Origin of the sequence: Serratia sp. 14-2641 (genome assembly GCF_001692375.1) — a bacterium.
Taxonomy (GTDB): domain Bacteria; phylum Pseudomonadota; class Gammaproteobacteria; order Enterobacterales; family Enterobacteriaceae; genus Chania; species Chania fonticola_C.
The window spans coordinates 287,436-402,778 of the sequence record NZ_LXKR01000055.1; the positions used below are offsets into that span (position 1 = coordinate 287,436).

The following is a 115,343-nucleotide window of genomic DNA, read 5'->3' on the forward strand; positions in this document are numbered from 1 at the left end:
CATGACTGAACCCGATCTCAATTTACTTATCGCCCTTGATGCGTTGCTTGCTGAAGTCAGCGTGGCTGGTGCTGCGCGTCGTCTTGGTTTAAGCGCTTCGGCCATGAGCCGCACGCTCACCCGGCTACGCACCGTTACCGAAGATCCCTTGCTGGTGCGTGCAGGGAGGCACATGGTGTTGACGCCTTACGCTGAAGATCTGCGGGAACGTACGCAAAATGCCTTATTTGCGGCGCGCTCGGTGCTACGCCCTTCGGCCACAGAATTGAACCTAGCCACGCTGGAACGAACCTTTATCATTCGTGCCAATGGGGGGTTTGTGGAGGCATTTGGAGCTTCACTGATTGCGGCAGCGGCGAAGGCAGCGCCTTTGGTGCGCCTGCGTTTTTCGCCCAAGCCAGAGAAAACCTCAAAGCATCTGCGTGAAGGTCTGGTTGATCTTGAGATTGGTGTTTTGGGGAGCATGGGACCAGAAATACGCCTGCAGGCGCTGTTCAGAGATCGCTTCGTTGGTGTGGTGAGAGCGGGGCATCCGTTGACGCGGGAACCAGAGGTGACGGCCAGCCAGTATGCCGCTTTGGGCCATGTTGTCGCTTCCCGACGGGAACGTACCTATGGCCCGGTAGACGAAGCATTGGCTGAACTAGGTTTGCGGCGCAACATTGCCGCGGTGGTACCGAGTTTTCCAGCTGCCTTGGCCGTAGCTCAGGAGTCTGATTTGGTGGCGTTGGTGCCTGCCTCATTCCTGATCAATCAACCGGTGACCACTATTGATGGAGGCGTAGCGACACTCTGGGCTTTTGAACTGCCGGTAACCACCAGCCCGATTACGATATCGCAGCTGTGGCACCCACGTGCCGAGGCGGATCCGGTTCATCGTTGGCTGCGGCAATTGGTACTGAATGTCTGCCGCAAGTTGGTACCAGAATAAAAACAGGTGGGATGTGGTTTCGTAGGGGATGGGCGCCGAATGCAGCGCCCGTTCAAATAATCTAGAGGGTGGCTCGAGCTTATTTATAGATGACCGCGTTGCCATGCAGCATGTTGTTACCACCGGCGGCGACAATACGGTAGCTGCTAGCGCCTTGGGCTTCGGCTTTGGCCGCCAGCTTGGTTTCCAGGCTGCTCAGCGTGGTAACACCGCTGGCAGAAACTACGCCAACTTCGGTCAGTTTCTGTGCCTGTTGCTGGCTGACCGGCTCAGCGGCAACGCTGGCAAATGATGTTAGGGCCAGAACGGTAGCTGCTGCAAAATATTTGATGCCTTTCATGAGTATCTCCAATTTAGTTTTGAGGGTGAAAGTGTTTCCGCTTTCGATGTATTGAATAATAGAGCATTTATAAACGGATGAAATCGGATAGGCTTGAGCATGTTAATCAAATTATTTGATTGACAATTTACGCTTCTTTACCGCGTTTTACTCACCCTGAGTTAAGGGCGCAGGGGGTTATTGACAGTCGATGACCAACGCTGCGTTAACATTACGTAACGGCAACGGGTTGCGTGACTGGGATTTCCGCTGTCTGGCATGTAGAATGCGGTGGTCAGTTTTGCTGGCGGCTTACTCATCATGTCCATTTCACACAAGGTAGAAGCTATGAAGTCTGAAAATAATTCAAATAACAATGACTTAAAATCATCGCCCATCATCGTGGCATTGGATTACGCTGACCGTTCCGCCGCATTGGCCTTTGCCGACCGCATCGATCCGCAAGATTGTCGGCTAAAAGTGGGTAAAGAGATGTTCACCCTGTTCGGGCCTGAGATCGTTCGCGATCTGCATCAGCGCGGATTTGAGGTTTTCCTCGATTTGAAATTCCACGATATTCCTAACACCACGGCACATGCCGTAGCCGCTGCGGCGGAGTTGGGCGTATGGATGGTGAACGTACATGCCAGCGGTGGTGCTCGCATGATGAACGCGGCCAAAGAGGCGCTGCTGCCTTATGGCGCGGATGCACCGCTATTGATTGCCGTAACCGTTCTCACCAGCATGGAGGCGGAAGATCTGCGCGCTATTGGTATCGAACTCAGCCCGGCAGAGCAGGCGGAAAGATTGGCTCGCCTGACGCGCGACTGTGGCCTGGACGGCGTGGTCTGTTCTGCACAGGAAGCTTCACGCCTGAAAGCAGCCTGTGGCAATCAGTTCCAACTGGTTACCCCTGGTATTCGCCCTGAAGGCAGTGCCGCAGGCGATCAGCGCCGCGTAATGACGCCGGTACAGGCTCTGGCCGCTGGAGTTGATTATATGGTGATTGGCCGTCCGATTACGCAATCCGCCGATCCAGCGGCAGCGCTCAGCGCTATTCGAGCCTCATTGGCGTAAGGAACCCAGCATGAATGATGATAATAGCCGCCTGGTGTACTCCACCGACAGCGGGCGTATCAAGCAGGAAGAAGCCAAGCCAGAGCGCGCCAAAGGCGATGGCATCGTGCGTATTCAACGCCAGACCAGCGGCAGAAAAGGCAAGGGGGTTTGCCTGATCACCGGTGTCGATCTGGATGATGCGGCACTGGATAAACTGGCTGCTGAACTGAAAAAGAAATGCGGCTGTGGCGGCTCGGTGAAGGATGGCGTGATCGAGATCCAGGGCGACAAACGCGACCTGCTTAAGCAACTGCTGGAAGCCAAGGGGATGAAGGTGAAACTGGCTGGTGGTTAATAATATGGATAAACGCTGCCGTAGTGAAGTTACTGCGGCAGCGCTCGTCAAAAACAACGTGTTAATAGACCTGAAAGTATTTTCGATTAGACGTCAAAGCACCAAGCTTTTGCTAGCCTATTGGCAGAGGTATCAGCAAGCCGCGGCTTATTTACTCACCTGGTGACCGATGATGCCACCAACAGCGGCACCGCCGACGGTCCCCAACGCGCTGCCGTTAGTCAGCACCGCACCGCCTACCGCACCTGCACCAGCACCAATCGCCGTGTTGCGGTCACGTTTAGACATATTCGAACAGGCACTCAGCGACAGAGCCAGGGTAATCACCACTGCGGCAGTGGCAAAACGTTGATTAATGATCATAATAAATTCTCCTTAAAATCGGCTATATGGAACGACTTAACTGGCATAGCACAGCTTTAGTATAGGCAGTAATCAGCAAACTGGCCTGAGACTGTCTTCCAGACGACCTTGAAATAAAAAATGGCATTTATTGCACAAAACAGGGCAATTAAAAAATCAGGGCGGTTTTTTCGCCTTGTTTCAGTATAAATCTCTGACGAGGGATAAATAGGGAAATAGTCTTAATTTAGCCCGGGTCGGCAGGCGATTATTCCGAATCAGCCGCCACACATCTTTGTGTATCCAGCAGAACTCTACATGGTCTTTAGCGATCTATCCCATACCGCCCAGTGGCATGCCTGCTGACAATAGTCGCAGACCAAGCCACAAGGACAAGATCATGCTCAACGAACTGAAACAACAGGTGCTGGAAGCCAACCTTCAACTTCCGCGCCATCATCTGGTGACCTTTACCTGGGGCAATGTCAGCGCCGTAGACCGCCAGCAGGGGCTGATGGTGATCAAACCTTCCGGTGTTGAGTATGATGCCATGACCCGTGAGGATATGGTGGTGGTGGAACTGGAGAGCGGCAAGGTGGTGGAGGGGAGTAAAAAGCCTTCTTCCGATACGGATACCCACCGGGTGCTGTACCTGAACTTTGCTGCAGCGGGTGGGATTGTTCACACCCACTCGCGCCACGCCACCATTTGGGCACAGGCCGGATTAGCCATCCCCGCCTGGGGAACGACACATGCAGATTACTTCTATGGTGATATTCCCTGTACTAGGCTAATGCGGGACGAAGAGATCAACGGCCGTTATGAATGGGAAACCGGGCAGGTGATCGTCGAAACCTTCAAAGAGCGCGGGTTGGATGCTGCCCAGATACCTGCGGTGCTGGTGCATTCCCACGGCCCATTTGCCTGGGGAAAAGATGCTGACAGCGCGGTGCATAACGCCGTCGTGTTGGAGGAGTTGGCCTATATGGGGATCTTTTCGCGCCAGTTAGCGCCTGGGTTGGGCAATATGCAGCAGACTCTGCTGGACAAGCACTATCTGCGCAAGCATGGTGCGCATGCCTACTACGGGCAGTAACCTCACCACGGGGCCGAAGGGCCCCGCAGTAGTTATTCGTTAACCAGATCCAACTTGATACCTTGCCGTTTGAGCAATTGCTGGTAGTCATTGGCGATGCGTGAATCGGTGATCACCCGCCCAATCTGGCTCATTGGCTCCAATGGATTAGGTTGGATCTGGCCAAATTTTGACGAGTCGGTCAGCACAATGTTCTCTACGCCTTTGGCTAATACCGCATTGACCACGTCGGCACGCATCATATCCCGGCCGGTGAAGCCAGTTTCCGCGTGATAGCCATCCACCCCGATAAACGCCTTGCTGAAGTGCACCTGCTGGATACACATGCGGGTTAACGGGCCAACCACGGTTTCACTCTTTTTCTGATACATGCCGCCGAGTACGATCACATCGCAGTCGGTCTCTTTAAGCAGATGGGCGATGTAATGGCTGACGGTGATCAGCGTGACGCGCTTGCGCTCGGCCAGATAGCGGGCCAGTAAGGCGTTGGCACTACCGCTCTCGATAAAGATGGTTTCGCCATCGTTGACCAGCGATGCAGCATATTGTGCCAGCTTCTGCTTAAGCGTGAAGTTGGACATCATGCGGGCATCAACGTCGTCGCTTTCCAGCGCAACGGCAGAACCGTGAACGCGTTTCAGATAGCTGCGTTTTTCTAACAGATTAAGATCCTGGCGGATCGTCACCTCAGAAACGCCAGAGGCGCGCGCCAGCTCGCCAACGCTGATGCGCCTGCGGTCATTCACCAACTGCAAAATGGTTTGTTGTCTTGAATTCATAGCGGCCTGATAGGCGGCCACCAAAGGGTGACCGCAACGATTCACTGGTTAAAGAGTATGTTCGGTACGCGCGATAATGTCATCCTGCGCATCTGGGGATAATGCGGTAAAGAAGGCAGAATATCCAGCTACGCGTACCACTAAATCGCGATATTGGTCAGGATGTTGCTTGGCGGCCAACAGCGTTTCCCGTGACACAATATTATACTGCACGTGCCAGCCATGGTAAGCCTCGAAGAAAGTGCGCAGCATCAGCATCAGCTTTTCGCGGTCACGCGGGTTCTCCAGCGTGGACGGGTTCAGCTTCTGGTTCAGCAACACGCCACCCAGAATCGACTCGGTGGGCAGTTTGCTCAGCGAGTTGAACACCGCCGTTGGGCCAAGATGGTCGGTGCCGGAGGCCGGGCTAGCCCCTTCCGCCAATGGCGTATGCGCTTTACGGCCGTCTGGAGTAGCCATGGTGGCAGCACCAAACGGAACGTTGGCCGAAATGGAGGAGGTGCCCGCATAGTAGGTACCACCGATCGGGCCACGGCCAAAGCGGGTGTTGTGATACTGCTTCAGTTCGTCGATATAGGTCTGATAGGCACGTACCAGCAGCTGATCGACATCATCCACATCGTTGCCGTATTTTGGTGCCGCGTTGATCAAGCGTTGGCGCAGTTGTTCGCCGTCCAGGCCAGCAAAATCGTTAGCAAGAGCCTGAGCCAGCTGTTGCTGACCAATAATCCCCTGATCGAACACCAGCTTGCGTACCGCTTCCAGGCTGTTACCCAGGTTGGCGATCCCGACCTGCAGGCCGGACACCCAGTCATATTTCGCGCCGCCTTGTTTGACACTCTTTCCGCGCTCGATGCAATCATCTACCAAGGCCGAGCACACGATGTCGTGGGCATTTTCTTCCAGTACGGTATCGACTACGCACTCAATCTCTATCGATTTGCGGGTGTAATAGCGGATCTGCGTATCCCAGGCCTCCAGCACCTGGTCAAACTGGCTAAAGTTGCCCTGAGACAGCCCCAGCTCCTGCGGTAGGAAAATCTTGCCGGAGGTGGCGTCACGCCCTTGCTCCAGTGCTGCCAACATCACGCGGGCAAAGTTGATAAAGCTCATCCCGGTACAGCGATAGCCCCACTTGCCGCCAACGGCGGTTTCGATACAACCGATAGCGGCATAATCGTAGGCATCCTGTGGTTCGACGCCCAGCTTGATAAACTCGGGGATCACGATCTCATCGTTGTTAAACGCCGGCATGCCGAAGCCGCAGCGGATCACCTGCACGCAGGCGTCGAGGAAATCATTACTGATCCCGGCGTGATAGCGCACGCTGAGGTTAGGCTGCGTTGAACGCAGACGGCCACAGGATTCCAGAATGGTGTAAGAGAGTGGGTTGACCGCGTCACAAGGCTGGCCATTGACCAACTTCTGGCCGCCGATGGTGACGTTCTGGTACAGCGGGCTACCGGCGGAAGCTTTGGAGTGCGAGCCGGAGCGGATCTTGTTCACTTCCAGCAATTTCAGCCAGCAGCTGTGCAGCATCTCGATGGCTTTTTCGCGCGGCAGGCTTTGCTCCAACTCCACGTCACGGCGATACCAAGGATACAGATATTGGTCGAGGCGGCCAAAGGATACGGAGTGACCGTTGGATTCGATCTGCAGGAACAGCTGAATGAAGTAACACAGTTGCAGCGCCTGCCAGAAGGTCTGTGGCGGTTGATGGGCGATCAGTTCGCAGTTGGCCGCCATGGTTAACAGCTCTTCACGCCGCCAGATGCGTTGCTCTTCCTGGGCCATTTCACGGGCCAACTGGGCAAAGCGCAGGATATGCTCGCTGAGGGCGTCTAGCGAGATGTCGATGGCCTTGAGGAACTGTTCCTTATGCAGGTCGTCCCAGTCCGTCAGGTGCAGGCGCTCACGGCGCTCAGATACTTTCTCACGCAGGCCATCCAGACCTTTTTCCAGCAACAGCGGGAAGTTGACCGCCAGGTGCGCATCGCCAGACGTCATGTTACCTTCGGCCTTGATGATCCCAGTAGCCAACAGGGCTTTCTGCTCATCGGTGAACATACCATAGCAGCGATCCTGCACGGTCTGACCACGCCACCATGGACACAGGGTGTGCAATATCTTTTTATCCTGTTCGCTGACGGAGAAACCAGCGCCGGGGCGATCGGCCAACTCGTCAATTTCGCTTTCGATCCAACTGACGGTGTATTCCGGGAAGATCGGCGCGGCACGAAGCTGGCTAGCCTGGTTACCGATAATCAGCTCATCATTCTTGATCCAGATGCTCCGTTTGGCCAAGTGGTTAGCCAACGCCATGGCACGCCTTACCGGCAGCGGCTTATCCTGATGCTGCTGGTATGTTTCGGTGTAGTGCTGGGCGCGTTCGGTGCAGACCGGTGGCTTGACGATATGGATCAGCGCGTTTTTATGCGCTAGCGTGCGTTCGGTCAGGGTAGTCAGATCCAGCGTTGTCATGGTGTTATCCTCGCAAAATGGCGGTCAGACCTTTGGCGCTGGCGTAATCTTCGGCATAGGCCAGCAGTTCGGGGTCGTCTAGTGGGGTACGGGAAGCGTAGTAAGGCGCGCCGAGCAGATGGTATTTATTCACCCCCAGCGTGTGGTACGGTAAAAAATGGATCTCTTTGACGCCGATTTCATCGGCGGCAAAGTCGGTAATGGCGCGGATCGAGTCGCGATCGGCGTTGAATTCTGGGATTAACGGCACCCGCACGGTGATCTGAGTGCCAGCGGCGGCCAAGCGGCGGAAGTTATCCATCACCCGTTTGGCGGAGCCTTCGGTCCATTGCTTGAAGCGAACCTGATCGACGTGCTTCAGATCTGCCAGCATCAGGTCTAGCCAGGGCAGAGATGGCTCGATATAGGACCAAGGCGTATGCAGGCAAGATTCTACAGCGGTATGGATACCGGCCTCTCGCCCGCGTTTGAGCAGTTCAGCCGCAACCTCTGGCTGCATAAACGGCTCACCGCCGGACAGCGTCAGGCCACCGCCGGTGCGCAGATAGTAAGGCTTATCGCGCATTACTTCGGCCATTACCGCATCAAGGTCGAGCGCCGTACCGCAGACGCTCAGCGCCCCGGTTGGGCAACAGCCGTTTAATGCGTCATAATCGGCGGCAGTGAGTAATGAACGTTGCAGACTCAGAGTCTTGTCGTCGACGCGGGTGATCGCGTGCGGGCAACTCTCACTGCACAGGGTACAGGCCGCCAGACACAGGCGCTCATCAAACAGCAGCTCCTGCTGGCGCGAACGGCTTTCCGGATTCTGGCACCAGCGGCAGCCAAGTGAGCAGCCCTTAAGGAATACCACGCTGCGGATGCCTGGGCCGTCATGTGTTGAGTAGCGCTGTAGATTGAAAAGCATTCGTCACCTGTGAAGTTTGAAATCTTCTTACGTAAATTAAATAGGTTTCGAATGAAAGTTGATTTGATTTTAATCAAATGATGAGGGCTTTATTCGCTTATTATGTTCAGAGTTTGAATCTGCCCACAAAAGAATCAGGAGAAGGTTATGGAACTGTATCTCGATACTGCCGACGTCAGCGCAGTGAAACGTTTGGCGCGCGTCTTGCCGCTGCACGGTGTGACCACCAACCCAAGCATTGTTGCCAAAGAAGGCAAGCCGATCTGGGAGGTTCTCCCGGCCTTGCGTGATGCGTTAGGCGGTACCGGCAAGCTGTTTGCCCAGGTGATGGCCAACGATGCGGAACGTATGGTTGCCGAAGCCGTCCTGCTGAGTCAACGCGTGCCGGGCCTGGTAGTGAAGATCCCCACCACCGCAGAGGGGCTGGCGGCAATCAAGAAGCTGAAATCCATGTCGATCCCTACCTTGGGTACCGCCGTTTACGGCGCTGGTCAGGGGCTGCTGGCGGCGTTGGCCGGGGCAGAGTATGTGGCACCTTACGTTAACCGTTTGGACGCACAGGGTGGCGACGGCGTTGAAATGGTGCACGAGTTGCAACAGCTGTTATCGCTGCATGCTCCTCATGCCAAGGTGCTGGCGGCCAGCTTCAAAACGCCACGTCAGGCGTTGGAGTGTCTGTTGGCAGGCTGTCAGTCGATCACTTTACCGGTGGATGTGGCAGAACAGTTTATTTCCACCCCGGCGGTTCAGGCGGCGGTAGAGAAGTTTGAACAGGATTGGCTGGGGGCTTTCGGCACGACGCTGATAAGCTAAAGTGCATTGAAAAGGGCGGCACTTGGCCGCCCTTGTAGATATTCGATGAGCCAGTTTCAACCGGCTCATCCTGTAGGACACCCGCTCAGTTAGATACGCCCGGTTTCCTCACGCAACACGATCGTGCTTTCACGAACCGTAGGCGTTTTGGAACTCAACGCGCGGCGCACCACGAAGAAGGCCGAAACCAGCATCGTCACCGCAACCAGCATAAAGAAGGCGCACAACGCGGCGTTAATCTGATTGGCAAACACGATGGTCTGCATATCCGCAATGGATTTGGCCGGGGCGATAACCGTGTTCGATTCAATCCCGGCAGAGAATTTCTTCGCCTGCGCCAGGAAGCCGATGCTGGGTTTCTCATGGAAAATCTTCTGCCAGCCCGCCGTCATTGAGGTGATAAACAGCCAGATGGTCGGCAAAATGGTCACCCAGGCGTAACGCTGTTTCTTCATTTTGAACAGCACCACGGTGCCCAGGATCAGCGCCATTGAAGCCAGCATCTGGTTACCAATGCCGAACAGCGGCCACAGCGTATTGATCCCACCTAACGGGTCAACGACGCCCTGATAAACGAAGAAGCCCCAACCGGCGACGGCCACGGTGGTGCCGGCCAGGTTGCCGAACCAGGAACGGTTATTCGCCAAGCGCGGAATGGCGACGCCAACCAGATCCTGCACCATAAAGCGACAGGCACGGGTGCCCGCATCCACCGCTGTGAGGATAAACAGAGCTTCAAACAGGATGGCAAAGTGATACCAGAAGGCCATCATCGCCCGGCTGTTAAACACCTCGCTGATGATATGGGCCATGCCGACGGCAAAGGTTGGTGCGCCACCCGCCCTGGACAGCACCGACTTCTCGCCCACATCATGGGCAATCTGCGTCAGCGTTTCCGGAGTGACCATAAAGCCCCAACTGTTGATCATCTGCGATGCGCTCTCCACCGAGGTGCCGATCAGCGCCGCCGGTGAGTTCATGGCAAAGTAGACGCCTGGGTCGATCACTGAAGCACAAATCAGCGCCATGATAGCCACGAAGGACTCCATCAGCATGCCGCCGTAGCCAATAAAGCGGATATGGCTCTCACGCTCAACCAGCTTCGGCGTGGTGCCACTGGAGACCAGGGCGTGGAACCCGGAAATCGCGCCACAGGCAATGGTGATAAACAGGAACGGGAACAGTGAACCGGCAAACACCGGGCCGCTGCCATCGATAAAGCGTGACACCGCCGGCATTCTCATTTCCGGCATCGCGAACACAATGCCTACCGCCAGCCCCACGATCACACCGATTTTCAGGAAGGTAGAAAGATAGTCACGCGGAGCTAGCAGCAACCACACCGGCAGCACTGAGGCGACAAAACCATAAATCACCAGCACCCAGGTCAGGGTGGTGCCGTGCAGGGTAAAGAACGGCCCCCAGTATGGGTGCATGGCGATATTGCCACCGTAGACGATCGCCATCATCATCAGCACAAAGCCGATCAACGAAACCTCTGCAATCTTGCCTGGGCGGATAAAGCGCATGTAAACGCCCATAAACAGCGCAATCGGGATGGTGGCAGCAATGGTGAACAGACCCCAAGGGCTGTCTGCCAGCGCTTTAACGACCACCAACGCCAGCGCCGAGAGGATGATGATCATCACCCCAAGTGCGCCCAGCATGGTTACCACACCGGCAAAGGCGCCTAACTCCTGCTTGGCCATTTCCCCCAGCGAGCGTCCGTCGCGGCGGGTGGAGATAAACAGGATCAGGAAGTCTTGCACCGCACCAGCCAGCATCACCCCAACCAATATCCAGATGGTGCCAGGCAGGAAGCCCATCTGCGCTGCCAGGATCGGCCCTACCAGCGGGCCAGCACCGGCAATGGCGGCAAAGTGGTGACCAAACAGCACCCATTTGTTGGTGGGTACATAGTCCAGGCCATCGTTATGGCGCTCCGCTGGCGTTAACCGACGGTCATCGAGTTCAAAGACGTTCTTGGCAATAAACCGGCTATAGAAGCGGTAGGCAATGCTGTAGCAGGCGACGGAGGCCACCACCAGCCAGACAGCGTTGACGTGCTCCCCACGGCTCAAGGCCAGCATGCCGAAAGCGAAGGCACCGACCAGCGCCACCGCGAGCCAGATTATGGCCGACTTGACGTTTTTCATGTTCCGCAACTCCTTGTTGTGCAGAGGTAGAAAGGTGATTTTTTTAGTTTGTGAGTACGTCAAAAAGTTAACGACCCATTAAACGTAGGAGGTTTAAACGCGGACGGTGGCTGGTCGGATCAGAAATGTGAACTCAGTTGGAGTTTGCTGAAAGAAGCGTGCCATACGGGGGCAGAATAGGTTATTGCAGGCATAAAAAAAGGCGATACCGAAGTATCGCCTTGATCGAACAAGGATAACGTTAGGCTACCGGTCTGGCGATTACGCTGCGGGTTTCCATACGCACTTCGGCAATGTTGACCTGCAAACTATCGCTTTGGCGATAGATGACTTCGCCCTTCACCTGCACGGTGCCGGTCTCTTGGCTACACACCATCTCGTCGCGAACCGCGTGGATGAATGGGGCAGGGATAAAGGCCATCGCGCCGTTATCCAGCAGGCGTACCCGCAGGCCACCACGGGTCACGTCGATGATCTCGGCGTTGAAGTGCTCATCGGTTCCAGCCTTATCCTTGAGGAAACGGGCATACAACCAGTCACCAACGTCTCGCTCTGCCATGCGGTTCAAACGGCGGCGCTCGGTCAGTTGCACTGTGACGTCGTCCTGCGGTTTTTCCGCCACCTGCTCGCTGATAATGGCTTTCAGCAGACGATGGTTGACCATATCGCCATACTTACGGATCGGAGAGGTCCAGGTGGCGTACGCCTCCAGCCCCAGACCGAAGTGCGGGCCAGGCGTGGTGCTGATCTCGGCAAAGGTCTGGAAGCGGCGGATGCGGCTGTCCAGGAACTGGGTTGGCTGCGAGTCGAGGTGACGGCGCAGTTCACAGAATCCTTCCAGGGTCAGCAGCTTCTCGGCATCGGCTTCAACGCCGTTGGCCTGCAATACGGCTACCGCTTGCTCAACCAGGGCCGGATCAAAGCCGTTATGCACGTTATAGATGCCAAAGCCCAGACGGTCTCGCAGCACCAGGGCGGCACAGACGTTGGCGGCGATCATGCACTCTTCAACGATACGGTTGGCGGTGCGGCGCTGTTCGGTAATGATGTCCAGCACTTCGCCTTTCTCGCCGAGGACAAAGCGGTAGTCAGGGCGATCCTTGAACACCAGCGCATGCTGATGGCGCCAGGCGCTGCGTGCATCGCAAACCTGTTTAAGCAAGGTGATCTGTTGTGCGATGCTCTCGCTCGGTGGTTGCCAGCCAGCGACGCCGTCCAACCAGTCAGAAACCTCGTCATAAACCAGTTTGGCTTTGGACTCGATTTCGGCGGCGAAGAAATGGATATCGTTGCCCAGTGCACCGTCTGCGCCGATAGTCACGCGGCAAGCCAACACCGAGCGTCGCTCATTCGGGCGCAGCGAGCACAGGTTGTCGGACAGATCGCGCGGCAACATCGGAATATTGAAGCCCGGCAGGTAGTTGGTAAACGCGCGCTTGCGGGCGATATCATCCAGTTTGCTGCCTTGCTCGACATAGGCGGTAGGATCGGCAATGGCGATGGTCAACAGCAGCGAGCCGTCACCGTTGTCTTGCACGTGCAGCGCATCGTCCATATCTTCGGTGCTGGCGCTATCGATGGTGACGAAGTCCAGCGCGGTCAGGTCCTCACGGACCAGCGGGGTCTCTTGTTCGGAGATCGCGACCATGTCTGGTGCTTCTTTTTCAAGATTATGACGAGCCAGCGTGACCCACCACGGCGCGAAGTGATCTTCACCGTCGGTGATGAACTGAGTCAGATCGGCATTGAAAGTGCGGTCGCCTTTCAGCGGATGACGGCGCATTTCTGCGACGGCCCAGTCACCGGCCTGGAAGTTATGGGTGACTTCACGCGCCGGACGGCATGGGATCGCGTCTTTCAGCAACGGATGATCGGGGATAATCGACAGGCGATCGTCTTTTTTCTGCACCCGGCCAACAAAACGCGACAGGAAAGGCTCAACCAGGTTTTCCGGTTCAGCGATTTCGCGCTCTTTTTCGGTATGCAGGGTGGCGACGATACGATCCCCATGCATGACTTTTTTCATGTACGGCGGCGGAATAAAGTAACTTTTCTGCCCGTCGACTTCTAAAAAGCCAAAACCTTTCTCAGTCCCTTTTACTACGCCTTCAACACGCGGGGTTTGAGAGTGAAGTTGCTGTTTAAGCTGCGCCAGCAGCGGGTTATCTTGAAACATATCGTCCAGTGAATGGGTTGTGAGTGGCAAGATTTGCGGCTGACAGTTTTACGCGAATCACTCCTTGCGGGCAAGCCAAACGTCACGCTTTTCCGACGATGGCTCGCGATAATTGACGCAATACTGCTCTAGGGGCGCCGCCTGCTTAGCTGCATGCCACGCCCGTTCAAACTAAACAATACGCAATGTAGGTGTCTGAGCGCAGCGGCGGATGGCGACGGGAACCGATTTGGAGGTCGGCGTGCCGGTGCCATCACCAAAACTGGCCAGCGGCACCAGCGGGTTGGTTTCAGGATAGTAGGCTGCCAGATTACCGCGTGGGATATCGTAGCTGACCAGCTTGAAGCCGCTGACCTTTCTGGTTACGCCATCGTTCCATAAGGTTTCGATTTCCACCAACTCCCCATCTTGCAGGCCAAGATCGGCCAAATCTTCGGGGTGAATAAATAACACCTCGCGCTGGCCGTAAACGCCGCGATAGCGATCGTCCAATCCATAGATGGTGGTGTTGTACTGATCGTGTGAACGCAGGGTTTGCAGCACGAACGGCGCTTTTTCCTCCCCGATTTGCGGGAACAGCGTCTCGGGTAGCGGAGCGGCACTGAACTCGGCTTTGCCGCTCTGGGTTGCAAAGCGCAATTCGGCAGCGGCGTTGCCCAGATAGAACCCTCCTGGTTGCTCACAGCGCTGGTTAAAATCGTCAAAGCCGGGAATGGTGGCCTGGATATGCTGGCGGATCAGTGAATAATCGTCGGCCAGCTCCAGCCAATCCAACTTTTGGTTGCCCAGCACCGCGTCGGCAATGCCGCAGACAATCGCGGTTTCAGAACGCTGGGTGTCTGCCAGCGGTTTGCCGATGCCCTCGGAAGCGTGCACCATGCTGAAGGAATCTTCCACCGTGATGTATTGCGGGCCGCTGGCCTGCATATCCAACTCGGTACGCCCCAGCGTCGGCAAGATCAAAGCATCTTTACCGGTGATCAGGTGGTTGCGGTTCAGCTTGGTGCTGATATGCACCGTCAAATCACAACGGCGCAGGGCTTGAGCGGTACGCTCGGTATCCGGTGCCGCTGCTGCCAGGTTGCCCCCGAGCGCAATCAGCACCTTGACCTCACCCCGCAGCATCGCTTCAATGGCTTCAACCGTATTGTGGCCCATCTCGCGGCGGGGGCTAAAGCCAAAATGCTGCTCCAAACTATCCAGCAGCGCCTTGGGCGCTTTCTCATCGATACCCATGGTGCGGTTGCCTTGCACGTTGCTGTGGCCGCGTACCGGGCACAGGCCCGCGCCTGGCTTGCCCAACTGGCCGAACAACAACTGCAGGTTGGTGATCTCGCGCACCGTTGGTACAGAGTGCTTATGCTGCGTGACGCCCATCGCCCAGGTGCAGATAACACGCTGTGCGCCTTGGTAAATCGCCGCCGCATGGCGCAGTTGGGTTTCACTCAACCCGGATTGCGTGGTGATTTGTTGCCATGAGGTGGCATCCACCTGAGCCAGATACTCTTCGATGCCCACACAATGCCGATCGATAAACGGCTGGTCGAACAGACCTGGCTCATTGGCGGCTATCCGCTGGCGGTGGGTTTCCAGTAGCGCCTTCACCATGCCGCGCACCGCCGCCATATCGCCACCCAGGTTGGGCTGGAAGTAGGCCGAACTGATGGGCGAGGACTTGGGCGTCAGCATCTGGATCGGGTTTTGCGGATCGGCAAACCTTTCCAACCCGCGTTCGCGTAGGGTATTGAAACTGACGATGCGTGCGCCGCGGCTGGCCGCGTGTTTCAGGCTATGCAGCATGCGTGGATGGTTGGTCCCGGGGTTCTGGCCAAACACAAAAATCGCGTCGGCATGCTCGAAGTCATCCATACGGATAGTGCCTTTGCCGACGCCGATGCTCTGCTTGAGGCCAACGCCACTGGCTTCGTGGCACATATTGGAACAGTCCGGGAAGTTGCTGGTGCCCAGCATCCGGCCAAACAGCTGATAAAGGTAGGAGGCTTCATTGCTGGCGCGGCCTGAGGTGTACAGCTCAATCTGGTTGGGGTTATCCATTGCCTGGATATGGCTGGCGATAAGTTTTAAGGCATCCGGCCAGGTGATGGGCTGATAGCGATCGGTCTTGGCGTCGTAGCGCATCGGGTGTGTCAACCGGCCTTGATACTCCAGAAAGTAGTCGCTTTGCTCGCGCAGGGTACTGACGCTGTGGGCCGCAAAGAAGGCCGGTTCAACCGCATTGCGAGTGGCTTCCCAACTGACGGCTTTGGCTCCGTTCTCGCAGAAGCTGAAAGTGCTGTGGTTGTCATCACCCCAGGCACAGCCGGGGCAGTCGAAACCACGCGCCTTGTTAACGCGCATCAGGTTGCGCAGATTTTTCAGCGCCTGTTTGCTGTCGAACACATAGCGGGTGGTGGCTTCTAATGAGCCCCAGCCGCCCGCCGCGCCGCGATAAGGCTTGATTGACGGTTTAAATTTCATGATTTTCTTCGCAGGTGATTAATGTAGCTAAAAGGTAAATGCTTTTTTAAGCATTTTGAGTATTTATGTGGCAAGTCTAGGGGGGGAAAGGCCTGGCGTCTAATCGAATAGAGCAATGATGGGATAGACGACACTTATCGCCGCTGCCAGCAAGGCTGTAGCAAATGATATACTTCACGCAGAAACCATTTTCCGGGCCAATACATGGATATTAAGCAACTGATCTACCTGTGTAATCTTGAACGGGAACGCCACTTTGGCCGCGCCGCAGAGGCCAGCTTTGTCAGCCAGCCGACCTTATCCATGCGGTTGAAAAACCTGGAAAAAGAACTGGGTGTCTCGCTGATCAACCGTGGCAACAATTTTGAGGGCTTCACCGCCGAAGGTGAGCGGGTCTTGGCCTGGGCACGGGAAATTGTTTCCGTTTATCAGGGGCTGAAGCTGGAAGTGGAGTCGCTGAAACACGGGTTGAACGGGACGTTGCGTATCGGCACCGTGCCGCAGTGCAGTATTTCGTTAGCGCAGATGTTGAAGGCGGTCAGCGAGCGTTACCCGCAGTTGGACTATCGCGTAGCGGTATTGAGCGCCGATCAGTTGTTGGAAGCGCTGACTGCGCACACGGTGGATATCGGCATCGGTTTCTTTGAGTTACCAACGCTCAAGGAACTGCATTTTCAGTCGCAGTCTTTGGCTGACAGCGGCATTGACTTGGTATTTCATCCGCAGCATTTCCCTGAGCTGGTGGGGGAAAGCCCACTCACGCTGGCAGCCGTGGCGGAGTTGCCATTATGCCTGGCAGAGCCGACGCGTTACTTCCGCCGTTACCTGGATCAACAGTTTCGTGAGGCGGGCTTGACGCTGCATACCCGGATGGAAACCACCTCGATCTTCCAACTGCTACAGGGGATTTTTGTCGGCTTGGGTTGCGGGTTATTCCCCGGAGGTAACTTGCAGATGGAAATGATGCCGCAGCTGCAACGGCGCAGCGTTGCCATTGCGCCGATGTCTCGTCATGCCGCCTTGGTGATCGCCGAGCCAGCAAGAGCCACGCCGCTGGCGCAGCACTTTTTTGATGCGGCTCAGGCATGGTTATTGCGCTAAATCGGCTGCCACCGTATCGCCAAGACTGTATCGCAGCCGGTTTTCCCAGGCGTACAGCGCGCTGGTTAAAATCACGTCCAATGCCTGCGACCGATCCAGCCCGCTGTTGAGCAGCGGCTGCACGCTTTGTGCCGTGAATTTCTCAGGCGTTCGCGTCAGCTCGGCCGTCACGCCTATCACGGCGGCGGTCACCGGATCGCCGGCAACCTCAAGCGCGTTATCAATCCCAGCCACTAATGCCAGTGCCAACTCCCGATCGGCAATGTTATGAGCTAACGTGGCGGCACAATAATGGCTGCCATTAATACGTGATGTCACCAGAGCAACCAAAGCCTTCAGGCGTGGGGATAGCCCGTCAGCGTGGCGGGTAATGCTGTTAAATACCGCATTGCGCTCATGCAGGGCAGGCGCGTCTTGGGCCAACAGCAGGTAATAAGACTCGCTGCGGGCGTCCGGGTGGCTTTGGTCCAGAATGTCGAGCTGCCGAGCCTGGGCCTGCTCGACAACGATCTCCGGCAGGCGAGTTTGCCATAAGCGTGTCGCACAGGAAAATCCTGCCGGACCGGCATCTTCGATTTGGGGAAAACCGGGTAACACCACGGCGGGTCTGCCTGCCAGCGCGGCAATACCGGCGACCACCCGTGCCTGATAGCTAACGAAACCGATGATTTGCGAAAAGGTCACAATATCTTGCGTGCTCAGGCCAACTTCGCCGAGCTGTTGTAAAGCCTTGCGGCAAATCAGGGTCGGTTGGCTGGCGAGTTGGCGGGCGTATTGGGTGATTTGTGCCAGGCGGACATTACTTTCCCGCGTAGCATCCGGGCTGTCCAGAGGGGCGAGGCGAGCAGCATAATGGCTACAAAGCGATTGCACGCCGGTGACCTGCGCCACCGTCAAGGCCGTCGACAGACGATCGTAAGGTGACAACGTCACTTCACGCGAAGCGCTGACCCGATCGGGGAAAAGTACCGGATAGCAGGCCGAAGACGCGGTAAAAACGTCAATACGATCGCTGAGGGCGGCATTCAATCCCTCGTCGGTAAATGAGCCCAGGCCTAACAAAAAACGCTCCCGCAAGCTTGCTGCGGCAGGCTCAAGTGGCGAACTGTCGCCTGAGCTTCGCTGGGTTTCGTGGTACCACTGGAAAGGGGTTAGGCGATGTTCCATCGGATAAAATCCTTCATCAATACAACAAGCCACCGTTACAGTTGGCAACGGCGGCAGGGTAAAAAACCGCGAAGCAGGCGTCAGTCATGGCTGCATAGACCATGACCATAAATAGCGAAGCCGGCGGCAAGGATAAGCATCAGTTGCGAGAAGCGTTGGTGGTGGGCGTTGTTCATCAGCGCGATATCCTGTTGTTTGCATGGCTCAACGTAGCGGATATCCTCACCGATTCGATTGACGAGATAAAATAATGTTAAGTGCTAATTAATAACGTAAAGGAATAAAATATATTGCGGTAGGGTAGATAAGTGCCAAGATGACATCCCCCGAGCTTCAACTGTCGATGCCCAACAACATGGCTGATAATTAAGCGTTTACTGGGATTATGTGACCTTGTCTAAATTCTGCATAATGGCACGACATAACTACGCCGTGCCATGGTGGTGATGCCGCTAGATTAGCGCCAGTTACGGGCAATTATCACGGATTCTGGCAAGCAATAGCGATACGAGTAAGATCGCTAATATTGCCGTTCTTGTCTTTACAAGTCTTTTCGCGATAACAAATTTTTGATGCATAGGCGACATCACGGGTTACGCAAATAGAATTGGCTCCACCAATAATCTTTGACGCTTTTGACGTGTTGAGTTTTTTCACAACATATCCTTGATGGCAGTTGATGATAATTAATCAAATGCTTAAAAGTAAATTATTATAATAACAGGAGGATAGTGATTACACGAGATCCATGCCCAGCGGTAATAATTATTGCAGGTTATCGCAACTGACCCGGCTATGCGCAATATCCTCGCCAAAACCGAACTTGTCTTTACAATGCTCTACGCGGAAGCAGTTCCCAGGGCCCCTTTGTTCATAGTGAGTCGTGCAAATGTATCGATGGCCACCCACAATGCTTGACGCTTCCGAGGTATTGAGCTTTTTCACAGTATATCCTTATGGTAATTAATGAGAGTAAATCCGTACTTACTGATATTTAATCAATTTATTAAGCGCTGTTATTATAATAACAGACTGGCTTTATAATCAATTGGATGATTCTCGGTATAAGTTAAGGATAGGCCGGTAATATACTTTTGGTGCGAAATGATTTTTACCTAAAATGAATTATATAATGCTTTTATTTTGACTTCATGATGAGTGATTGGTTTGGACTGCCTTAGCATCAATTATTGCTGGTTAAGCCGGTCCAGATTAACGCCAACAACCGATGCTATTGCGCAGGCAGGTAGGGGAAACGGGCGCAGTAGTGCGCCCGGAGGAAGTCGGCGAAATTAAAATCTGCCGCCGTCACGTCGCCAGGCATCGGCAGTGAGCGCTTCGCCAAAGTGGCTGGCGATCAGCCGCTTGGTGAGATCGTGCAGCGGTGCGGCCAGCACTTCGGCGGTACTGCCACGTTCCACAATTTCCCCTTCATGCATCACCATCACCTGGTCGCTGATATGCTTCATCATGCCCAGATGCTGCGTCACATAAATATAGGCAATCCCGTGTTTTTCCTGGAGCTCCAGCATCAGGTTGATGATCTGCGAACGCATCGACATATCCAGCGAAGCCAGCGCTTCATCGGCAACAATCACCTTTGGCTGCAGGATCAACGCCCGTGCCAGCGCCACGCGCTGTTTCTGCCCGGAGGCCAGCATGTGCGGATAATAATAAGCGTGGTCCGGCAGCATCCCCACCTGGCGCAGGGTCTGATTGATCCGTACCTCCCGTTCTGCGGCTTCCAACTCGGTATTCAAACGTAGCGGTGCATCAAGCAACTGACCGATGCGCTGACGTGGGTTGAGCGAGGTGCTCGGATCCTGGAAAATCATGCGGATACGCTGGCTGCGGTAGCGATAATCGCCATAGGCCAACGCATGGTCGTCGATCAGCACTTCACCCGAGGAGGGTTCCACCATGCCGGAAAGCATCTTCGCCAGAGTTGACTTACCCGAGCCGTTCTCACCGATGATCGCCAGCGTCTGGCCCTCACGCAGAGTAAAGCTGACAGACTTGACCGCCTCCACATGCTGGCGGCGGAACAGCCCGGTGCGATAGCGGTAGGTTTTGGTCAGGTTGCGCACTTCCAATAGCGTTTCCATGTTATTGCTCCTCCATGTTCAGCGGGAAGTGGCAGGCGAACAGGTGATTCTTCACCGGGCGCAGGCGCGGGGTTTCAATGCATTGCTTTTGCGCATACGGGCAGCGTGGCCCCAGGCGGCAGCCGATCGGCAGATGCTCCAATGAGGGGATCGCACCCGGCAGCGTATTCAGGCGGCTCTTATGTGGCAGTGAGCGGCCAAAGTCCGGCATGGCGCGGATCAGCGCCTGGGTATAAGGATGATGAGGGGCGGCAAGCAGATCTTCACATTGCGCGCTCTCCACCGTCTGGCCGCAGTACAGCACGTTAACCCTGTCAGCCCATTTGCTCATCATCTGCAAATCGTGGCTGATCAGTAGGATGGTCGTGTTGTTGTTTTGGTTCAGGCGCGCCAGCAGGCGGAAGATCTGCGCCTGCGTAGTGGGTTCCATGGCGTTGGTTGGCTCATCGGCAATCAGCAATCTTGGCTGATTGGCCAACGCTATGGCGATCATCACTTTCTGGCATTCCCCTTCGGTGAGCTCGTAAGGGAAGCTGCCCATGATATCGAGGTGATCCTTGATACCGACGCGGTGCAATAGCTCAATCGCCCGCCGTTTGCGCCAGTTAAAGCGCTGCCACCAACGGCCCTTGTAAGTCCAGCCGGGAATGGCCTGTGCCAACTGGCGGCCAATGCTTTCGGAAGGATCAAGACAGGATTGTGGCTCCTGGAAGATCATCGAAACGTTGTGGCCCACCAGTTTGCGCCGTTCGCGGGGGCTGAGCTGCAACAGGTCGATGTCGTCAAAGCGGAAGCGGTCGGCGGTGACGCGCCAGTTATCTTTGGTCACGCCGCATATGGCTTTGGCGATCAGGCTTTTTCCTGAGCCGGATTCGCCTACCAGGCCGCGCACTTCACCTTCGGTCAGCGTCATGCTGACGCGATCGACGGCCTTCACCGGCCCTTCGGCGGTCATAAATTCAATCGTCAAATTGCGGATATCGAGTAACGGCATTATTCCACTCCCGCATTGATCGCGCGGCGTATTCCGTCGCCCAACAGGTTAACCAGCAGCACGCTGATCAGAATAGCAGCACCGGGCAGCATCACGGTCCAAGGTGCGACATACACCAACTCCAACGAGTCGCCTAACATGGCTCCCCATTCCGGGGAGGGCAACTGCGCCCCCAGATCGAGGAAGCCCAACGCCGCGATGTCGAGAATGGCCATCGATAAAGCGCGGGTGAATTCAGTGATCAGTACGGCGGCAATGTTCGGCACCACGGCGTACCACAGGATCTGCATCGTCGAAGCGCCATCCAGACGGGCTGCGACTACGTACTCTTTTTCCAGCTCATCGTGCACTGCGCTGTAGATGGTACGCACCATCCGTGGCAACAGCGCCAGCCAAACGGCCAGCATGGCGTGTTCCAGCTTCGGCCCGAGGAATGCCACCACGATAATCGCCAGCAGCAGTGAAGGGATGGAGAGCAGGGTATCGAGAATATGGTTGAGCATCGCAGACAGCAGACCATGGGTGACCCCGGCAAACACGCCCAGGATCACGCCACAAAGGGCGGCGGCGATGGTCACAATCAGTGCCGAACCATAGGTGGCGGCGGTGCCGGTCAGCAAGCGGCTGAGGATATCGCGGCCCAGATCGTCGGTGCCCAGGAAGAACGACACGTTGCCGTAGCGTGACCAGGAGGGCGGTAGCAACTGATATCCCAAGAATTGCTGATCGAGGGCGTAAGGTGCCAGCAGGCTGCCGAACAGGGAAAGCAGCAGCAGGCCGATCACCCCATAAAAACCAATCATCGCCAAAGTGTCGCCATAGAAAATCCGCCAGGTATAGAGCAGCGGGCTAGGCATTTTCTTTTCGCGGTATACGTTATCGAAGGGCATACCATTCCTTATGTTTCAGCGGGTTGGTCGCCGCGCCCAGAATGTCGGCCAGCACGTTAATGGTGATCACCAGCGTGCCGATCACCATCACGCCTGCGGAGATGGCCGCGTAGTCCTGTTGGCGGATGGCATTGATCAGCCAGCGCCCCAGCCCTGGCCAACTGAACACCACCTCGGTGATCATGGCCAGCGTGAGCATGGTAGAAAATTGTAGACCGAGCTTCGGGATGATCGGCGGTAACGCGTTGTGCAGCACGTGACGGCGGATAATGGTAAAGCGCGACAGGCCACGGGTTGCGGCAGCCTTGATGTAGTTCTGGCTGAGAACATCGTCGGTGCTGATGCGCATCAAGCGGATCACCTCGGTGATTGGAGCCACTGCCAGAGCGGCAATCGGCAGCACCATATGGCGCAGCGCACTGGCAATCATCTCGTTGCGATAAGGCGAGTCAGACAGCCAGGCGTCAACCAGCGCCAAACCGGTGACCTGCTTGACCTGATACAGCAGATCGAAACGGCCCGACACCGGCAGCCAGCCAAGATGCAGTGAAAAATAGAGCATCAACAGCAGCGCCAGCCAGAACACCGGGATGGAAAAGCCCAGCAGGGCGAAGGTACTGATGGCGGTATCCTGCCACTTGCCGCGCATTACACCGGCAATAATGCCCAGCGGAATGCCGATAAACAGGGCCAGCGTAAAGGCTAAAATGCACAGTTCCATGGTGGCCGGGAACACTTCGCGCAGCTGTTCGCTGATCGCCTGGCCATTGATGCTGGAAACGCCAAAGTCCCAGTGCAGCAGGCTGACGAAATAGAACTGGTAGGCGTCCAGCAAGGCGGCACCGTTTAGCGGCGCGCGTGGGGTAAAGTAGCTCAGGCTGAAGCTGACCAGCGTCAGGAAGAACAGCGTGATCAGCAGCAACAGAATGCGGCGTAAGGTAAAGATAATCACTTTTTCGCGGCCTCCGCCGGTTCACGGTACACCCCGGCAAATGATGAGTTGCCGAACGGGCTCAACACCAGTCCTTTAATATCATAACGGTAGGCCTGCAAACGCAAGGAGGAGGCCAGCGGCAATACCGGCAACTGCTGTTCGAGGATCTTCTGCGCCTGCTGATAATGCTCGATACGCTGTGATAACTGCTGTGACAACAAGGCGTCCTGCAACTGTTCATCAAAAGCGGGATCGCACCAGTGAGCATAGTTGGTTTGCGAACGGATTGCCGCACAGCTGAGCAGCGGGCGGAAGAAGCTGTCCGGATCGTTACTGTCGGTTGACCAGCCGGTGAGCGTCAGATCGTGGTTCATCTCCATCAGCCGGGCTTCCTGGAAACGGCCCTCTACCGGCACGATGGTGACATTAATACCGACCTGAGCCAAATCCGCCTGTAGCAGCTCCGCCGTTTTCAACGGGCTGGGGTTATAGGATTGTGATGCGGTAGGCACCCACAGCTTCAGGTTCAGCGGCCCCACGCCAGCTTCGCGCAGCATTTCTCGCGCCTTGGCCGGATCGTATTCGGTAACGTGAGCATCATTATCATAGGCCCAGGAGGCGCGCGGTAGGATCGAAGCGGCGGTCTCTGCGGTACCGTAATAGATCGATTGCATCAGGCGCTGGTTGTTAATGGCTAACGCAATGGCCTGGCGAACCTTCAGGTTATCCAGCGGTGGCTTGCGGGTGTTGAAGGCCAGATAGGCGATATTCATCCCTGGGCGCAGCGTCAGGCGTAAACGCGGATCGTCGCGCAGGATCGAAAGCTGGCTGGCGGCGGGGTAGGCCAGCACATCGCACTCGCCGGTCAGCAATTTGGACAGGCGGCCCGTGCCCCCGGCCCCCATGTCGATCACCACCTGCGGCATGCGCGGTTTCCCTTTCCAGTAAACGTCATTGCGTGCCAGACGGATATATTGCCCGGAACGGTATTCGTTCAACAAGAAGGGGCCGGTGCCGACCGGTTCACGATCGATCATTTCCTGGGTGCCATCCAGCGTCAGGTTGTCGGCATATTCTGCTGATAGCACCGGCGCATAATGGGTCGCCAGATGCCACAGGAAGGACGCATCCGGCGCCTGCAAGCGGAACTCGACGGTGTATTGGTCCAGTTTTTTCACGCTTTGCACGGAGTCGGCAAACTGCAAACTGTCGAAGTATGGGTATTCACCGCCGTTGACATTGTGGAACGGATGCTTCTGGTCAAACACCCGCTGGAAGCTGAACACCACATCGTCGGCGTTCATTTTGCGGGTGGGTTGGAACCAGGCAGTGGTCTGGAAAGGCACGTCCCGGCGCAGGTGGAAGCGGTAGGTGGCACCGTTGTCCAGCACTTCCCAGCTTTCCGCCAGCTCTGGGATCAGGCGGTAAGTGTAGGGGTCGACATCCAGCAGCCGATCGTAAAGCTGGGCGGCCAGGGTATCGACCGTCAGACCGCTGCTGGCCATCTGCGGATTGAAGGTGTTCAGAATGCCGCTGACGCAATAGACAAAGCCGCTCTGGCGGATGTCTGCTGGCGGTGGTGCTGCGCTGGGCACAGCAGGTGTCGCGGCCAGGGCAGACGTTGCCAGGCAGCCGAGCGACATTATCCAAAGAGGTAAACCACGCATAGACGCTTCATGGGTTATTAAGCAATAACGTTAGTGTATCGCACTCTGACCAACAGCCCAATTCCTTGAGCAAAATGGCTGAAATTTCGGCGGTTTGGTTAAGCTTGCCGCTGTTTTCTGGCGAGCTGGCCTCCGCCTGAAATCACTGCTGGTGGATAATTACCCATGCTTAGTGTGGTAATGAGAAAAATTCTCAACAAAGTACTTTACAGATGATACTGAGAACCATTATCATCATTTGGCAGTTCACGGAAGGCCACGCCTTGTGGCCCTTTGTGGAAGGCACGACATTGCTCACATTGCTTCCAGTGTTTACTTAGCCAGCTCGGGTGCTGGCTTTTTTTTTGCCTCTATTTCAGGTGAACCGCAAAGCCGGAGCGGCCAGGGGCAATGTCTTCTCGCAGCGTTAACTGTGGAATAACATAATCGCCAAAATTTTGCTTACGGAATGGCAAAGGCTCGGTACTGGCCAGCGCGTCCAGCCGTTTCCCCAGCGCCGAGCATAGGTCGGGGAATTTTGCCTCGTCGAAGCGATCGGTGCGGTACGCCACAAACGGTGGTAGCACATCAAAACCGGGGTAATACAGAATGCCATGGTGAATAGGGAACAGAATATCCTCTATCGGGCCGTTGATACCGCGCGGGCTGTAATGAGACTCCCAACCGCCAGCGGTAACCAGCAACATAGCCCGTTTCCCTGCCAAAGTACCTTCGCCATAACGATCTCCCCAATGTGTATCGGAATGCTCGCCAACGCCGTAAGCAAAGCCATAGGCATACACGCGTTCTACCCACCCCTTGAGGATGGCTGGCATGGAGAACCACCACAGCGGGAACTGGAGGATCACGGTATCCGCCCAGAGTAACTTCTCCTGTTCCAATGCAATATCTGCGCTCTGCGTCCCTTGTTCAAGCGCTATTCTGGAATCCAGTACCGGGCTGAAGCGGTTAGCGCTATCCCGATCCGTACGGTCGTCGCCATCTAAAGAGGCTTTCCATTTCATGGCGTACAGATCGGAGACCTGTACCTGATGCCCGGCGTCCTGCAGATGTTTGACCGCAAAGTTTTTTAGTGAGCCATTAAGCGATTGGGCTTCTGGGTGAGCGTAGACCAGTAGAATATTCATCATTGAGTTCCATTGCTGAAAAAGAGAGCAACAGAGTAGGTTAGCGTCAGGTATAGTTAAAATTGATTTAGATGATTACAGGTATTTGTATGAGTAATTTCGGTAGGCTGGATCTCAATCTCCTGGTGACGTTGGATGTGCTACTGATGGAATTGAACGTTACACGCGCTGCGGAGCGGTTGTCGCTGTCGCAGCCTTCGGTAAGCGCTCATTTGGCCAAGCTGAGAGCGTTTTTCGACGATCCGCTGTTGTTACCGGGCCCAAGAGGAATGCGGCCAACGGCCAGGGCGGAGGCTTTACGTGAACCTTTGCGGCAGGCATTGGAAGTGCTTGAGCACACTGTTTCACCTATCAGCCCTTTTGAGGCGGCTAGCGCGAATATCACCTGGCGGGTTGCCGCATCTGATTATGGCGAGTCCACGGTACTGTTGCCTACATTGGCACGGCTTCGTCAGGCCGCCCCCAGCAGCAGGTTGGCGGTGTTGGAACTGGTACCGACCAGGATTGCCCGGCAGGCGGAGATGGGGGAGATCGATCTGGCCTTTCACACTCAGGACTGCGCTCCATCAGGGATGCGTCAACGCGTGTTATTCAAGGAGAGGTATGTATTGGTGGGCCGTATCGGTCATCCTGCGTTGACGGCTCGCCCGACGCTGGCGCAATTTAGCCAACTGGAGCACGTGGTGGTTTCGCCAAACGGCGGGGGATTTAGTGGCATCACCGATCACACGCTGGAGCAGGTTGGGCTTTCGCGGCGGGTGGTGCTTTCCGTCCCGCATTTTCTGTTTGTGAAATCGGTGATCGCCAAGACGGATCTGGTTGCTATGCTGCCCGAACGCCTGGTACGCGGCAGCCCCGAAGTACAGATTGCCGAGCCGCCAATGGAGATCCCAGGCTATGAACTGGCTATGCTGTGGGATGAGCGTTCGCATCGCGATCCCGCCCATCAATGGTTACGCGAATTGATCGCCCAGTCGGTTTAACTTCCCTCTGGTTCGCTACCTTGCAGCAGTGCATGCTTTTTCAACATGCCGCGTAGCTGATGATAAGTCAGCCCCAGCAAATCGGCAGCTTTGCGCTGATTGAAACGGCCCTGTTTCAAGGCCATCTCCAGCAGGGTTTTCTCCTGCTGATGCTGCCAGCTTTTAAAATCCAGCGGCAATGCAGGTAAATCACTGGTCGGCGCGGTTGCCTCATCATCAAGCGGCTCTGAACGCTTGGCAAAGGGGTTAATGATGATCTCATCCAACTCATCCTGGCCTGAACCATGGCGGTAAACGGAACGCTCCACCACGTTTTTCAGCTCACGTACGTTACCCGGCCAGGAGTAGCCAAGCAGCACCGCCTGCGCATGTTCACTAAAGCCGGGGAACAACGGCAGTGACAGCTCGCGGCACATCTGAATGGCGAAATGCTCGGCCAATAGCATGATGTCTTGCTGGCGTTGGCGCAGCGGTGGCAGTTGCACCACGTCGAACGCCAGGCGGTCCAGCAGATCGGCACGGAATTTACCGGCGGCGGCCAGCGCGGGCAGATCGTCATTGGTGGCGCACACCAGCCGGACATCCACCCGCAGCGGTTGGCTGCCTCCCACACGCTCCAGATGGCCGTATTCAATCACCCGCAGCAGCTTTTCTTGCACCAGCATTGGTGCGGTTGCCAATTCATCCAGAAACAGGGTGCCGCCATCGGCACGTTCAAAGCGGCCAAGGTGGCGTTTTTGTGCGCCGGTAAACGCGCCAGCTTCATGGCCAAACAGCTCCGAGTCCAGCAGGTTTTCATTCAGCGCCGCACAGTTGAGGGAGATAAACGGCCCTTGCCAACGATTGGAAAGATAGTGCAACCGGTGGGCGATCAGCTCCTTACCCGTGCCGCGCTCACCGATCACCAGCACCGGTTTGTTGAGCTTGGCCAACTGTGAAACTTGCTCCAGCACTTCCACAAAGGCGTTGGCCTCGCCCAACAGGTTCTCTAACGGTTCGCTCATGATGAAATTCGCCAATGTTTGGTGAAAACACTCACTCTACAGCAAGCGTGGCGAGTGTCAAAAATAAATAGTCTTTGTATTTCAATGAAATAAAAGTTGGCACGCTTCTTGATTAACTCTTTGGGCAAGTTGTATAACTTAACTCGGCGCTTCAGACGCCTTCAGAACCAAGAGGAAGTAAATTATGGGTATCTTTTCTCGTTTTGCCGACATCGTGAACGCCAACATCAATACTCTGCTCGATAAAGCAGAAGACCCGCAAAAGCTGGTGCGTTTGATGATCCAGGAAATGGAAGACACGCTGGTTGAAGTGCGCTCCACTTCAGCGCGTGCCCTGGCAGAGAAAAAGCAGCTGCTGCGCCGCATTGAACAGGGTGAAAACCAGATCAATGACTGGCAGGACAAAGCCGAACTGGCGCTGCGTAAAGATAAAGAAGATCTGGCCCGTGCGGCGTTGATCGAAAAACAGAAAGTGGCCGATCTGCTTGCTACGCTGAGCCAGGAAGTGGCTACCGTAGAAGAGACGCTGGCCCGCATGAAGAGTGAAATTGGCGAGCTGGAAAACAAGCTGACCGAAACCCGTGCACGCCAGCAGGCATTAACGCTGCGCCATCAGGCGGCTTCTTCTTCACGGGATGTGCGTCGCCAGCTGGACAGCGGTAAACTGGATGAGGCGATGGCGCGTTTTGAACAGTTTGAGCGCCGTATCGACCATATGGAAGCCGAAGCGGAAAGCGTCAGCATTGGCAAAAAGAAAAGCCTGCATCAGGAGTTTGCCGAACTGCAGGCAGACGATGCCATCAGTGAGCAACTGGCGGCAATGAAAGCCAAGATGAACCGCCCGGAATAATGCTTAAGCGGCCACCCAGCGTGGCCGCCACACTACGGCCAATAAGAAGGAATTGAGATGAGTGCTCTATTACTTGCCATCCCGTTGACAATCTTTGTGTTGTTTGTCGCACCGATTTGGCTTTGGTTGCATTACAGCAACCGGCAACAGAGCGGCGTTCAACTGAGTCATCAGGAGATGCAACGTCTGACGCAGCTGGGGGAGCAGGCCACACGCATGCGCGATCGTATTCAGGCGTTGGAAGACATTCTTGATGCGGAACACCCGAATTGGAGGCAGTCGTAATGCGTAGAGACCAGGACAGAGGAAAGTATGGCGATCGTCGCGATCGTTCTTACTACAACGACGACAGCGGTTCATACAAGGGCAACACCTTAGGCAGTAAAAAACTGTACCGTGTGCCTGAAGAAGGCATGCTGAAGGGCGTTTGCGCTGGTCTTGCCCACTATTTTGACGTGCCCGTGCGTTTGATCCGGGTGATTGCCGTGTTGTCGCTGTTCTTCGGGCTGTTTTTCATTACGGTGGTCGCCTATATCGCCTTGGTCTTCGTGCTTGAGGAGGCTCCAGCCAGCCGTTATCAGGATGAACATCAGGCCACACCGCGCCAGTTGCTCGATAAACTGGAATATGAATTGAGCAGTGGAGAGCAGCAGTTGCGCAAGGTCGAACGCTACGTCACGTCTGACACCTTTGGTGTGCAGAGCCGCTTTCGCCACCTGTAACCTCTCTTAACGATGCACGGGCCTGCGTACGCCGCAGGTCAGGCATTGCACCGACTTTTACCCCAACATATGCCAGAGGGCAGCGACCATGAGCAAAACCTATGCGATTAATGCCCCAAAAACCGCTTCACCAAAATGGGGAGTAGGTGCATTGTTGAAGACCTTGTCGAAAGTCATCATCATAGCGTTAATGAGTTATGGCCCGGCGGGGGCAACCGCGTGGTTGCTGAAAACCGTCAGCCGCAAACCGCTGCGTTACGTGTTGGCCCTGTTGCTGGAACCGCTGTTTCGCAAAGGGCTGAACAAGGCGTTCGGGCGCTATGCCAAGGAGAACAATGAAACGACTGCAAAATGAGTTAACTTCGCTGGTCAATCGCGGAATGGATCGCCATCTGCGTCTGGCAGTAACCGGCTTGAGCCGCAGCGGTAAGACGGCGTTTATCACCGGATTGGTCAATCAATTACTCCATGTTCACAGCGGCGCGCGTATGCCGCTGTTTTCCCCTGTGCGGGAAGAAAGGCTGTTGGGTGTGAAACGCATTCCTCAACGCGACCTCGGTATCCAACGTTTCACCTACGATGAAGGCCTGGCGCAGCTGTATGGCAATCCGCCAAGTTGGCCAACGCCAACCCGTGGCGTCAGCGAAATCCGCCTGGCGCTGCGCTACCGTTCCAATGATTCACTGCTGCGCCATTTTAAAGAAACCTCCACGCTGTATCTGGAAATCGTCGACTATCCGGGCGAATGGCTGCTGGATTTGCCGATGCTGGAACAGGACTACCTGGCCTGGTCACGTCAGATGGCTGGGTTGTTGCAGGGCGACCGCGCGCGCTGGGCTGAGCCTTGGCTGGCATTGTGCAAAGATCTCGATCCGTTGGCCCCGGCGGATGAAAACAAGCTGGCGGCGATCGCCCAGGCTTATACCGACTACCTGCTGCGCTGTAAGGCCGAAGGGCTGCACTTTATTCAGCCAGGGCGCTTTGTGCTGCCTGGCGATATGGCCGGTGCGCCTGCGTTGCAGTTCTTCCCGTGGCCAAACGTCGATGCGGCAGGGGAATCGCGCCTGGCACAGGCGGACAAACATACCAATGCGGGCATGTTGCGCGCCCGTTTTAACTATTACTGCCAGTCGATCGTCAAGGCGTTTTATAAAGAGCACTTTGTGCGTTTCGATCGCCAAATTGTGTTGGTGGATTGCCTGCAACCGCTCAACAGCGGGCCGCAGGCGTTTAATGATATGCGTTTGGCGCTGACCCAGTTGATGCAAAGCTTCCACTACGGCAAGCGCACGCTGTTCCGCCGCCTGTTTTCGCCGACCATCGACAAACTGATGTTCGCGGCAACCAAGGCGGACCATATCACCGCCGACCAGCACGCCAATCTGGTTTCACTGTTACAGCAACTGGTGCAGGAGGCCTGGCAGAACGCCGCGTTTGAAGGCATCAGTATGGACTGTGTCGGCCTGGCTTCGGTACAGGCGACCGAAAGCGGCATTGTCGATCATCATGGGCAGTCTATTCCGGCATTGAAAGGCCACCGCCTGGACGATGGCGCACCACTGACGGTCTTCCCTGGCGAAGTACCTGCGCGCCTGCCTGGCCCGGCTTTCTGGCAGCAACAAGGTTTCCATTTTGACCAGTTCCGTCCACGCATGATGAGCGTTGACAGTCCGTTACCGCATATCCGTCTGGACGCGGTGATGGAGTTTTTATTGGGAGATAAATTGCGATGAGCGAGCCGTTAAAACCGCGTATCGATTTTGCCGAGCCGTTGCAGCCACCACAGGAACCGGTGTTGCGCGCAGGCTTGGAGTTTGACGAACAGCAGGCCGAGAAATTCTATCCGGCAGCGCCAGAGATGGAGCAGGAAGAAGAGGAAGGGCGCGCTGAAGGCATTGTTAACGCCGCGTTGAAACCCAAGCGCAGCCTGTGGCGCAAAATGGTTAACGCCGGGTTGATGCTGTTTGGCGTCAGCGTGGTGGCTCAAGGTGTCCAGTGGGTGCATACCTCCTGGGTGCAGCAGGATTGGATCGCGCTGGGTGGTGGGATCGCTGGTGGGCTGATCGTCTTCGCCGGTATCGGTTCGGTGGTGGGGGAATGGCGCAGGCTATACCGCCTACGCCAACGTGCTGAAGAGCGTGACGAAGCTCGGGAACTGCTGCACAGCCACGGCCTGGGGAGAGGGCGCGAGTTTTGTGAAAAGCTGGCGCGTCAGGCCGGGTTGGATCAAGGGCACCCTGCATTGCAACGCTGGCAAGCTTCATTACATGAAACCCAGAACGACCGCGAAGTGGTTGCGCTGTATGCCAAGCTGGTGCAGCCGGTGCTGGATAATCAGGCGCGGCGCGAAATCAGCCGCTCGGCGGCAGAGTCGACGCTGATGATTGCCGTCAGCCCGCTGGCCTTGGTGGACATGGCCTTTATCGCCTGGCGCAATATCCGCCTGATTAACCGCATTGCGGCCTTGTATGGCATCGAACTGGGCTATTTCAGCCGCATCCGTCTGTTCCGCCTGGTGTTGCTGAATATCGCCTTTGCTGGCGCATCTGAACTGGTGCGGGAAGTGGGCATGGACTGGATGTCGCAGGATATTGCGGCGCGGTTGTCTGCGCGCGCCGCGCAGGGGATAGGGGCCGGTTTGTTGACGGCACGGTTGGGCATCAAGGCCATGGAACTTTGCCGCCCGTTACCCTGGCTAGAAGGCGATAAGCCAAAACTGGGTGATTTCCGTGGTCAATTGATAAACCAGTTGAAAGACGCCATGAAAAAAGGTCAAAGCAAAGTCTGACTCCGCCAGGCTGCGTCTATCAGACGCAGCCTTATGGCCGCCCCGCCAAAAGCGCCCTCCTTTCGTACGTCTCTGCAATACCCATTAATTGTTAATGATAAGTTAATCAAGTGTTTGTTTTGCGGTCTTGGTCACGAAAAATCCCACGGACAGCGGCAAAGAAGACGGTATATTTGACCAACAATTAATCTGAATATCTGACTGCGCCAGCGGGGGATCCCGCAGTATTCACTCGCTGCTTCAGCACCAAGACATCAATCCCAAGGACAGGAGGTAATGAACATGCTGCACCGTGAGCCGAACTTAGAGACCTTCCAACCCTATGCCGATGAAAGCCAAACCCTCCGTCGACATATCCATCAGTACCCTGAACTGGGATTCGAGGAACGACAAACCGCCGATCTGGTAGCGAGAAAGCTTGAGGAGTGGGGGTATCAGGTGACACGTGGGCTCGGTATCACCGGCCTGGTTGGGACGTTGAAAAGAGGCAACAGCCCCCGCACGTTAGGTATTCGGGCAGATATGGATGCCTTGCCGATCCTGGAAAATACGCAACTCCCTTACAGCAGCCAGCACGAAGGCATCATGCATGCCTGTGGGCATGACGGCCACACCGCGATGCTGCTTGGTGCGGCACATTATCTGGCCGATCACGCCTGTTTCGATGGCACCTTGCACCTCATTTTTCAACCCGCAGAAGAGGGGTTGGCCGGTGCCCAGAAGATGATCGACGACGGCCTGTTTAAACGCTTCCCCTGTGACGCCGTTTTTGCCATGCACAACATGCCAGGCTTCCCGCAGGGGCAGTTTGTCTTTGGTGAGGGGGCGTTTATGGCTTCCAGTGATACGGTCACCATCACCATCCACGGCAAAGGGGGACATGGCGCGATGCCGAAGGGCACCGTTGATGCCGTGGTCGTCGGGGCCAGTATTGTGATGACATTGCAGACGATCGTCGCGCGTAATCTGGGGGCGCAAGAACCGGGCGTGATCACCGTAGGTTCATTCCAGTCAGGCATGGCCAGTAATGTCATCGCGGACTCAGCGGTATTAAAGTTAAGCGTGCGTGCGTTGGATCCGCAGGTCAGGGAATGGTTGGAAGAGCGAATCAAGACGTTAGTGGCGGCTCAGGCGGCGTCATATGGTGCCAGGATCGATATTGACTATGATCACACCTATCCCGTGTTGGTCAACCAACCGGAGATGACCCGCTTTGCCAAACAGGTGGCGAAAAATTTAATGGGTGAGAGTCATCCGCAGCAGGTGATTGATATTCCGGAACCGCTGATGGGCAGCGAAGATTTTGCCTTTATGCTGAACCAGTGCCCGGGCAGTTATTTATTATTAGGTAACGGCCAGGGTGAAAATAGCTGCATGGTACACAACCCCGGCTATGATTTTAATGATGCAATTATACTCAGAGGGATCGCATATTGGTCTGCATTGACGCAGGAATTCCTGAAGGAATAAACCTCGGTCTTTAATAAGTTGGTGATGCTCCTGAATTTGTTGGGGTCGAAAATGTTCGATCCCTGCATGACATCGATTATCTGGACGGGTGCAGCATGCGGCGCCCCGACAAATTAAATTAAGGACCGGCCATGGATAGCGTCAAGGAAAGAAAATCCCCGGCAAGGGCCATTGTGGCTACCACGTTAGGCAATGGCTTAGAGTTTTTTGATCTGGTGCTTTACGCATTTTTTGCGACCTATATAGCAAAAGCTTATTTCCCCGCGACAGACCCTTTGGTGAGCATGACGATGACCTTCCTGATCTTTGGGATGGGTTATCTTGCCAGGCCGCTGGGGGCGCTGGTCATCGGCCATTATGCCGATAAAAAAGGGCGCAAGCCTGCCATGACGTTGACGTTCCTGCTGATGGGGCTCAGTACCCTGACGATTGGTATCACCCCGTCATATGAAAGCATCGGGACTGCGGCCCCGATCATTATTACCCTGGCCAGGCTGATGCAAGGCTTCTCCGCAGGCGGTGAGTTAGGCGCATCCACTACACTGCTGGTGGAGTATGCCAAACCCCATAATCGCGGGTTTTACGGGGGATGGCAGGTAGCGAGCCAAGGTGCGGGTAACGTATTTGCCGCCATGACGTTGGTGATCCTGGTAAATTGCATGCCAGAGGCGAGTGTGGAAGCCTGGGGTTGGCGCATCCCGTTCCTGTTTGGCATCGTGATTGTTCCGGTGGGGCTGTATATTCGCTTTAAGCTGGAAGAAACCGCCACTCACACCTTACCAACGGCTACCGAAAGCGTCAGCAAAATACCCCTGCTGGAAGTGATAACTACCTACTATAAAGAAACCTTGGCGGGAATTTTGCTGACGATGGGGGGAACCATCCCACATATGATCATCATGTTTTATATTCCCAACTATGCCATCAGCATATTAAAACTGGATACCAGCTATAGCATGTTAATCGGTGCCATCGCCGGTTTGATTACGTTGATTGGTGGGCCGCTGGCGGGGATGTGGTCAGATAACGTTGGCAGGGTCCGGTTGATTGCCTGGGCGAGAATAGCGATTGTTGTGCTGATTTATCCGGCGTTTTATTTACTCAGCACCTACCCCAGTGTTGAAATGCTGTTTGCGGTGATGATTGTACTGAGCATTATCAATATTATCGGTGCTTCGCCTTCCATCACCATTTTGCCAGAAATATTCCCAAGGCGGGTAAGAACCACCGGGTTGTCGCTGGTTTATAGCGTTGCCGTGGGGATCTTTGGCGGCTTCTCATTATCGGTGGCTTCCTATCTGATCAAGTTAACCGGTAACACCACGGCTCCGGCGTTTTACGTGATTGCCGGCTGTGTTTTATCGCTGTTCGCCTTCCTGTATATCAAGGAAACCAGCCAGGCTCCGCTCAATTAATTACATTCCGGTGCAACCCTCTCATTTAGTGAGAGGGGCTGCTCTTTTTGGTAATCCAGGTCACTTCGTCGCCCACGATCTTGCGGCTGAACACGTCTTCTATCAGAGACGGTTAAAGCGCCATTACCACTTATAGCCCATGTTCACGCTGTAGTCAGGATCCTGATTGGTGGAGTAAGGATCGGACTGGCGAAGGCGATCGGTTTTTTTCACTGGGCGATTAAGCGTTGAATACGATTTGTCGCGCGGGCGGCTGCAGCTGGGATGATCGCATTCTAGATTGGCACTGAAACCGGTTTTATCTTCTGATTCTGACCAGACCACTGGTGCCTTGGCGGTTTTTTCCGCGGGCCCAGGCGCGGCTTTGGGGGCGGGGGCGGCTTTGATGCTGGGTTCCGGCGCCTTGTAGGATAGGTCCAGCGCCAGGGTTGGGGCGCTCAACAACAGCGTGGCGCAGCAGAATGCCGCCAGTGTATGCTTTCTAGGCATGGTCAATCTCTCTTTAATAGTTACGCCACGCAACTATAAAATAGTCAGACGAGAATTACTATCATTTGTAACCGGTGAGGGCCATTTTCTCAGTTTGTAACCGCAGATTGACGAAAGAACATCCCCCTGTGACCACATGATAATCCGCTGCCAAAATAATGCTGAATGTGATAACTCTCTAGAAATAAGCTAAAATTACGCCGATGGTGTTATTGGGTGGCGTTTAAAACCGCTAATAGCAGTGATAAACTGGAGCTCTGTCAACTTTTGCTGACAGATCGCTTCTACCTTCCGGGGGGAGAGGTTATCATCATCACCAGACATCCCCGCACCTGCAGAGATAAGGCCAATACTGATGCGTTTGGAAGTATTTTGCGAAGACCGTCTCGGTCTCACTCGAGAATTACTCGATCTTTTGGTATCGCGCGGTATCGACCTGCGCGGCATCGAAATTGATCCTATCGGCCGTATTTACCTCAATTTTTCCCAGCTGGATTTTGATACCTTCCGCGCGCTGATGGCGGAGATCCGGCGCATCAGCGGTGTGACCGATGTGCGCACCGTTAACTTTATGCCTTCCGAACGTGAACACCGTGCGTTACGCGCGTTGCTGGAGTCGATGCCGGAACCGGTGTTTTCCATCGATATGAAAGGCAAGGTGGAACTGACAAACCCGGCGGCTCAGACGCTATTCAACTTCAGCGAAGACAAGATCCGCAATCAAACGGCGAGCCAACTGATTGGTGGCTATAACTTTGGCCGCTGGCTGGAGAGTGATGACACTAAGCCGCATTCCGAACGGGTGGTGATCCGCAGCCAGGATTTCCTGATGGATATCACACCGATCTATCTGGAATATGAGCAACAGCAGAATGCTCCTGTGGGCGCCGTGGTCATGCTCAAATCCACCGCCCGCATGGGCCGCCAGCTGCAGAACCTGTCGGTGAATGATGATACCGAGTTTGACCATATTGTCGCCGTCAGCCCGAAAATGCGCCACGTGCTGGAGCAGGCGCGCAAGTTGGCCATGCTGGATGCCCCATTGCTGATTGTGGGCGATACCGGCACGGGGAAAGATATTTTAGCGCGGGCCTGCCATCTGCGCAGTCCACGTGGCAAACAGCCGTTCCTGGCGCTGAACTGTGCCGCCTTGCCGGACGATGTGGTGGAGAGCGAACTGTTTGGCCATGCGCCGGGCGCTTATCCGAATGCGTTGGAAGGTAAGAAGGGCTTCTTTGAGCAGGCCAACGGTGGCTCGGTGTTGCTGGATGAGATTGGCGAGATGTCGCCGCGCATGCAAACCAAACTGCTGCGTTTCCTTAACGACGGTACGTTCCGCCGGGTAGGGGAAGAACATGAGGTGCATGTGGACGTCCGGGTGATCTGCGCCACGCAGAAAAACCTGACCGAACTGGTGCAGCGCGGTGAATTCCGTGAAGATCTCTATTACCGTTTGAACGTGCTGACCATCACCATCCCGCCGCTGCGCGAACGCCCGCAGGATATCATGCCGCTCACCGAGCTTTTTGTGGCGCGCTTTGCCGATGAACAAGGGGTCGCCAGGCCGAAACTGGCCAACGATCTCAGTAGCTTCCTCTGCAAATACGGCTGGCCGGGCAACGTGCGCCAACTGAAGAACGCCATCTATCGTGCCCTGACCCAAACGGACGGCTACGAGCTGCGCCCGCAAGATATCATTCTGCCGGATTTTGAGGTGGAGATAGCGCTAGGGGATGAAGTGATGGAAGGCTCGCTGGATGATATCAGCAAGCGTTTTGAACGTTCGGTGCTGACTCGTCTGTATCGCACTTATCCCAGCACCCGCAAACTGGCCAAGCGCTTGGGCGTCTCGCATACGGCAATTGCCAATAAGCTACGGGAATACGGGCTGAGCAATCGCAAGCTTACCGACGACAGCGAAGAATAGCGTTACTTTATTTCAGGCATAAAAAAGCCCGGCTTAAAAAACCGGGCTTTTTGGTATCTACAGGCTTATTTCAGCGCGGCAAGCGCGGCATCATAATCTGGCTCGGTGGTAATTTCGTTTACCAGCTCGCTATACAGCACGTTGTCTTGGCCATCCAGCACCACCACGGCGCGCGCGGTCAGACCGGCCAATGGGCCTTCGGCAATCTCTACACCATACGCCTGCTTGAAATCACCGCCGCGCAGGGTAGACAGGGTAACCACGTTGTTCAGGCCTTCTGCACCGCAGAAGCGTGACTGGGCGAACGGCAGGTCGGAAGAGATACACAGGACCATGGTGTTATCCAGGCCACTCGCCAACTGGTTGAATTTACGCACCGATGCGGCACAGACGCCGGTATCAATGCTTGGGAAGATGTTCAGGACTTTGCGTTTACCCACGAAGCTGCTCAGGGCAACGTCTGACAGGTCTTTGGCAACCAGGGTAAAGCTTTTTGCCTGCTCGCCCTGCTGTGGCAGTTTGCCTGCTACAGTGACAGGGTTGCCTTGAAAATGTACGGTCTGAGTCATTGCTCGGTTCCTTTCAACGATGTTTATACAAAGATGTGAAGCCGATTAACACCGGGTTCACAATCTCGAAGCAGTTTAAGGCAACAATCGCACCTTGGATAGATAAAGTTTATAAACTGCAGGTATAGTGGACTGACTTTATGCGCTTTTTTCGCTCGGGAGCCGTTATGAGAAGCATGCGTTTTTACTCTGAAGCCTGGCCATTGCATACCGCCTTTGTGATCGCACGCGGTAGCCGGACCGAAGCCAAAGTGGTGGTGGTAGAGATTGAACAGCAGGGTATGCGCGGTGTCGGTGAGTGCACCCCTTATCCGCGCTATGGCGAGAGCGAAACCTCAGTGATGGAGCAGTTGGCCGACGTGTCTGCGGCCATCGCACAAGGGGTGACCCGGCAGGAGTTGCAACGCTTGATGCCCGCAGGGGCGGCTCGTAACGCGGTCGACTCGGCATTGTGGGATTTGGAATGCCGCCTTGCTGGCAAAAATCTGTGGCAATTGAGCGGCGTTACCGCACCGGAACGGGTAGTGATGGCGCAAACGCTCAGCATCGGCTCGCCGGAAGCAATGGCGTTTGCCGCTAAAGAGCTGGAACAACAGGGCGCGACGCTGCTGAAAATCAAGCTCGACGATCACCTGATCAGCGAAAGGCTGGTGGCGATCCGCACGGCGGTGCCGCAGATGACGTTGATCGTTGATGCTAATGAATCCTGGCAAGCAGAAGGCTTGGCATCGCGTTGCCAACTGCTGGCGGATTTAGGCGTGGCGATGCTGGAGCAACCCTTACCGGCCAGCGACGACAGCGCCCTGGAAAACTTCATCCATCCATTACTGATTTGCGCCGACGAGAGTTGTCACACCAGCGGCGATCTGTCTCGGTTGGCGGGGCGCTATCAGATGGTCAATATCAAGCTGGATAAAGCCGGTGGGCTGACCGAAGGGTTACAGCTTGCCGCACAGGCGCGGGCGCAGGGCTTCGAGATCATGCTCGGCTGTATGCTTTGTACCTCAAGAGCCATTACTGCAGCGCTGCCGTTGGTACCCGGCGCCCGTTTTGTGGATCTCGATGGCCCAACCTGGCTGGCAAAAGACGTCGTGCCAGGTTTGGCCTTTGAGTGCGGTGCTATTGAGCTTTCACGCTAGTCAGCGTAGGTCAGCAACTCGACCATGGCGGCCAGGTAGTTTTCACTGGCGGCGTCGGCTGAGATCGGCGGGAACTCGGCGGTGATGCAGGGTAAGGACAAGTCTGCACACCAACTGCCGAAGGATCCTGGAGTTTCATAGCCGACGCTGGTCACCAGCGGCAGGGCAAACTTATGTGCCAGCCAAACGCCCAAAGCGGAGCTTTCCGGATCTTCTATACAGGCCAATGGCTCATGGAAGGACACCACCCAGTGTGGCTTCAGGCGATGGATCAAATGGCACAATCCCTGAGTTTCTGGTTCGGAGCCGGGCCTGCCACCGGTGGAGAGCCGCACATCACGAGCTTCTGCCGCACTGTTCCAACGGTAGACCGTATCGCCAGAGCGCCAGTTGGCCGCCGGGAAATTGCGGTTCAGATCGACACCGTTGGCATTGGAGCGCAACCCAAGCTGGCAACCATCCGGATTGACCGCCAGGATCACATGATGGCGCAGTTGGGCGGGGGCGATACTGCGTAATGCGCAGGATAACGTCACCACCGCGGCAGTTTCATCCCCATGGGTACCGGCAATCACCAGGCCGGTATCCGGGCCGCTTTTGGCCGCCGGGAAATACAGCAGCGGTGCGCCTAACATCGATTTACCGTAAGTTTCACCTGCAACTGCCAGCTGGCCACGTTCACTGCGCGGTCTGTGTTGGGTCATGGGGTTTCCCTTTAAGCCAAAGTCAGAAATAATTGCGATGTTATTGAGTGTATTACGCTTTCGCTCATCTTTCCCAGTCTGTTAAGCGAATAAAGTGATGTCTATTGTTATACTATCGGCAGAGTGCTAACGACAAAGAGGATTTATCATGCCAGTTGCCAGAATAGTCGCGCGTTATAGCGAAAACGAAAAAGACACCATCACCCTACTGTGCGGCGTGGATGCAGAAAACCAGATCCGTCAGGGTGAGTGGTTTGGCGTAGTGAAAAATGACGATGGGCGTGGGGACGAGTCCAACTATCCGTTTACCTTGCATGTGGATCATCAGAAAGGGGAGTTTTTCCTCGACTATGGTTTTGACGACGCCGAATCACGTCAGTTGCAAAAGACCGATATCCAGCTCAACCCGCTGGTAGAGAAAGGCTATTTCACCATCTTCGATGAAGAAGAAGGGGAAGAGTTCAGCTATAAGATCGCCAGTATTCATCTTTACGACTGATCCTGCCTAAGCAAACAGCCCGCAGTGCCGATAATGGCTGCGGGCTTTTTTTTGGATCAAACATCCACTTTTTACATTCTTGTTACGCCAGGCTATAGGTGGCGGGCATCTTTGTGCTATATGATAAAAAATTCATGGGGTTAACTGGGGCATATCTAACATGACGAGAAGAAAAATTCTGGCGAGTTTTCGTTTAACGCTTTGCGCGGTCACCATCAGCGCGGGTATTAGTGGTGCTATGGCAGCTCAGGTTCCCCCAGGTACCGCTCTGGCGGAGAAACAGGAGATCGTGCGGCATATCAAGGATGAGCCGGCGTCGCTAGATCCAATTAAGGCCGTGGGCCTGCCAGAAGCGCAGGTGGCACGCGATCTGTTTGAAGGGCTGGTGAATCAGGACGCGCATGGCAAAGTGATCCCCGGTGTTGCCACGCGCTGGCAGACCTCGGATAACCAGACCTATATCTTCACGCTGCGCAAAGATGCCCACTGGTCTAACGGTGACCCTGTCACGGCGAAAGACTTCGTTTATAGCTGGCAACGGCTGGTCGATCCGAAAAGCCTGTCGCCGTTTGCCTGGTTTGCTCAGCTAGCCGGGATCCAGAATGCCGAAGAGATTATCGCCGGTAAGCTGCCCATCGATAAGCTTGGCGTGGTGGCGGTGGATGACCACACGTTAAAAGTGCAACTGAACAAACCGGTGCCCTATTTTGTCAGCCTGACGGCAAACTTCAGCCTGTTCCCGGTACCTAAAGCCGTGGTTGAGCAATACGGTAACGATTGGACCAAAGTGGGCAATCTGGTAGGCAACGGCGCATTCAAACTGCAAGAGCGAGTGGTTAACGAGAAACTGGTACTGGTGCCGAACAACCATTATTGGGATCATAAGCACACGGTGTTGACCAAGGTGACTTTCGTGCCGATCAACCAGGAATCTAACGCCACCAAGCGTTATCAGGCTGGTGATATCGATATTACCGAGTCCTTCCCGAAAAACATGTACCAAAAGCTGTTGAAGGATATCCCGGACCAGGTTTACACACCGGACCAACTCGGCACTTATTACTACGCGTTCAATACCCAGCGTGCGCCAACCAATGATGTTCGGGTGCGTAAAGCCTTGTCTTACGCTATCGATCGCAAGATCATTGCCGAAAAAGTGCTGGGCACCGGCGAGAAACCGGCCTACCATTTCACGCCAGATGTCACTGCGGGCTTTAAGCCGGAAACCAGCCTGCTGCAGCAACAGTCCCAGGAAGAGTTGAACGAGCAAGCCAAGGCGCTGATGCAGGCGGCGGGTTATGGTCCGAACCATCCCCTGAAATTGACCCTGCTGTATAACACCTCAGAGAGTCACCAAAAGATTGCCATTGCGGTGGCGTCAATGTGGAAGCAAACCTTGGGCGTTGACGTTAAACTGCAAAATCAGGAGTGGAAAACCTATATCGACAGCCGTAACACCGGCAACTTCGACGTGGTTCGCGCCTCCTGGGTGGGGGATTACAACGAGGCTTCGACCTTCCTGTCACTGCTGACCTCTTCACACAGCGGGAATATCGCCAAATTTAACAGCCCGCAATACGACCGTCTGTTGGCCGACGCCAGTCGCGAGACAAATCCAACGGCGTTAACCGCCGATTATAACAAGGCCGAGCAGATGATTGCGGCCGAGGCCCCAATAGCCCCGATCTATCAATATACCAACGGGCGTCTGATCAAGCCTTGGGTGAAGGGTTACCCAATCACTAACCCTGAAGATGTCGCCTACAGCCAGGAAATGTACATTCTGAAACATTAATGTTCAGTGTTCTGTTGCCTGCCAAGCCCTCGCCAACACGGGGGCTTTTTACTTTCAGATCCCGTTACGGCGTTGCCACTTTGATCCCTAAGGCATTAACGCTAGACTCTGTATCAACGGCATAATAATGAGGGTTTTGAATGGATGTCATTGAGGGGCGCGAACTGCAGGTGCCCGACGCGGTCTATGCCTATCAACTCGACGGCAAGGGTGGCACCACGCCAATTGAGGATGACGATAAGATCACCAGCGAGGAGCCATGCTGGCTGCATCTGGACTATGCCCATCCGGCTAGTGCCGAGTGGCTTGCCAACACGCCGCTGCTGCCAGATCTGGTAAGACAAGCGCTGGCGGGGGAAAGCACCCGGCCACGCGTCACCCGATTGGGCGACGGGACGCTGATCACGCTGCGCGGCATCAATTTCAACACGGACTCACGGCCCGACCAACTGGTGACGTTCCGCGTGTATATCACCGATAAGATGATTATTTCCACCCGCCATCGCAAGGTCTACTCGATCGATGAAGTGGTTAATGAATTGCGCAATGGCCAGGGGCCGATTAATAGCGGTAACTGGCTGGTAGAAATCACTGATGCGCTCACCGACCACACCAGTGAATTCATCGAAGATCTGCACGACAAGATCATCGATCTGGAAGATGCGCTGTTGGAGCAGCAAACCCCGGAACGTGGGCAGTTGGCACTGATCCGTAAACAGTTGATTGTATTGCGCCGCTACATGGCTCCTCAGCGCGATGTGTTTTCGCGTTTGGCCAGCGAACGACTGCCGTGGATGAATGACGATGAACGCCGCCGCATGCAGGACATTGCCGATCGCCTGGGGCGCGGATTAGATGATCTGGATGGCAGCATTGCCCGCACGGCGATCCTGTCCGATGAGATCACTACTGTAATGGCCGATGCCATGAACCGCCGTACTTACACCATGTCGCTGATGGCGATGGTATTCCTGCCAACCACTTTCCTGACCGGACTGTTCGGGGTCAACCTTGGGGGGATCCCAGGCAGCGGTAGCCCATTGGCGTTTGCCTCTTTCTGCTTCATGTTAGTGGCATTGGTCGGGGGCGTTGCCTGGTGGCTGAGACGTAGCCGCTGGCTATAACGACAAATAGTGGCGAAAACGCGAGTAAAGTTGAGCAGTATCAACATTTGCTCACGTGAACTACGGCATTCTTGCTCTTGCAGGTGAATGCAACGTCAAGCGATGGGCGTTGCGCTCCATAATTGTTTTACTTTCTTATTTTTAGAATTATTGCATAGCACATTTAATTCAATACGATGCCGGTTTAATCACCGGCATTTTTTTATGCTTTTTTCCCTTCGGCGAATCCCAAACAACCGGCTCACTTCGTAGGGGCGCTGCATGCTGCGCCCAGTTAGCGACATGCCGTCCAAGATCGCCCAATTAACAACACGCCGCCTCGATTAGGCTAAGCCGCGCTTTCGTCCCAGAAGCTGGCCTCTATCTTGTGGCCATCCAGATCGCGGACGAAACAGCCGTAATAGGCGGCACCGTAATGTGGCCGTGAGCCCGGAGCACCGTCTTCTTGTGCCCCAGCGGCTACCGCCTGCTGATAAAACGCATCAACCTGCTGCTTGCTGGTAGCGAAGAAGCCGATATGCACGCCGTTCGCGGTGCCTGCGGGTTTGCCGTCTATCGGCAGTTGCAACCAAAATTCAGGATAGTCTCGGCCATAGCCGATAGCGCCAGGGTGTTCCAGCACGCGTCGGCAGCCTAGCGCACCGAGAACCCGGTCATAAAACTGTGCGGCGGCATCGAAATTGTTGGTTCCCAGCGAGACGTGGGAAAGGCAGGGGGTGATATTCATCGTTGGTCTCCTTTGACTGTATAAATAAACAGTATAAGGTAAAAGCCGCACTGTCAGGCACTTTATGCGTGAATTGTGAACAGGATCTAACATTAAGCGGGGAAAAACCTCCACCTGCGGGCACAGGCGGAGAGAAGGACTATTTGATTTCCAGCACGTTCAGGCGTTCAAACGCGGGCGAGCCGTTGTCATCCGAGTCTTCCGGCTGCCAACCCACTGGTTGCAGTGGAATATCTTCACGGTCAAACGCCAAATCGCCACCATCGACCACTTCGCTGCCGTGGTGAATACCTTTGAAGTCAAACAGTTCGGTATCGCACAGATGCGAGGGCACCACGTTCTGCATGGCGCTGAACATGGTTTCGATGCGGCCTGGGTAGCGTTTGTCCCAGTCGCGCAGCATATCGCCAATCACCTGGCGTTGCAGGTTTGGCTGTGAGCCACACAGATTGCACGGGATTATCGGGAATTCTTTCGCTACCGAGAAACGCTCGATGTCTTTCTCGCGGCAATAGGCCAGCGGGCGGATCACCACGTGTTTACCATCGTCGCTCATCAACTTGGGTGGCATACCTTTCAGCTTGCCGCCGTAGAACATGTTGAGGAACAGGGTTTGCAGGATATCGTCACGGTGGTGGCCAAGGGCAATCTTGGTAGCACCCAGCTCGGTGGCGGTACGGTAAAGGATACCGCGGCGCAGGCGTGAACACAGGGAGCAGGTGGTTTTTCCTTCCGGGATCTTATCCTTCACGATGCTGTAGGTGTTCTCTTCAACGATTTTATATTCCACCCCCAGGCTTTCCAGATAGGCTGGCAGGATGTGCTCGGGGAAGCCGGGCTGTTTCTGATCGAGATTCACCGCGACCAGTGAGAAGCTCACCGGAGCGCTTTTTTGCAGATTGCGCAGGATCTCCAGCATGGTATAGCTGTCTTTCCCGCCGGACAGGCAAACCATGATGCGATCGCCTTCCTCAATCATGTTGTAGGCGGCGATAGCTTCACCCACGTTGCGGCGCAGGCGTTTTTGCAATTTGTTGAGGTTGTACTGCTCTTTTTGTGTAACCAATTGATTATCTTGCATTTAAATCGTGCTCATTCTCGTTTGGGGGCACTATGGGGGCATGGCGACTTTAGATGGCAAGTTTAGCATTCAACATGCTGATTTGATCATTATTCATTTCGTTCATCCACGCGCCATAGACTTCAAAGACCATTTGCGCATTATCATGGCCCATTTGGCTGGCGATAAACGCGGGATTGGCCCCGGCAGATAGTAGCCAACATGCATAGGTATGGCGCGTATGGTACGGATTGCGGCGACGAATACCAGCGCGTTTTACAAGCGCGTTCCAGGCATGCCCAAAAGAGGAAAGAAAAAAGTGTGGTTTCTGCTCACCTTTGGCCATTCGAGGTATGAAAACGAACCGCAATTTTTGCGTCTCAGTCTTGCCATATTCCTGGTGGTAGAACGTGATTTCCCTACGTCGTTGCAGTTCTGTCAACTTTCGCTGAGCTTTTAACGCTTCGAGTTCAGGAGCGAGAAGGGTGACAGTACGAATGCCAGCTTGCGTCTTGGGCGGCCCAAATGTACCAATGACAGTAAGGTTACGCCGTATTTTTATGGTCCCTGCGACTAAATCAATATCCTCCCAGGCCAGCGCCGCGAGTTCTCCATGACGCATGCCGGTATAAATAGCTAACTGCCATAGGTTTCGTGCCTGTCCTTTAAGGTGGCTCATTAGCTGAGCATGTTCCTCTTTGGTAATAGGATCTGGTTTTGGGCGGCTTTTTTGCAACTTTCTCACCCCTTCAAAGGGTTGATGGGTTATATGGTTAGAGCGATATGCATAGCGCAGCATGCTACAGAGTAGCGAAATATAATTGTCAACCGTTCTAACAGTTCGGCCAGTTTTATTCGCGCGTTTATTTTCTCCATAAAAAGTCTTCCCATGAAGTAGTTCATCACGATAAGTCATTAAATCACTATATTGTATGGATGCTATCGGTGTCATTTTTCCGATAATACGCACGAGTGTTTTTAGTTGCGAATTTGTTTTCCTTAAAGTGTTTGCAGTAAGTTCTGCGCTTTTGCTTTTCACCCACTCGTTTACCAATTCATCGAAAGTTATAATGGATTTCGTTGTTGTGAATTTATTGGCACATTTAGATTCGGGAAACCTTTCCCGATAGTTAAACTCACCTAATAGAATGTCGCTCAGAACTGAAGCTCTGAAATAGCCAGCCTTTTTGATGTTGGCTGGCGTGATGGACCAGCATTTCAGCACTTCTCTGCACCGTTTCTCACGATAGGTGAACCAGATGCAGAGCTTTTCATTTCTGATTTCCACCCCAGTGGGGAACTTACTCATATCAAGCCTCTCGGATGAATCTGTTTATTTCTGGATGGTTGTACCAAATAATTCCGCGCTGGGTTTTTTCGCCACTAGCAGAAACACGTTTGAAGTGAACGCCTTCAATCCAGCAACCCTGTCGATACTTTTCTATTTGCCTTGCATCAAGGCCTGTCTTTACTTTTAATCCATCCTCTACGACCCATTCATGACCGAAAACCAACTCTTCTTTTAACATTGTAACCACCTTGTGGTAAGTCCCTCAGGTATTGCTGAGAAATGAATAGGCGAAAAAAAACCGCCGATTGGCGGTTGGTTGATGATACTCGTTTTTTATTTCTTGCTTAATTCCTCAGATGCTTCGATTAGAGCTATTTTCAAGTCTTCATTCCAAGAATTTAATATGTTTTCAAAAACCATATTATTCATGCCATCAATTTGTGTTATAAGAGTAACAGTCACATCAATTAGGGACATTGCGGTGCATTGCATGGGATCAACTAACCCTTCGTTGGATGGCCCTGCCATTAGAATCTCATCTTTTCCATGTTTTTCAGATAGAGACAGGCTTAACTTATAATCTAATGATTTAGAGCCTAGATGTACTCTGACACTCGAAAACTTATAAAATGGCCGTAAGAAACTTAAATTAGCAAAACACTCTAAGTCATAGAAGGTTACTCTTTCTTTGCCAATAACATCAACAGCCCAGCCATTATCACCAGCGTAAGATTTCCCATATTCTTTAACTAACTCATCGTATCTTTTTCGAATCGCATTAAGGTGTTTTTTCTGTATTCTTTCAAATCCCAACTCATCACTATATTTGGAATATATCTGAGAGGATTTAAAATCATCTATAGATTTATGTAAGTAGTATTTTTTTGCGACCTCATCTGATGATGAATCGATAACTCGAGAAATAACCGCGGACTCATGCATTGAACGCCAACGTGCCATCGCACCATCAGCATATCCACCTTTCAGTAATTGCATGATTTCGCATGCAATATTAACTGTGTGAGCATGCAGTCTCGTTAAAACCTCGAGTTTATAACTCTTTTCGGTAAACTCTTTTTTTCTAAACTTGCTATTTATTTCGCCACCCATCTCTCTGCACATGACAATTAATAGTTCGAATATGTCCAATGGGGCTTTCCACGTTTCGTACAACCTACCCTCAAAGCCTTTAATTAAATCATTGTTATAAGTAATGTATTCTTCTTTGTTTTTTTCTAGACTGGATTTGTATATTTCTGAAATTTTTAAAATCAAGTTTGGAATTCTCTCTGAAACGAGCTGTATTGCCGTCTCAATTGAGATGCCGTGTTCATTCGCGACTTGACCTATGTTATCCAATAACATTTTCTCGAGGTCAAGACCTATATTACCATCAACTATCATAGTGCCCATTTAATCCCCTCCTTTTTATCTTCAAGATTGTACCAGCATTACAATAAAAGAACCGCAATCTATCTTTGTGATGCTCAGTAGTTTTTCAAGTTTTTTGCTGCTCTGCAGGCCAGTTCAGTCCGATATTCTAGAGCGCGTCATTCATCAAAGCCTGCCAAGTCTGTTACTTACCATGCATCACGATCGGTGGCGGGAATACCCGCATCGCATCGCATCGCATGGTCTGCATCGGCTGTGATTTCAGCCTGCCGAAAACCAGCGCCAAGGCGATGGCACTGGAAAGCCGGGCCTCAATTCGACGCTATCTGGAAGAAGTACCGTTGACGCCAGATGAACAGGCCATTGCGACGGGGGACATCGAAAAACTGGACGTTTTCATCTGCAAAATTCCCGATAAACCGACAACCGACTGAGTGTTATGGTTAAAAATAAATCACTGGACTTTTACTGACAAATACTTACACTTCGCAATCAATACATGAAAATGATAGTGAGTCTCATTTGCATATAGACAAGGAGTGTTGGCTATTGGTTACCTGGCTTGGGCTGTCTGGCCTGGCCCAGGCGGCATCGACCCTTAACCCTGCCGACCAGGATATTATCGAGCGCCGACAGAAGGATTTGTTGGATCAGGCACAGCAGCAGCGTGACGACCTGCAAAATACCGCCGACCTGCCGACTCTCCCTCTGCCCGCGCCGGACACGGAAAATAAAACCTGCCATCACGTCAACCGCATCGTCTTTCAGGGCGCCGAACATCTGTCCTGGTCGGTGAAAGATAAACTGGTGTCTTCCTATCAAGGCCGCTGCCTGACGCTATCCCGCATCAATAATCTGGTGCGGGAGACCACCAACGCCTATATCACGCGAGGCTATGTTACGTCGCAGTCCTGGCTGCCGGGACAGGATATCGCCAGCGGTGAACTGACCGTCGCCGTCAGTGAGGGGCGCGTTGAAGGTATCAGTCTGGATGGACAGGAAACGCTGGCGCTGAAAATGGCGTTCCCCGGTATGGCCGGTCACGTGCTTAACCTGCGTGATATCGAGCAGGGCATGGAGCAGCTCAACAGGCAGCCCTCGCAGCAGGTCGCCATCGACATTCAGCCAGGCAAACGGCCGGGCTATTCCTCGGTGGTGCTGCGCCGGACGTCGACACGTTTACCCGTCTCGGTGTCTTTCGGCACCGACAACGGCGGGCAGAAAAGTACCGGAACTGGGCAAATAAACGCAGGCGTGGTGCTGGATAACCCGCTGCGGCTGGCCGACCAGTGGTCGCTGTCGGCATCGAGGGACAGCGGGTTTCGTCATGACCGGTGCAGCCGCAGTCTCAATGGCGGCGTCACCCTCCCTTACGGCTACTGGTTGTTCAGCTACCAGGCGGCCTGGAATGACTTTTATCAGCACATTCCGCTACAGGATGCACGCTATCGCTATCAGGGCAACGCGGTGATCCAGCGCCTGGGCGTCAACCGCACCCTGTTGCGTGACGGCCGGCAGAAGTTGGCGCTGGACATGGGGTTGTCGCACCGGCGTACGGAGAACCGGCTGGCTGGACAGCGCCTCACCAACAGCAGTGTGACGATGGCGAGCCTGTCCGCCGGCCTCAACTACAGCCGCACGTTGGGCGGCGGTTACTTGACGCTGAACCCGACGGTGTCGCACGGGTTGCGAGGCCTGGGTACCACCCGGGACGACCCCGCTGCTCCCTACGCTGCCCACGGTGAATTTCGCAAGTTCAACCTGAGCGCCAGTTACTTTTACCCCCTTACGCCTTCCCTCTATTACCTGACCTCCGCCTACGGCCAGACCAGCGCCGACAACCTGTATGCCAGCGAACGGCTCCCTGTGGGGGGGCAATATTCGGTGCGTGGTTTTAAAGAGCAGTACCTCACCGGCAACCGCGGCGCGTACTGGCGTAATGAACTCAACTGGCAGGTGGGAACCGTACCGGTGGCCGGCGAGGTGTCGCTGACCGGCGCGCTGGATGGCGGCTGGTTGCGCGAGGAAGCGCACCAGGTAGAAGGCGGCAGCGTGGCCGGTGCCGCTCTGGGGCTGACGATGAACAGCACGTGGTTCAACCAGTCGTTTACCGTTGGCAAGCCGTTGCTTCACCCCGCCAGCCTGCGGCCGGACCGCTGGGTGGCTTACTGGCAAGCTACCGTCACTCTGTAAGAAGAATGACATCGCTAACACATGGCACGGGCCGTGCGGCCCAGAATCAATAATGCGACCTTTCAAAGGACAGATATGGACAAAATTAACCCCCGGCTTGCGCGCGGCGCCAGCTACCTGCTGATTTACACCACGGCGCTGACGCCGCTCCATCCGGTTTTCGCTGCCGGTATCAACGCCGCCAACGGCAACACTCAGGTGGTCATCAAACCCGGCAACGTGCCGGTGGTGAATATCGCCACGCCGAACGGCGCCGGGATCTCACACAACACCTACAAGGATTTCAACGTCGGCACGCCGGGTGCAGTGTTGAACAATGCCGTGCAGGGCGGCAAGACGCAGTTGGGTGTCGATATCGTTAATGGCAACCCCAATCTGAAGAGCAAGTCAGCGGAACTCATCATCAACGAGGTCATCGGCGGCAGCCGCTCCGAGCTGCAGGGCAAACTTGAAGTATTCGGCAACAAAGCCAACGTGATGATTGCCAACCCCAATGGCATCACCTGCGACGGTTGCGGCTTTATCAACGCGCCGGGCGTCACATTGACCACCGGTAAACCACAGTTCGACAAGCAGGGCGCGCTGGAAGCGCTGGAGGTGAAAAAAGGCGGCGTCACCATCGGCGGTAAAGGATTGGACGGCATGGGGGGCGATTATGTCGACATCATCAGCCGTGCTGCCGAACTGAATGGCAAAATCAACGCCAAAAACCTGTCGCTGACTCAGGGGACCAACCGCATCAGTTTTAGAGACGGCACGGTAAAACCGATTGCCGGTGAGGGGGCCAAACCGCAACTGGCGGTCGATACCAAGGCGCTGGGCGGCATGTACGCCAACAAAATTCGCCTGGTGGCCACCGAGGACGGGGTGGGGGTCAACCTGAATAATATCAATAGCGCGCAGCAGGATATCACCTTGACCGCCAATGGGCGTATTGAGCTGGGGCAAGCGCATGCACAGACGGATTTGAACGTCAGCGCCAGAGAGGTTCATATTACCTCCGGCGTTAAGGTGCGTGGCGAACGTAACGTGATGCTGGCTGCCGATACACTCAACAACAACGGTAATGTGACTGCGCACCGCGATATGCGAGTGTTTGCAGACACGGTGCGCAACGTTGAATTACGTGATGGAGACAATACGGCGTTACACAGCAACAATAATCTGTGGATCCAGAAGGATGCGCAGGGAAATAAGTCCAAACAGATAGAAAACCGCTCCGCGCGCATTCAAACCAACAGCGGCGATTTGGTGATACGCGCAGAGCTGGTGAATAATGTTAGAAACGTTGGAATTGTTAACAAAACCAAGCTGACGCCGACATCTACGGATAAAAACATGCAGGTGGCTAACGTCATGGCGGAAAACGGTGGCTATCCCGTGATCATCACCGCAGAATTGACATCGCCCTTACCGGAGAGATGGTTTGGAAAAGCGGATTTCAGCAATATTGAGCAGGGGGTTTTGGTAAACGACCAACAGACCTTGTTCGATACAGGTAAATGGTCGGTGCCCGCGGAAATCACGTCCGGCCGGCATCTCTATATTTATGGTGATGACGTTTATAACCACAGCAGCCTACTAAGTGCCAAATCAGACCTGATCCTGACGGGGCAGAATTTCACCAATGAACAGGTGTCCACAGGAACACTGTTGAATTACATTCGTTATGTCCCTGATGAAAAAGCCAATAAGGAACATGGGAAAACCACCTTCAATCCGTTAACTGCAAAAGAGCTGCGGATCACGAATTACTTCACTCGAGGTGATAACGTTCAAGTCTGGCAGTCCACTCTGTCCCCCTTACCCCGTGCCAGTTTGAGTGCCGGAAACAATCTGGTCGCAGATTTCAAAAACAAGATAGAAATCAAAACCCCAACGCCGTCCGAAAGCCAGTTCACGGAGGTGAAAACGACCGGACGCCCGGAGTCCATTAAGGCGCAAAACGTGGTGTTGCATGCGGCCAATATCATCAATATCGACGCCATTAACGCCAGCGGTAATCTCACCGCCATTGCCGAAGATCGCATCGTAATGGGGCAGGGCATTCTGTCCGCAGGTAAAGCGCTAGATTTGAGTGCCGGCAATGCCATCGATGCCTGGCAAAGCGAATTGAAAGGGCAGGACGTCACGCTGACCGCCCGAACCGGCGAAATCAAGATCCACACCAGTGAAAAGCCCAACTACTACCACCCAGACGGCGTTCGCTGGTTGGGCAGCCTGCAGGCCTCACGGGACCTGACGTTGACGGCGGGCAGTACCATTACCCTGCTCAATACGTTACTGGCGTCGCAAAGCCGCAACGTCAGCATGACAGCTCCCGGCAGCATCTCCATCATCAAGAATGACGCCATTCTGACGCGCAATCGCCCCAGCGAAAACCTGTCGGCAGACAAGCGTTTGCAATACTTCAACAACCTGCTTCAAGTTGGTGCGATGAAGGTCTCCGGCTCGGTTTCACTCAACAGCGGCGGTTATCTGGCGCTGCGCGGGGCCAACATCAACGCCGGCAAGGATGTGACGCTGTTGGCCGGACACAATGCTGACCTCAACTACCGGGCGCTGGACGGTAATTACGGCCTTCCGTTTGTAGCCTCGCGCACCCCAGAACTCGGCAGCAAGATACATGCCGGTGGCAACCTGCTGATTAACTCCGCCCGCGATATCGGGACTCAGGGCGGTGCGCTTTCCGCCAACGGCAACATCACGCTGCTGGCCGGGCAGAACCTGTGGCTGTCTAACGTGGCCTATTCCGCCATCGATGCCGCCAATGATAACAACAAGGATGACCGCCATGTGGTGACGACCATTAATGCCGGAAAAAACCTGACGGCTGCAGCCAACAACCAGTTGCTGACCTATGGCGCCAAACTCACCTCCGGCGGCAATATGACCCTGACCTCCGGTGGCGACATGCGCTTTAAGGCGGTACAAAACCACAGTTATCGTGAAGGCGGCAAAGAATTTACCGAAACACGCACTCAGCAGGGGACAGAACTGAGTGCCGGCGGTCTGCTGACGGCCATTGCCAACGGCAGCATCCTGTTCCAGGCGACTAAACTGCAGTCGAAAGGGCAATCCGGGCAGGTGAATACACCCGCAGACCTTTCTGGGGTTGATGCTGTATTTTCAACGGCTGAACGCCTGGCGCAGGTGGCCAGACAACGATTTGACCAGGCGATGAATAACCGGAATCAGGCCGAAGGTCAGCTGAATGACCGTCGACGCGAGTTGAACAGCGCACGTCAGCATCCTGATACCTTATCGTTGTTCAATGTTGGCGCATACCCCATTACCTCGTCATCGTCCCGATTTGTTTCAGTGCCGGGCTACAGCGGAGGGGGCGCCCATTATGACGCTTCGGCGCTGATCGATAACCAGGCACACCTCGATCGGTTATTGCAAGAAGGGGGCCGGGCGTTTGTCAATAATGTTCTTCAATGGGGAGATGTTTCGGCACCGAATCAAGACGGTCTCAAAGTCGGGAACGCGATAAAAGAATCGACCATCGAGGAATATGACAAAATTCGTCAGCGCCTGATAGACAGGCAGAGCGCGGTCAATAACGCTCAAAACGCGCTCACTACGGCTCAACACTCATTCGACCAGGCCCAGCAGCAGATCGCGCAGCCGACGAAAGAAAAAAATGCTGCTGAAAATCAACTGAATGTGGCGCGGACGGAAAGACAGCGCCAGTATGATGCGGAAAGGCAACGTAAGGATCAGGAAAACGCTCGAAACAGGGAGCTGGCGGTCCGTACCGGCTCCATGGATATCGCCGCCAACGGCGGTTATCTCTATGCCCAGGCGATGGAAGAATCCAGCCACTACGAGAAAACGGAAACCAAGCGCAAATGGTGGGGTAAAAAAACTGAGGTCAAGCAAACCCGCCATGACGTGACCAACAAGGTGACCGAGTTTACCTCCCCCGGCAATATCACCCTGATGAGCCGTGACGACAGTACCTATGAGGCGAGCAAGATTGAGGCCGGTAAGAATGCCCGACTGACCAGTATCCACGGACAGGTCAACTTCCGTGCGGTGAAGAACACCAACTTCGAACAGACCGTCACTAATTCGAAAGGGTTCTTCATCAAGCAGGCCAACAAGGGCTACGAAGACAACAAATGGGTGCTGCCGAGCATTCATACCGGCGGTGCGTTGACGGTCGATGCCGCCAAAGGCATCAGCGCCGACGTGAAGGTGAAAAACGGGCAGGCACTGCAAAGTGCTATTGATGCTTTGGGCAACACGGCGGGCACCACCTGGGTCAAAGATCTGAACAAGCGCAATGACGTGCAGTGGAACAAAGTCAAGGACGCCTACGACAGCTGGGACTACAAGAGCCAGCACCTGAACCCGGCTGTGGCGGCAGTGATTGCCATTGCTGCGGCAACAGTGACCGCGGGGAGTTCCTTGGTAGCAACTGCTGCCAGCAGCACGGCTACGGCGGTAGGCGGCGGAGCCGTGACCAGCGGCGTGGTGACGGCCGGGATGTCTTCGCTGGCGTCTCAGGCTGCCGTTGCGTTAGTTGAGAATCAGGGCAACCTGTCAAAAACCCTGAAGGCGTTGGGCAACAGCGACACGGTGAAGGCAACGGCAACCGCCATGGCGATGGGGGGGGCGCTGAACGGTTTTGACAGCGTAACGGGATGGAACAAGGATGCGACGGGTAAGGCACTGAATCCCAAAGACGTGAAGTTGCCTCAACTCAGCAATGGTGACTGGAGCAAGGTGGCGCAGCGCGTCGCCGGTCAGTCGGTTATCAGTTCGAGCCTGAATACCACCATCAATGGCGGCAGTTTTAAAGACAATCTGACCAATGCGCTACTGGCCAATATCGGCGGCCAGGTGCAGGCCGAGGGCGCCAATCTCATAGGGAATAACGGCGACATCTTGAACGTGCCTGGCCGCGCAGTAAGCCATGCGGTACTGGCCGGGGTCGCCGCGGAAATCGGTAAGGGCAATGCCAAAGGAGCAGCCGCCGGCGCGCTAGCGGCGGAGCTGGCCGGAGTTATCATCAACGATAACTTGGTAAAAACCGAAGGATGGCAGGAACGTCAGGCACAAATCAGCCGTGTCGCAGGCGCCTTTGCGGGGGCTATCGCTACCGGCAAAGCCTCGGGTACCAATAGCGGTGCAAACGCAGGTGAATTTGTTGAGCGCTTCAATCGTCAGTTGCATCAGGAAGAACTCAACGCTATTAAAGAGCTGGCGAAGGGCGACAAGGAAAAAGAAGCACGCTTGATGGCGGCATCCTGCCGAAAAGTGGCCTGTAGCACACAGGAAGCGCTAAACTCAGATGAGCGTAAGCAGTTTGAAGCCCTGATGAAGAAATACCCGTCAACGCGTGACGAAGATGGACTCATTGCCAACTACTGGGTGCAAAAAGAACGTCAGCGCTTTGGTAATTATCCTGCGTTCGTCGGCTATGACAGTGAAAAGTTATTCATGTATGATTTGGGTGACCAGATAACCGATGGTCAGCTGTTTGCGCGTAACCAGCAGATAGAACAAATCAGCAAGATGACCGGGTGGTCGCCGAACTGGGTGAACGCCTCGGTGATGGCAGTTTCTATCGCCAGCACGTTTGCTGGTATGGGAAAAGCGAACGTCGGCAACCAGTACCTGTCATCCAAACTGGTAGGGCCAACCAACGCCTGGAAAGGGTATCTGGTCAATGAAAAGACCATTCAGCAGGCGGCTACGTTTAAGAACAGGGTCACAGAATTGAGGGCTGGTTTGCCATCAGCGCCAAAGCGCAGTGGTAATGTTGCTGTGGCTAATATTGATATATCTGGAATGCCAAAGACACTTGCAAGTCACAATCTCATAGCGATTGAAGGTAAAGGCTTTGTTGGGATGGGAAAAGAAAATTTCAAATATGAGACTATACTCACTGATGATGGTAGACATGTGGCAAGAAATATAGACTCCGAATATAAAATATTGGATAATTTAGCTGATAGATTAGGTAAAAACTATTCCGCAAAAGGCTCTGTTACCATTTTCACCGAAAAAGCTGCCTGCGACAGTTGCTTGGACGTTGTTAAACAATTCGAGAGTAGGTACCCAGGGGTGAAAGTTGACGTTTTAGATAATAACGGTGTGCGTTTGATTCCGGGAAGAGGTAAATAACAATGAATGTGATGAGTTATGATGAAATAAGGAGCAGCTTTGCCTATTCAAGCTACGCTTATTGCAGGAATTTGCTTAACCTACAGAAATATGGTGGTAATCATTCGGTTTGTGATACATCTGATCAGGCATTTGCGTATGAATCATTAGAGGGATCGTTTGTTGAACCAATAGAATGCCTCATGCTCGAGCTAGTCACTCTTATCTTTATGGCTGGTAGATGTAGTGATATAACAGAAAAATTCCACAAGGATATAATTTTAAAAATTTTATCCACAAATGATTTATCCGAAATGCTTAAGAATGTAACTGAAGACGACAAAAACGAAATTGTAAACGATCTTCGATTGCTTGGGTTGATCGACAAACCTGAGTGACGGGATTTCCTCGTGGATTTATGTGTTTTGCGCATGCAGGTGCTAACTAAGGTAACAAAGTAACACTGCAGGCTAGGATTGTCATAAATCCAACGCCCTTACGAACGGCTCTTTGGAGCCGTTTTTCTTGTGTACAGAAAACCTCCAGCTAGGCTGGAGGTTCCGTAAAGCTTTCAGCTTTGAGCCAGTTATAAAAACCCCTTTTGATTTGTTAAAACAGTTTGCGGTCTGGCAACTGCAAAGGTTCAACAAGAAATCAAAAGGGGGTCCCTATGAGGGATGAAAAGAGCTTAGCTCACACGCGATGGAACTGTAAATATCACATAGTTTTTGCGCCGAAGTACCAAAGACAGGTGTTCTACGGGGAAAAGCGTAAAGCGATAGGCAACATCTTAAGAAAGCTGTGCGAATGGAAAAGTGTGAATATTCTAGAAAGTGTTCAGGTGGCCACGATCATTTGGATGGGCGCAGCACATACAGCGCCTCTACATAGTGAACCAGAGCAAAAAAGGGCGAGTTCCCGCGCCCTCAACATACCTACTCTGAACCTGCCTTCTCAGACTTTCCTGCCAGCAGGCTAAGGAAATCGTATTTCTCCTTCAGTTCTTTTTCTGCTGCTTCATACAACGCGGCGGCAATTTCAGGCTGCTGCGTGTTGAGGCGGCGGAAACGCTGTTCCTTGTTCAAGGTCGCCGTCAGCTCACTGTTCGGTGGCCGGGAGTCCAGCGCCAACGCAGCTTTGCCTTCCGCAGTACGACGTGGATCGAAACGATACAGCGGCCAGAAGCCGGTCGCGGTTAGCTGCCGCATCTGGTCGTGGCTCAGTGCCAGATCGTAACCGTGTTCCTCGCAAGGGCTGTAGGCGATGATCAGGGAAGGGCCAGGGTAGGCTTCTGCCTCCTGAATCGCTTTCACCGTCTGGTTAAGCTGCGCACCCAACGAGATCTGCGCAACATACACATGGCCGTACATCATCATGCTGACGCCAAGATCCTTTCGGGCCTTGCGCTTGCCGTGCTCACCAAACTTGGTCACGGCCCCCAGCGGAGTGGCCTTGGATTGCTGCCCGCCGGTATTGGAGTAGCACTGCGTATCCAGCACCAGCACGTTGACGTTTTCCGTCAGGCTCAGCACATGATCCAGACCGCCGAAGCCGATATCGTAAGCCCAGCCGTCACCGCCAATCAGCCAGATAGACTTATCCACCAGATAATCGGCATCGGTGGCTAGTTGACGAGCGTCGTTGCCTGTCACGTTAGCCAACAGGCTACGTAATTCGGCGATCTGCTGGCGGCGCGGGCCGGTGGCGATCTCGTCTGCTTGCAGTGAGGCCACCAACTGAGCGGGTAATTGCGGTGCTAACGTGTCGAGCAGGCGCAATACGCGGCGGCGGTGCTGATCCACCGTCAGGCGGAAGCCCAGACCAAATTCGGCATTATCCTCAAACAGCGAGTTTGCCCAGGCTGGGCCACGGCCGTCGGCGTTGGTGGTGTAAGGCGTGGTGGGCAGGTTACCGCCGTAGATAGAAGAACAACCGGTGGCGTTGGCAATCAGTAACCGGTCGCCATACAGCTGGGTCAGCAGCTTGATATATGGCGTTTCGCCACAGCCGGAACAGGCACCCGAATATTCAAACAGCGGAGAAATCAGCTGAGAGGTGCGGATATCGATACGTTCCAACTGCGATGCGTCGATCTCTGGCAGTTGCAGGAAGAAGTCATAATGAGCCTTTTCCTCTGCCAGGTGATCGAGGCGAGATGCCATATTGATCGCCTTGATTTCTGGATTCTGGCGATCTTTCGCCGGGCAAACCTCTACGCACAGGTTACAGCCGGTGCAATCTTCAGGGGCGACCTGCAATACATATTTCTGACCGCGCATATCACGGGATTTTACATCCAGCGATTGCAGCGTGGCAGGGGCGTACTCCATGGCTTCTGGCGGAACCACCTTGGCACGAATGGCTGAATGCGGACAGGCCGCGACGCAGTGGTTGCACTGGGTACACAGGTCCGGCTGCCAGATCGGCACTTCTTCGGCGATATTGCGTTTTTCCCACTGCGTGGTGCCCACAGGCCAGGTACCGTCTGGGGGGAAAGCCGAAACCGGCAGGGTATCGCCCAGCCCGGCCAGCATCACGGCGGTAACGGTTTTGACAAAATACGGTGCGGCGTCGGAAACCACCGGTGGACGTATCGGACTGTTGCTGTCGAGTGGGCGCAGCGGGATTTCCGTCAGCTCACTCAGCGTGGCACCCAAGGCTTGCCAGTTACGTTCGACCACCTCTTGGCCCTTGTTGCTGTAGCTGCGGGCAATCGCTCCCTGTAGCTCCTGCAACGCCACTTCACCCGGCAGGATCTTTGTCAGATGGAAGAAGGCCATCTGCATCACGGTATTGATGCGGGCACCCAAATGACATTCGCGCGCCAGCTTGGCCGCGTTGATGATATACAGTTTTGCCTGGCGCTGATGCAGGATCGCCTGGACCTCCTGCGGCAGGCGCGACCAGACTTCATCCGCGCTATAAGGGGTATTAAGCAGGAAAATGCCGCCAGGTTTTAGCCGCTCCACCATTTGATACTTGTCGATAAACTGCCACTGGTGGCAACCGACAAAGTCGGCGCGGTCGATAAGGTACGCCGAATTGATCGGCTTATCGCTAACCCGCAGGTGTGAGACGGTCAGGCCGCCGGCCTTTTTCGAGTCGTAGACAAAGTAGCCTTGGGCAAACATCGGCGTGCTGTTGCCGATGATTTTGATGTTGTTCTTGGTGGCAGAGACCGAACCATCGCTACCCAAACCGTAGAACAGGGCTTCCAGCGAGGCCCGCTGAGGGAGCGTTTCTTCGTGGAGCGGTAGTGAAAGACCGGTAATATCGTCGAAAATGCCCACGGTAAAGCGTGGGCGAGGCTTATCCAGCATCAGCTCACGGAAAATGGCCAACGCACAGTCTGGGCCAAACTCCTTGGAAGACAACCCATAGCGCCCGCCAATCACCCTCGGCATGCTGGCGCGTTCGCCACGGCTAAAGGCTTCTGCCAGCGCAGTCATCACATCCAGGTATAAAGGCTCGGCTAGAGCACCCGGCTCTTTGGTACGGTCAAGCACCGCAATTTTTTGTGCGCTTTCCGGCAGAACTGCGAGCAGATGTTTGGCGGAGAAAGGACGATAAAGCCGGACTTTAAGAACGCCCACTTTTTCACCGCGCGTCAGCAGGTGGTCGATAGCTTCTTCACAGGTGCCGATGGCGGACCCCATCAGGATCACCACGCGTTCGGCCTGCGGGTGGCCGTAATACTCAAACGGCTGATAGCTGCGGCCGGTGATGGCAGCAAACTTGTCCATCGCCTGCTGCACATGTTGGTAGGTATTGTCGTACCACGGATTGGTCGCTTCCCGCGATTGGAAATAGGTATCCGGGTTGGCTGACGTACCGCGTATGACGGGATGATCCGGTGAGAGAGCCCGGCTACGGTGGGCGTCGATGGCGTCCTGCGGCATCATCTGCTGTAGTGTTTCGTCGCTCAACGGGGCGATCTTGTTGATTTCATGCGAGGTGCGGAAACCATCGAAGAAATGGATGAACGGCAAGCGGCTGTTAAGCGTGGCCGTCTGGGCGATCAGCGCAAAATCCTGCGCTTCCTGCACGTTGCTGGCGCACAGCATGGCGCAACCGGTCTGGCGTACGGCCATCACGTCGGAGTGATCGCCAAAGATGGATAATGCATGAGTTGCGACGGTGCGAGCGGCAACGTGGAGGACGAATGGCGTTAGCTCCCCGGCCAGCTTATACAGCGAAGGGATCATCAACAGCAATCCCTGGGACGAGGTGAAGGAGGTGGAAAGCGCGCCGGTTTGCAACGCGCCGTGCACGGTAGCAATGGCTCCGCCTTCGGACTGCATCTCCACCACGTGGGGCACGTCGCCCCAAATGTTCTTCCTGCCGTCACTGGACCAGGCAGCGGTTTGTTCCGCCATGGTCGAACTTGGGGTGATTGGGTAAATGGCAATCACTTCACTGGTGCGATAAGCCACGGAAGCGACAGCGTTATTACCATCTGTAGTTATCATCTGCAGTACCTTTCTGTGCTCACAAAGCTGCAAAAGTCAGCTTCTTATAATCATCAGCAAAGTCTAACAGAGGAGGTTATTTGTGCTTTATCGCATTTGTGTGGCGCACAAAATCTGGATGTAAGGTGATATTTCGTTAAAAAATAATTACTATTTGCAGCGTAATGGTAAAGCGTTGCCGCGATGTAACGCTAATTTAATCTCCGCGTATCATATTGATGTAACGCGAAACAGAAAGAAGAAGTTGAAAATGACCGCATTTATCTATTTAGCCATGGCGATTATCGCCGAAGTGATCGCCACCACCTTGTTGAAAGCCTCTGAAGGGTTTACCCGCTTGTGGCCATCGGTGTTTGTAGTGTTGGGTTACGCGGTAGCATTTTGGGGGCTTTCGATGGTGGTAAAAACCATGCCGCTGGGGATTGTCTATGCCATCTGGTCCGGGTTGGGGATCGTGCTGGTGTCTATTGCCGCGGTGTTTATTTACCAGCAGAAGCTGGATTTGCCTGCGGTGGTTGGCATGGGGCTGATTATTGCCGGGGTGCTGGTGATCAATCTGCTCTCCAAGTCGGCAGGGCACTGATCGGGAGCTAAAATGCTTTCAGGTCAAAAAAAAGCCAAATTAATGGCTAATCATATTTCTATTATTAAGCTAACAAGCTAGATTACTAAAGTTGTCTTTCCGGTTGCCGCTTGTTGATGAGATGAATAGGCGGCAACTTGAAGCTCAACGGGTGGACATCAAAGATAACCAAACGGGCCCATCGTTCCAGTGGCTCGGGTTATCAGCAATGGCAAAATTACACAGCATCGTTTCGGTTCAGGGGTACGAATAATGATCTCAGCAAAATGGCTGCTTGCCGGCGCCATACTCTCTTTGGCTGCCTGCAGCAGCAATAACAACCAAGAACCACAGCAGATCGCCACCAGTGCCAATATTGGTACGATACCTACCAGCGAAAGCTGTGCCAGCGTGGGCGGAGTAACCACCATTGCCCATTCGCTCAACGGCGATACGCTCAGAATGTGTCAGATGCCGAACGGCAAACAGTGCGAAGAGTCAGCGCTGGGCCGTGGAGCCTGTGCCCGCTGAGTTGGTACCGGGCTAATGGCTAGCCCGGTAATGCCACTTAATTGACCCAGTCTTTCAGGGTATACACCAGTTGGTGATCGCTGCCGCTCAGGGTCAGCTGTTGGTCATTGAGCGAGACTTTTGCACCGTTAGCCAGCAGCGTGCCGATGGTTTTATCCCATTGGTTACGTTGTGGATCTGCGCACATCATGCGGGTCGTGGCGAGGTTTTTCACCGTCAGCACGCCGTTCTCTAACTGGCCCTGGCCGAAGAAACGGTTGCACATCGATCCGGAAATATTCATTTTCTCGCCGAACTCGATGCTCGGGCCGCTGCCTTGTTTTGCTTCAACCGCCACACCATCCACGCTTTGCAGCACAAAGTTATGATGCAGCAGATCGCTTTCTACTACGGTGTGTTGTTTGGTTTGAGCGGAACCACAGCCAGCCAATAGCGCACAAGCCATTGCTAAAGGGATCAGTTTTTTCATTATTACGAACCTGTTTAGGTTTTGTCGGAAGAGTTAGGGGCGCTAAGCGCGCCCCAAAGTATCAGGCATTAAGCTGATTAGGGCAGGCTTCACCCCGCGCAAGCTGTTCAATATTTTTCAACGTGGTTTGCGAAATACTGGTCAATGCCTCTTCCGTCAGGAACGCCTGATGGCCGGTAAACAGCACGTTATGGCAGGCGGACAGGCGGCGGAAAACGTCGTCCTGGATCACGTCGTTGGATTTGTCTTCAAAGAACAGGTCGCGTTCGTTCTCGTATACGTCCATCCCCAGCGCACCAATCTTTTGCTGTTTGAGGGCATCGATAGCGGCGGAGGAGTCGATTAAGGCACCACGGCTGGTGTTAATCACCATCACGCCGTCCTTCATCATGGAGAACGCGTCCGCATTCAGCAGGTGATGGTTTTCCGGCGTTAACGGGCAGTGCAGGGTGATCACGTCCGCCTGGGCATACAGCGTTTTAAGATCGACATATTCGGCACCCAGCTCTAACGCCTGCGCGCTTGGGTAGGGGTCGTAGGCCAAGAGCTTCATGCCAAAGCCTTTCAGAATACGCATGGTGGCTACGCCGATCTTACCGGTACCAATCACCCCGGCGGTGCGGTTATGCATATTGAAGCCGATCAGCCCTTCCAGCGAGAAGTTGGCATCACGGGTGCGTTGATAGGCTCGATGAATGCGGCGGTTCAGGCACATCATCATGCCCACGGCGTGTTCGGCTACGGCTTCAGGTGAATAAGCCGGAACGCGCACCACCTTGATACCCAACTCTTTCGCCGCATCCAGATCGACGTTATTGAACCCGGCACAACGCAGGGCGAGGATCTCGACACCAATCGCGGCCAGCTCTTCCAGCACTTCCCGGCTACCGTCGTCATTAACGAAGATGCATACGGCCTTACAGCCGATAGCCGTTTTGGCGGTTTTCTTGCTTAGCAGAAAGTCGAAAAACTCCAGCTCATAACCAAACTGCTGATTTACCAATTCAAGATACTTACGGTCATACTGTTTGGTGCTGTAAATCGCCATTTTCATCGTGGTTTCTCCCGCGTGATTATGTGATCAAATTAACATATTTTGCCAAATACGACAATGGTTTAGCACCCTGTGGAGGCGCAGGTCTTTTATGGTTTTATGCTGATAATCAGTGTATTAGCCATTTTCTATATTCACCGGATAAATATCAAAATTGTGAAACCTGCTCTATAAATGATGAGATGGGTTCACCTTCACCTGCCAGGGGATCCGTGTCATCATTGCGCCTGGCTAATCGATGTTTATCAGGAACTAAACCTGCGCTTAATGACAAAGAGATTAAAAGTATTCGTTGCGATCGTGGTGGGTATCGCCCTGTTGCTCTTAACGCTATGGCAAACCCTGCCGCGTTGGTTGCCGCGAGCGATCGCTCCTTGGTTGCCGCAGGGTAGCCAACTGGTTTTACAAGGGGCGTTGCGCTGGCATCAGGGATCTTTGTATCTTGATGGGCTGAAGTTCAGCGCCCAAGGTTGTGCCATAGCCAATGTCAGTGAACTGCAACTCTCTTACCAGATGGGCAGTTGGCATTTAAAGAGCGAACGTGCGGACGTAGATACCGCCTGCCTGTCAAAATTGCCCGCCGCCGAGGGTGACAGCGTGCCGTTAACGCTAGACCAACTGCAAGCGATGCTGCCGCCGTTTGACCTGAACATCAATCTTCTGACGCTCACCCCATGGCAAGCCTACGCCGGTAAATTGCAGCTGTCGTCTGCGGCCACTGGCCAACGGTTGCATTATCAAGGGAAGAACGTCACCGCCGAGGCGCAGTTGGATGAACATCAGCAACTGACGTTAAGCAAGCTCAGCATTACGCCACCCAACAGCACGGTTCCTGTACAACTGACGGGTAAAGTCACCGTACCGTTGGATATGGACAGTTTGCCAACCCAAGGGGCGTTGCAAGGTGAGATACAAACCGCCTATCTGGAAAAGCCCTTGCTGCTGGATTTGCACTGGCAACAGCAGCAGGGCGTATTGACCCTGACGGAAAAGGGCAGCGACCAACCGTTGGCTACGCTTCCCTGGGCACTAACGCCAAAACAGATCAGCATCGAAAAAGGGGAATGGCGCTGGCCTTACCTGGAGCAACCGCTCAGCGGTGGTTTGAATGTGGCGTTGCATGACTGGAGCCAGGGGTTTGACGAAACCCAAATTACCGCACGTTTGAACGTGATCACCGCCGGGCACAACGGAAAGGGCAACGCGGTGCTGACGTTGGGACCAGGTAGCCTGAGCCTGACCAACAGCGATCTGGGATTTCAGCTTACCGGGCAGGCAAACCTGGCCAATCTCTCGCTTACGGCGTCAATCCCCGGCATTATCAGCGGCTCGATCCTTAACCCAACGCTGGTGCTACAGCCGGGATCTTTACTGCGCGCCTGGGGCAGCCCGGCACCGGACATGAAGCTGGAAGAGGCTCGGCTGCCGCTGGCTGGGGTAAAAGTCACCGCGCTTGGGATCACAGGCCGTTTGCAGGCGATTATCAGCGCCAGCGAAAGTTACTGGGGGCGCTTCAAGCTGCATCTGGACGGCCAGGCACAAGATTTCTGGCCCGACCATGGTCAGTGGCAATGGCGCTCTTGGGGTAACGGCAAGTTACCGCCGTTACAGGCCGCCTGGGATGTTGCAGGCAGTGGGCGTTGGCAGGACACCAGCATCACCCTGGATAGTCTTTCTACCGGTTTTGATCGGTTGAAATACGGCATGGTCACGGTCGCGACGCCGCGCATGACGCTCAGCCAGCCGATCCGGTGGCAGCGGGATATCAAAGCACCGAGCCTTACCGGCGGCGTGCAACTGGTGGCTGACAAAACCAGTTTTGGTGCAGGCAGTTATTTGCCGCCTTCGGTGCTGGATTTACAGTTGCAAGGTACGGGGCCAGACAGCTTTCAATGGCAAGGCGCGTTGCAGGCCGAGCAGATTGGGCCAATCAAGTTACGTGGCCGCTGGGATGGTGAGCGTCTGCGTGGTGAAGGCTGGTGGCCAAAACAGTCATTAACGGTATTCCAACCGCTGATTTCACCCGATCTGAACATCAAACTGCGCGCAGGTGAGTTCTATGCACAGTCGGCATTCTCGGCGGCGCGAGTGCAGGGATTTGAAGCTGGTGGGCACTGGGTGGTACGCAATGGCGGCATGTGGTTGCAAGAGGGTGAATTGAGCGGGCTGGACTTTGTCTTGCCCTATCGGTTTAAGAACCACCTGTGGCAGCTTGGGGCCAAAAGGCCGATCATGCTGCGCATCAAATCCATCAAGACGCTGTTTGAGATGCAGAATATTACCGCCGATCTGCAAGGTACCTATCCCTACAGCGAGGCGTATCCGTTGACGTTGAGCAACATCGGTGTAGATATGCTGAACGGTCATATCAGCCTTTCGGCATTGCGGATGCCACAGCATGATGCGGCGGTGCTCAAACTGGAACAAATCGACCTTAGCGCACTGTTTACCGCGCTCAAACCGAAGCAGTTCGCCATGTCTGGCCGCATCAACGGCGAGTTGCCGCTCTTCCTGAACCACCCCAAATGGCTGGTGCAAAACGGCTGGATCGCCAATTCGGGGGTCATGACGCTGAGGCTGGATAAAGATATGGCCGATGCCATTGGCAGCAATAACCTGGCCACCGGTGCCGCCATCGACTGGCTACGCTACATGGAAATCAATCGCTCAAAGGCGCGGGTCGATCTCGATAACCTGGGGGAGCTGACGCTAAAGGCGCATATCGATGGCGTAAATCCGCAGAAAAATGCCAAGCGTGAGGTTATCCTTAACTATAGCCATCAGGAAAACGTGTTTCAGCTGTGGCGCAGCCTGCGCTTTGGCGACAATTTACAAGAGTGGCTGGAGCAGGCGCTCTCTAAACCCGAGGAACAACAATGAAGAACGCGACAGGGCCATTGCTGGTAGCCGTGTTGGGCGCATCCTTGCTGAGCGGTTGCGTACCGCGCATTGAGGTGGCGACGCCTAAAGATCCCATTACCATCAATATGAACGTCAAAATTGAGCATGAGATCCATATCAAAGTAGATAAGGACGTTGAGAACCTGCTGAAAGACCAGAGCGGTCTGTTCTAGGAGCCAGCATGAAAAAGCATTATCTGTGGTTGATTGCCGCCGGTTGGTTATTCAGCGGGATGGCTCAGGCGTTGACGCTGGATGAAGCCAAGCAGCAGGGACGGGTGGGCGAAACGCTCAGTGGTTATATCGCTCCGGTGAAACAGGACGCAGAGACTCAGGCGTTGGTGAAAAAAATCAATGCCGGGCGTGCCGAGAAATACCAACAGGTGGCCGCCAGCAATCATATCGCTATTGATGAAGTCGCGCGGATGGCCGGGCAGAAGCTGGTGACACGAGCGCCTGCAGGGGAATATGTCCGTGGCATTAACGGCCAGTGGTTGCAGAAATAAAAAAGCACGCCCTAGGGCGTGCAACGGAATTTAAACGGCTTATTGTCATGAGGGTAAAACGGATTTTGCAGGTGTGCGACTTACCAGAGCGCAATCTCTGCGCCCTGGCATCGCTATTTAAGCGGCGATCACTTCGGCCAATAGCGCTTTGGCATCAGCTTGAGCTTTGGTCGCAACGTCTGGGCCGTAGGCAATCCCTTCGGCAAAGACGAACTCAACCTCGGTAATACCGATAAAGCCCAGGAACAGACGCAGGTAAGGTTCTACCAGGTCGGTTGGGGTGCCTTTATGGATGCCGCCACGGCTGGTCAGAATGATGGCGCGTTTGTTTTTTACCAAGCCTTCCGGGCCGTTCTCGGTGTAACGGAAGGTGACGCCAGCACGGGCAATCAGGTCAAAATAATTCTTCAACTGAGTTGGGATGTTGAAGTTGTACATCGGAGCGGCGATAACGATAGTATCGTTGGCTTGCAGCTCGGCAATCAGTTCGTCTGACAGGGCCAGTGCTTCTTTCTGGCGTGGAGTCAGTGGGGCATCTGAAGGACGCATTGCGCCAACCAGTTCGCCATCCAGCACCGGGATCGGCTGTGCAGCCAGGTCACGCACGGTGATGGTATCGTTGCTGTGAGCATTGGCCCACTGCTCAACGAAGAAATCAGCCAATTGGTTAGACTGAGAATAAGTTGCCAGGATGCTGGATTTTAGAACCAATACTTTGCTCATCGATAATTCCTTTCGTGTTGACTGTGACATCAGGGCTGGTTGCCCGTTGCATGAGGTACACTCTATTCACATTGTTCCAACAGGGATAGCGGAATATTTCGAGATCTACGTTCGATTTTATTGAACAAGAAAATCCAGGCTAAGCGGATGGATTATGGGGAGAAATACCATTGTGTTATCCTGTGCCACTAAGTCAAAAATCGATAAACCTAATTTAAAAAACGCAGTTATTGGCACCAACACGTCAGCTATAACATCAAACCCTAGTCCCTGACGTTAACTAGTAGCCGCGAAGAAACAAGGAACACCGAACGTGAAATCTACGCTCGCGGCATTGTCATCCCAACTGGGTGATTTGATGCTCCGTGATCAGCAGCGCCTGCAACGCCGGTTGCAAGGTGCGCGCAAAGTCAAAAGCCCCGAAGCTCAACAGGCGGTTGCCGCAGAAATAGCGGGTGATATTGAGCAAGCCTTGCAGAAGGTGCGCTCGCGCGCGGCCTCGTGCCCGAAAATCACTTACCCGGAAAGCCTGCCCGTCAGCCAGAAAAAGCAGGACATTTTGGCCGCCATCCGCGATCATCAAGTGGTGATCGTGGCGGGTGAAACCGGCTCAGGCAAGACCACTCAACTACCGAAAATCTGCCTGGAGTTAGGGCGCGGCGTCAAAGGCCTGATTGGCCACACGCAACCGCGCCGCCTGGCTGCACGCACCGTTGCCAACCGCATTGCCGATGAGCTGGAAACCCCGCTGGGTGGCAGCGTAGGCTATAAGGTGCGCTTCAACGATCAGGTGGGTGAAAATACCCTGGTCAAACTTATGACCGACGGGATCTTGCTGGCCGAAATCCAGCAGGATCGCCTGCTGATGCAGTACGACACCTTGATCATCGATGAGGCGCACGAGCGCAGCCTGAACATCGATTTCATCCTGGGTTACCTGCGCGAACTGTTGCCAAAACGCCCGGACCTGAAGGTGATCATCACCTCGGCCACCATTGATCCGCAGCGCTTTTCTCGCCACTTCAACAATGCGCCGATCATTGAGGTTTCTGGCCGGACTTATCCAGTGGAGGTGCGTTATCGGCCGGTGGTAGACGATGCCGACGATACCGAACGCGATCAGCTTCAGGCCATCTTCGATGCGGTGGATGAACTTGGGCGTGAAGGGCCAGGCGATATTCTGATCTTTATGAGCGGTGAACGTGAAATCCGTGACACCGCTGATGCGCTGACCAAGCTCAATCTGCCTCACACCGAGGTGCTGCCGCTGTATGCCCGCCTGTCCAACAGTGAACAGAATCGGGTGTTCCAGTCGCACCACGGCCGCCGCATCGTACTGGCGACCAACGTCGCGGAAACCTCGCTGACCGTGCCGGGCATTAAATACGTTATCGACCCAGGTACGGCGCGCATCAGCCGCTACAGCTTCCGTACCAAAGTGCAGCGTTTGCCGATAGAGCCGGTTTCGCAGGCTTCGGCTAACCAGCGTAAGGGCCGCTGTGGGCGTGTTTCAGACGGTATCTGTATCCGCCTGTTCTCGGAGCAGGATTTCCTGTCGCGCCCGGCGTTTACCGATCCGGAAATTCTGCGAACCAACCTGGCCTCGGTCATTTTGCAGATGACCTCACTGGGATTGGGCGATATTGCTGCCTTCCCGTTTGTCGAAGCGCCGGATAATCGCAATATTCAGGACGGCGTGCGCCTGTTGGAAGAGTTGGGGGCGATCAAAACCGCGGAAAACGGCCACTATCAGCTGACACCGCAGGGCCGTCAGTTGGCGCAGTTACCGATCGACCCACGTTTGGCGCGGATGGTGTTGGAAGCCCAGAAGAGTGGCAGCGTGCGCGAGATGATGATCATCACCTCGGCGTTGTCGATCCAGGATCCGCGTGAGCGGCCGATGGATAAGCAACAGGCCTCCGATGAAAAACACCGCCGCTTCGCCGACAAAGACTCCGATTTTATGGCGTTCGTTAACCTGTGGGATTACCTGAAAGAGCAACAGAAGGAAAACTCTTCCAGCCAGTTCCGCCGCCTGTGCCGCAACGATTTCCTCAACTATCTACGGGTGCGTGAATGGCAGGATATCTACACTCAACTGCGCCAGGTAGTGAAAGAGTTGGGCCTGCCGGTCAACAGCGTGCCTTCGGACTACCGCAGCGTGCATACCGCCCTATTGAGTGGCCTGCTTTCGCACATTGGCCAGAAGGATGCGGATAAGCAAGAGTTTACCGGTGCGCGTAACGCCCGTTTCTCCATCTTCCCGGGTTCTGGGCTGTTCAAGAAGCCGCCGAAATGGACGATGGTGGCAGAACTGGTGGAAACCAGCCGCCTGTGGGGCCGTATAGCCGCACGTATCGAACCAGAATGGATCGAGCCGATGGCTCAGCACCTGGTCAAACATCATTATAGCGAACCGCACTGGTCCAAATCCCAGGGCGCGGTGATGGCCAGCGAAAAGGTCACGCTGTTTGGGTTGCCGATCGTCGCAGCTCGCCCGGTGAATTACAGCACTATCGATCCGCTGCTGTGCCGCGAACTGTTTATCCGCCATGCGCTGGTAGAAGGTGACTGGCAAACGCGGCACCCGTTCTTCGCCGCCAACCTGAAGCTGCGTGCCGAAGTGGAAGAGCTGGAACACAAATCGCGCCGCCGCGACATTCTGGTGGATGACGAGACCCTGTTCAGTTTCTACGATCAGCGTATTCCGAGCGACGTGGTGTCCGGGCGTCATTTTGACCAATGGTGGAAAACCGCCGGTAAGCAGAACCCAGAGTTGCTCAACTTCGAAAAAGAGATGTTGATCAAGGATGGGGCCAACAAGGTCAGTGCGCTGGATTATCCTAACTACTGGTATCAGGGCAACCTCAAGCTGCGCCTTACCTACCAGTTTGAGCCGGGTACCGACGCCGATGGCGTGACTGTGCACATCCCATTGCCGATCCTCAACCAGGTGGAAGATGCCGGTTTTGAGTGGCAGATCCCCGGTATCCGCCGTGAGCTGGTGATCGCGCTGATCAAATCGTTGCCTAAGCCGATGCGTCGCAATTTTGTGCCAGCACCGAACTACGCTGAAGCTTTCCTTGCCCGGGCTACGCCGTTGGAAATGCCACTGCTGGATTCGCTGGAGCGTGAGCTACGCCGCATGACGGGTGTGACGGTGTCACGTGAAGATTGGCAGTGGGATCAGGTGCCCGATCATCTGAAAATGACCTTCCGCGTGGTGGGCGAGAAACACAAAACCCTGCGTGAAGGTAAAGATCTGGCCGCGCTGAGGGTTCAGCTCAAAGACAAGGTGCAAGAGACGCTGTCGGCCGTGGCTGATGATGGCCTGGAACAGAGCAATCTGCATATCTGGAGCTTTGGCAAACTGCCCGAATTTTATGAGCAGAAGCGTGGCGGTTACTCGGTCAAGGCTTACCCGGCATTGGTGGACGAAAAAGATAGCGTAGCCATCCGCCTGTTTGACAGCGAGCAGGAGCAGCAACAGGCCATGTGGCAAGGTACGCGCCGTTTGTTGCTGTTAAACATTCCGTCGCCGATCAAATATCTGCATGAGAAGTTGCCGAACAAGGCCAAGCTTGGGCTGTATTTCAACCCGTATGGCAAGGTACTGGATCTGATCGACGACTGTATCTCCTGCGGCATCGACAAGCTGATTGCTGAACACGGCGGGCCGGTGTGGGCGGAAGAGAACTTTGCCCGGCTGCAAGAGTTGGTACGGGCCGAGCTGAACGAAACCGTGGTGGGCGTGGCCAAGCAGGTGGAACAGATCCTGACGACGGTCTTCAACATCAACAAACGCCTGAAAGGGCGCGTTGATATCTCGTTGGCGCTGGCGCTGTCCGATATCAAGGCCCAGCTTAACGGCCTGGTTTACCGTGGCTTTGTCACCAATAACGGTTGGAGCCGCCTGCCGGACACCTTGCGTTATCTGCAAGCGATTGAGCGCCGTCTGGAGAAGCTGGCGATCGATCCGCACCGCGATCGCGCTCAGATGATCCGGGTGGAGCAGGTTCAACAAGCGTGGCAGCAGTGGCTGAACAAGCTGCCGCCAAAACGCCAGCAGGATGAAGAGGTGAAGGCAGTACGCTGGATGATCGAGGAGCTGCGCGTCAGCCTGTTCGCACAGCAGTTGGGTACGCCTTACCCGATTTCTGAGAAGCGTATCTTGCAGACCATCGATCAGCTTTCTGCGTAACCTTTAAGCCTTGCAGAACAGGCGAGGCTTAACAAGCTACATCCCAGCAGCGTTAACGGCAGGTGCTGGCCCATGGCGGCCAGTGCCAGGCCGCCAGCGATCAGCAGATAATAGAGTAACCCCAATACCGCTCCGGCAGCACCCAGTCGGTTGCGGTAATGCTTCAGCGCCTGGCTGAGAATATTGGGAATGGCCAAGCCAAAGGCCACGGTCACCGCCATACAGGGCAGCAAGATCATTAGACTTGCCTGCCAACACCATGCAGCAACAGCGGCCAACAGGGCTAACAGACTGGCCATTTGGATCTGCCGGTAAGCGCATAATCCTTTTTGCAGAAGGTAGCGGTTTGCCGCTGCGCCGCACAGGCTGCCAAAGGCCAAAACAATCCCCGAATAACCAAACTGCTCGCTGGTCAGCCCCAAGGTCTCAAAAATAAACGGGGCCAGACTGAAGTAGCTGAACGCCATGATGTTAAAACTGGCAACCAGCAGCGCCGAGCACCAGATTTGTTTATCGCGCAGCATCTCCTGCAAACAGGGGAGTAAAGCGATACCGGTGGTGTGCTGGCGGGTTTCTGGCAGCGCTCGCCAGCACCAGATCAGCAGCAACAGCGCCAATCCTGCTTGTGCGGAGAAAATGGCCATGCGACCGCCCCAAAACACCAGCATTCCGCCGCTAAACATTCCCAACACCGGGCTTATCGACAATGCCATGCCAATTATCGCAAACATCTTTCCTAACGCTTGCCCCTGATAGACATCGCGCAGCATGGTCTGCGTCACCACAGAACCAACGGCGGCACCAAAGGCGATAACGGCGCGCGAGACGATGAGCAACGTGAAAGAACCGCTCAGCAAAGCCAGCAAGGCTCCAGCCATATACAGCAGCAAACCGGCGAGCATGGCGGCTCTGCGGCCATATTTGTCGCTGATCGTTCCCCAAAACGCCACGCCAAAAGCGAAGGCGAAAAAATAGACCGATAGCGTGTGGCTGGCCTGCGTGGCATCGATCTGGTAATCAAAGCGGATAGCGGTTAACGCCGGGCTATAGAGCGTTTCCAGGATTTGTGGTGCCATGATCATCACGACGATCAGTGGCAGAGGCAGATTTTTGACGGACATAGCATTCTCCCAAATAAGTGTCGCCAGTATAGGGAGATGGCGATTGTTCGATTACAATCATCAGGACAAAAAACAATGAAAATGGGACGGCAGCATGGCGCTGATTCTGCAACATCAGCTTTTTGATCCGGATAGTTTCGCCGCTCCGGTGGTGGGGATTAGTGCCGAGCTGGCGGATCATGATTCTGGCGAACATCAGCATCAACGGGCCCAGATCCTCTATGCTCCACGTGGTTGTATGACGGTGACGTTAGCCGAACGCTGGCTGATCCTGCCGCCTACGCGCATTATCTGGATACCGAGCGGCGTGAGGCATCGCGTGCAACTGCGCGGGCAGGTGGCTTACCGCTCGCTCTATTTTGCGGATATAACGATGTTGGCAATGCCGCACAGTGCGGTGTTGGCCGCCAACCCGTTACTGGCAGCGGTGATAGAACGCATCGCACATTGGCCGTTTGACTACGCGCAGCGGCACCCCCAGGCGGAAGATCTGTTGCGAGTCTTGCGCAACGAATTGAGCGTGGCGGAGCAGGAAAATACCAGCTTGATGCTGCCGAGCGATCCTCGTATAGCGGCTTGGATTGACGGCTTAAACGGCGTTGACCAGCTACCCGGGCTGGTGGTATTGGCCAAGGCGATCAATCTCCATCCTAAAACGTTAACGCGAATTTTCCTGCGGGAAACCGGGTTGAGCTATCAGCAGTGGTGCCAGCAATGGCGTTTGATGCACGCCATTGAGTTACTGGCGCAATTGCCTTCCGTAAGCGCGGTTGCGCAGCGGCTTGCCTTCTCTAGCGACAGCGCGTTTATCGCCTTTTTCCGCCAGTATACCGGCACCACGCCAAAGCGGTTTATGGCGGGTGGGGAACGAGGTATTGAGTAATGATTGTAATTTTTATTGGTTGGCAATACCGGTAAGGTGATTTAAATCACAATATCGTGATTATTATAAAATTAATTAAATGCAACATTAATCACATTTTTGATGTTGACAAATTTATAATTGTAAAATAATCATCATTTTTTTGTGAACCAGATCTTCAATTGCAATGTATTTCATATTAAAAGTGATTTCAATCACGAAATGATATCGGATTGCGTTTCCCATTATTACTCCATAAGCTGCAAAGCAATTCCCAATCCTCTTGGAATAACGATAGGAAAAAAACATGAATGGATTGATAGATTACTTCCCGGAAAATGCATTTACCGTTCACCAGCAAGACTGCGACTGGCAGCAGGCTATTGATTTATCGATGCGCTGTCTGCTGGAAAATAATATCGTTGAGCCGCGTTATGTTGCGGCAATAAAACACAGTACGCAAAATAATGGCGCATATTATATTCTTACGCCGGAAGTGGCCATGCCCCATGCACGTCCGGAAGAAGGGGCTTTGGGCACGGCATTAACCCTAACGGTATTGCCGCTGGGGGTATATTTCAATGATGACAATCCGCAGGTAAAAGTGTTAATCGGCCTGGCGGCGAAAGATGCCGACAGCCATATCAATGCTATCCAGCTATTGAGTGAAATGTTCTGTGATGACCAGGCAATTAAACAGCTTACTCAGGCAGTTAAGATATCAGAAATAAAAGAAATCATTCAGCGCTTCTGATTTTACACACTCAAGGATCAATATAATGGCCAATAAAACAATGCGAGCCAGAGTGCAAGCTTTTGGCGGGTTCCTGACGGCTATGGTAATCCCTAATATCGGCGCATTTATTGCGTGGGGATTTATTACGGCACTGTTTATTCCCACCGGCTGGATGCCTAACGCCCACTTTGGGCAACTGGTCGGGCCGATGATCACCTATTTGCTACCGCTGATGATCGGTTCCACCGGTGGCTACCTGATCGCGGAAAAACGTGGCGCGGTGATGGGGGGGATTGGCACCATCGGCGTGATTGTGGGGGCCGATATTCCCATGTTCATCGGCGCGATGGTGATGGGGCCGCTGGGCGGGGTGATCATCAAATATATCGACACCAAGCTGGATAAGCGTATCCCCGCTGGCTTTGAGATGGTGGTTAATAACTTCTCACTGGGGATTGTCGGCATGTTCTTGTGCCTGTTTGCCTACGAGGTGATTGGCCCAGCGGTACAGCAGGCTAACCATTTGGTCCGTGCTGGCATTGAATCTCTGGTAGCCACTGGATACCTGCCGCTGCTGTCGATTATCAACGAACCGGCGAAGGTGCTATTCCTGAATAACGCCATCGATCAGGGGGTGTATTACCCGCTGGGCATGCAGGATACGGCGGTGAACGGCCGCTCGGTGTTTTTTATGGTGGCCTCTAACCCTGGCCCAGGGCTTGGTATCCTGCTGGCGTTTTCGCTGTTTGGCCAGGGTATGAGCAAAAAGTCGGCCCCAGGCGCGATGATTATCCATTTCCTCGGGGGGATTCACGAACTCTACTTCCCGTATGTGCTGATGAAGCCGCTGATGATCATTGCCATGATTGCCGGCGGGATGGCGGGGATCTACGTGTTTGATCTGATGGGTGCCGGTTTGGTTGCCGGGCCAAGCCCGGGTTCAATCTTTGCCTATCTGGCTCTGACGCCGCGGGGTGGCTTTGCTGGCACTTTGGCGGGCGTCGCCGCCGGGACACTGGTTTCGTTCCTGATTGCCGCACTGATCCTGAAAACCGAGAAAAAGCAGGCGACCGAAGACAGTTTTGATGACTCACAGCGGCAGGTGAAAGCCTTGAAAGCTGCGGGCAAGGGGCAGCCACAGCCGATCCGCCACATCGCGTTTGTTTGTGATGCAGGTATGGGTTCTAGCGCGATGGGGGCAACCACCTTCCGTAAACGTTTGGAGAAAGCCGGGGTGCCGATCAGTGTGAAGCACTACGCCATTGAAAATATTCCGCCGGAAGCCGACCTGATCGTGACGCACTCTAGCCTGGAAGGGAGAGCCGACCGGGTGAGCGATAAGCCCAAAGTATTGATCAGCAATTATCTCGGTGACAGCAATCTCGATCGTTTGTTGGAACAACTGGTTGCCACACACTCAGAAAAGGAAGCCGTATGAAAACCCAAGCCGCCGCTATTTATGGCCAAAACGACGTTCGCCTGCGTGAGTTTGAATTACCGCCGCTAGGTGATGATGAACTGTTGGTTAAGGTCATTTCCGACAGTGTGTGCCTGTCTACCTGGAAGGCTGCCAAATTGGGGGCTAATCACAAGCGGGTGCCTGATAATGTTGCCGAACACCCGGCGATCACCGGCCATGAATGTGCCGGGATCATTGAGCAGGTGGGCAAAAATCTGCAGCAACGCTACCGGGCTGGGCAACGTTTTGTGCTGCAACCGGCGATGGGATTGCCGAGTGGTTATTCGGCGGGTTACAGCTACGAGTTTTTCGGCGGCAATGCCACCTATATGATTATTCCACAGCAGGCTGTGGAGCTAGGCTGTGTATTACCGTATGAAGGCAGCTATTTTGCAGCGGCCTCTTTGGCAGAGCCGATGTGCTGCATCATAGGTGCCTATCATGCCAATTACCATACGACGCAATATGTCTATGAGCACCGCATGGGGATCAAACCCGGCGGCAACGTGGCGTTATTGGCCAGTGCTGGGCCGATGGGCATTGGTGCGATCGATTATGCCATCAACGGCAACATCCGCCCTGCGCGGGTAGTGGTCGTGGATATCGACGAGGCACGTTTGGCGCGGGCCAGATTGCTATTGCCGGAAAGCGTAGCGCGTGAAAAAGGCGTTGAACTGGTGTATTTCAACAGCAGCAAGGCTGCCGACCCGGTAGCTGCCTTACGGGATCTGACACAGGGCCACGGCTTTGACGATGTCTTCGTTTATGCTGCGGTGGCCGATGTGCTGGTGCTGGGGGATGACCTGCTGGCTGAAGACGGTTGCCTGAATTTCTTTGCGGGCCCAACCGACAGTGAATTCAAAGTGCCGTTTAACTTTTACAACGTACATTACGCATCCACACATGTTGTGGGCACTTCGGGTGGATCGACGGGGGATATGTTGGAGGCGCTGCAACTGACCGCTGAAGGCCGCATTAATCCTTCGGTGATGATCACCCATATTGGTGGGCTGGATGCCGTGCCGGAAACCATCATCAATCTGCCTTCGATCCCCGGCGGGAAAAAGCTGATCTATAACTTTGCCACCATGCCGTTAACCGCAATTACCGACTTCCCAGAGCTCGGGAAAACAGACCCATTCTATGCCCGCCTGGCGGAACTGGTGGCTGAAAGCCACGGCGTGTGGAACGAACAGGCCGAGCGTTTCCTGCTGCAACATTTTGGTGTGGAAACAGGGGTATAACTGCCGATGAAATCGCTGGCTTATGACATTGTACGCACCACTCAACAGGCTGCATTGGCTGCCTGGCCGCTACTGGGCTGTGGTGATAAAAATCAAATTGATGGGGTGGCCGTCGCGGCCATGCGTCAGCAACTGAGCGGCATGGCCATGCAGGGGCAGATTGTGATCGGTGAAGGTGAAATCGATCAGGCCCCCATGCTGTATATCGGTGAACGGCTGGGGAGCGGGCATGGTCCGGCGGTGGACATTGCTGTTGATCCTATCGAAGGTACGCGGATGGTGGCCATGGGCCAATATAATGCGCTGGCCGTGATCGCCTTTGCCCCACACAATGCCTTGTTGCATGCCCCAGACATGTATATGCGCAAGATGGTGGTGGGACCAGGAGCTAAAGGGGCTATCGATTTACGGTTGCCTCTGGAGCAAAATCTGCGGCAAGTAGCGCAGGCATTGGGTAAGCCATTGCATCAACTGCGCATGATCACGCTGGATAAACCGCGCCATGAACTGATTCGCCAACAGGCGCAGGCGCTGGGGGTGAAGATTTTCGCCATTCCTGACGGTGACGTTGCCGCCAGCCTGATGACTTGTTTACCAGGTGGTGAAGCCGACATCATGTATACCTTGGGTGGCGCGCCGGAAGGGGTCATATCGGCCTGTGCGGTGCGTCTGCTGGGGGGAGATATGCAAGCCGAGCTGATCGATTTCTGCCAGGCGAAAGGCGATACGCCAGAACATAGAATACTGGCGCAGGAAGAACGGCGGCGTTGCAGCAACATGGGGATTGAGATTAACACCATTTTGCCGCTCAATGTCCTGATCGCCAGCGATGAGGTGATTTTTTCGGCAACCGGGATAACCAAAGGTGACATTATCGGCGGAATAAAACAAAAAGAGGGGTACTTGAGCACAGAAACCCTTATGATTAATGGTACCGACGGATCGTGTAATAAAATTCATACATTACACTTGCATTGATGGTATCGCAGGACGAATGAAAACGCTGACAGAAGATGAAATAATTGAACAACTGGACGAGCAGGAACAGTTGCTCAATTGGTTACAGAAGGCAAATGAGATTTTATTTTCTGCTGTCAAAACCTATTTGCCACAGGTGTTTGTCAATAACGATCCCGATATACTCGAATATGCAGTAAAGCCATTGCTGGCAAAATCTGGCCCTTTGGACAATATGGATGTCTCCCTGCGCTTATTGTACGCGCTGGGGAAAATCAAAAAAACCGTTTATGCCGATATCATCTGTCTTTCACAATTTAGCCAGCATGTGCAGGCAGAAAATAGCTCGCTGAGCTTTCATGATGAAATGACCTTTGATTTTATTGCCAACCTTAATGCCATTACGGAAAACGAACAGCTTTTCAGTGCGATAAGAAAGATGAAGTTTTCCAGCTTTGAGGTTTTTAATACCGAGCGCTACGGCAACATGATTAAAACCGGATTAACGCTGGCGGTGACTTCGCTGTTAAAGGAACTGACCAATGAAAATAGCGCTAACTGTTAATGGGCTGACGATCGATGCCTTTTTTGCCGATGAGGAGGTCGAGCAGGTACATTTACCTTTACTGCGCCTGTTGGCCCAAAAGCAGCAGCAAAAGGGGGCGCGCCTGGTGGTATTTCTGGCGGCACCTCCCGGCAGTGGTAAATCGACGCTGACGGCCTTCTGGCAGCATTTATCGGCACAGTGTGATGAATTACCGGCATTGCAAACTCTGCCGATGGACGGCTTTCACCGTCCTAACTCCTGGCTTGATGCGCAAGGGTTGCGCAGCAAGAAGGGAATGCCAGAAACCTTTGATCGTCAGCAGCTTGAGTTGGCGTTGGCTTCACTCGATCAACCACGTCCATTCTGGCCTAACTACGATCGCGTGTTGCACGATCCGGTGCCCAACGCTATTGAGGTGACTGCGTCGGTAACGATCGTAGAAGGTAACTGGTTATTGCTTGATGAACCAGGTTGGCGCGATCTGGCACGCCACAGCGACTTAACGTTATTTATTCAGGCACCAGCACAGCAACTACGGGCACGGCTGATCGAGCGTAAAATGCGTGGTGGTTCAACACTGGAGCAGGCCAGCACCTTTTATCAGCAAACCGATGGGCCAAACGTTGATAGGGTATTGCAGCACAGTTTGCCTGCCACTATTACCCTCCTGTGGGATAACGGTGGCCTGCGCTGTTCGGAAGAGTTACTTACCGGCGGCTAACAGATCCAATGCATCGCGAATGCCGGTAACTGACAGCGCGCGGTTATCGGCACGGTAGCGGTCTTGTGCGGCGGGTGCAGAACTCTGGATAGCGATAAGTCGCCAGCCTTCTGCGGTCTTCAATATCAATGGGGAACCGCTGTCACCGGGTAAGGTATCACACTGGTGTGATAGCACGCCCTGTTGCGCCCAACCGGTGACTTTACAATTTTGATGGCTGTACAGATCGTCCAGATGATCTTCTGGATAACCGGCCTGGGTGACCAGGCGCTTTGCCAGCTTTAAGGTTTGCGTTAACGCTTTTCCGTCACCTTGCCATAATGGCAACGGTTTAATCGCCAGCGGCTTGTTATCTTTTAACCTGATCAACGCAAAATCATACGCTGCCGCCGCCGGTGGCACGATCCAGCCGTCGCCATCCGCCTTCAGCTTTTTACCTAATGACTTATCGACCAGCGTTTCGATATTTTCTGTCTGGTATTGCCAGCCTTTGCTGCCGGAAATAAAGCGCAGCGCCACGGCCTTATCAAGATTGCCGGGAGGGGCCAATACGCAGTGGCCTGCGGTGAGCGCCAGATGAGGGGAGATCAGCGTAGCGGTACACAGGTTGCCACTGGCGGTTTCTACCTGACCAATGGCCTGCCACGGCCAACCGCTGGTTTCGGTGACTTTAATTCGGTCATCTTTGCCAAAAAACAGACGGGTTTGATCGGCCGCAGACGCCTCGGAAGGGCTATCAGCATGCGCAGAATGGGATAAAGCCAAAGGAAATGAGCACAACAACAGTAAAACAGAGATGCGCATAGGTTTCTTGCCTGACAAATTCGGATCATCCATAGACACACTGAATGCTAACTATAGACTGATTTAGCCGCGGTGTAGATGGTCGGTGATTGATTTTCCGATAATTTCCTGAGAAAAATCGGAGCTTACAGATAAAAAAAGCTGGCGATGAGCCCGCAAACGATCAGGGTGCCAAGGATGATTTCGAACCGATAGCGACGCAGCATAGACAACCCCCGATGAAAAAACACCCGGCGAACCGGGTGTTGAACAACTCTGACCAGAACAGGTGAGGGGTGCCTCACGCCGGTTGACTATCAGGCAGCCGGAGTTGCTGCTTTCTTGCTGGAATTTTTGTGATGCTTTTTAGCTGCTTGAGCTTTCTGGGCCGGGGCTTTTTTGCCGCTGGCTTTATGGTGCTTTTTGGCCGCCTGAGCTTTTTGCTCGGTGGTTTTCTTCGCGTGATGTTTTTTCACGTGAGTAGTTTTAGCCGGTGCTGTCTGAGTAGTGGCGGCTGGTGCAGCAGCAGGAGCGGCAGCTTCAGCGGCGAACGCGATAGATGACAAGCCCATTGCAGCGGCAACAACCAGAGCTAATACTTTTTTCATCGGTAGATCCTCAAATGTCTGTTGGTTTGTAACCCCACTGCGGGGCCGTTGAAACAATCTTATGCAAACCGAGGATTACTTTCCGTGAGTGATTGGTTTCGGCGTGTAACCTAATGTACGAGTACCTGGGGGAGGGAGCGTTGCAGCTTTGCAGGCCGTGATAGCTAGCATATTTGTGCTGCTGTCACGGATGATGCTGAACACCGCCACGCAGTGCGTGTATCAAAATAAACTAAATTAGTTACAACATACATTGATGGTTGTGCAAACTTCTCTCCTGTGGCACCAGTGCTGTAGGAGAGAACGTACACTATGGAACATCCGCAGGCTTAGTAGGTAGAAATAGGGCAGGATACTATTACGGCAGGCATGCCGGTGCGCAATGCCCCGGAAGATTCACGCTAACGTAATCCTATCCCCCGTCGCCGGGCTAATCGTTTTAGGCAACCACAATTGCCCCCAAGGACCGGTGCAATGGCAGCCCATTACTTTCTCGGGTTTGATTTGTTTGAGAAAACGCTGTACCTGCAATAAGCGTAGCGGAGAGGCATATCTCAGGTGAAAGCCGCCAATCAGCGCGTGGATCTTATCGATACCGGTGATCTTCTGGCAGTGCCGCACAATATTGATTATTCCCCGGTGGCCGCAGCCAGTGATGATAATCAGACCTCGATCGGATTTATAAATCAGCACTCCTTCATCGGCGACGTAATCAGGGGATTGTTGGGCATTTTCAATAATGCCGTAGGCTTTGGGGGCAGGCACCTCGATTTCACCGGACCAGAGGAACCGCTCACTGATTTGCACCGGGGTTCGTGTCAACTCCATGGCGTGGCGCGAGTAATCCACTTCCGGCGATAAACGTTTGATTTTTTTAACGCGGCCCAGAAGATTAACGGCGGCATAGCGCACGTCTTGCACGCCGGGGTGGCAAACTATTCTGCTGTTATCGGGCAACCAGGGGACGCCACCGCTGTGATCGTAATGGCCATGCGAGAGCACGGTAGCGGTCAGGTTGTCGAGGTTAATCCCCATTTGGGCAGCATTCTGTAAAAAACTGCCGTCCGGCCCGGTATCAAAAAGCACGCTGTCTGATTCATCCTGAACTAGCAGGCTCAACCCGGCTTTGGCGATTAACGCTTTATCCGCCCCGGCAGCCCGACGGTTTTCAAGTAACACATTGATGGTTAGGGTCATGTGGACTCTGTTTGGCAAATCCGTACGTTAAGCTATACCAGTAACACCTTAACGTACGGAGGGGGCGGAGATTACAGGTAACGGCTTTCCAGATGCCGGCGGAAATAGCTTGGGTCTAACGTCTTACCCGTGGCGTTGGTGATCAACGTATCGGTAGGGTAACGGCTGGCGTGACGCCAGATGTTTTGCTGTAACCAATGGAATAGCGCGGTTAAATTACCGGCAGCAATATCTTCGCTCAGCTTGGGCATTGCGCTGCGAGCACTGTCGAACAGTTGGGCCGCATACATGGCACCCAAGGTGTAAGTTGGGAAGTAACCAAAGGCACCGTCCGTCCAGTGGATGTCTTGCATACAGCCGTTGCGATAATCGCCCACGGTATCCAGGCCAAGGTAGCTGTGCATCTTCTCATTCCACAGCGCTGGAATATCTTCTACCTCGATCTCGCCCTCAATCAACGCACGCTCGATTTCATAGCGTAATATCACATGGGCAGGGTAGCTGACCTCGTCGGCATCTACGCGGATCAGGCCAGGCTTTACCCGTTGATTAAGGCGAATAAAGTTGCTTTCTTCCAGGGCCGGTTGTTCACCAAACTGATTGACGATCAGCGGCCGCAGGACTTTCAGGAAGTCACTCCCGCGAGCCAGCTGCATTTCAAAGAACAGGCTTTGTGATTCGTGGATCGCCGTCGACCGAGCTTGCGCCACGGGCTGACCCAGCCACTCACGCGGCAGGTTTTGTTCGTAACGGGCGTGGCCGGTTTCATGCACGATGCCAAGCAGCGCGGTAAGGAACTCTTTCTCGTTGTAGCGTGTAGTGATACGCACATCTTCCGGCACGCCGCCGCAGAACGGATGAGCACTAACGTCAACCCGGCCACCATCAAAGTCAAAGCCGAGCAGCTTCATCACGCTCAGGCTCAGCTTACGCTGGGTGTCGACATCGAACGGACCTTGCGGGATCAGGCAAGGCTCTTGCTGCTGTTTGGCGACCACCTTTTGCAATAGGTCGGGCAACCAGGTTTTCAGATCGCCAAAAATACGGTCCAGATCGCTGCTGCGCATGCCAGGTTCATACAGATTGAGCAACGCATCATAACGGCTGACACCCGCCGCCTGTGCGCGGATCTGCGCTTCTTCACGGCTCAGTTTGACCACCTGGCGTAGGTTATCACTAAAGCCTTCCCAGTCGTTGGCCGGGCGTTGTGCTCGCCAGGCATGTTCGCAGCGCGCACCTGCAAGGGATTTGGCTTCGACCAGCGCTTCTGGCACCAGCACGGCATTATCATACTGTCGGCGCATTTCGAGCAGGTTGGCACGGTCAAACTCATCCAGCGCTTCTTGTTGCGCACGGTCGAGCAGTTCACCCGTTTTCTGTGCCGTCAAGATTTGATGCTTCAACACGCTCAATTCCGCCAGGGCTTCGGAACGCGCCTTATTGCCACCCGGCGGCATCATGGTTTGCATGTCCCAGCCACTGATGGCTGAAAGGTGGTCAAAACGCGAAAGGCGGGTGAATAGGGCGCGAAGTTGGCCGTAGGCCGTAGAGGATGATGCAGATGTCATTTATTCAACTCCATAGTGGGTCCGTTGAGCCAACGGGGCCGGATCGTTATGCCGGTTCTGTTTTGGTATCTAAAGGGGGTTTAATCGGCCAGCAGAAGCGGAAACTGGCGCCGCCCAAAGAGCTTGCCTCCACAAAGACCTGGCCCTGATAGGCCACGGCGATGGAATGCACGATCGCCAACCCAAGCCCGCAGCCACCGGTAGCGCGATCGCGGCTGGGATCGAGGCGGACGAAGGGTTCGAATACCCGTTCGCGCTCTTCTGGCGGAATACCTGGGCCATCGTCTTCCACCTGCAGGCACGCGGCGTCACCGTCAAACCACAGGCCAACGCGTAAACGCCGTTCGCTATAGCGCAGGCCATTGTTGACCAGGTTGTCTAACACGCGCTCCATCAGCCGCAGATCGACGCCGCCAAAGTCACCGACATGCGGGATGTTCAGCTCAATGTCGCGCTCTGGATGGATCAACTGGATATCGGCCACCTTATCCTGTAGCCAGCCGGGCAAATCGATAGGCTCAATATTCAAGGCTACCTGAGGCCGATCCAGACGCGCATAGGTCAATAGCTCGTCGATCAGGGATTCTAGCTGGCCGATATCCCGATTCAGCGCCTGCTGCTCGCCGTCGGTCAGGTTATCGCTCATAGCCAACCGGTAGCGCAGGCGTACCAGCGGAGTCCGTAGCTCATGGGCAATACCGTCAATCAGCTGCTTTTTACTGACGATCAGCGTGTTGACGTTATCGGCCATCTGATTAAAAGCAACGCCAAGCCGGTAAAGACTCGAGGTGGGCACAAAGTGTGTACGTTCATCGAGATGCCCGGCCCCCAGACGTTGGGCGGCATTTTCCAGTTTCAGCAAGTCTTGCCAATGCGGGCGCATCCACAGGAATACCGGCAGGGCCAGCGATAAGCCGATAAAAATCAGCAGCACCAAATCCAGGATACGCATCTGGTGCAGATAAAACAGATAAGGGATAGGGCCAACGACCAGCACGTAGTGGCTACGGGGAATGCGCTGCATAAAGGTGTAGCGATCGTCCAGCGCGATAATCTCCCCCAGGTGCAGCCGCTTGGTGAGGTCTTCATTCAGGTTCTGCTTACCGAGAGGCTCGATATGCAGTTTGAACGACAGGTTTAAATCCAGGGTGGCGATGGTTTTGTTCCAGTCCTTTAGCGGGATCTCCCGCAGCTCGCTGCGCATCAGATACAGCGAACTCTTCATCAGGTCGTCCATCGATTGGCGCCCGGCACGTTCGGCGGTGACCTTGTAAACCAGACCAACCAGCATCGCCATCACCAGAAAGCAGACGAACAGCAGTAAAAAGAACTGCACGAACAGTTTTCTCATTGTTGCACCGATGCCCAGGCGTTGGGGGCAAACAGATAGCCTTTGTTACGCACGGTCTTGATGCGAAACGGCTCCAGGGCATTGTCATACAGCTTGCGGCGCAGGCGTGAGATGGCCACATCAATGCTGCGATCCATACCGTCGTAGCTGACGCCGCGCAGGTTTTGCAGCAACGCTTCACGGGCCATGATTTGCCCGGCATGGGTCGCCAGCTCCCACAGCAGATCGAAATCTGAGGTGGAAAGGGTGACGATCTCTTCCCCCAGCGTCACTTGGCGGTTGACCGGATCGATGCACAGCAAACCAAAATGCACGGCATTATGCTGGGTGATGTTCTGTGTTTGCTCTTCTTTTGGCTGGTTGCCACCGTGTTGGCGCAGGTGTAAACGCAGGCGAGCCAGCAGCACCGCAGGCGGTGTGGTTTTCAGGATGTAGTCATGCGCACCCATTTCCAATGACAGGATGTGATTCATATCGCTGTCCAGGGAGGTGAGCAACACGATCGGGCCGGGATAAACCGGGCGCAGATCGCGGCATAGTGTCATCCCATCCTTGCCGGGTAGCATGATATCCAACAGCACCAAGTCTGGCTGTTCCCGCTCAATACAGGCCTGTGCCGTATCGCCACGGGGTTCGATGATGACGTCAATGTCATGTTTGCCCAGATAGGCGGCAATCAGCTTGCCAACTTCAGGATCGTCTTCTACAAAAACAATTTTAGTCATAATAGGGTGGTTTTATAGGAAAAACGGCATCCAGCATAGCGCGCTGATCGGTGTTGCGCCATGCCCATTATTCAGCGCAGCGGTCGCCCGCCATCCACGCCGTGAGTGCGCCCGGTGACGTAGCGGCTGCCCATCAGATAATCCACCAGATTGACCACTTCACTTTCCCCTGGGGCGATCTGCATCAGGGATTTGGTCAGCGCCTGCTGGCGATAGGCTTCATCGTCACCGGTGTTGAACATAATTAGTGCCGGGGCAATGGCATTGACTTTGACGTCTGGGGCCAGTTTACGGGCAAAGGAACGGGTCATATTATCCAGCGCGGCCTTGCTGGCTGCATAGGCAATGTGCTTGTCGCTGCCTTTCTCCACCACATAATCTGTCAGGTGGATGATATCGGCACCCGCTTGCCCTTGGCCAAGCAGGCAGGGCTCCAGCAGTTGGTTTAACAGGTAGGGAGTGTAAACGTGGATCTGGAGCATTGAAGCCATCACCTGTTCCGGCGGAGTCTCGGCGGATTCTGCCAACCAGGCACTAGCGTTATGGATCACGGCGCGCAGCTTTGGAGCAACCTGTTTTACCTGATCGGCAAAACGATAGATCCCTTCGTGTGCAGAGAAGTCGCCCTGCAGGCAGATCGCGCCAAGGTCTTGGAGTTCGGCTAATGCCGGGTATTCACTGCGATAGGCGATAATGACCGGAACGCCCCGCTGTAAGAACGACTTGGCCAGAGCCAGCCCAATTCTGCGGGCACCGCCGGTGATCAGCACAGGGGCCGAGTTGTGAGAGACCATCGAGTAAAGCTCCTGAGCAAACTGGCAAACATTAAGGTAATTATGCCATTATACGTCAGAAAGCGGATAACGCTTGCCATCGATGACATTTCAGCACTGGCCACCAGAAGGGTAACGAAGATGAACAACGATCATCTTGCATTCGTCGCGCGCAGTGAGAGAGTCTGTTTTGACTACACCCATTTTTTATCTGCCTCCTGTAAGAAGCAGTGGCGTTTTATCGATGCAATCTATGGTGTGATGCCCATCTTTGGCATGGTAGTGAAATCGCGCGTGGCAGACTCACGCTCACGTCAGGAACAATTGAAAGAGTTGGCGTTACAGGTGGTTTCGACGCAGGTCAGCGATGAGGTCAACATTGTTCGCCTGATCGATCTGGCCCGGCAGCAGCAGTTGGTGGTGTTTGATATTCAACTGCCGTATCCGCTGGCGGCGGAGCAGTTGGTCGCCATTGAGAAAGAGTGCGGCGAATCGGTGGTAGTGACGCAGGTGGGCGAGCGGATCACCATTAACGCCCAACCGGTGGGTGGCAATTAACCGGGTGAATCACCCGGTTAATTGGGTCGATCAATGTAACATAAACCATCCGGCCGGGAGGGTTGCGGCCAACAGCAGCATAACGGTGCTTTTCTCTAGCCGGTTGAGCAATTTAACATCCTGATGTCCACTGCGGGCATACATAAACACCAGCAAGCCAGGTGCATACAGCAGTACCGACATCAACAGGTGCATCAGACCTGAAGCATAGAGTAGCCACAGCCCATACAGGCAGGCACCGCTGGCGGCGAAAATCAGACGCTTGTCCTGCCGCTGACGCGCCACCTTGAACAGGAAGGCTCCTACCAGGAAATACGGCACCAGGATCATCTCGGAAGCGATGGTCAGCAGCGAGTTGTAGTTGCTACCGGTCAGCCAGATAATCACCAGCGCAATTTGCACCGCACCATTGGTCAACCACAAAGAGGCGGACGGGGCGTGGTTGCGGTTTTGCTTGCGGAAAATCTTGGGGAAAGCACCGTGTTGAGCGGCCAGCAGAGGCACTTCGGCCGCCATGATGGTCCAACTGAGGTAAGCCCCGCAAACCGAAACGATCAGGCCAGTGGCGATGATCACATCACCCCAGGGGCCGATCAGATCAACCATCAGCACCGCCATTGACGGGTTACGCATTTCCGCCAGCTCACTGCGTGGCACCACGCCGAGCGACAGCAGGGTGATCACCAGATACACCGCCAAAGCGGAAATCACGGCCAGCATGGTGGCGCGGCCAACGTCCTTTTTCTGCCGGGCACGGGCGGAAACCACCACAGCACCTTCAACACCGATAAACACCCACAGGGTGATCAGCATGGTGTCTTTAACCTGTTGCCAAACTGGTGTACCAAGGGCAACGCCGTGGAAATCCAGGGTAAAGGTCTCCATGCGGAACGCGATAGCGGCCAGCACGGCAAAGAGGCCGAGGGGCAGCAACTTGGCTAGGGTGGCCACCAGATTGATGCTGGCCGCCGTTTGCACGCCACGCAATACCAAGGCATGGACGATCCACAGCAACAAGGATTCGGCGATCAGCGCCTGCCAGGTATTGCCATCACCCAGGATCACCGTGCCGCTTCGGTCAGTAAACAGGCTCAGTGCGGCAAACACGATCACCAGATAAGAGACGTTGGCGATCACTGCACACAGCCAGTAACCCCACGCAGAGCAGAAGCCTACCAGTTCGCCAAAGCCTTCTTTGGCGTAGGTGAAGATGCCACCGTCCAGATCGGGGCGCAGGCGTGTCAGCAGCAACATGGCAAAGGCCAGGAACAGAATACCGACGCCGGTGATGGCCCAACCAATCAGCAAGGCCGCCGGGCTGGCAACTTCGGCCATATTCTGTGGCAGGCTAAAGACGCCTGCACCCAGCATTGAGCTGAGCACCAAGGCGGTTAACGCGGTAAGACCAAGTTTTCTTTCCAATGATGGATCCCGAGACAGAATAAACAACTATGCGTTCCGTGCAGGCCAGCCATAACGTCATGGCAATTACCGCAAGGGCAGGCAATGGAGCTAAAAATTGGCGCAAATTCTAAGGGGAGATGCTTGCGGATGCAATGATTGGTTATGCGCGATGGATAAAAACTTATTCAGCAGCGGCATAAAAAAAGGCTGCACGGTGGCAGCCCTTCGAGCAAGGAGACAACAGTGATTATTTGAACAGATCGGCGCTGACGGTCAGGTTGCCGCCGCTCTTGTTCTGCCACTGGCGCGTCACATGGTAGTACTTGGCGCCTTTCTCAGCGGCACGCTTGGCCACTTCGGTAGAGACGTCTGTCATGCTGTTGAAGTGGCCGGTAAAGGTCACGGAATCAAACGGCACCATCTGCGCTGCAGTGACGTTATTCACTTCCTGGATCTTGGTCCCGTTCGGCAGAGTTACAGTGTAACGCTGGCCGGTAGACGTCTGAGTCTCGAAGAAGCGGCCAACGTCGCGGGCTGGTGAGCCGGAAGAGGCAACGCCTGGGATCTCGACCTTGGCGGCTTCTGCACCACCGGCAGCCAGCATGGCTTTACCGGCTTCAGAATCGGCAGGTACGGCATCCGGGCTCTGCACCATACGTTTCGGCGCATCGGCTTTATAGATATAAGCGGTAATGAACTGGTTGCCGCCCTGGTTGGCATCCACCTGACGCACGATAAAGAACGAGGCAGCGCCTTTCTTCTGTGCGGCTTTGGAGATGGCATCGTTGATGTCTGGCTGGCTGCGGTAGAAGCCGCTGACGGTCACGGTATCGTAAGGTTCAAGCAGGAAGGCTTCGTCCTTCGGCAGCTCTTTCACACCGTTAATCACGCGGTACTTGGTCTCTTTGCTGACTTCTGGGGCATCTTTATGATAGACGTCTGCGGTGACGCGCCAGTTGCCGCCATTGTTACTGTTGTTGATGTCCTGGATATAGAAGGCATCGGCCCCCATTTTATCTGCACGGCGGGATACGGCATCGGCAGCTTCGTTGATGGCAATAAAACGGCCGGTAATGGTGATGCGATCAAACGGCTTGATGGCCGCTGCTTTCTCAGGAGTTAACTCTTGCGCGGCATGCACAGACAGCGCAGTAAGTGATAACAAGGCTGATGCGATGATCGTGGTCTTCAGCTTCATAAAAAATCCTTTCGCCAAGCGCAGTAACGTTTATAACGTGCTGAACAGTTTAGGTGTAATTCAGCCGCAGATTATGCCATGTAACCTTGGCAGGTGTCTCAGCATTTTATGTGATGCGATGCGACAAAGCTGAGCCGCACTAGGTGAACCACGTTGGGCCAACAGGTTATAAGTTTCAATAATAAAGCGTTTAATCTCATTAATGTTAATTATTCACAATTTTATAACTTTTATGCTCGCTGTCCCCGGCTGACAGGAAATGGCCTAGGCCAGGTTCTGCACAATAGTGCGTTGAAAAGGGCCTTCCAGACAGTTTTTGCATCCAGATTTGAGATTTGTCATAGCCTTAGCTGCATTTTTATGTAAAAACTGACGGGTAAACGTAAGCAATTATGGATCATCGATCACATTTTCAGTAGGTTATAGGTGGCACCTTAATTTGCAGACAGGCAAGGCTGATAAAAAACTTGCCAGCCGGTGCTATCGCTATGGGTAAGACGATAATAAACATCATCAGAACAGGTGAGAAGGGAACATTATGCGTATTGGTGTACCAAGAGAACGGTTGGCCAATGAAGCCCGAGTTGCAGCAACGCCGAAAACGGTAGAACAGCTGCTGAAACTGGGCTTTACCGTCGCGATCGAAAGCGCGGCGGGAAAACTGGCAAGCTTTGAAGATGCAGCTTATCAAGCCGCAGGGGCGACAATTACCGATACAGCCGATGTGTGGCAATCGGATCTGATCCTGAAGGTTAACGCACCTCTTGAGGAAGAAATTGCGTTAATGCGTGAAGGCAGTACGTTAGTCAGCTTTATCTGGCCTGCACAAAATCCAGAATTGATGGCGAAGCTGGCGGCCCGCAACGTGACCGCTATGGCCATGGATTCCGTGCCACGTATTTCACGTGCGCAGTCCCTGGATGCGCTGAGCTCAATGGCCAATATCGCCGGTTATCGCGCTATCGTTGAGGCGGCGCACGAGTTCGGGCGTTTCTTCACCGGCCAGATCACCGCCGCTGGTAAAGTTCCCCCGGCCAAAGTGATGATCATTGGGGCTGGGGTTGCTGGCTTGGCCGCTATCGGTGCGGCTGGTAGCCTGGGGGCGATCGTTCGCGCCTTCGACACGCGCCCGGAAGTGAAAGAGCAAGTGCAGAGTATGGGCGCAGAATTCCTCGAGCTGGACTTTGAGGAAGAAGCAGGCAGCGGCGATGGCTATGCCAAAGTAATGTCTGAAGCCTTTATCAAAGCGGAAATGGCGCTGTTTGCCGCCCAGGCAGAGGAAGTGGACATTATCGTGACCACGGCGCTGATCCCTGGCCGCCCGGCACCAAAGCTTATTACCAAAGAGATGGTGGCTTCCATGAAGCCGGGCAGCGTGATTGTCGATCTGGCTGCGCAAACCGGTGGCAACTGTGAGCTGACCGTGGCCGACCAGGTGACCATCACCGAAAACGGCGTGAAGATTATCGGCTATACCGATCTGCCAAGCCGTTTGCCGACGCAGTCCTCACAGCTTTACGGCACCAACCTGGTGAACCTGCTGAAGCTGTTGTCGAAAGAGAAAAACGGCGAAATCGATATCGATTTCGAAGACACCGTGATCCGTGGTGTCACCGTGGTTCGCGATGGCGAAGTTACCTGGCCAGCACCGCCGATCCAGGTATCCGCCCAGCCGAAGCAGGCTGCCGCTGCACCAATCGAGAAAGTTGAAAAGAAACCAACCTCACCGATGGTGAAATACGGACTGATCGCGCTGGCGATCATCCTGTTCGGCTGGTTTGCCAATTCGGCACCTAAAGAGTTCCTGTCTCACTTTACCGTGTTTGCGCTGGCCTGCGTGGTGGGTTACTACGTGGTCTGGAACGTCAGCCATGCATTGCATACCCCGTTGATGTCGGTCACTAACGCGATCTCAGGGATTATCGTGGTCGGTGCGTTGTTGCAGATTGGTCATGGCGGCTGGGTGAGTTTCCTCTCCTTTGTCGCGGTACTGATCGCCAGCATCAACATTTTTGGTGGATTCACCGTCACTCAGCGCATGCTGAAGATGTTCCGCAAAAACTAAGGGGTAGCAAAAATGTCTGGTGGATTAGTTACAGCTGCATACATTGTTGCCGCTATTCTGTTTATTTTCAGCCTGGCCGGTCTTTCGCGCCATGAAACGTCCAAGCAGGGCAACCTGTTCGGCGTGGCTGGGATGGCGATCGCGCTGATCGCCACCATCCTCGGGCCGGATTCCGGTAACGTGGGCTGGATCATTATCGCGATGATCATCGGTGGTTCCATCGGCGTGTATCTGGCCAAGAAGGTCGAAATGACCGAAATGCCGGAACTGGTGGCGGTGCTGCACAGCTTCGTGGGTCTGGCTGCGGTGCTGGTCGGCTTCAACAGCTACCTGGATCACGGTACGGTCGCCATGGAGCCGGTGATGGAAAATATCCATCTTACCGAAGTGTTCCTCGGCATCTTTATCGGTGCGGTGACCTTTACCGGCTCTATCGTGGCCTTTGGCAAACTGCGCGGCATCATCTCTTCCAAGCCGCTGATGTTGCCTAACCGTCACAAGCTGAACCTGGCTGCTCTGGTGGTTTCCTTCCTGCTGATGGTGCTGTTCGTACGTACCAACAGTGTTGGTTGGGAAGTGTTCGCACTGTTGATCATGACCGTGATTGCTCTTGGCTTCGGCTGGCATCTGGTTGCGTCAATCGGTGGGGCAGACATGCCGGTGGTGGTTTCGATGCTGAACTCCTACTCCGGTTGGGCAGCGGCGGCGGCAGGCTTTATGCTGAGCAACGACCTGCTGATCGTGACCGGTGCGCTGGTCGGTTCTTCCGGTGCGATCCTGTCGTACATCATGTGTAAGGCGATGAACCGTTCGTTTATCAGCGTGATTGCCGGTGGTTTTGGTACCGATGGTTCCTCAACCGGTGACGCAGAAGAAATGGGCGAATACCGCGAAACCACGGCGGAAGAAGTAGCTGAACAGCTGCGTAACTCCACCTCGGTGATCATCACCCCAGGCTACGGCATGGCGGTGGCGCAGGCGCAGTATCCGGTAGCGGAAATCACCGAGAAGCTGCGTGCGCGTGGCATCAAGGTGCGCTTTGGTATTCACCCGGTGGCGGGCCGTTTACCGGGTCACATGAACGTGCTGCTGGCGGAAGCCCGTGTGCCGTACGATGTGGTGCTGGAAATGGACGAGATCAACGATGACTTCCCGGACACTGATACCGTCCTGGTCATTGGCGCCAACGACACGGTGAACCCGGCGGCGTTGGAAGATCCACGCAGCCCTATCGCCGGCATGCCGGTGCTGGAAGTGTGGAAAGCGCAAAACGTTATCGCGTTCAAACGCTCGATGAATACCGGCTATGCCGGTGTGCAGAACCCGCTGTTCTTTAAAGAGAACACCCAGATGCTGTTTGGCGATGCCAAGGCCAGCGTGGAAGCGATCCTGCGCGCGCTGTAATATCACTGTAGGAAAAACACAATGCCAGCCACTTCTCAGTGGCTGGCATTTTTTGTATTGAACCCTTTCTCAGAGCGAGGACCGATCGAGTTTGCTGAGATGACCTCTTTACTTCCAAAAGCGCAGAGGCTAACAGCTCCCTCTCCCTGTGGGAGAAGTACTATTGCCCGTAATAGGCGTTTTTGCCGTGCTTACGAAGGTAATGCTTATCCAACAGCACCTGCTGCATGTTGCCAATTCCCGGCGTCAACTGCCGTGAAAAAATCCCCATATAAGCAATTTCTTCCAGTACGACCGCATTATGAACCGCGTCATGCGCATCCTTGCCCCAGGCAAACGGTCCGTGGGCGTTGACCAGCACCGCCGGGATGGCGCTTGGGCTGATGCCGCGCTCGCGGAAGGTTTCAATAATCACCTTGCCGGTATCCAGTTCATAGTCGCGCTCTATTTCATCTGCGGTCATCAAACGCGTGCAAGGGATCGCGCCGTAGAAATAGTCGGCATGCGTGGTGCCCCAGGCAGGGATATCCAGCCCGGCCTGTGCCCAGATGGTGGCATGGCGTGAATGGGTATGCACAATGCCGCCGATGTCGGCAAACTCGCGGTACAGCGCCAGATGGGTAGCAGTATCCGAAGAGGGTTTCTTACTCCCCTCGATCCGTTGGCCATCGCTCAGATTGACTACCACCATATCCTCCACCTGCATATGCGCATATTCCACGCCCGAAGGTTTGATTACCACCAACCCGCGTTCGCGGTCAACGGCGCTGACGTTACCCCAGGTAAAGGTCACCAACTTGTGGCGTGGGAGGTCGAGGTTGGCCTCCAATACCTGCTGTTTTAGCTGTGGCAGAGTTAGCATGTCATTCCTCCTTGCTGCATTTGCTGTTCAATCCAACGGCGGGCTTGCACGATCTCGGCAACCGGTTCGTCGGCCTTTTCGGTCCACATCTCAATCAGGAATGCGCCACGATAGTTGAGCTGCTTCAACGTGCGGAACAGGGCGACAAAATCCACACAGCCTTCACCGAATGGCACATCGCGGAACTGGCCGGGTGACGTCTCAGTGACCGGGAAGGTGTCTTTGAGGTGAATGGCCGCGATGCGGTCAATACCGAGCTGCAATTCTTGCGCTACGTCGTTACCCCAGGCGCTGAGGTTGCCAACGTCCGGATATACCGTGAACCATGGGGAAGCCAGCAGGGAGTCCCAAGTTTTCCACTTGCTGATGGAACTCATGAATTCGGTATCCATAATTTCGACCGCCAGCATCACCTGCGCGGCAGCGGCACGTTCCACCGCCCATTGCATCCCCTCGGTAAAGCGGGTGAGAGTTCCTTCATCCTGCTGCTCGTAATACACGTCATAACCCGCCAACTGAATGGTGCGGATGCCAACGTCTTTGGCCAACTGGATCGCCTGTTCCATGATCAGATAAGCCTGTTGCCTCGTGGCCTCGTCATGGCTGCCGAACGGGAAGCGGCGGTGGCCGGAAAGGCACATCGAGGAGATGCTGATGCCGGTTTCCAACATGGCGCTGACCAGCGAAAGACGCTGCTCTTTGCTCCAGCTCAGACGTGATAAACGCTCATCACTTTCATCGACCGACATCTCGACAAAATCAAAGCCGCAGGCTTTGGCCAATGCCAGCCGCTCCGGCCAACTCAGGTGTTTCGGCAGCGCTTTTTCGTAAATTCCCAACGGATGCTGGCGCATATCAAGATCTCCAAATGTCATCAATGGCGGTACGGAACTGACGTGCGGCCACCACCGGATCGGCAGCCTCGGCCAGCGCACGCCCGGCGATAAACGCCGTCACGGCAATGTTTTTAAACAGCGGCAAATCGGCCGGGACGATCCCGCCGGTCACCGAAAGCTCAATCCCCAGATCGGACAGCGCCTTCATGGTATCCAGATCCTGTTGGCCCCAGGTTTGTCCGCTGGCCTGAGCATCGCGGCCCCGGTGGTAAATCGCCTGTTTTATGCCCAGATCGCGCCAGGCTTTGGCATCTTCCAGCGTCCAGCGGCCAAACAGCTCAATCTGGATTTCACCCCGGTAGCGCCCGGCGACTTCCAGCGCACTAGCCATGGTGGCCAGGGGGGCTGCGCATATCACGGTCATCCAGTTGGCTCCCTGCGAAAAAGCCTGTTCGGCCAGGGTAGCTCCGGCATCGGCCACCTTCAGATCGGCAACCAGCGTATGTTGTGGGCAACGTTCACGCAGGGCGCTCACTGCCTGGATCCCGGCGCTGATGCATAAAATAGTGCCCGCCTCGATGATGTCGACGTACGGATGCAGACGGTCAACCGTTTGCAGAGCGGCATCCAGCCGGGTGTGATCGAGCGCCAACTGCAGGCGCGGGTTGATGGTCATAAAGCCTCCTGAAAGTCGCCGTGTTGCAGCGTTTGTAGCGTGGTAACCAGCGCCTGATAACGTTGGTATTTACGGTGATAAGCATCCTGAGCAGCGGGATCGGGCAGAACGGTTTCGATGCGTGGAGCCAATGCCCACTGCGCGGCGGCAAAGTCGCTGAAAGCGCCTGTGCCCACCATGGCAGCCATTGCTGCACCTAAACAGCCGGTTTCCTCCACCTGCGGGAGTTCGACCGGTAAGCCGCTGACGTCGGCAAACATTTGCATCCAGGGTGCCGATTTAGCCGGCCCGCCGGTGACGCGAAGTGCCTTGGTCTGGGGGAAACGTTGCCGCATACGGTTCAGGTGTGTCATATGGCAGAACACCACGCCCTCGAAAATCGCCTGTACCAGATGTTCGCGCTGATGGAAGGCCTGCATACCGTAGAAGCTGGCGCTTAATCCCAGCCCGGCGTTGGAACCATAAAGGAAGGGGGCAAACAGCAACTGGCTGCCAGCCTTGGGTAGGTCAGCCACCCAGCGGTTGAGCTGCGCGTAATCGTGCAGGCCCCATTGCTGGCAAAACCACTCCAGATTGGCTGCGGAGGTGGGGCTGGCTTCGTGGACGATGTATTTGCCTTGCTCGGCATGGCGGCCATAAACGAATGGATAGCCGGAGTCGGAAGCGATCGTTGCGGTGATCCCGCTGGTGACAGACCAGGTGCCCATTACCGCGTTGAGTCGGGTTTCATCCTGCAATCCGGCACAGAGTGCGGTGGATACCACGTCAAACAAACCGCCCACCACCGGGGTGCCGACTTGCAAGCCAGTCAGCGCCGCTGCTTCAGCACTAACGCGCCCGGCGATCTCGGCAGAACCGACAATCGACGGTAGGGCCGGCACGATCTCGCCGATGCCAAGCAGCTCTGCCAACGCCGGCTCATAACGGCCGCGCTCCATCTGATACAGGTTGGATTCGGAGATATTGGTTTCTTCACAGGCCAGTTCGCCCGTCAGGCAGTAGCGCAGGTAGTCATGCGCCATCAGCACGCTGCCGATCTGGGCATAGCGATCGGGTTGATGCTGCTTGATCCAGCGCAGCAGTGAAACCGGATGGCCGGTCCATAACGTCTGGCGAGTTTGCTCATACAGGGCTTGCGGTATGCCCGCTTGTTGCCAGGCCATCACCTGGGCCAGTGCCCGCTGATCGGAAGACAGAATGGCGTTACCCAGTGGTTTCCCCTGTATATCCAACAGGAACACGCCTTTGCCCTGGGCCGAAATCCCCAGCCCCTGAACGGCAGACGCAGCGATACCGTTGTGTTCCAACACCTCACGGATCACGCTGGCGGCAGTTTGCCATAGTGTGGGCATATCCCGCTCCGCCCAGCCAGGTTGCGGGGCAACGATTGCCAGATTACGGCGGGCAATGGCCAGTTCTTTACCCTCGGCGTTATACAAACCGGCCTTGATAAAGGTGCCGCCGCAATCGAGCCCTAGCCAGTATTTCATTGCTCGCTCCCGGCGACCTGGTCGCATTTATTTGGCAACATCAGCGCCAGCAGTGCGGCGATCGCCAGTGAGGCAGCCAGGCTGTAGACGCCAACGTCCTTGTTGAACACAGTGATCAGCACGCCGACCATATAGGGGCCGCAGAAACCACCGAGGTTGCCCAAGGCATTGATCACACCACGTGCGCCACCGGCCACTTCGGCGTTGAATAATTTGGGGGGAATAGTCCAGAACACGCCTGCGGCCGCCTGAATAAACACGCCGCAGCCGACTAACGCGGCATAAGACCACCAGATGTGATCTTTCAGCAGCACGGAAAGCGCCATGCAAATAGCAAAGCAGGCCAGCGGCAGAGCAACGAACACTTTGCGTTTACCGGTGCGGTCGGACAGCGTGGAAACGATCAGCATGCCGAAAATGGCACCAATGTAGGGCAGTACGGCAAGCCAGCCCACCTGTTCCATATTGCCGTTGGTCAGGCCTTTCAGAATGGTGGGCAGCCACAGCGTGTAGCCGTAGATCCCGGTTTGGTAGAAGAAGTTAACCAGGATCAGTTGCCACATGATCCGGTCGCCCAGCACGCGCCGCAGCGAAGCATTGCGTACCGTTTTGCCTTTGATCAGCAGTTGTTCGTCATGCAGTGTTTTAATCAGGTAGTCTTTTTCGGCCTGCGAAATCCATTTGGCTTCCTGCGGGCGGTTGCTAATGGTGAAGCACCACAACGCCATCACCACCAGTGATAGGCCACCTTCCACCAGGAACAGCATGCGCCAGTCCCAGGCGGTGATGATCCAGCCGGATAGCGGGGCGGTGAGGATACCGGCGATCGGCACGAACATGATCACGATGGCGTTGGCACGGCCCCGCTCCTTGTCCGGGAACCAGTTGCTGATCATGGTCAGCACCACCGGCAGCATACCGCCTTCGGAAACGCCCAGGGCAAAGCGCAGGAACAGCAGTTGGTATTGATTGGTCACCAAACCGGTCAGCACCGAGATCACCGCCCAGGCCAGCAGCGACCAGCCAATAAACTTCTTGCCGTTACCGTTAACCGCCAGCTTACCGCCGGGCACTTGCAGGAACAGATAACCGATAAAGAAGATGCCGCCCGCCAAACCAGCCATTGAGGCGGTGATCCCCAATTCGGCGTCCATGCCGCCAGGCATGGCGAAGGCGATATTAACGCGGTCCATATAAGAAATAATGCAGGTAATCAGAATTGGCGGCACAATTCTCAGCCAGCGTAATTTGGGTATGGCCTGACTTTGGCTAACAGCAACAGAAGCAGTATTCATGTTATTGATACCTTCGCATAGATAGGGGGCTCGGAATAAATCCGTATTATTGTTTACCGTTTTATAGGTATTATTTGATGTTCTATCTTTTGGACGTCATGATATTAGGCCGCTGCTTAATGCCAGGGCGTTGATACCATCCTTGATAATAGTGATCCGTTGCTCGACGCTCTCTTGTGCCGAGGTGGACAGTAATTTGATACCGGCATAGTTTAATTCTGCCAGCGGAGCCTGATTAAATAATTGCCGCGCACTGTCCAGCGTCATTAATGATTCATGACAAACATAATGACTGCCATCGAATGGGGCGAAGGGCGCATGTGTATCCTCCCATTCGCCATAAGCACCGTGGCTGGCGGTGCCGGAGAACATCAGGGCGCTTAATAACCCTGCCTGTTGACACTGCTTCACCTGCTGCAAAGGCAGATGATCATTATGCCCCTCAATAGCAGATCGGCCCCAGTTGATGGCCAGGGTCAGCGTATCGTCAAAGTGGCGGTTAATCGCCTGTGCCGCGATGATCTCATCTTCCAGCGTCAGGAAACCCTTGCGTGGTATGGGCCCGGTCAGCGCATCGCAGTGCTCAATCACCAAATCGCATTCCCAGTGCCAACCGGCAATGTCTTCCAACGAGGCAATGAAGGCCTGTCGCGCCGCCGCACTGTCTTTTTCCTGCCGGTTGGGAGCGGATTGCAGCTCCAGGGCTACCACCTGTTGGCGACCGGCGCGATCGTTGGTGCGCTTAACTTTGTCATGTATTAAGCGGATATAATCCACCGCAGCCTGGCGCTCCTCTTCATTACGGGCGGCGAGGCCAAAATCCCGCCCGCTACTGCGTCGTTGCATAGTCCCCATCACCGCGGTAAGCACCAGTTGCCAGTGGTTGGGGATCTGCTTAAGCAAGAAATCGTCACCATAAGGATGCAGGTCATCCAGACAAGGTTGCTCCAGCCCACGGATCAGCGGCAGTTCAGCCAGCCGATCCCAGAATTGAACTTCCTTCTCACGTTCGAGTTGATGAAATGAAGGGGCACAAGGATAAGCACCAATAATAAAGCCCGGCGTTGTGTTTTCCATATTTTTCACCTGATATTATTGCAATCAATGAAACGGCTAAATTCACGTTATGAGACAGTGTTTATTTCATCGTGCTGGAAAGTAATATTATCGGTATTTTCACCACCACCTTTCTGATATCGCAGGGCGATTGATTAATACAGGCAGGGCGATGGACATCCTGCGGGTAAAATACCGCAAAATTACCGGGCTGCATGGTTAACCAGGATTCGTCTTCCACATCCTGATAGAAAATAATGTCGCGCTGTGCTAATAACTCCTGATGAATAACGTTATTTCCTCTGTCCGCTGCAACGCCTATTAATTCAGTGCCGCTTACCAGGAACTGCACGTCGATATTTTTACGGTGCACTTCAGGGCGCAACTCATCTTTATGTTGTGTGTGTAGATCCAGTACCTGCACCACATAACCGGTTGCCGGATCCTCATAACGCCCGGCAGACAGGCTGGTAAAATCGGTGTTCTGCAAATAGGCCACGGCTTTGGCAATCGCCGGGGGATAGTGTTCTGCTGCCGTATGGGCAATATGGCCGAAGATCATAAACTGCTCCTTAAAGTGCCTGAATGCGGGCCCAGACGCGATCGTCTACCGGGATGCCATCGCGTTGATTTTCGGCGCGGACGCGCGGGAAGCGGTGGCCCGGCAAGCGAATGGCGACCTCTGGGTTATCACGCTCGGCGCTGGTCACGTAATCCATAATGCGCTGCAGCTTTTCATCACGGGTTTTGCCGTCGATCAGGCGGTCGATCTCAATGGCGATAAACACCTGCGAAATGCCGTATTCATCGCGGTTATCTTCGGTAACTTCAGCGACCGATGAACCGCCAGAGAGCAGGGTAGCGATCATATCCAGCACTATCGACAGCGCAGACCCCTTCCAATAGCCCATCGGCAAGATACGCCGATTTTCTTCGATGATAGCCGGATCGCGCGTCAGGTTACCGTCGTTATCGAAACCGCCGTCTACCGCCAGTTTTTTGCCCGCCAGGCGATTCATTTCCAGCGCACCGTAGGAGAACATCGACATCGACATGTCTACCATGGTGATCGGGTTACTCGGCACGGCGACGATCAGCGGGTTAGTGCCGATACGGCACTCTTTAGCTCCCCAAGGTGGCATGACGGCGATCGAGTTGGTCCAGCAAATGCCGATATAGCCTTGCTCTGCCGCTTGCCAGCCGTAACCTCCGCCCCGCATCCAGTGGTTGGCATTACGCAATGCTACCAGGCCAATCCCGTGTTGATCCGCTAACTGCATGGCGCGATCCATCATCTTGCGGGCGGTCAGGTTGCCAATGCCCTGATGAGCATCCCACTGTTCGATTGCGCCTAACGAAAGCAGCTTGCTCGGTTCGGCGTCAGGCACGATATCACCTGCGTCCAACTGCTGAATAAAGCGTGGGAAGCGGTTGACCCCGTGGGAATAGACGCCGCTTTCGGTGGTATCGGCAAACAGAGTGGCACACTCATTCGCCGTCGGTTCCGCCACTCCCCGTGCCAGCAACACGCGTTTGAATTGCTGTTTTAACTCGGTATAGCTCACTCTCATACTGCTGTTCCCCTATGGCGAATCGAATGTTTTGTGTTCTTTTAATTTCAATATGCGAAATTGCATTTCAAATAAATGCTATACCCCTGTCGGGACGAAGTCAAAGCCGGAGTGTAGGAAATTATCTCGTAAAAACAGATGGTTAAATTAACCTGGCGATTATGTGATCGGCAACACAGTTTGAGGGAGTTGGCGTGCTACAGACGTGACGAAGCAGGGAGAGGCAAACTCCCCCTGCGTGATGATCAGCCCATGATTACCCGTGGGTATTCAGGACAATGCGGTACAACGATGTGGTGGCGGTAATGTAGAGCTCATTGCCTTCTGGCCCGCCGAAGGTGCAGTTGGAAACGCACTCCGGCACCGGAATTTTGCCAATTTGCTCCCCACGCGGATTAAAGATAATCACGCCGTCGGCACAGCTGCAAAACAGATTACCGGCGCTATCCAGGCAGAAGCCATCTGGGATCCCCGGCGCGACCTGAGCAAAATGCCTGCCAGCCTTCAACTCCCGCCCTTCAACCTGATACACCCGCAGCTCTCGACGCCCAAGGGTAGGGAAGTCAATAATCGACATATCCGCCACATACAGCAGGCTTTCATCCGGTGAGAAAGCCAGGCCGTTGGGCCGTTGCAGATCGCTGGCGGCAATGTTCAGCGAGCCATCCCGGGGATCGTAGCAATACAGATAACAGCCGATCACCTGGCTTTCAGACTTGTAGCCCTCTTCATCGCCGATGATGCCGTACGGCGGATCGGTAAACCATAATGTACCGTCGGAACGCACCACGATGTCATTCGGTGAGTTGAAACGCTTGCCGTCCACCCGGTCGACCAGCAGTTGGACACTGCCGTCGTGTTCGGTGCGGCTGATACCCCGCCGCCCATGTTCACAGCTGATCACACGCCCCTCGGCATCGCGGGCATTACCGTTGGCATAGTTGGATGCAGCACGCCATACGCTGAGCTCGCCATTGCGTCCCCAACGGAACATGCGGTTGCCTTTTACATCGCTGAATACCACTGCATCCTGTTGCGGCAGCCATACCGGGCCTTCAGCCCAGACGGCGGGGGAACACAAACGTTCCAGTTGTTGTTCGATCATCCCAACCTCCCGATCACTTCACGCCCCAAATTGTTTTGTAATGTCCCTGATAGTCATTTTGTGGGTCATACATATTATTCGGGCCACCGTCATTGGCGATGTTCTCGCGGGTGACCAGATGGGCCGGAGTCACGTAACCGGAAGGCGCCTGCTTGGCGAAGGCACGGTTAAACTCATCCAGCAGTTGCCAGCCGTGCAGCTTCAGCGGCTCGGGCACGGTGGCAGACTGGCTGTCACCGGAACGAATACGTTGATAGGCAGAAATGGAGCCGTCACCGGCCGAGATATTGAACGGCGCATTGCTGCCGCCTTTACCGGCTGTTTTCAGCGCTGGGGCCATAAAATCGAAATACAGATCGTTGATCGCCAGCGCGTACTGGAACTTGTCACCGTATTTCTGCAACAGGCTGAAGGTCATGGCTGGCATGCGGCTGGCGGTGTCTGCCAGCGGGGTATCGATAAACTCGACCAGCTTACAACCGCTGCATTTAGCTACTTCCTCTTTCATCACGTTGGCTTTGTCCAGAGCGATTTGGTACAGCGAATCGGTAAAGATCAGCACGTTGGCCTGCCCGTCGGACTTCACTACCGCATATTGTGCGGCGATGCGCGCTACCTCGTTGGAATCGGAAGTGACGTTATAGAACACATCGTATTTGGCGATGGGGCCAGGCTCTGGCACAGCATGCCAGGCTGTCAGAACGATCCCCTGAGCCACCGCCTTTTTCAGCGGGATTTTAGCCACGTTAGGGTTCCAGCCGCCGATCACGATCCCGTCTGGCTTTTGGGCAATGGCCTGATTCAGCGACGACAGTTGGTCTTTAACCGAGCCGCCACCGTCCAGCGTTTCCAACTGCCAGCCTGCCACCTTGGCCGCTTCGCTCAGCCCTTGCTGCACTCCCTGCACGCCGCCGTTCTTCATGTCGGAGGCAATAAAGATGATTTTCTTGTTCGCCTGCAGCTGCGGCCCGCTGGTAGGGCCATCCCATTGGGTACTGCTGGCCGTGGCTTTGGCTACCGCCGCCGTAGCCTGATCGAGATAGGCATCTGCCCAGGCCGATGAGGTGGCCAACAGCAGAGTGGTGATCCCGGGCAAAATCCAACAATGTTTCATGGCTGTGCTCCTGATTAAGGATTGATCGCTTTTTGGTTGTTGTTGTCGGCAGATGCCGCCTGACTGCGTTGTACTGCTTTCTGATTGAGTAACCGACGGCGTTGGGCATAGCCCGCCAGCGCGATACACAGCAGCAGCAGGCCGTAGCGGGTGATGATTTGCATCAGCCATGGGCCAAGGCCGTCCTGCCCCAGGCTGACACGCTGTTCCAGCGCCGTTGATTTGACGGACGTTTTATTCGACATGGTATTCCTCCACAACGGCTTCCCCGGCGCTGGCAGAGGCCAGCTCCAATAAATTGGCGAACGAGACCTGCTGGTTCTTCAACTCGCCCACCACTTTCCCTCGGTTAAACACCAGGGCGCGGTTACAGATATGCGCGATCTCTTCAAAATCGTTGGAGATCACCAATACCGCTACTCCGGCTGCCAGGGATTTATTTAACAGATGATAGATTTCGGCGCGGGCGCCCACGTCAACCCCGGCTGTGGGGTCTTCTAGGATCAGCAGCGGTGCCGCAAGATGCATCCAGCGGGCCATCACCACTTTTTGTTGATTGCCACCCGACAGGGCGCTGATATCGATATTGACGTCCTTGGGCCGCACGTCGAACAGTTGCACCTTCCACCAACTGGCCCCGATTTCGGCGCGGCGGCTATAGCGTGAGAACAGCTTATGGCCGCTGGCACAGGGGTTGATAAACAGGTTTTCCCGTACGCTCATCGACATCACCAGGCTTTCGCCGGTGCGATCGCCTGCGACCAGAGACACGCCACAAGCCATCGCCTGCTGTGGGGTGCAGGCCGCGTAAGGTTTATCGCGGAACTGGATTTCGCCGCTGTCTCGCTGGCGCAGGCCAAACAGCAGGCGGCCAATCTCTTCCTGGCCAGCGCCGCGCAGCCCGGCAAGAGCGAGCATTTCACCCGGCTGCAATTCGAAGCTGACCGGGCCGATATCCCCGACGCTGACGTTATGCAGTTGTAACACTGGTGGCTGGTGCTGCGGCAGCGGTTCACGCTGATCTTCCGCCATCGCTTCACCCACGATCATCTGCACCAGATCGCGCAGGGAATAATCGGCGGTGTTGCCCCCGGCAACGTAGCGGCCATCACGCATGACGCAAACCCGATCGGCAATTTCAATCACTTCATCCAGGCGATGGGTGACGTAAATCATGCCGACCTTTTTGGCGCGTAGACGGTTGATCACCGCAAACAGATGACGCACGTCGTTGGCGGGTAGGGAAGCGGTGGGCTCATCCAACACCAGCAGTTCGGCATTCACCGCCACCGCTCTGGCAATGGCCAGCAACGATTTCTCCGTGCGGGAAAGTTCAAATACGCGCGCGTCTGGGTCCAGGGCAATCCCAACGTCCTGCAAGGCTTCCAGCGCACGGCGGCGATGGCACGCCAGTCGATCAGCCCGAAACGGCGGGGAAACCCCATCACCAGCGCCATGTTCTCCGCTACCGTCATCCATTCAATCAGGCCCAGATCCTGATGGATAAAGGCAATCGGCTGGCGGCTATCACTTTTGATCGCCGCGGCCGAGGCAATGCTGTTACCTTGAAAGTGGATGTCGCCGCCATCGCGCGGATACACTCCGGCCAGGACTTTGATCAACGTGGATTTACCCGCGCCGTTTTCTCCTAGCAGCGCCAGCACTTCGCCGGGCATCACCTGCAGGCTGACGTCGTTAACCGCGATGTTGCCGCCAAAACGCTTGACGATATGGCTGAGCGTAAGAATGGGTTGATCCGCATTGCCTTGAGTCATTTGATGCGCCCCTGTGTCGGTTCGCGCCATCAGCGCGATGCCAATAAGTGAACTACTGCTGTTTAAATCAACCTTAAATTTCAACATGCGAAATCTGATTTCAAAAATGATATGCCTAACGTCGAGCTAAAGCAAAGCCGGGACGGTTTTAATTCTCTTTAATAAACAATGGATTATTTTTAATTTTGTCAATTTGTGACGCACAACTCACTTATAAGGTTACCGGAATGTTGCGGGTTTTAACCTCGTTACTGAAAATGATACGGCGTTCCAACTTCACCTGATGCGGCCCATGGAGTAACATTCTCTTCCAGTAGGTCCGCTTCTTACGCCGTGGCAACGGCTGGCGGCTCAACAATGGAGAGACTTCGCTATGAGCCTGAAAGCTGTTGACGAAAAAGATGACAAAAAAGACAAACCCCTGGGCAGCCAAAGCCTGTTTCGTGGTTTGCAGCTAATTGAAATACTAAGCAATTTCCCTAATGGCTGCCCGCTGGCGCACCTGTCCGAGCTGGCAGAGATGAACAAAAGCACCGTGCACCGCCTGTTACAAGGGCTGCATACCAGTGGCTATGTTACGCAGGCGCCTTCCCCAGGCAGTTACCGCCTGACCACCAAATTCATTTCTATTGGTCAAAAGGCACTTTCTTCACTGAACATCATCCACGTGGCTGCGCCGCATTTGGAGCAGTTGAACCTGGAAGTGGGTGAAACGGTCAACTTCTCCAGCCGGGAAGACGATCACGTGATCCTGATCTACAAGCTGGAGCCGACCACCGGCATGATGCGTACCCGCGCCTATATCGGCCAGCATATGCCGCTGTATTGTTCGGCGATGGGTAAAATTTTCATGGCCTATGGCAAGAGCGACTATCCAGATCACTATTGGCAAACCCACCAGCAGGAGATCCAGGTGCTGACGCGTAATACCATTACCGAATTGCCGAAGATGTATGAGGAGTTGGCGGATATCCGCAAGCAGGGCGTGGCGATGGATCGCGAAGAAAACGAGCTGGGCGTGTCCTGTATTGCTGCACCGGTGTTCGATATTCAGCAACGGGTGCCTTATTCCGTTTCGGTTTCGCTGCCTACCGCCAAGCTGCAACAGGTTGGTGTGCAGTCGTTGATGAAACCGTTGCTGGAGACCACGCGGCGCATCTCTCAGGAATTGGGGTTTGTGACGCAGGGGTGATTTTGCTCAACAAGGCAGATCCCTGACGGAATTTGTGCTTAATTTAACAAGATTTGCGCAACATTTGTGCAATCCAACACATCAGATCACAAAAAAGGGACACAATGAGTTATCTTATGTCCCGATTTCATCCCTTTAACGGATCCTAGACCCATATGATTATCAAACCTAAGGTTCGCGGCTTTATCTGCACCACCACTCATCCGGTCGGTTGTGAAGCCAATGTTCGTCGTCAGATTGCCTACACCAAGGCGCAGGGCAAGATTGCCAATGGCCCTAAACGTGTGCTGGTGATCGGTGCATCTACCGGTTATGGTCTGGCTTCCCGTATTGCCACCGCCTTTGGCAGCGACGCCGCCACCATCGGCGTATTCTTCGAGAAAGCGGGCAGCGAAAGCAAAACCGCCACCGCTGGCTGGTACAACTCGGCCGCTTTTGACAAAGCCGCTAAAGAAGCTGGCCTGTACGCGAAAAGCGTCAATGGTGATGCTTTCTCCAACGAATGCCGCGCCAAGGTAATTGAGCTGATCAAAGCCGACCTGGGCCAGATCGATTTGGTAGTTTACTCGCTGGCTTCGCCGGTGCGTAAAATGCCAGATACTGGCGAAGTAGTGCGTTCCGCGCTGAAGCCAATCGGTGAGGTTTACACCACCACCGCTATCGACACCAACAAAGACCAAATCATCACCGCCACTGTTGAACCGGCGAGTGAAGAAGAAATCCAGAACACCATCACCGTGATGGGCGGCCAGGATTGGGAACTGTGGATGTCGGCGCTGGAAGAAGCAGGCGTGCTGGCCGAAGGTGCCAAGTCTGTTGCCTACTCTTATATCGGTACCGACCTGACCTGGCCAATCTACTGGCACGGTACTTTGGGCCGCGCCAAAGAAGATTTGGATCGCGCAGCAACCGCTATCCGTGGCGACCTGGCTGCCAAGGGCGGCACTGCACATGTTGCCGTGCTGAAATCCGTGGTCACCCAGGCTTCATCTGCGATCCCAGTGATGCCGCTGTACATCTCCATGGCCTTCAAGATCATGAAAGAGAAGGGCATTCACGAAGGCTGTATGGAACAGGTTTCCCGTTTGATGCACACCCGTCTGTACGGCGAAGAGATGCCGCTGGACGATCATGCCCGTATTCGTATGGATGACTGGGAACTGCGTGATGATGTGCAGCAGGCCTGCCGCGATCTGTGGCCGTCAATCACTTCGGAAAACCTGAGCGAACTGACCGACTACACCGGCTACAAGCAGGAGTTCCTGCGCCTGTTCGGTTTTGGTCTGGAAGAAGTGGACTATGACGCGGACGTTAATCCAGACGTGCGTTTCGATGTGGTAGAGCTTTAATTTGTACCCTTAGAATGTAAAACAGGGCCCGATTGGGCCCTGTTTGTTTTTAAAACGTACCGAAATCAATCCTCATCGTCGTGCTCGTCGTCTTCATCCATTACGATCGGGCAGTCGAAGTCATCCGGCTTGAGCACCAGCAGGTCACATTTCAGATGGTCGATCACCTGTTCCGCAGTATTGCCGATAAATGCAGCAGAAATACCGGTGCGGCCCAAACTACCTAACACCACCACGCCCGCTTGCAAATGCTCGGCCAAATCCGGGATCACTTCCTCCGGCAGGCCTTTCTCCACGTGGGTGAATTCTTCGTTGATGTGGAATTTCTGCCTTAACGCCTTCATGGCGATCAGATGCTGCCCGCGGATCGCATCGTTATAGATGCTGGGGTCAAAATCGGGCAGTTCGATGGCGATATTGATGGGGGTAACCGGGTAGGCACCCACCAGGTGCACTTCGGTTTGATCGACGTTTTGCGCCAGTTCGAGCGTTTCTTTCACCAGCCGGATATTGAGTGGGTCGTGATAAGGCTCTTCGCTGGATAGATTAACCGCCACCAGCGCTTTTCCCCCTTCAGGCCAGGGTTGGTCTTTCACCATCCACACCGGGCAAGGGCATTTGCGCAGCAGATGCCAGTCTGTCGGGGTGAAGATCACCGATTCCAGCCTGTCGTGCTGATGGGCCATCTTCAACAATAAATCGTGCTTGCCGCTCAGCACTTCCTGAATGATCGCCTCATAGGGGCGATTGTGCCACACCACTTTGATTTCAATGGGGACACCGTCTTCAAGATAGAAGCGGCATTGCTCTTTAATCCACGCCGCCCGTTGGCTGATCACCCCTTGCCGCATTGCCGTTCTTTCGTCAGGGGAAAGCAGGGTGGTCATTTCGTAAGAGAAATCATAGATAGGAAGGAAGGCCTTAATCCGCCCACCGTTCCGCTTGATCAGGTAAACTGCCCGGCGCAGTGCCGGTTGATCGTCCTGATTGGGGTCAATAGCCACCAGTAGATTCTGATACTTCGCCATAGGGCCTCCTTACAGCTGTAGATCAACAGTCTGTTTACATACAGAGTAACCCAACATTGAAAAACAGAACAGCGGCAGAGGGGGGCTAGGCCAACAATTTCAGCGAATTATTGGCCCAGTAGGGGTCAGGCACTTACGGAGACGTTGATGCGTGCGGCACCCGCCAGTTGTGACAGGGCGTCTGCGTTTTCGATGGTGATGTATTTGCCTTTCACGCTGAGGATTTCGCTTTTCTGGAAACGCCCCAACAGGCGGCTGATGGTTTCCACCGTCAGGCCCAGATAGTTGCCGATATCGCCACGGGTCATGGTCAAACGGAACTCACGCGGTGAGAAGCCACGTTCGGCAAAGCGGTGCGACAGGTTATACACGAAAGCGGCCAGGCGCTCTTCAGCGTTCTTCTTCGACAGCAGCAGGATCATATCCTGGTCGCCTTTGATCTCACCGCTCATCAAACGCATGATTTGCTGGCGCAGATTAGGCATTTTGCCCGAGAGATCGTCCAGCGTTTCAAACGGGATTTCACAGACCATAGAGGTTTCCAGTGCCTGAGCGAAGCTTGGGTGCTTCAGGCCACCGATGGCGTCAAAGCCCACCAGATCGCCCGCCAGGTGGAAGCCGGTAATTTGTTCGTCACCCTGTTCGGTGATGGTGTAGCTTTTGATGGTCCCGGAGCGGATGGCGTACAGTGATTTCAGTTCGTCACCGGCTTTAAACAGCGTTTGGCCTTTCTGGATCGGCTTTTTTCTCTCGATGATGTTGTCGAGTTGGTCCAGCTCATGCGTATTCAGCGTAAAAGGAATACACAATTGGCTGATGCTGCAGTCTTGGCAATGGATCGCACAACCACCAGACTGGATACGACGAATCACGCGTTTTTCCGGGATCATAGATTAAGCTCACGCAATAATTGATATGAGTCAATTTTAACATCTTTTGCGGCAGGTGATAAGTACAGCAAGAACAACAATGGCGACATTTTGTGTCTTTTTTAAACAGGCCTCTTGCTCATCATTCCGTAGCATACTGATGTTTAGTGATTTATTGACTTCGGAAAAGCCTGGTTGATATTGACTAAAACCATATGAAAAACGAATAAATCTCGCATTATCATCGGCTTTCTGCGATTAGTCTTATCGATTGTGGGGGCATTAATGGGCGGATAGCTTTCATCCGTGATGGTAACGTAGGTTAACGAGTAAATATTTCTACACAAAGCTGTGCGGTGAATGATCCCGCCAGTTGTGACGGAACTGTGCAGGAGCGAACGGGCGCAGCATGCTGCGCCCAGCTTTAAAATCAGGCGCTATTTTTAGCTAAAGCATCATTAGCCGGGGCATAGCGCGGGACGTTGTTATGTCCTGGCTGGTCGACTTTGACGATCAGCGTCAACACCGCCGCCACCAGATACAAACCGGTATACACCCACACTACGCCTTCGATATCAAAGAAGGGCAGCACTATAGAGGCGATGGCTGGGGCCGCGAAGTTGCTCAGGCCAGCGGAAAGATTATAGATCGAGATGGCTGCGCCTTTGTGGTTGGGTTCCAGCACCGGGAATACTGCGGTCATGGGGACGAAGGCCGCAACGGTGATCCCAAGCATCACTGCTGGCACCAGCGCGATCCAGAAGTTATGGCCAAAATGCACCGGCAGATAGTAAAACGCCAGGCTGGAGATGGCGCAACCAATGCAGCCAAACCAGCGCACCTGGCGCAGCCAACCGATTTTCTCCCCCAGAATGCCCCACATAATGTTGGTGAAGATGGTGACAAAGAAGAACACCGCCCAAATTTGTAGCCATTCAGACATGCTAAAGCCCAGCCGGCCTACATACAGCATCGGCATAATCACCGCAAAGCCAAACAGCGACAGCGTGTTAATGATACGGATCAGGCAGGAGAGGAAAATATTGCGGTTCGTGAACAGGATCGTTACCGCGCGGGAAAGCTCTTTGAGTTTCTCCTGCGGTGACAGATCGGCCTTGGGGCTGGCCTCACCCACGTTGCGCAGCAGGAACATCGCCATCAAGCCACCGGCCGCCACCCAGACAATCGCAAACCACAGTGTGCCGGTTTCGCCCATCAACGGAATGGTAAAGCTGGGCAGATAGCTGCCGACACAGCCGATGCCGATCGAATACATCGCCCAAAACCAGCCCATCGCGGAAGAGAGCTGCTGTTTAGGGACGTTCTGCACCACCAACATCACAAACGAATAGATAAACAGCGGATAGGCCAGGCCACGAATGCCGTAAAACAGCAACATCAGCGGGTAGTTACGCATCCCCAGGCCAAACAGCATAAACAGCACGTGCATCACCAGCCACAGGATAAAGCCGATGCGCATTGCCTTTTGTGGTGTGATGATTTCGGCCACCACGCCGGAGCTCCAGGCCGCCAGCGCCGCTGCCAGGCCATACACGGTAAACACCAGCGCCGACTGTGCCGGAGTGAACCCCATATCGGTGATGTGTTTAGACAGAAAAGCCATCTCAAAGCCGTCGCCGCTCATGAAAATGGCGATGGCGATGTAGCCCCAGAACAGGTTCATTGGCAGGCCGAACCAGTGTTTATGTGTTTGTGGCATAACAAACTCCAGGATAGGTGTAAGGGTACAGTCTTATTATTTTTTACCGCGCCAGGATCATGCCCGGCGCAGGGCCAATTGTTGTTGATAGAGCTGACGGTAGGTGGCCAGACGTTCCGCGAGTAAAGGTTGGCGTTCGCCGTCCGGCAGGAAGCGCCGATCGATGGCGGGTTTGTGGCAAACCTGATCCACCGTTCCACCCGCTGCCAACCATCCCAACCGCGCCGCGCCCAAAGCGCCACCGGCTTCGCCGCCAAGATGGGTGACCACCGGCAAATCGAGTACGTCGGCCATCAGTTGTGCCCAATGTTCGCTACGAGCGCCGCCGCCAATCAGTGAGCATTGCTCCAGTCGGGTTCCCGCTTGCGAAAGCACCTCAAGGCCGTCCGCCATGCCGAATGCCACGCCTTCCAGTACCGCATAGCCCATTGATGCACGCTGATGGCTGTGGGTCAGGCCGTGGAACGCACCGGTCGCCAGCGGATCGTTGTGCGGCGTCCGTTCACCGGACAGGTAGGGCAGAAAGACCGGTGCCAGGCGCTGTTCCGCCAGGTTCATCTGGGCGATTTCGGCCAACAGCGTGGGTTCATTACTACCCACCAGTTGGCAGAACCAGCGCAGGGCACTGGCGGCGGTAAGCATCACGCTCATCTGATGCCAACGCTCAGGCAGGGCATGGCAAAACGCATGGACGGCGGATTGTGGATTGGGGCGGAAGCGATCGTTAACGGCAAACAGTACGCCGGACGTCCCCAACGAGATAAAGGCGTCACCTGGGTTAACCGCGCCAATGCCCACCGCGCTGGCTGCGTTATCTCCACCGCCACCGGCGATGATAATATTGTCAGCAAGGCCCCAGGAGCGTGCAATATCACCTTTCAACTGGCCGGAGACTTCGCTGCCTTCTACCAGACGAGGCATCTGATCGCGGTTGAGGCCACAGGCGGCAAGCAAGGAATCTGACCAGTCCCGCTTGCCGACGTCGAGCCACAGCGTACCCGCCGCGTCCGACATATCCGAAACCTTGTCGCCACTCATCATCCAGCGCAGGAAGTCCTTGGGCAGCAGCACGGTGGCGATTTGCGCGAAGATATCTGGTTCATGCTTGGCAACCCATAACAGCTTGGGTGCGGTGAAACCCGGCATCGCCAGGTTACCGGCAACGTCATGCAACTCTGGTGCGTTCTGCGTCAACTGTTTGCATTGTTCGGCGCTGCGAGTGTCATTCCATAAAATCGCCGGGCGCAAAACCTGATTATCACGGTTGAGCAGAACCGCACCGTGCATCTGGCCGGAAAGCCCAAGCGAGCGGATCTGCGGCCATTGTTGTGGAATTTTGGCGCGTAAACGGCTCACCACTGCCTGCGTTGCTCGCCACCAATCGGCCGGATCCTGCTCTGCCCAGTGAGGATGCGGGCGTTGTACTTCCAGCGGTTCACCGGCGCTGGCGATCAGAGTGCCGTGGTCATCAATCACCACGGCTTTGATTTCTGAGGTGCCTAAATCGAGTCCTAGATACATGGTTCGCTCCCTTTATTGCGCCAGCCAGTGGTTAACCCGAACGATGGATTGGCGCAGCAGTTGGCTAAAGGCATTGCTGTGAGCCAAGGTGCTGAACAATTTCTCATCTGAGGCAAATACCGCCACCGGATCGGCCGCTTCGAACATCTGGTGGACTGCGGCGGCGTCCAGAATGCCGTCCTGATATTCATAAGGCAGTTGGCCTTGGTGCCAGCGCTGCATAAAGACAAAGAACAGAGCAGGCAGCATGGCCGTGGCTTTCGGCTCCTGACCGCGCTGATAACACTCTTGCAGCGTTGGGGTAATGAAACCGGGGATTTTGGAAAAACCGTCGGCGGCGACGCGCTGGTTGGTATCGCGAATATAGGGGTTGCTAAAGCGTTCCAGAACCACGTCACGGTAGGCGGCCAAGTCGAGCGGGCTAGGCGTCAGGGAAGGGATCACGTCCTGGGTCACATAGTCATAAGCCAACTGGTGGATGCCCGGGGTGCCGGTGCTTTCATGAATAAAGCTTTGGCCAATCAGCGTACCGGCCCAGGCAATGCAGCTATGGCTGGCGTTGAGGATGCGGATCTTGGCTTCTTCATAGGGCAGCACTGATTCAACCATTTCGACGCCGACGTTTTCCAACGCTGGCCGCCCATTGATGAAATCATCTTCGATCACCCATTGGATAAAGGCTTCCCCCATTACTGGCGCACGGTCCTGGAAGCCGGTGGCTTCGGCAACGCGCTCGGCAACTTCCGGCGCTGGCCGTGGCGTGATGCGGTCAACCATGGTGTTGGGGCAGCGGGTGTGGCTATCGATCCAGGCGATCAGCTCTGGCTCTTTACGCAGCTGTAGGAACTGCATCAGGCCGTGACGGAAGCGTTCACCGTTATGGCGCAGGTTATCGCAGTTCAATAACGTGACAGGGTCACCATTGAGCTGCTTTCTACGTGCCAGCAACTGTGCCATGGTGCCGTAAATGGTGCGGCAGGCGCCCAGCAGATCGGCCTGAATATCAGCGTTAGCGCGATCCAGGTTGAACTGGTTATCCAGATAATAGCCACCTTCGGTGACGGTGAAGGAAATGACGCGGGTTTCTGGTTTGGCCCCCTGTTCGGTCAACGCGGCCAGTTCGTTATCCCAGGGAATGACCTTACTGATGGAGGTAATGGTTTCATACTGGCGTACGCCCTGTGGAGTGACGGTCTCCAGCACGTATTGGCCTTGTTGCTCAGCCAGCGTATCCAGTAACGGTGTTGCGTCATCGCGAATGTTGGCAAGCGCAATTGACCAGCGGCTATCGCCCGCTGCAATCAGCCGGTGTAGATACCACGCCTGATGAGCTCGATGGAAAGATCCGGCGCCGATATGCAGCCAAATGGCCTGAGAAGAGTTCACTGGTTTGCTCATAAGGTTCTCCACTAAAGGTTATTTTAGGGCATCCGCCCTTTTGTTGGGCATTTGCTCCATTAATGACGATAGAGTAAATAAACTTTTGCCCTTTAAATGGGCTTTAGCTCACAAATGTGCAAATCGACCTCTGCGGGCAGCAGGAATGCCAGTAAAATGAGGTCATCAGGGGTAGCGGGTGAAACAACATGGTCAAACACGATAAGAAGCTGGATCAGGCGGCACGGGCCGCCTGGATGTATTACGTGGCCGGACAGACTCAGAATGAAATTGCCGAAGCGTTAGGCGTATCGCGCCAGGTTGCACAGCGGCTGGTCGCATTGGCGATCGACAGCGGACTGATCAGCGTCAACATTTCCCACCCGGTAGGGCGCTGCATGGAATTATCGGCCCGTCTTAGCGCACGCTATGGCTTAACGCTGTGCCAGGTGGTGCCTAGCCAGGGAATGGAGAGTGCCGGGATAAACCGCGCGGTGGCGGTGGCCGGGGCTGAAGTGATGGCGCAGTTTTTGCGCAGTGAACAGCCATTGAACATTGGGGTTGGTTCAGGCCGTAGCCTGAAGGCGGCGATTGATGAGCTGCCAGAATTGGAGCGGCCACAGCATAGTTGCGTCTCACTGATTGGGGCGATCGCGGCTGATGGCTCCTGTACCCGTTATGACGTACCGCTATGGATGGCGGAGAAAACCCAGGGCCGCTATTTTATCCTGCCCGCACCGCTGTTTGCCGATAGCGAACAGGATCGCGCCCTGTGGTGTAACCACCGCATTTACCGCACGGTGAACGATAAGGCCAGCCAGGCCGATGTGACCTTTATCGGTATTGGCACCATCGAATATCACTGCCCGCTGCACAAGGATGGGTTTATCACCGCAGAAGATGTCGATCGCCTGTGCGAATCTAACGCGGTGGCAGAAATGCTCGGCCATTTTATCGATCCGCAGGGCCAGCGGGTGGCCAGTGAACTCGATCGGCGGCTGACCAGCGTCAATCTGCGCCAGCGGCCGGAAAAGCCGGTGATTGCACTGGCCGGAGGGGCGGAAAAACATCAGGCCATTCGTGCCGCCTTGCTGGGCCGCTGGATCAACGGCCTGGTGACGGATGAGGAGAGCGCGTTGGCGCTGCTGGCCGATTAAATCAGATCCTGGGGCAGGAAACCTTCATGTTTCAGCAGCCATTGCTTGCGCTGCACCCCTCCGGCGTAACCGGTCAGCGCTCCCTGTGAACCGATCACTCGGTGGCAGGGCACCACGATACTGATTGGGTTAGTGCCGTTTGCCATGCCAACTGCGCGTGATGCGGTTGGCCTGCCAATGCGTTTGGCCAATTCACCGTAGGTGATGATCTCCCCACAGGGAATTTGCCGCAGTTGCTGCCAAACCGTGCGCTGGAACTCGGTGCCCGCAGTCATCACTGGCACAGTGTCGATGGCTGCCAACTCGCCAGCAAAATAACGCTGCATCACTTCCGTCAGGCCGCCCGGGTTGGCTCGCTCCTGTATCACGAAGGGGGTGGCTCGATAGTGGCTGTTGAGCAGCTTCATCAGGCGAGCCTCGTGATCGGTCCAGTCCAGCGCGCGCATCCGTCCTTGCTCATCTCCGATCAACACCAGTTCACCGACCGGCGTCGGCATACGATCAATAAAAAAGGTCAGC

The 115,343-nt window shown here is 54.6% G+C and carries 99 protein-coding genes and 3 pseudogenes (1 of these 102 only partly in view); 45 read left to right on the forward strand and 57 right to left on the reverse strand.

The features are described 5' to 3' along the window. Nucleotide 1 precedes the first annotated feature (1 nt). The gene (locus tag A6U95_RS20010; protein WP_065685715.1) at nucleotides 2-931 is read left to right on the forward strand and encodes a LysR family transcriptional regulator; all 930 of its coding nucleotides are present in this window, start codon (nucleotides 2-4) and stop codon (nucleotides 929-931) included. Nucleotides 932-1,010: 79 nt separating this feature from the next. Here the strand turns inward: A6U95_RS20010 and A6U95_RS20015 are convergent, their stop codons facing one another. After that, on the reverse strand, nucleotides 1,011-1,271 hold the full coding sequence (locus tag A6U95_RS20015; protein ID WP_065685716.1) for a YdgH/BhsA/McbA-like domain containing protein: 261 nt from the start codon (nucleotides 1,269-1,271) through the stop codon (nucleotides 1,011-1,013). 327 nt (nucleotides 1,272-1,598) lie between these two features. Between A6U95_RS20015 and pyrF the strand changes: the two genes are divergently transcribed. Together pyrF and yciH are read left to right on the forward strand one after the other, a co-directional pair. Further along, nucleotides 1,599-2,327 (forward strand): orotidine-5'-phosphate decarboxylase, encoded by a 729-nt coding sequence (gene pyrF, locus A6U95_RS20020; RefSeq protein WP_024487003.1) that lies wholly within the window; start codon nucleotides 1,599-1,601, stop codon nucleotides 2,325-2,327. 10 nt (nucleotides 2,328-2,337) lie between these two features. Further along, entirely contained in the window at nucleotides 2,338-2,664 is a 327-nt protein-coding gene (gene yciH, locus A6U95_RS20025; RefSeq protein ID WP_024529279.1) for a stress response translation initiation inhibitor YciH, read from the forward strand. A 147-nt stretch (nucleotides 2,665-2,811) separates the two neighbouring features. Here yciH and osmB read toward each other — a convergent pair whose 3' ends face one another. Further along, entirely contained in the window at nucleotides 2,812-3,030 is a 219-nt protein-coding gene (osmB, locus tag A6U95_RS20030; RefSeq protein WP_024529280.1) for an osmotically-inducible lipoprotein OsmB, read from the reverse strand. Between the two features lie 376 nt (nucleotides 3,031-3,406). Between osmB and araD (A6U95_RS20035) the strand changes: the two genes are divergently transcribed. Further along, nucleotides 3,407-4,102: an L-ribulose-5-phosphate 4-epimerase gene (gene araD, locus A6U95_RS20035; RefSeq protein WP_046808285.1), complete on the forward strand. Its 696-nt coding sequence runs from the start codon at nucleotides 3,407-3,409 to the stop codon at nucleotides 4,100-4,102. A 32-nt stretch (nucleotides 4,103-4,134) separates the two neighbouring features. On the opposite strand, the gene A6U95_RS20040 is transcribed toward araD (A6U95_RS20035), so the two are convergent. Genes A6U95_RS20040 through A6U95_RS20050 form a run of 3 tightly spaced genes read right to left on the reverse strand, consistent with a single transcriptional unit; the run spans nucleotide 4,135 to nucleotide 8,269 of the window. Beyond that, the gene (locus tag A6U95_RS20040; RefSeq protein ID WP_024486514.1) at nucleotides 4,135-4,881 is read right to left on the reverse strand and encodes a DNA-binding transcriptional regulator YciT; all 747 of its coding nucleotides are present in this window, start codon (nucleotides 4,879-4,881) and stop codon (nucleotides 4,135-4,137) included. 48 nt (nucleotides 4,882-4,929) lie between these two features. After that, the gene (locus A6U95_RS20045) at nucleotides 4,930-7,362 is read right to left on the reverse strand and encodes a formate C-acetyltransferase/glycerol dehydratase family glycyl radical enzyme (protein WP_065685717.1); all 2,433 of its coding nucleotides are present in this window, start codon (nucleotides 7,360-7,362) and stop codon (nucleotides 4,930-4,932) included. 4 nt (nucleotides 7,363-7,366) lie between these two features. Beyond that, nucleotides 7,367-8,269 carry a glycyl-radical enzyme activating protein gene (locus A6U95_RS20050; protein ID WP_065685718.1) on the reverse strand — a complete coding sequence of 301 codons (903 nt, stop codon included), beginning with the start codon at nucleotides 8,267-8,269 and terminating at the stop codon, nucleotides 7,367-7,369. Nucleotides 8,270-8,416: 147 nt separating this feature from the next. Here A6U95_RS20050 and fsa point away from each other — a divergent pair, with 147 nt between their 5' ends. Further along, on the forward strand, nucleotides 8,417-9,082 hold the full coding sequence (gene fsa, locus A6U95_RS20055; protein ID WP_024529285.1) for a fructose-6-phosphate aldolase: 666 nt from the start codon (nucleotides 8,417-8,419) through the stop codon (nucleotides 9,080-9,082). Between the two features lie 89 nt (nucleotides 9,083-9,171). Here fsa and A6U95_RS20060 read toward each other — a convergent pair whose 3' ends face one another. The 3 genes from A6U95_RS20060 to A6U95_RS20070 form a co-directional block, all read right to left on the reverse strand. Further along, a complete protein-coding gene (locus tag A6U95_RS20060) occupies nucleotides 9,172-11,238 on the reverse strand; it encodes a carbon starvation CstA family protein (RefSeq protein ID WP_065685719.1) in 2,067 nt (688 codons plus the stop codon). Between the two features lie 241 nt (nucleotides 11,239-11,479). After that, the gene (locus A6U95_RS20065; protein ID WP_065685850.1) at nucleotides 11,480-13,414 is read right to left on the reverse strand and encodes an exoribonuclease II; all 1,935 of its coding nucleotides are present in this window, start codon (nucleotides 13,412-13,414) and stop codon (nucleotides 11,480-11,482) included. A 171-nt stretch (nucleotides 13,415-13,585) separates the two neighbouring features. After that, nucleotides 13,586-15,892, reverse strand: a complete 2,307-nt coding sequence (locus tag A6U95_RS20070; protein WP_065685720.1) for an FdhF/YdeP family oxidoreductase — start codon at nucleotides 15,890-15,892, stop codon at nucleotides 13,586-13,588. Between the two features lie 204 nt (nucleotides 15,893-16,096). Between A6U95_RS20070 and A6U95_RS20075 the strand changes: the two genes are divergently transcribed. Beyond that, nucleotides 16,097-16,993 (forward strand): LysR family transcriptional regulator, encoded by an 897-nt coding sequence (locus A6U95_RS20075; RefSeq protein ID WP_065685721.1) that lies wholly within the window; start codon nucleotides 16,097-16,099, stop codon nucleotides 16,991-16,993. Here the strand turns inward: A6U95_RS20075 and A6U95_RS20080 are convergent. Beyond that, nucleotides 16,982-18,160, reverse strand: a complete 1,179-nt coding sequence (locus A6U95_RS20080) for a peroxidase-related enzyme (protein WP_065685722.1) — start codon at nucleotides 18,158-18,160, stop codon at nucleotides 16,982-16,984. The genes A6U95_RS20075 and A6U95_RS20080 overlap by 12 nt on opposite strands. A 101-nt stretch (nucleotides 18,161-18,261) precedes the next feature. Between A6U95_RS20080 and A6U95_RS31110 the strand changes: the two genes are divergently transcribed. Next, complete coding sequence (locus A6U95_RS31110; RefSeq protein WP_158006226.1) at nucleotides 18,262-18,411, forward strand: hypothetical protein; 150 nt, start codon at nucleotides 18,262-18,264, stop codon at nucleotides 18,409-18,411. Nucleotides 18,412-18,640: 229 nt separating this feature from the next. Here A6U95_RS31110 and A6U95_RS31115 read toward each other — a convergent pair whose 3' ends face one another. From A6U95_RS31115 to A6U95_RS20110, 7 genes are all read right to left on the reverse strand, one after another. After that, on the reverse strand, nucleotides 18,641-18,817 hold the full coding sequence (locus A6U95_RS31115; RefSeq protein ID WP_158006227.1) for a hypothetical protein: 177 nt from the start codon (nucleotides 18,815-18,817) through the stop codon (nucleotides 18,641-18,643). A 635-nt stretch (nucleotides 18,818-19,452) separates the two neighbouring features. Further along, nucleotides 19,453-20,265, reverse strand: a complete 813-nt coding sequence (gene sapF / locus A6U95_RS20085) for a putrescine export ABC transporter ATP-binding protein SapF (RefSeq protein WP_024529292.1) — start codon at nucleotides 20,263-20,265, stop codon at nucleotides 19,453-19,455. Nucleotide 20,266: 1 nt separating this feature from the next. Beyond that, nucleotides 20,267-21,259 carry a putrescine export ABC transporter ATP-binding protein SapD gene (gene sapD, locus A6U95_RS20090; protein ID WP_021806551.1) on the reverse strand — a complete coding sequence of 331 codons (993 nt, stop codon included), beginning with the start codon at nucleotides 21,257-21,259 and terminating at the stop codon, nucleotides 20,267-20,269. Next, nucleotides 21,259-22,149 carry a putrescine export ABC transporter permease SapC gene (sapC, locus tag A6U95_RS20095; protein WP_024486758.1) on the reverse strand — a complete coding sequence of 297 codons (891 nt, stop codon included), beginning with the start codon at nucleotides 22,147-22,149 and terminating at the stop codon, nucleotides 21,259-21,261. The genes sapD and sapC overlap by 1 nt, the downstream gene beginning before the upstream one ends. Next, nucleotides 22,136-23,101: a putrescine export ABC transporter permease SapB gene (sapB, locus tag A6U95_RS20100; protein ID WP_021806550.1), complete on the reverse strand. Its 966-nt coding sequence runs from the start codon at nucleotides 23,099-23,101 to the stop codon at nucleotides 22,136-22,138. Before sapB ends, sapC begins: the two co-directional genes overlap by 14 nt. Continuing rightward, complete coding sequence (gene sapA / locus A6U95_RS20105; protein ID WP_065685723.1) at nucleotides 23,098-24,750, reverse strand: ABC transporter substrate-binding protein SapA; 1,653 nt, start codon at nucleotides 24,748-24,750, stop codon at nucleotides 23,098-23,100. Before sapA ends, sapB begins: the two co-directional genes overlap by 4 nt. 350 nt (nucleotides 24,751-25,100) lie before the next feature. Further along, a complete protein-coding gene (locus A6U95_RS20110; protein WP_065685724.1) occupies nucleotides 25,101-25,877 on the reverse strand; it encodes an NAD(P)H-dependent oxidoreductase in 777 nt (258 codons plus the stop codon). A gap of 89 nt (nucleotides 25,878-25,966) precedes the next feature. On the opposite strand from A6U95_RS20110, the gene A6U95_RS20115 reads away from it, so the two are divergent. Further along, complete coding sequence (locus A6U95_RS20115) at nucleotides 25,967-26,860, forward strand: LysR family transcriptional regulator (protein WP_065685725.1); 894 nt, start codon at nucleotides 25,967-25,969, stop codon at nucleotides 26,858-26,860. Here A6U95_RS20115 and pspF read toward each other — a convergent pair. After that, nucleotides 26,857-27,864 (reverse strand): phage shock protein operon transcriptional activator, encoded by a 1,008-nt coding sequence (pspF, locus tag A6U95_RS20120; RefSeq protein WP_065685726.1) that lies wholly within the window; start codon nucleotides 27,862-27,864, stop codon nucleotides 26,857-26,859. The two genes, A6U95_RS20115 and pspF, sit on opposite strands and share 4 nt — an antisense overlap. Before the next feature lie 184 nt (nucleotides 27,865-28,048). Between pspF and pspA the strand changes: the two genes are divergently transcribed. From pspA to A6U95_RS20160, 8 genes are all read left to right on the forward strand, one after another. After that, a complete protein-coding gene (gene pspA / locus A6U95_RS20125; RefSeq protein WP_021182065.1) occupies nucleotides 28,049-28,714 on the forward strand; it encodes a phage shock protein PspA in 666 nt (221 codons plus the stop codon). 57 nt (nucleotides 28,715-28,771) lie between these two features. Continuing rightward, on the forward strand, nucleotides 28,772-28,999 hold the full coding sequence (pspB, locus tag A6U95_RS20130; protein ID WP_065685727.1) for an envelope stress response membrane protein PspB: 228 nt from the start codon (nucleotides 28,772-28,774) through the stop codon (nucleotides 28,997-28,999). Continuing rightward, nucleotides 28,999-29,436: an envelope stress response membrane protein PspC gene (gene pspC, locus A6U95_RS20135; protein WP_074423379.1), complete on the forward strand. Its 438-nt coding sequence runs from the start codon at nucleotides 28,999-29,001 to the stop codon at nucleotides 29,434-29,436. Before pspB ends, pspC begins: the two co-directional genes overlap by 1 nt. Before the next feature lie 88 nt (nucleotides 29,437-29,524). After that, complete coding sequence (gene pspD / locus A6U95_RS20140; RefSeq protein WP_024487070.1) at nucleotides 29,525-29,791, forward strand: phage shock protein PspD; 267 nt, start codon at nucleotides 29,525-29,527, stop codon at nucleotides 29,789-29,791. Continuing rightward, on the forward strand, nucleotides 29,772-31,169 hold the full coding sequence (locus tag A6U95_RS20145; RefSeq protein ID WP_065685728.1) for a YcjX family protein: 1,398 nt from the start codon (nucleotides 29,772-29,774) through the stop codon (nucleotides 31,167-31,169). The genes pspD and A6U95_RS20145 overlap by 20 nt, the downstream gene beginning before the upstream one ends. Further along, on the forward strand, nucleotides 31,166-32,224 hold the full coding sequence (locus A6U95_RS20150) for a YcjF family protein (RefSeq protein WP_065685729.1): 1,059 nt from the start codon (nucleotides 31,166-31,168) through the stop codon (nucleotides 32,222-32,224). Before A6U95_RS20145 ends, A6U95_RS20150 begins: the two co-directional genes overlap by 4 nt. A 282-nt stretch (nucleotides 32,225-32,506) precedes the next feature. Continuing rightward, on the forward strand, nucleotides 32,507-33,694 hold the full coding sequence (locus tag A6U95_RS20155; protein ID WP_065685730.1) for a M20 aminoacylase family protein: 1,188 nt from the start codon (nucleotides 32,507-32,509) through the stop codon (nucleotides 33,692-33,694). Nucleotides 33,695-33,825: 131 nt separating this feature from the next. Beyond that, the gene (locus tag A6U95_RS20160; protein WP_065685731.1) at nucleotides 33,826-35,109 is read left to right on the forward strand and encodes an MFS transporter; all 1,284 of its coding nucleotides are present in this window, start codon (nucleotides 33,826-33,828) and stop codon (nucleotides 35,107-35,109) included. A gap of 123 nt (nucleotides 35,110-35,232) precedes the next feature. Here A6U95_RS20160 and A6U95_RS20165 read toward each other — a convergent pair whose 3' ends face one another. Then, entirely contained in the window at nucleotides 35,233-35,598 is a 366-nt protein-coding gene (locus tag A6U95_RS20165; RefSeq protein WP_065685732.1) for a hypothetical protein, read from the reverse strand. A 355-nt stretch (nucleotides 35,599-35,953) separates the two neighbouring features. Here A6U95_RS20165 and tyrR point away from each other — a divergent pair, with 355 nt between their 5' ends. Continuing rightward, nucleotides 35,954-37,525, forward strand: coding sequence for a transcriptional regulator TyrR (tyrR, locus tag A6U95_RS20170; RefSeq protein WP_065685733.1), 1,572 nt, complete (start codon nucleotides 35,954-35,956; stop codon nucleotides 37,523-37,525). Nucleotides 37,526-37,590: 65 nt separating this feature from the next. Here the strand turns inward: tyrR and tpx are convergent, their stop codons facing one another. After that, nucleotides 37,591-38,094 (reverse strand): thiol peroxidase, encoded by a 504-nt coding sequence (gene tpx / locus A6U95_RS20175; RefSeq protein WP_021806539.1) that lies wholly within the window; start codon nucleotides 38,092-38,094, stop codon nucleotides 37,591-37,593. A 167-nt stretch (nucleotides 38,095-38,261) separates the two neighbouring features. Here tpx and ycjG point away from each other — a divergent pair, with 167 nt between their 5' ends. Further along, the gene (gene ycjG / locus A6U95_RS20180) at nucleotides 38,262-39,233 is read left to right on the forward strand and encodes an L-Ala-D/L-Glu epimerase (RefSeq protein ID WP_065685734.1); all 972 of its coding nucleotides are present in this window, start codon (nucleotides 38,262-38,264) and stop codon (nucleotides 39,231-39,233) included. Here ycjG and mpaA read toward each other — a convergent pair. Beyond that, nucleotides 39,230-39,937, reverse strand: a complete 708-nt coding sequence (mpaA, locus tag A6U95_RS20185) for a murein tripeptide amidase MpaA (protein ID WP_065685735.1) — start codon at nucleotides 39,935-39,937, stop codon at nucleotides 39,230-39,232. The two genes, ycjG and mpaA, sit on opposite strands and share 4 nt — an antisense overlap. Before the next feature lie 148 nt (nucleotides 39,938-40,085). On the opposite strand from mpaA, the gene A6U95_RS20190 reads away from it, so the two are divergent. From A6U95_RS20190 to zntB, 3 genes are all read left to right on the forward strand, one after another. Continuing rightward, entirely contained in the window at nucleotides 40,086-40,436 is a 351-nt protein-coding gene (locus A6U95_RS20190; RefSeq protein ID WP_024486022.1) for a hypothetical protein, read from the forward strand. 160 nt (nucleotides 40,437-40,596) lie between these two features. Next, entirely contained in the window at nucleotides 40,597-42,231 is a 1,635-nt protein-coding gene (locus tag A6U95_RS20195) for a peptide ABC transporter substrate-binding protein (RefSeq protein ID WP_065685736.1), read from the forward strand. A gap of 140 nt (nucleotides 42,232-42,371) precedes the next feature. After that, nucleotides 42,372-43,355 (forward strand): zinc transporter ZntB, encoded by a 984-nt coding sequence (gene zntB, locus A6U95_RS20200; protein ID WP_065685737.1) that lies wholly within the window; start codon nucleotides 42,372-42,374, stop codon nucleotides 43,353-43,355. A 328-nt stretch (nucleotides 43,356-43,683) separates the two neighbouring features. Here zntB and A6U95_RS20205 read toward each other — a convergent pair whose 3' ends face one another. From A6U95_RS20205 to A6U95_RS20225, 5 genes are all read right to left on the reverse strand, one after another. Next, the gene (locus tag A6U95_RS20205) at nucleotides 43,684-44,082 is read right to left on the reverse strand and encodes a VOC family protein (protein WP_024531194.1); all 399 of its coding nucleotides are present in this window, start codon (nucleotides 44,080-44,082) and stop codon (nucleotides 43,684-43,686) included. Between the two features lie 139 nt (nucleotides 44,083-44,221). Continuing rightward, entirely contained in the window at nucleotides 44,222-45,163 is a 942-nt protein-coding gene (gene ttcA, locus A6U95_RS20210) for a tRNA 2-thiocytidine(32) synthetase TtcA (protein ID WP_065685738.1), read from the reverse strand. Between the two features lie 49 nt (nucleotides 45,164-45,212). Beyond that, nucleotides 45,213-46,451, reverse strand: coding sequence for a site-specific integrase (locus A6U95_RS20215; RefSeq protein ID WP_065685739.1), 1,239 nt, complete (start codon nucleotides 46,449-46,451; stop codon nucleotides 45,213-45,215). 1 nt (nucleotide 46,452) lies between these two features. Next, nucleotides 46,453-46,671 carry an excisionase family protein gene (gene xisR / locus A6U95_RS20220; RefSeq protein WP_065685740.1) on the reverse strand — a complete coding sequence of 73 codons (219 nt, stop codon included), beginning with the start codon at nucleotides 46,669-46,671 and terminating at the stop codon, nucleotides 46,453-46,455. A gap of 95 nt (nucleotides 46,672-46,766) precedes the next feature. Next, entirely contained in the window at nucleotides 46,767-47,846 is a 1,080-nt protein-coding gene (locus tag A6U95_RS20225; RefSeq protein WP_065685741.1) for a DUF5677 domain-containing protein, read from the reverse strand. Nucleotides 47,847-48,064: 218 nt separating this feature from the next. Between A6U95_RS20225 and A6U95_RS20230 the strand changes: the two genes are divergently transcribed. From A6U95_RS20230 to A6U95_RS30010, 5 genes and pseudogenes are all read left to right on the forward strand, one after another. Then, complete coding sequence (locus tag A6U95_RS20230) at nucleotides 48,065-48,259, forward strand: hypothetical protein (protein WP_065685742.1); 195 nt, start codon at nucleotides 48,065-48,067, stop codon at nucleotides 48,257-48,259. A 115-nt stretch (nucleotides 48,260-48,374) separates the two neighbouring features. Next, nucleotides 48,375-50,018 carry a ShlB/FhaC/HecB family hemolysin secretion/activation protein gene (locus A6U95_RS20235; RefSeq protein ID WP_065685743.1) on the forward strand — a complete coding sequence of 548 codons (1,644 nt, stop codon included), beginning with the start codon at nucleotides 48,375-48,377 and terminating at the stop codon, nucleotides 50,016-50,018. 75 nt (nucleotides 50,019-50,093) lie between these two features. Continuing rightward, on the forward strand, nucleotides 50,094-56,156 hold the full coding sequence (locus A6U95_RS20240; protein ID WP_065685744.1) for a DUF637 domain-containing protein: 6,063 nt from the start codon (nucleotides 50,094-50,096) through the stop codon (nucleotides 56,154-56,156). Between the two features lie 11 nt (nucleotides 56,157-56,167). Next, complete coding sequence (imm2, locus tag A6U95_RS20245) at nucleotides 56,168-56,533, forward strand: Imm2 family immunity protein (RefSeq protein ID WP_158006229.1); 366 nt, start codon at nucleotides 56,168-56,170, stop codon at nucleotides 56,531-56,533. Between the two features lie 272 nt (nucleotides 56,534-56,805). Further along, nucleotides 56,806-56,970 (forward strand): annotated as a pseudogene (locus tag A6U95_RS30010) (transposase); the annotation flags it as partial. A gap of 100 nt (nucleotides 56,971-57,070) precedes the next feature. Here A6U95_RS30010 and nifJ read toward each other — a convergent pair. Continuing rightward, nucleotides 57,071-60,604 carry a pyruvate:ferredoxin (flavodoxin) oxidoreductase gene (gene nifJ, locus A6U95_RS20255; RefSeq protein ID WP_065685747.1) on the reverse strand — a complete coding sequence of 1,178 codons (3,534 nt, stop codon included), beginning with the start codon at nucleotides 60,602-60,604 and terminating at the stop codon, nucleotides 57,071-57,073. Nucleotides 60,605-60,854: 250 nt separating this feature from the next. On the opposite strand from nifJ, the gene A6U95_RS20260 reads away from it, so the two are divergent. After that, a complete protein-coding gene (locus tag A6U95_RS20260) occupies nucleotides 60,855-61,187 on the forward strand; it encodes an SMR family transporter (protein WP_021806525.1) in 333 nt (110 codons plus the stop codon). Nucleotides 61,188-61,439: 252 nt separating this feature from the next. Continuing rightward, entirely contained in the window at nucleotides 61,440-61,697 is a 258-nt protein-coding gene (locus A6U95_RS20265; RefSeq protein WP_065685748.1) for a DUF333 domain-containing protein, read from the forward strand. A 37-nt stretch (nucleotides 61,698-61,734) separates the two neighbouring features. On the opposite strand, the gene hslJ is transcribed toward A6U95_RS20265, so the two are convergent. After that, on the reverse strand, nucleotides 61,735-62,166 hold the full coding sequence (gene hslJ, locus A6U95_RS20270; protein ID WP_065685749.1) for a heat shock protein HslJ: 432 nt from the start codon (nucleotides 62,164-62,166) through the stop codon (nucleotides 61,735-61,737). A 61-nt stretch (nucleotides 62,167-62,227) separates the two neighbouring features. Then, nucleotides 62,228-63,220, reverse strand: coding sequence for a 2-hydroxyacid dehydrogenase (locus A6U95_RS20275; protein WP_065685750.1), 993 nt, complete (start codon nucleotides 63,218-63,220; stop codon nucleotides 62,228-62,230). 267 nt (nucleotides 63,221-63,487) lie between these two features. On the opposite strand from A6U95_RS20275, the gene A6U95_RS20280 reads away from it, so the two are divergent. From A6U95_RS20280 to A6U95_RS20290, 3 genes are read left to right on the forward strand one after another with little or no spacing between them, the layout of a single operon-like run. After that, a complete protein-coding gene (locus A6U95_RS20280; protein ID WP_065685751.1) occupies nucleotides 63,488-66,100 on the forward strand; it encodes a YdbH family protein in 2,613 nt (870 codons plus the stop codon). Next, nucleotides 66,097-66,294 (forward strand): YnbE family lipoprotein, encoded by a 198-nt coding sequence (locus tag A6U95_RS20285; protein WP_065685752.1) that lies wholly within the window; start codon nucleotides 66,097-66,099, stop codon nucleotides 66,292-66,294. The genes A6U95_RS20280 and A6U95_RS20285 overlap by 4 nt, the downstream gene beginning before the upstream one ends. 8 nt (nucleotides 66,295-66,302) lie before the next feature. Continuing rightward, nucleotides 66,303-66,626, forward strand: a complete 324-nt coding sequence (locus A6U95_RS20290; RefSeq protein ID WP_024486547.1) for a YdbL family protein — start codon at nucleotides 66,303-66,305, stop codon at nucleotides 66,624-66,626. 117 nt (nucleotides 66,627-66,743) lie between these two features. Here A6U95_RS20290 and azoR read toward each other — a convergent pair whose 3' ends face one another. After that, complete coding sequence (gene azoR, locus A6U95_RS20295) at nucleotides 66,744-67,349, reverse strand: FMN-dependent NADH-azoreductase (protein WP_021177851.1); 606 nt, start codon at nucleotides 67,347-67,349, stop codon at nucleotides 66,744-66,746. A gap of 313 nt (nucleotides 67,350-67,662) precedes the next feature. On the opposite strand from azoR, the gene hrpA reads away from it, so the two are divergent. Continuing rightward, complete coding sequence (gene hrpA, locus A6U95_RS20300; protein ID WP_074423380.1) at nucleotides 67,663-71,550, forward strand: ATP-dependent RNA helicase HrpA; 3,888 nt, start codon at nucleotides 67,663-67,665, stop codon at nucleotides 71,548-71,550. Here the strand turns inward: hrpA and A6U95_RS20305 are convergent. Then, nucleotides 71,535-72,671, reverse strand: a complete 1,137-nt coding sequence (locus A6U95_RS20305) for an MFS transporter (protein ID WP_065685753.1) — start codon at nucleotides 72,669-72,671, stop codon at nucleotides 71,535-71,537. The two genes, hrpA and A6U95_RS20305, sit on opposite strands and share 16 nt — an antisense overlap. Before the next feature lie 94 nt (nucleotides 72,672-72,765). Here A6U95_RS20305 and A6U95_RS20310 point away from each other — a divergent pair, with 94 nt between their 5' ends. The 7 genes from A6U95_RS20310 to A6U95_RS20340 all read left to right on the forward strand — a co-directional run bounded on the left by A6U95_RS20310 (nucleotide 72,766) and on the right by A6U95_RS20340 (nucleotide 79,197). Beyond that, nucleotides 72,766-73,554 (forward strand): helix-turn-helix transcriptional regulator, encoded by a 789-nt coding sequence (locus A6U95_RS20310; protein ID WP_065685754.1) that lies wholly within the window; start codon nucleotides 72,766-72,768, stop codon nucleotides 73,552-73,554. 286 nt (nucleotides 73,555-73,840) lie between these two features. Next, complete coding sequence (locus A6U95_RS20315) at nucleotides 73,841-74,287, forward strand: PTS sugar transporter subunit IIA (protein ID WP_065685755.1); 447 nt, start codon at nucleotides 73,841-73,843, stop codon at nucleotides 74,285-74,287. A 25-nt stretch (nucleotides 74,288-74,312) separates the two neighbouring features. Then, nucleotides 74,313-75,707 (forward strand): PTS mannitol transporter subunit IICB, encoded by a 1,395-nt coding sequence (locus A6U95_RS20320; protein WP_065685756.1) that lies wholly within the window; start codon nucleotides 74,313-74,315, stop codon nucleotides 75,705-75,707. Further along, nucleotides 75,704-76,972 (forward strand): zinc-binding dehydrogenase, encoded by a 1,269-nt coding sequence (locus tag A6U95_RS20325; RefSeq protein ID WP_065685757.1) that lies wholly within the window; start codon nucleotides 75,704-75,706, stop codon nucleotides 76,970-76,972. Before A6U95_RS20320 ends, A6U95_RS20325 begins: the two co-directional genes overlap by 4 nt. Before the next feature lie 6 nt (nucleotides 76,973-76,978). Beyond that, nucleotides 76,979-77,950 carry a class II fructose-bisphosphatase gene (glpX, locus tag A6U95_RS20330; RefSeq protein WP_065685758.1) on the forward strand — a complete coding sequence of 324 codons (972 nt, stop codon included), beginning with the start codon at nucleotides 76,979-76,981 and terminating at the stop codon, nucleotides 77,948-77,950. Nucleotides 77,951-77,966: 16 nt separating this feature from the next. Further along, the gene (locus A6U95_RS20335) at nucleotides 77,967-78,494 is read left to right on the forward strand and encodes an MltR family transcriptional regulator (RefSeq protein ID WP_024530167.1); all 528 of its coding nucleotides are present in this window, start codon (nucleotides 77,967-77,969) and stop codon (nucleotides 78,492-78,494) included. Next, nucleotides 78,472-79,197 carry a nucleoside/nucleotide kinase family protein gene (locus A6U95_RS20340; protein WP_065685759.1) on the forward strand — a complete coding sequence of 242 codons (726 nt, stop codon included), beginning with the start codon at nucleotides 78,472-78,474 and terminating at the stop codon, nucleotides 79,195-79,197. Before A6U95_RS20335 ends, A6U95_RS20340 begins: the two co-directional genes overlap by 23 nt. On the opposite strand, the gene A6U95_RS20345 is transcribed toward A6U95_RS20340, so the two are convergent. From A6U95_RS20345 to folM, 7 genes are all read right to left on the reverse strand, one after another. Then, nucleotides 79,180-80,001, reverse strand: coding sequence for a serine protease (locus A6U95_RS20345; protein ID WP_065685760.1), 822 nt, complete (start codon nucleotides 79,999-80,001; stop codon nucleotides 79,180-79,182). The genes A6U95_RS20340 and A6U95_RS20345 overlap by 18 nt on opposite strands. A gap of 296 nt (nucleotides 80,002-80,297) precedes the next feature. Continuing rightward, nucleotides 80,298-80,588, reverse strand: a complete 291-nt coding sequence (gene asr / locus A6U95_RS20350) for an acid resistance repetitive basic protein Asr (protein WP_065685761.1) — start codon at nucleotides 80,586-80,588, stop codon at nucleotides 80,298-80,300. A 396-nt stretch (nucleotides 80,589-80,984) separates the two neighbouring features. Beyond that, complete coding sequence (locus tag A6U95_RS20355; RefSeq protein WP_065685762.1) at nucleotides 80,985-81,785, reverse strand: MBL fold metallo-hydrolase; 801 nt, start codon at nucleotides 81,783-81,785, stop codon at nucleotides 80,985-80,987. 71 nt (nucleotides 81,786-81,856) lie between these two features. Beyond that, complete coding sequence (locus A6U95_RS20360) at nucleotides 81,857-83,353, reverse strand: carboxypeptidase M32 (RefSeq protein ID WP_065685763.1); 1,497 nt, start codon at nucleotides 83,351-83,353, stop codon at nucleotides 81,857-81,859. A 46-nt stretch (nucleotides 83,354-83,399) separates the two neighbouring features. Then, nucleotides 83,400-84,704 carry a two-component system sensor histidine kinase RstB gene (gene rstB / locus A6U95_RS20365; protein ID WP_065685764.1) on the reverse strand — a complete coding sequence of 435 codons (1,305 nt, stop codon included), beginning with the start codon at nucleotides 84,702-84,704 and terminating at the stop codon, nucleotides 83,400-83,402. After that, entirely contained in the window at nucleotides 84,701-85,429 is a 729-nt protein-coding gene (gene rstA, locus A6U95_RS20370) for a two-component system response regulator RstA (protein ID WP_021806502.1), read from the reverse strand. Before rstA ends, rstB begins: the two co-directional genes overlap by 4 nt. A 71-nt stretch (nucleotides 85,430-85,500) precedes the next feature. Further along, nucleotides 85,501-86,223 (reverse strand): dihydromonapterin reductase, encoded by a 723-nt coding sequence (folM, locus tag A6U95_RS20375; RefSeq protein ID WP_024486780.1) that lies wholly within the window; start codon nucleotides 86,221-86,223, stop codon nucleotides 85,501-85,503. Between the two features lie 120 nt (nucleotides 86,224-86,343). Here folM and A6U95_RS20380 point away from each other — a divergent pair, with 120 nt between their 5' ends. Continuing rightward, the gene (locus tag A6U95_RS20380; RefSeq protein ID WP_065685765.1) at nucleotides 86,344-86,760 is read left to right on the forward strand and encodes a hypothetical protein; all 417 of its coding nucleotides are present in this window, start codon (nucleotides 86,344-86,346) and stop codon (nucleotides 86,758-86,760) included. A 30-nt stretch (nucleotides 86,761-86,790) separates the two neighbouring features. On the opposite strand, the gene A6U95_RS20385 is transcribed toward A6U95_RS20380, so the two are convergent. Both A6U95_RS20385 and ydgH read right to left on the reverse strand, forming a co-directional pair. Further along, nucleotides 86,791-88,182: an amino acid permease gene (locus A6U95_RS20385; protein WP_065685766.1), complete on the reverse strand. Its 1,392-nt coding sequence runs from the start codon at nucleotides 88,180-88,182 to the stop codon at nucleotides 86,791-86,793. A 229-nt stretch (nucleotides 88,183-88,411) separates the two neighbouring features. Then, nucleotides 88,412-89,362, reverse strand: a complete 951-nt coding sequence (ydgH, locus tag A6U95_RS20390; RefSeq protein WP_024486777.1) for a DUF1471 family protein YdgH — start codon at nucleotides 89,360-89,362, stop codon at nucleotides 88,412-88,414. Nucleotides 89,363-89,900: 538 nt separating this feature from the next. Here ydgH and pntA point away from each other — a divergent pair. Both pntA and pntB read left to right on the forward strand, forming a co-directional pair. After that, nucleotides 89,901-91,427: a Re/Si-specific NAD(P)(+) transhydrogenase subunit alpha gene (pntA, locus tag A6U95_RS20395; protein ID WP_024486776.1), complete on the forward strand. Its 1,527-nt coding sequence runs from the start codon at nucleotides 89,901-89,903 to the stop codon at nucleotides 91,425-91,427. Nucleotides 91,428-91,439: 12 nt separating this feature from the next. After that, nucleotides 91,440-92,831 carry a Re/Si-specific NAD(P)(+) transhydrogenase subunit beta gene (pntB, locus tag A6U95_RS20400; RefSeq protein ID WP_021177867.1) on the forward strand — a complete coding sequence of 464 codons (1,392 nt, stop codon included), beginning with the start codon at nucleotides 91,440-91,442 and terminating at the stop codon, nucleotides 92,829-92,831. A 160-nt stretch (nucleotides 92,832-92,991) separates the two neighbouring features. Here pntB and araD (A6U95_RS20405) read toward each other — a convergent pair whose 3' ends face one another. From araD (A6U95_RS20405) to A6U95_RS20460, 12 genes and pseudogenes are all read right to left on the reverse strand, one after another. Next, nucleotides 92,992-93,693: an L-ribulose-5-phosphate 4-epimerase gene (gene araD / locus A6U95_RS20405; protein WP_065685767.1), complete on the reverse strand. Its 702-nt coding sequence runs from the start codon at nucleotides 93,691-93,693 to the stop codon at nucleotides 92,992-92,994. Further along, a complete protein-coding gene (locus tag A6U95_RS20410; protein WP_065685768.1) occupies nucleotides 93,687-94,547 on the reverse strand; it encodes an L-ribulose-5-phosphate 3-epimerase in 861 nt (286 codons plus the stop codon). Before A6U95_RS20410 ends, araD (A6U95_RS20405) begins: the two co-directional genes overlap by 7 nt. 1 nt (nucleotide 94,548) lies before the next feature. After that, nucleotides 94,549-95,205: a 3-keto-L-gulonate-6-phosphate decarboxylase UlaD gene (ulaD, locus tag A6U95_RS20415; RefSeq protein ID WP_065685769.1), complete on the reverse strand. Its 657-nt coding sequence runs from the start codon at nucleotides 95,203-95,205 to the stop codon at nucleotides 94,549-94,551. Further along, complete coding sequence (locus A6U95_RS20420; protein WP_065685770.1) at nucleotides 95,202-96,695, reverse strand: FGGY-family carbohydrate kinase; 1,494 nt, start codon at nucleotides 96,693-96,695, stop codon at nucleotides 95,202-95,204. Before A6U95_RS20420 ends, ulaD begins: the two co-directional genes overlap by 4 nt. Further along, entirely contained in the window at nucleotides 96,692-97,990 is a 1,299-nt protein-coding gene (locus tag A6U95_RS20425) for an MFS transporter (protein ID WP_024530152.1), read from the reverse strand. Before A6U95_RS20425 ends, A6U95_RS20420 begins: the two co-directional genes overlap by 4 nt. Nucleotides 97,991-98,086: 96 nt before the next feature. Beyond that, nucleotides 98,087-99,067 (reverse strand): DUF4862 family protein, encoded by a 981-nt coding sequence (locus A6U95_RS20430; RefSeq protein WP_065685771.1) that lies wholly within the window; start codon nucleotides 99,065-99,067, stop codon nucleotides 98,087-98,089. Nucleotides 99,068-99,128: 61 nt separating this feature from the next. Next, on the reverse strand, nucleotides 99,129-99,608 hold the full coding sequence (locus A6U95_RS20435; protein ID WP_065685772.1) for a YhcH/YjgK/YiaL family protein: 480 nt from the start codon (nucleotides 99,606-99,608) through the stop codon (nucleotides 99,129-99,131). 10 nt (nucleotides 99,609-99,618) lie between these two features. After that, complete coding sequence (gene yiaK, locus A6U95_RS20440) at nucleotides 99,619-100,617, reverse strand: 3-dehydro-L-gulonate 2-dehydrogenase (protein ID WP_065685773.1); 999 nt, start codon at nucleotides 100,615-100,617, stop codon at nucleotides 99,619-99,621. Between the two features lie 256 nt (nucleotides 100,618-100,873). Beyond that, a complete protein-coding gene (locus A6U95_RS20445) occupies nucleotides 100,874-101,722 on the reverse strand; it encodes an SMP-30/gluconolactonase/LRE family protein (protein ID WP_065685774.1) in 849 nt (282 codons plus the stop codon). A 13-nt stretch (nucleotides 101,723-101,735) separates the two neighbouring features. Next, the gene (locus tag A6U95_RS20450) at nucleotides 101,736-102,836 is read right to left on the reverse strand and encodes a substrate-binding domain-containing protein (RefSeq protein ID WP_065685775.1); all 1,101 of its coding nucleotides are present in this window, start codon (nucleotides 102,834-102,836) and stop codon (nucleotides 101,736-101,738) included. Nucleotides 102,837-102,952: 116 nt separating this feature from the next. Next, nucleotides 102,953-103,081, reverse strand: a pseudogene (locus A6U95_RS31265) (ABC transporter permease); the annotation flags it as partial. Continuing rightward, nucleotides 103,071-104,611: pseudogene (locus A6U95_RS20460) on the reverse strand (sugar ABC transporter ATP-binding protein). The pseudogenes A6U95_RS20460 and A6U95_RS31265, both read right to left, overlap by 11 nt. 373 nt (nucleotides 104,612-104,984) lie before the next feature. Here A6U95_RS20460 and A6U95_RS20465 point away from each other — a divergent pair. Both A6U95_RS20465 and fabV read left to right on the forward strand, forming a co-directional pair. After that, nucleotides 104,985-105,803, forward strand: coding sequence for an IclR family transcriptional regulator (locus tag A6U95_RS20465; RefSeq protein ID WP_024530145.1), 819 nt, complete (start codon nucleotides 104,985-104,987; stop codon nucleotides 105,801-105,803). A gap of 155 nt (nucleotides 105,804-105,958) precedes the next feature. Further along, the gene (gene fabV / locus A6U95_RS20470) at nucleotides 105,959-107,152 is read left to right on the forward strand and encodes an enoyl-ACP reductase FabV (protein ID WP_021177880.1); all 1,194 of its coding nucleotides are present in this window, start codon (nucleotides 105,959-105,961) and stop codon (nucleotides 107,150-107,152) included. A 65-nt stretch (nucleotides 107,153-107,217) separates the two neighbouring features. On the opposite strand, the gene uspE is transcribed toward fabV, so the two are convergent. From uspE to dalD, 5 genes are all read right to left on the reverse strand, one after another. Next, nucleotides 107,218-108,180, reverse strand: a complete 963-nt coding sequence (uspE, locus tag A6U95_RS20475; protein ID WP_024486035.1) for a universal stress protein UspE — start codon at nucleotides 108,178-108,180, stop codon at nucleotides 107,218-107,220. Nucleotides 108,181-108,305: 125 nt separating this feature from the next. Beyond that, nucleotides 108,306-109,070, reverse strand: a complete 765-nt coding sequence (locus tag A6U95_RS20480; protein WP_021177882.1) for an FNR family transcription factor — start codon at nucleotides 109,068-109,070, stop codon at nucleotides 108,306-108,308. Nucleotides 109,071-109,479: 409 nt separating this feature from the next. Then, complete coding sequence (locus A6U95_RS20485; protein WP_065685777.1) at nucleotides 109,480-110,769, reverse strand: MFS transporter; 1,290 nt, start codon at nucleotides 110,767-110,769, stop codon at nucleotides 109,480-109,482. Nucleotides 110,770-110,826: 57 nt separating this feature from the next. Next, nucleotides 110,827-112,290: a xylulokinase gene (gene xylB, locus A6U95_RS20490; protein ID WP_065685778.1), complete on the reverse strand. Its 1,464-nt coding sequence runs from the start codon at nucleotides 112,288-112,290 to the stop codon at nucleotides 110,827-110,829. A 12-nt stretch (nucleotides 112,291-112,302) separates the two neighbouring features. Continuing rightward, nucleotides 112,303-113,688 carry a D-arabinitol 4-dehydrogenase gene (gene dalD / locus A6U95_RS20495; protein ID WP_065685779.1) on the reverse strand — a complete coding sequence of 462 codons (1,386 nt, stop codon included), beginning with the start codon at nucleotides 113,686-113,688 and terminating at the stop codon, nucleotides 112,303-112,305. A 188-nt stretch (nucleotides 113,689-113,876) separates the two neighbouring features. On the opposite strand from dalD, the gene A6U95_RS20500 reads away from it, so the two are divergent. Continuing rightward, nucleotides 113,877-114,824, forward strand: a complete 948-nt coding sequence (locus tag A6U95_RS20500) for a sugar-binding transcriptional regulator (RefSeq protein WP_024530141.1) — start codon at nucleotides 113,877-113,879, stop codon at nucleotides 114,822-114,824. Here A6U95_RS20500 and ogt read toward each other — a convergent pair. Continuing rightward, nucleotides 114,821-115,343 carry the 3' portion of a methylated-DNA--[protein]-cysteine S-methyltransferase gene (gene ogt / locus A6U95_RS20505; RefSeq protein WP_065685780.1) on the reverse strand. Its footprint extends 2 nt past the window's final position, so the window shows 523 of its 525 coding nt (coding positions 3-525); the start codon is cut by the window's right edge — 1 of its three bases falls inside, at nucleotide 115,343; the stop codon is at nucleotides 114,821-114,823. The two genes, A6U95_RS20500 and ogt, sit on opposite strands and share 4 nt — an antisense overlap.

Excerpts from the sequence above, each read along its gene's own strand:
- A6U95_RS20010 (WP_065685715.1), top strand. The coding sequence starts at position 2 with ATGACTGAACCCGATCTCAATTTACTTATCGCCCTTGATGCGTTGCTT.
- A6U95_RS20015 (WP_065685716.1), bottom strand. The coding sequence starts at position 1,271 with ATGAAAGGCATCAAATATTTTGCAGCAGCTACCGTTCTGGCCCTAACA.
- pyrF (WP_024487003.1), top strand. The coding sequence starts at position 1,599 with ATGAAGTCTGAAAATAATTCAAATAACAATGACTTAAAATCATCGCCC.
- yciH (WP_024529279.1), top strand. The coding sequence starts at position 2,338 with ATGAATGATGATAATAGCCGCCTGGTGTACTCCACCGACAGCGGGCGT.
- araD (WP_046808285.1), top strand. The coding sequence starts at position 3,407 with ATGCTCAACGAACTGAAACAACAGGTGCTGGAAGCCAACCTTCAACTT.
- A6U95_RS20040 (WP_024486514.1), bottom strand. The coding sequence starts at position 4,881 with ATGAATTCAAGACAACAAACCATTTTGCAGTTGGTGAATGACCGCAGG.
- A6U95_RS20045 (WP_065685717.1), bottom strand. The coding sequence starts at position 7,362 with ATGACAACGCTGGATCTGACTACCCTGACCGAACGCACGCTAGCGCAT.
- A6U95_RS20050 (WP_065685718.1), bottom strand. The coding sequence starts at position 8,269 with ATGCTTTTCAATCTACAGCGCTACTCAACACATGACGGCCCAGGCATC.
- fsa (WP_024529285.1), top strand. The coding sequence starts at position 8,417 with ATGGAACTGTATCTCGATACTGCCGACGTCAGCGCAGTGAAACGTTTG.
- A6U95_RS20060 (WP_065685719.1), bottom strand. The coding sequence starts at position 11,238 with ATGAAAAACGTCAAGTCGGCCATAATCTGGCTCGCGGTGGCGCTGGTC.
- A6U95_RS20065 (WP_065685850.1), bottom strand. The coding sequence starts at position 13,414 with ATGTTTCAAGATAACCCGCTGCTGGCGCAGCTTAAACAGCAACTTCAC.
- A6U95_RS20070 (WP_065685720.1), bottom strand. The coding sequence starts at position 15,892 with ATGAAATTTAAACCGTCAATCAAGCCTTATCGCGGCGCGGCGGGCGGC.
- A6U95_RS20075 (WP_065685721.1), top strand. The coding sequence starts at position 16,097 with ATGGATATTAAGCAACTGATCTACCTGTGTAATCTTGAACGGGAACGC.
- A6U95_RS20080 (WP_065685722.1), bottom strand. The coding sequence starts at position 18,160 with ATGGAACATCGCCTAACCCCTTTCCAGTGGTACCACGAAACCCAGCGA.
- A6U95_RS31110 (WP_158006226.1), top strand. The coding sequence starts at position 18,262 with ATGACCATAAATAGCGAAGCCGGCGGCAAGGATAAGCATCAGTTGCGA.
- sapF (WP_024529292.1), bottom strand. The coding sequence starts at position 20,265 with ATGGAAACGCTATTGGAAGTGCGCAACCTGACCAAAACCTACCGCTAT.
- sapD (WP_021806551.1), bottom strand. The coding sequence starts at position 21,259 with ATGCCGTTACTCGATATCCGCAATTTGACGATTGAATTTATGACCGCC.
- sapC (WP_024486758.1), bottom strand. The coding sequence starts at position 22,149 with ATGCCCTTCGATAACGTATACCGCGAAAAGAAAATGCCTAGCCCGCTG.
- sapA (WP_065685723.1), bottom strand. The coding sequence starts at position 24,750 with ATGCGTGGTTTACCTCTTTGGATAATGTCGCTCGGCTGCCTGGCAACG.
- A6U95_RS20110 (WP_065685724.1), bottom strand. The coding sequence starts at position 25,877 with ATGAATATTCTACTGGTCTACGCTCACCCAGAAGCCCAATCGCTTAAT.
- A6U95_RS20115 (WP_065685725.1), top strand. The coding sequence starts at position 25,967 with ATGAGTAATTTCGGTAGGCTGGATCTCAATCTCCTGGTGACGTTGGAT.
- pspF (WP_065685726.1), bottom strand. The coding sequence starts at position 27,864 with ATGAGCGAACCGTTAGAGAACCTGTTGGGCGAGGCCAACGCCTTTGTG.
- pspA (WP_021182065.1), top strand. The coding sequence starts at position 28,049 with ATGGGTATCTTTTCTCGTTTTGCCGACATCGTGAACGCCAACATCAAT.
- pspB (WP_065685727.1), top strand. The coding sequence starts at position 28,772 with ATGAGTGCTCTATTACTTGCCATCCCGTTGACAATCTTTGTGTTGTTT.
- pspC (WP_074423379.1), top strand. The coding sequence starts at position 28,999 with ATGCGTAGAGACCAGGACAGAGGAAAGTATGGCGATCGTCGCGATCGT.
- pspD (WP_024487070.1), top strand. The coding sequence starts at position 29,525 with ATGAGCAAAACCTATGCGATTAATGCCCCAAAAACCGCTTCACCAAAA.
- A6U95_RS20145 (WP_065685728.1), top strand. The coding sequence starts at position 29,772 with ATGAAACGACTGCAAAATGAGTTAACTTCGCTGGTCAATCGCGGAATG.
- A6U95_RS20150 (WP_065685729.1), top strand. The coding sequence starts at position 31,166 with ATGAGCGAGCCGTTAAAACCGCGTATCGATTTTGCCGAGCCGTTGCAG.
- A6U95_RS20155 (WP_065685730.1), top strand. The coding sequence starts at position 32,507 with ATGCTGCACCGTGAGCCGAACTTAGAGACCTTCCAACCCTATGCCGAT.
- A6U95_RS20160 (WP_065685731.1), top strand. The coding sequence starts at position 33,826 with ATGGATAGCGTCAAGGAAAGAAAATCCCCGGCAAGGGCCATTGTGGCT.
- A6U95_RS20165 (WP_065685732.1), bottom strand. The coding sequence starts at position 35,598 with ATGCCTAGAAAGCATACACTGGCGGCATTCTGCTGCGCCACGCTGTTG.
- tyrR (WP_065685733.1), top strand. The coding sequence starts at position 35,954 with ATGCGTTTGGAAGTATTTTGCGAAGACCGTCTCGGTCTCACTCGAGAA.
- tpx (WP_021806539.1), bottom strand. The coding sequence starts at position 38,094 with ATGACTCAGACCGTACATTTTCAAGGCAACCCTGTCACTGTAGCAGGC.
- ycjG (WP_065685734.1), top strand. The coding sequence starts at position 38,262 with ATGAGAAGCATGCGTTTTTACTCTGAAGCCTGGCCATTGCATACCGCC.
- mpaA (WP_065685735.1), bottom strand. The coding sequence starts at position 39,937 with ATGACCCAACACAGACCGCGCAGTGAACGTGGCCAGCTGGCAGTTGCA.
- A6U95_RS20190 (WP_024486022.1), top strand. The coding sequence starts at position 40,086 with ATGCCAGTTGCCAGAATAGTCGCGCGTTATAGCGAAAACGAAAAAGAC.
- A6U95_RS20195 (WP_065685736.1), top strand. The coding sequence starts at position 40,597 with ATGACGAGAAGAAAAATTCTGGCGAGTTTTCGTTTAACGCTTTGCGCG.
- zntB (WP_065685737.1), top strand. The coding sequence starts at position 42,372 with ATGGATGTCATTGAGGGGCGCGAACTGCAGGTGCCCGACGCGGTCTAT.
- A6U95_RS20205 (WP_024531194.1), bottom strand. The coding sequence starts at position 44,082 with ATGAATATCACCCCCTGCCTTTCCCACGTCTCGCTGGGAACCAACAAT.
- ttcA (WP_065685738.1), bottom strand. The coding sequence starts at position 45,163 with ATGCAAGATAATCAATTGGTTACACAAAAAGAGCAGTACAACCTCAAC.
- A6U95_RS20215 (WP_065685739.1), bottom strand. The coding sequence starts at position 46,451 with ATGAGTAAGTTCCCCACTGGGGTGGAAATCAGAAATGAAAAGCTCTGC.
- xisR (WP_065685740.1), bottom strand. The coding sequence starts at position 46,671 with ATGTTAAAAGAAGAGTTGGTTTTCGGTCATGAATGGGTCGTAGAGGAT.
- A6U95_RS20225 (WP_065685741.1), bottom strand. The coding sequence starts at position 47,846 with ATGGGCACTATGATAGTTGATGGTAATATAGGTCTTGACCTCGAGAAA.
- A6U95_RS20230 (WP_065685742.1), top strand. The coding sequence starts at position 48,065 with ATGGTCTGCATCGGCTGTGATTTCAGCCTGCCGAAAACCAGCGCCAAG.
- A6U95_RS20240 (WP_065685744.1), top strand. The coding sequence starts at position 50,094 with ATGGACAAAATTAACCCCCGGCTTGCGCGCGGCGCCAGCTACCTGCTG.
- imm2 (WP_158006229.1), top strand. The coding sequence starts at position 56,168 with ATGAGTTATGATGAAATAAGGAGCAGCTTTGCCTATTCAAGCTACGCT.
- nifJ (WP_065685747.1), bottom strand. The coding sequence starts at position 60,604 with ATGATAACTACAGATGGTAATAACGCTGTCGCTTCCGTGGCTTATCGC.
- A6U95_RS20260 (WP_021806525.1), top strand. The coding sequence starts at position 60,855 with ATGACCGCATTTATCTATTTAGCCATGGCGATTATCGCCGAAGTGATC.
- A6U95_RS20265 (WP_065685748.1), top strand. The coding sequence starts at position 61,440 with ATGATCTCAGCAAAATGGCTGCTTGCCGGCGCCATACTCTCTTTGGCT.
- hslJ (WP_065685749.1), bottom strand. The coding sequence starts at position 62,166 with ATGAAAAAACTGATCCCTTTAGCAATGGCTTGTGCGCTATTGGCTGGC.
- A6U95_RS20275 (WP_065685750.1), bottom strand. The coding sequence starts at position 63,220 with ATGAAAATGGCGATTTACAGCACCAAACAGTATGACCGTAAGTATCTT.
- A6U95_RS20280 (WP_065685751.1), top strand. The coding sequence starts at position 63,488 with ATGACAAAGAGATTAAAAGTATTCGTTGCGATCGTGGTGGGTATCGCC.
- A6U95_RS20285 (WP_065685752.1), top strand. The coding sequence starts at position 66,097 with ATGAAGAACGCGACAGGGCCATTGCTGGTAGCCGTGTTGGGCGCATCC.
- A6U95_RS20290 (WP_024486547.1), top strand. The coding sequence starts at position 66,303 with ATGAAAAAGCATTATCTGTGGTTGATTGCCGCCGGTTGGTTATTCAGC.
- azoR (WP_021177851.1), bottom strand. The coding sequence starts at position 67,349 with ATGAGCAAAGTATTGGTTCTAAAATCCAGCATCCTGGCAACTTATTCT.
- A6U95_RS20305 (WP_065685753.1), bottom strand. The coding sequence starts at position 72,671 with ATGTCCGTCAAAAATCTGCCTCTGCCACTGATCGTCGTGATGATCATG.
- A6U95_RS20310 (WP_065685754.1), top strand. The coding sequence starts at position 72,766 with ATGGCGCTGATTCTGCAACATCAGCTTTTTGATCCGGATAGTTTCGCC.
- A6U95_RS20315 (WP_065685755.1), top strand. The coding sequence starts at position 73,841 with ATGAATGGATTGATAGATTACTTCCCGGAAAATGCATTTACCGTTCAC.
- A6U95_RS20320 (WP_065685756.1), top strand. The coding sequence starts at position 74,313 with ATGGCCAATAAAACAATGCGAGCCAGAGTGCAAGCTTTTGGCGGGTTC.
- A6U95_RS20325 (WP_065685757.1), top strand. The coding sequence starts at position 75,704 with ATGAAAACCCAAGCCGCCGCTATTTATGGCCAAAACGACGTTCGCCTG.
- glpX (WP_065685758.1), top strand. The coding sequence starts at position 76,979 with ATGAAATCGCTGGCTTATGACATTGTACGCACCACTCAACAGGCTGCA.
- A6U95_RS20335 (WP_024530167.1), top strand. The coding sequence starts at position 77,967 with ATGAAAACGCTGACAGAAGATGAAATAATTGAACAACTGGACGAGCAG.
- A6U95_RS20340 (WP_065685759.1), top strand. The coding sequence starts at position 78,472 with ATGAAAATAGCGCTAACTGTTAATGGGCTGACGATCGATGCCTTTTTT.
- A6U95_RS20345 (WP_065685760.1), bottom strand. The coding sequence starts at position 80,001 with ATGCGCATCTCTGTTTTACTGTTGTTGTGCTCATTTCCTTTGGCTTTA.
- asr (WP_065685761.1), bottom strand. The coding sequence starts at position 80,588 with ATGAAAAAAGTATTAGCTCTGGTTGTTGCCGCTGCAATGGGCTTGTCA.
- A6U95_RS20355 (WP_065685762.1), bottom strand. The coding sequence starts at position 81,785 with ATGACCCTAACCATCAATGTGTTACTTGAAAACCGTCGGGCTGCCGGG.
- A6U95_RS20360 (WP_065685763.1), bottom strand. The coding sequence starts at position 83,353 with ATGACATCTGCATCATCCTCTACGGCCTACGGCCAACTTCGCGCCCTA.
- rstB (WP_065685764.1), bottom strand. The coding sequence starts at position 84,704 with ATGAGAAAACTGTTCGTGCAGTTCTTTTTACTGCTGTTCGTCTGCTTT.
- rstA (WP_021806502.1), bottom strand. The coding sequence starts at position 85,429 with ATGACTAAAATTGTTTTTGTAGAAGACGATCCTGAAGTTGGCAAGCTG.
- folM (WP_024486780.1), bottom strand. The coding sequence starts at position 86,223 with ATGGTCTCTCACAACTCGGCCCCTGTGCTGATCACCGGCGGTGCCCGC.
- A6U95_RS20380 (WP_065685765.1), top strand. The coding sequence starts at position 86,344 with ATGAACAACGATCATCTTGCATTCGTCGCGCGCAGTGAGAGAGTCTGT.
- ydgH (WP_024486777.1), bottom strand. The coding sequence starts at position 89,362 with ATGAAGCTGAAGACCACGATCATCGCATCAGCCTTGTTATCACTTACT.
- pntA (WP_024486776.1), top strand. The coding sequence starts at position 89,901 with ATGCGTATTGGTGTACCAAGAGAACGGTTGGCCAATGAAGCCCGAGTT.
- pntB (WP_021177867.1), top strand. The coding sequence starts at position 91,440 with ATGTCTGGTGGATTAGTTACAGCTGCATACATTGTTGCCGCTATTCTG.
- araD (WP_065685767.1), bottom strand. The coding sequence starts at position 93,693 with ATGCTAACTCTGCCACAGCTAAAACAGCAGGTATTGGAGGCCAACCTC.
- A6U95_RS20410 (WP_065685768.1), bottom strand. The coding sequence starts at position 94,547 with ATGCGCCAGCATCCGTTGGGAATTTACGAAAAAGCGCTGCCGAAACAC.
- ulaD (WP_065685769.1), bottom strand. The coding sequence starts at position 95,205 with ATGACCATCAACCCGCGCCTGCAGTTGGCGCTCGATCACACCCGGCTG.
- A6U95_RS20420 (WP_065685770.1), bottom strand. The coding sequence starts at position 96,695 with ATGAAATACTGGCTAGGGCTCGATTGCGGCGGCACCTTTATCAAGGCC.
- A6U95_RS20425 (WP_024530152.1), bottom strand. The coding sequence starts at position 97,990 with ATGAATACTGCTTCTGTTGCTGTTAGCCAAAGTCAGGCCATACCCAAA.
- A6U95_RS20430 (WP_065685771.1), bottom strand. The coding sequence starts at position 99,067 with ATGGAAAACACAACGCCGGGCTTTATTATTGGTGCTTATCCTTGTGCC.
- A6U95_RS20435 (WP_065685772.1), bottom strand. The coding sequence starts at position 99,608 with ATGATCTTCGGCCATATTGCCCATACGGCAGCAGAACACTATCCCCCG.
- yiaK (WP_065685773.1), bottom strand. The coding sequence starts at position 100,617 with ATGAGAGTGAGCTATACCGAGTTAAAACAGCAATTCAAACGCGTGTTG.
- A6U95_RS20445 (WP_065685774.1), bottom strand. The coding sequence starts at position 101,722 with ATGATCGAACAACAACTGGAACGTTTGTGTTCCCCCGCCGTCTGGGCT.
- A6U95_RS20450 (WP_065685775.1), bottom strand. The coding sequence starts at position 102,836 with ATGAAACATTGTTGGATTTTGCCCGGGATCACCACTCTGCTGTTGGCC.
- A6U95_RS20465 (WP_024530145.1), top strand. The coding sequence starts at position 104,985 with ATGAGCCTGAAAGCTGTTGACGAAAAAGATGACAAAAAAGACAAACCC.
- fabV (WP_021177880.1), top strand. The coding sequence starts at position 105,959 with ATGATTATCAAACCTAAGGTTCGCGGCTTTATCTGCACCACCACTCAT.
- uspE (WP_024486035.1), bottom strand. The coding sequence starts at position 108,180 with ATGGCGAAGTATCAGAATCTACTGGTGGCTATTGACCCCAATCAGGAC.
- A6U95_RS20480 (WP_021177882.1), bottom strand. The coding sequence starts at position 109,070 with ATGATCCCGGAAAAACGCGTGATTCGTCGTATCCAGTCTGGTGGTTGT.
- A6U95_RS20485 (WP_065685777.1), bottom strand. The coding sequence starts at position 110,769 with ATGCCACAAACACATAAACACTGGTTCGGCCTGCCAATGAACCTGTTC.
- xylB (WP_065685778.1), bottom strand. The coding sequence starts at position 112,290 with ATGTATCTAGGACTCGATTTAGGCACCTCAGAAATCAAAGCCGTGGTG.
- dalD (WP_065685779.1), bottom strand. The coding sequence starts at position 113,688 with ATGAGCAAACCAGTGAACTCTTCTCAGGCCATTTGGCTGCATATCGGC.
- A6U95_RS20500 (WP_024530141.1), top strand. The coding sequence starts at position 113,877 with ATGGTCAAACACGATAAGAAGCTGGATCAGGCGGCACGGGCCGCCTGG.